The organism is Litoreibacter roseus (assembly GCF_009811795.1).
In the GTDB taxonomy this organism is placed as follows: Bacteria; Pseudomonadota; Alphaproteobacteria; order Rhodobacterales; family Rhodobacteraceae; genus Litoreibacter; species Litoreibacter roseus.
Genome location: NZ_BLJE01000002.1, coordinates 56,235 through 169,050 on the forward strand (window position 1 = coordinate 56,235; position 112,816 = coordinate 169,050).

116 protein-coding genes and 1 tRNA gene (2 of these 117 only partly in view) are annotated in these 112,816 nt (G+C 55.9%); 60 read left to right on the plus strand and 57 right to left on the minus strand.

Translation table 11 applies throughout. The features are described from left to right. On the minus strand, positions 1-674 hold the 5' portion of the coding sequence (fliF, locus tag KIN_RS07255) for a flagellar basal-body MS-ring/collar protein FliF (RefSeq protein ID WP_159805549.1). It extends 946 nt beyond the left edge of the window; the window shows 674 of its 1,620 coding nt (coding positions 1-674); the start codon lies at positions 672-674; its stop codon lies off the left edge, out of view. 126 nt (positions 675-800) lie between these two features. Here fliF and KIN_RS07260 point away from each other — a divergent pair, with 126 nt between their 5' ends. The 9 genes from KIN_RS07260 (at position 801) to KIN_RS07305 (ending at position 10,325) form a co-directional block, all read left to right on the plus strand. Next, the gene (locus KIN_RS07260; RefSeq protein WP_159805551.1) at positions 801-1,280 is read left to right on the plus strand and encodes a flagellar basal body-associated FliL family protein; all 480 of its coding nucleotides are present in this window, start codon (positions 801-803) and stop codon (positions 1,278-1,280) included. An 11-nt stretch (positions 1,281-1,291) separates the two neighbouring features. Continuing rightward, positions 1,292-1,714: a hypothetical protein gene (locus KIN_RS07265; RefSeq protein ID WP_159805553.1), complete on the plus strand. Its 423-nt coding sequence runs from the start codon at positions 1,292-1,294 to the stop codon at positions 1,712-1,714. Beyond that, positions 1,714-2,289 carry a MotE family protein gene (locus KIN_RS07270; protein WP_159805555.1) on the plus strand — a complete coding sequence of 192 codons (576 nt, stop codon included), beginning with the start codon at positions 1,714-1,716 and terminating at the stop codon, positions 2,287-2,289. Before KIN_RS07265 ends, KIN_RS07270 begins: the two co-directional genes overlap by 1 nt. Before the next feature lie 32 nt (positions 2,290-2,321). Then, positions 2,322-3,191, plus strand: a complete 870-nt coding sequence (gene motA / locus KIN_RS07275; protein ID WP_159805557.1) for a flagellar motor stator protein MotA — start codon at positions 2,322-2,324, stop codon at positions 3,189-3,191. Next, on the plus strand, positions 3,188-5,311 hold the full coding sequence (locus KIN_RS07280; RefSeq protein ID WP_159805559.1) for a type 1 periplasmic-binding domain-containing protein: 2,124 nt from the start codon (positions 3,188-3,190) through the stop codon (positions 5,309-5,311). Before motA ends, KIN_RS07280 begins: the two co-directional genes overlap by 4 nt. Positions 5,312-6,044: 733 nt before the next feature. Further along, positions 6,045-8,129, plus strand: coding sequence for a flagellar biosynthesis protein FlhA (gene flhA / locus KIN_RS07290; RefSeq protein WP_159805563.1), 2,085 nt, complete (start codon positions 6,045-6,047; stop codon positions 8,127-8,129). Next, positions 8,126-8,902, plus strand: a complete 777-nt coding sequence (locus KIN_RS07295; RefSeq protein WP_243144854.1) for a flagellar biosynthetic protein FliR — start codon at positions 8,126-8,128, stop codon at positions 8,900-8,902. Before flhA ends, KIN_RS07295 begins: the two co-directional genes overlap by 4 nt. Beyond that, positions 8,902-9,984, plus strand: a complete 1,083-nt coding sequence (locus tag KIN_RS07300) for an EscU/YscU/HrcU family type III secretion system export apparatus switch protein (RefSeq protein WP_159805565.1) — start codon at positions 8,902-8,904, stop codon at positions 9,982-9,984. The genes KIN_RS07295 and KIN_RS07300 overlap by 1 nt, the downstream gene beginning before the upstream one ends. Next, complete coding sequence (locus KIN_RS07305) at positions 9,984-10,325, plus strand: hypothetical protein (protein ID WP_159805567.1); 342 nt, start codon at positions 9,984-9,986, stop codon at positions 10,323-10,325. Before KIN_RS07300 ends, KIN_RS07305 begins: the two co-directional genes overlap by 1 nt. A 7-nt stretch (positions 10,326-10,332) precedes the next feature. Here KIN_RS07305 and KIN_RS07310 read toward each other — a convergent pair whose 3' ends face one another. From KIN_RS07310 to KIN_RS07350, 9 genes are read right to left on the minus strand one after another with little or no spacing between them, the layout of a single operon-like run. Beyond that, positions 10,333-10,806, minus strand: a complete 474-nt coding sequence (locus tag KIN_RS07310; protein WP_159805569.1) for a flagellar basal body-associated FliL family protein — start codon at positions 10,804-10,806, stop codon at positions 10,333-10,335. Positions 10,807-10,814: 8 nt separating this feature from the next. Then, a complete protein-coding gene (gene flgH / locus KIN_RS07315; RefSeq protein WP_159805571.1) occupies positions 10,815-11,552 on the minus strand; it encodes a flagellar basal body L-ring protein FlgH in 738 nt (245 codons plus the stop codon). Between the two features lie 10 nt (positions 11,553-11,562). Then, complete coding sequence (flgA, locus tag KIN_RS07320; RefSeq protein WP_159807875.1) at positions 11,563-11,991, minus strand: flagellar basal body P-ring formation chaperone FlgA; 429 nt, start codon at positions 11,989-11,991, stop codon at positions 11,563-11,565. Positions 11,992-11,996: 5 nt separating this feature from the next. Further along, complete coding sequence (gene flgG / locus KIN_RS07325; protein ID WP_159805573.1) at positions 11,997-12,782, minus strand: flagellar basal-body rod protein FlgG; 786 nt, start codon at positions 12,780-12,782, stop codon at positions 11,997-11,999. Positions 12,783-12,797: 15 nt separating this feature from the next. Beyond that, positions 12,798-13,514, minus strand: a complete 717-nt coding sequence (locus KIN_RS07330) for a flagellar hook-basal body complex protein (protein ID WP_159805575.1) — start codon at positions 13,512-13,514, stop codon at positions 12,798-12,800. Positions 13,515-13,517: 3 nt separating this feature from the next. After that, positions 13,518-13,787, minus strand: a complete 270-nt coding sequence (locus tag KIN_RS07335; protein WP_159805577.1) for a flagellar biosynthetic protein FliQ — start codon at positions 13,785-13,787, stop codon at positions 13,518-13,520. After that, positions 13,787-14,071, minus strand: a complete 285-nt coding sequence (gene fliE / locus KIN_RS07340; RefSeq protein WP_159805579.1) for a flagellar hook-basal body complex protein FliE — start codon at positions 14,069-14,071, stop codon at positions 13,787-13,789. The genes KIN_RS07335 and fliE overlap by 1 nt, the downstream gene beginning before the upstream one ends. Positions 14,072-14,086: 15 nt before the next feature. Beyond that, positions 14,087-14,479: a flagellar basal body rod protein FlgC gene (flgC, locus tag KIN_RS07345; protein WP_159805581.1), complete on the minus strand. Its 393-nt coding sequence runs from the start codon at positions 14,477-14,479 to the stop codon at positions 14,087-14,089. A gap of 8 nt (positions 14,480-14,487) precedes the next feature. Beyond that, entirely contained in the window at positions 14,488-14,877 is a 390-nt protein-coding gene (locus tag KIN_RS07350; protein WP_159805583.1) for a FlgB family protein, read from the minus strand. 112 nt (positions 14,878-14,989) lie between these two features. Here KIN_RS07350 and KIN_RS07355 point away from each other — a divergent pair, with 112 nt between their 5' ends. Then, positions 14,990-16,303 carry a FliI/YscN family ATPase gene (locus KIN_RS07355; protein ID WP_159807876.1) on the plus strand — a complete coding sequence of 438 codons (1,314 nt, stop codon included), beginning with the start codon at positions 14,990-14,992 and terminating at the stop codon, positions 16,301-16,303. 121 nt (positions 16,304-16,424) lie between these two features. On the opposite strand, the gene KIN_RS07360 is transcribed toward KIN_RS07355, so the two are convergent. The 6 genes from KIN_RS07360 to KIN_RS07385 all read right to left on the minus strand — a co-directional run bounded on the left by KIN_RS07360 (position 16,425) and on the right by KIN_RS07385 (position 20,466). Then, entirely contained in the window at positions 16,425-17,234 is an 810-nt protein-coding gene (locus KIN_RS07360; protein WP_159805585.1) for a DUF1217 domain-containing protein, read from the minus strand. Next, entirely contained in the window at positions 17,231-17,635 is a 405-nt protein-coding gene (gene flbT / locus KIN_RS07365; RefSeq protein WP_159805587.1) for a flagellar biosynthesis repressor FlbT, read from the minus strand. The genes KIN_RS07360 and flbT overlap by 4 nt, the downstream gene beginning before the upstream one ends. Next, positions 17,635-18,024: a flagellar biosynthesis regulator FlaF gene (flaF, locus tag KIN_RS07370; RefSeq protein WP_243144856.1), complete on the minus strand. Its 390-nt coding sequence runs from the start codon at positions 18,022-18,024 to the stop codon at positions 17,635-17,637. The genes flbT and flaF overlap by 1 nt, the downstream gene beginning before the upstream one ends. 68 nt (positions 18,025-18,092) lie before the next feature. Continuing rightward, the gene (locus KIN_RS07375; protein WP_159805589.1) at positions 18,093-19,634 is read right to left on the minus strand and encodes a flagellin N-terminal helical domain-containing protein; all 1,542 of its coding nucleotides are present in this window, start codon (positions 19,632-19,634) and stop codon (positions 18,093-18,095) included. 204 nt (positions 19,635-19,838) lie between these two features. Further along, positions 19,839-20,195, minus strand: coding sequence for a hypothetical protein (locus tag KIN_RS07380; protein WP_159805591.1), 357 nt, complete (start codon positions 20,193-20,195; stop codon positions 19,839-19,841). Continuing rightward, a complete protein-coding gene (locus KIN_RS07385) occupies positions 20,185-20,466 on the minus strand; it encodes a rod-binding protein (protein WP_159805593.1) in 282 nt (93 codons plus the stop codon). Before KIN_RS07385 ends, KIN_RS07380 begins: the two co-directional genes overlap by 11 nt. A gap of 110 nt (positions 20,467-20,576) precedes the next feature. On the opposite strand from KIN_RS07385, the gene KIN_RS07390 reads away from it, so the two are divergent. Then, entirely contained in the window at positions 20,577-22,016 is a 1,440-nt protein-coding gene (locus KIN_RS07390) for a flagellar hook-length control protein FliK (protein ID WP_159805595.1), read from the plus strand. 11 nt (positions 22,017-22,027) lie between these two features. Next, positions 22,028-22,684 (plus strand): flagellar hook capping FlgD N-terminal domain-containing protein, encoded by a 657-nt coding sequence (locus tag KIN_RS07395; protein ID WP_159805597.1) that lies wholly within the window; start codon positions 22,028-22,030, stop codon positions 22,682-22,684. Here KIN_RS07395 and ubiB read toward each other — a convergent pair. Further along, positions 22,681-24,216 (minus strand): 2-polyprenylphenol 6-hydroxylase, encoded by a 1,536-nt coding sequence (gene ubiB, locus KIN_RS07400; RefSeq protein WP_159805599.1) that lies wholly within the window; start codon positions 24,214-24,216, stop codon positions 22,681-22,683. The genes KIN_RS07395 and ubiB overlap by 4 nt on opposite strands. A gap of 1 nt (position 24,217) precedes the next feature. Then, on the minus strand, positions 24,218-24,970 hold the full coding sequence (ubiE, locus tag KIN_RS07405) for a bifunctional demethylmenaquinone methyltransferase/2-methoxy-6-polyprenyl-1,4-benzoquinol methylase UbiE (protein WP_159805601.1): 753 nt from the start codon (positions 24,968-24,970) through the stop codon (positions 24,218-24,220). 116 nt (positions 24,971-25,086) lie between these two features. Here ubiE and mutM point away from each other — a divergent pair, with 116 nt between their 5' ends. The 11 genes from mutM (at position 25,087) to gyrB (ending at position 35,789) form a co-directional block, all read left to right on the plus strand. Further along, positions 25,087-25,938 carry a bifunctional DNA-formamidopyrimidine glycosylase/DNA-(apurinic or apyrimidinic site) lyase gene (mutM, locus tag KIN_RS07410; RefSeq protein WP_159805603.1) on the plus strand — a complete coding sequence of 284 codons (852 nt, stop codon included), beginning with the start codon at positions 25,087-25,089 and terminating at the stop codon, positions 25,936-25,938. Positions 25,939-25,998: 60 nt separating this feature from the next. Next, entirely contained in the window at positions 25,999-26,775 is a 777-nt protein-coding gene (locus KIN_RS07415) for an enoyl-CoA hydratase (RefSeq protein ID WP_159805605.1), read from the plus strand. Between the two features lie 85 nt (positions 26,776-26,860). Further along, complete coding sequence (gene rpsT, locus KIN_RS07420; RefSeq protein WP_159805607.1) at positions 26,861-27,127, plus strand: 30S ribosomal protein S20; 267 nt, start codon at positions 26,861-26,863, stop codon at positions 27,125-27,127. Between the two features lie 201 nt (positions 27,128-27,328). Next, positions 27,329-27,778, plus strand: coding sequence for a rhodanese-like domain-containing protein (locus KIN_RS07425; protein WP_159805609.1), 450 nt, complete (start codon positions 27,329-27,331; stop codon positions 27,776-27,778). An 18-nt stretch (positions 27,779-27,796) separates the two neighbouring features. After that, complete coding sequence (gene dnaA / locus KIN_RS07430) at positions 27,797-29,167, plus strand: chromosomal replication initiator protein DnaA (protein WP_159805611.1); 1,371 nt, start codon at positions 27,797-27,799, stop codon at positions 29,165-29,167. A gap of 106 nt (positions 29,168-29,273) precedes the next feature. After that, the gene (gene dnaN, locus KIN_RS07435; protein ID WP_159805613.1) at positions 29,274-30,392 is read left to right on the plus strand and encodes a DNA polymerase III subunit beta; all 1,119 of its coding nucleotides are present in this window, start codon (positions 29,274-29,276) and stop codon (positions 30,390-30,392) included. 7 nt (positions 30,393-30,399) lie between these two features. Then, positions 30,400-31,509, plus strand: a complete 1,110-nt coding sequence (gene recF, locus KIN_RS07440; RefSeq protein WP_159805615.1) for a DNA replication/repair protein RecF — start codon at positions 30,400-30,402, stop codon at positions 31,507-31,509. Then, positions 31,506-32,126, plus strand: coding sequence for a LysE family translocator (locus tag KIN_RS07445; protein ID WP_159805617.1), 621 nt, complete (start codon positions 31,506-31,508; stop codon positions 32,124-32,126). Before recF ends, KIN_RS07445 begins: the two co-directional genes overlap by 4 nt. A 113-nt stretch (positions 32,127-32,239) precedes the next feature. Continuing rightward, complete coding sequence (locus KIN_RS22405; RefSeq protein ID WP_174239105.1) at positions 32,240-32,698, plus strand: helix-turn-helix domain-containing protein; 459 nt, start codon at positions 32,240-32,242, stop codon at positions 32,696-32,698. Then, a complete protein-coding gene (locus KIN_RS07455; RefSeq protein WP_159805619.1) occupies positions 32,695-33,273 on the plus strand; it encodes a PIN domain-containing protein in 579 nt (192 codons plus the stop codon). Before KIN_RS22405 ends, KIN_RS07455 begins: the two co-directional genes overlap by 4 nt. Positions 33,274-33,374: 101 nt before the next feature. Beyond that, a complete protein-coding gene (gene gyrB, locus KIN_RS07460; protein WP_159807882.1) occupies positions 33,375-35,789 on the plus strand; it encodes a DNA topoisomerase (ATP-hydrolyzing) subunit B in 2,415 nt (804 codons plus the stop codon). 92 nt (positions 35,790-35,881) lie between these two features. Here gyrB and KIN_RS22235 read toward each other — a convergent pair whose 3' ends face one another. The 3 genes from KIN_RS22235 to KIN_RS07470 form a co-directional block, all read right to left on the minus strand. Next, positions 35,882-36,082 carry a hypothetical protein gene (locus tag KIN_RS22235; RefSeq protein WP_174239104.1) on the minus strand — a complete coding sequence of 67 codons (201 nt, stop codon included), beginning with the start codon at positions 36,080-36,082 and terminating at the stop codon, positions 35,882-35,884. Beyond that, positions 36,006-36,215 (minus strand): YceI family protein, encoded by a 210-nt coding sequence (locus KIN_RS22675; protein ID WP_159805621.1) that lies wholly within the window; start codon positions 36,213-36,215, stop codon positions 36,006-36,008. Before KIN_RS22675 ends, KIN_RS22235 begins: the two co-directional genes overlap by 77 nt. Before the next feature lie 363 nt (positions 36,216-36,578). Continuing rightward, positions 36,579-36,655, minus strand: a tRNA-Arg gene (locus tag KIN_RS07470). Positions 36,656-36,732: 77 nt separating this feature from the next. Here KIN_RS07470 and KIN_RS07475 point away from each other — a divergent pair. Then, positions 36,733-37,836 carry a LacI family DNA-binding transcriptional regulator gene (locus KIN_RS07475; RefSeq protein WP_279285224.1) on the plus strand — a complete coding sequence of 368 codons (1,104 nt, stop codon included), beginning with the start codon at positions 36,733-36,735 and terminating at the stop codon, positions 37,834-37,836. A gap of 87 nt (positions 37,837-37,923) precedes the next feature. Beyond that, positions 37,924-38,664 (plus strand): response regulator, encoded by a 741-nt coding sequence (locus KIN_RS07480; protein WP_159805623.1) that lies wholly within the window; start codon positions 37,924-37,926, stop codon positions 38,662-38,664. Here KIN_RS07480 and KIN_RS07485 read toward each other — a convergent pair whose 3' ends face one another. After that, positions 38,665-38,850, minus strand: coding sequence for a PLDc N-terminal domain-containing protein (locus KIN_RS07485; RefSeq protein ID WP_159805625.1), 186 nt, complete (start codon positions 38,848-38,850; stop codon positions 38,665-38,667). Between the two features lie 154 nt (positions 38,851-39,004). On the opposite strand from KIN_RS07485, the gene KIN_RS07490 reads away from it, so the two are divergent. From KIN_RS07490 to KIN_RS07500, 3 genes are read left to right on the plus strand one after another with little or no spacing between them, the layout of a single operon-like run. Then, the gene (locus tag KIN_RS07490) at positions 39,005-39,868 is read left to right on the plus strand and encodes an ABC transporter permease (RefSeq protein ID WP_159805627.1); all 864 of its coding nucleotides are present in this window, start codon (positions 39,005-39,007) and stop codon (positions 39,866-39,868) included. Continuing rightward, entirely contained in the window at positions 39,865-40,671 is an 807-nt protein-coding gene (locus tag KIN_RS07495; protein WP_159805629.1) for an ABC transporter permease, read from the plus strand. The genes KIN_RS07490 and KIN_RS07495 overlap by 4 nt, the downstream gene beginning before the upstream one ends. Continuing rightward, on the plus strand, positions 40,668-41,735 hold the full coding sequence (locus KIN_RS07500; protein ID WP_159805631.1) for an ABC transporter ATP-binding protein: 1,068 nt from the start codon (positions 40,668-40,670) through the stop codon (positions 41,733-41,735). Before KIN_RS07495 ends, KIN_RS07500 begins: the two co-directional genes overlap by 4 nt. A 53-nt stretch (positions 41,736-41,788) precedes the next feature. Here the strand turns inward: KIN_RS07500 and KIN_RS07505 are convergent, their stop codons facing one another. The 12 genes from KIN_RS07505 to KIN_RS07560 all read right to left on the minus strand — a co-directional run bounded on the left by KIN_RS07505 (position 41,789) and on the right by KIN_RS07560 (position 61,107). Further along, a complete protein-coding gene (locus KIN_RS07505; RefSeq protein WP_159805633.1) occupies positions 41,789-42,718 on the minus strand; it encodes a type IV pili methyl-accepting chemotaxis transducer N-terminal domain-containing protein in 930 nt (309 codons plus the stop codon). Between the two features lie 117 nt (positions 42,719-42,835). Beyond that, positions 42,836-44,431 carry a phosphate ABC transporter substrate-binding/OmpA family protein gene (locus tag KIN_RS07510; protein ID WP_159805635.1) on the minus strand — a complete coding sequence of 532 codons (1,596 nt, stop codon included), beginning with the start codon at positions 44,429-44,431 and terminating at the stop codon, positions 42,836-42,838. A 295-nt stretch (positions 44,432-44,726) separates the two neighbouring features. Next, the gene (locus tag KIN_RS07515; protein ID WP_159805636.1) at positions 44,727-45,467 is read right to left on the minus strand and encodes a hypothetical protein; all 741 of its coding nucleotides are present in this window, start codon (positions 45,465-45,467) and stop codon (positions 44,727-44,729) included. Positions 45,468-45,486: 19 nt separating this feature from the next. Then, entirely contained in the window at positions 45,487-45,702 is a 216-nt protein-coding gene (locus KIN_RS07520) for a hypothetical protein (RefSeq protein ID WP_159805638.1), read from the minus strand. 181 nt (positions 45,703-45,883) lie between these two features. Then, positions 45,884-46,876, minus strand: coding sequence for a dynamin family protein (locus tag KIN_RS07525; protein ID WP_159805640.1), 993 nt, complete (start codon positions 46,874-46,876; stop codon positions 45,884-45,886). A gap of 19 nt (positions 46,877-46,895) precedes the next feature. Then, positions 46,896-48,959 carry a dynamin family protein gene (locus tag KIN_RS07530; protein ID WP_159805642.1) on the minus strand — a complete coding sequence of 688 codons (2,064 nt, stop codon included), beginning with the start codon at positions 48,957-48,959 and terminating at the stop codon, positions 46,896-46,898. Positions 48,960-49,135: 176 nt separating this feature from the next. Then, positions 49,136-50,752: a hypothetical protein gene (locus KIN_RS07535; RefSeq protein WP_159805644.1), complete on the minus strand. Its 1,617-nt coding sequence runs from the start codon at positions 50,750-50,752 to the stop codon at positions 49,136-49,138. Then, the gene (locus KIN_RS07540) at positions 50,749-51,735 is read right to left on the minus strand and encodes a PP2C family protein-serine/threonine phosphatase (RefSeq protein ID WP_159805646.1); all 987 of its coding nucleotides are present in this window, start codon (positions 51,733-51,735) and stop codon (positions 50,749-50,751) included. The genes KIN_RS07535 and KIN_RS07540 overlap by 4 nt, the downstream gene beginning before the upstream one ends. After that, the gene (locus tag KIN_RS07545; RefSeq protein WP_159805648.1) at positions 51,719-52,660 is read right to left on the minus strand and encodes an FHA domain-containing protein; all 942 of its coding nucleotides are present in this window, start codon (positions 52,658-52,660) and stop codon (positions 51,719-51,721) included. The genes KIN_RS07540 and KIN_RS07545 overlap by 17 nt, the downstream gene beginning before the upstream one ends. A 76-nt stretch (positions 52,661-52,736) precedes the next feature. Then, a complete protein-coding gene (locus KIN_RS07550; RefSeq protein WP_159805650.1) occupies positions 52,737-55,043 on the minus strand; it encodes a serine/threonine-protein kinase in 2,307 nt (768 codons plus the stop codon). Between the two features lie 305 nt (positions 55,044-55,348). Continuing rightward, positions 55,349-59,317, minus strand: coding sequence for a translocation/assembly module TamB domain-containing protein (locus KIN_RS07555; RefSeq protein ID WP_159805652.1), 3,969 nt, complete (start codon positions 59,315-59,317; stop codon positions 55,349-55,351). Continuing rightward, a complete protein-coding gene (locus tag KIN_RS07560) occupies positions 59,317-61,107 on the minus strand; it encodes an autotransporter assembly complex protein TamA (protein WP_243144858.1) in 1,791 nt (596 codons plus the stop codon). Before KIN_RS07560 ends, KIN_RS07555 begins: the two co-directional genes overlap by 1 nt. 230 nt (positions 61,108-61,337) lie before the next feature. Between KIN_RS07560 and KIN_RS07565 the strand changes: the two genes are divergently transcribed. The 5 genes from KIN_RS07565 (at position 61,338) to KIN_RS07585 (ending at position 67,408) form a co-directional block, all read left to right on the plus strand. Next, on the plus strand, positions 61,338-62,750 hold the full coding sequence (locus KIN_RS07565; protein ID WP_159805654.1) for a cytochrome ubiquinol oxidase subunit I: 1,413 nt from the start codon (positions 61,338-61,340) through the stop codon (positions 62,748-62,750). 12 nt (positions 62,751-62,762) lie between these two features. Beyond that, positions 62,763-63,767 carry a cytochrome d ubiquinol oxidase subunit II gene (gene cydB / locus KIN_RS07570; RefSeq protein WP_159805656.1) on the plus strand — a complete coding sequence of 335 codons (1,005 nt, stop codon included), beginning with the start codon at positions 62,763-62,765 and terminating at the stop codon, positions 63,765-63,767. Beyond that, positions 63,767-63,859 carry a DUF2474 family protein gene (locus KIN_RS07575; protein WP_159805658.1) on the plus strand — a complete coding sequence of 31 codons (93 nt, stop codon included), beginning with the start codon at positions 63,767-63,769 and terminating at the stop codon, positions 63,857-63,859. Before cydB ends, KIN_RS07575 begins: the two co-directional genes overlap by 1 nt. Before the next feature lie 85 nt (positions 63,860-63,944). Next, entirely contained in the window at positions 63,945-65,120 is a 1,176-nt protein-coding gene (locus tag KIN_RS07580; RefSeq protein WP_159805660.1) for an acetyl-CoA C-acyltransferase family protein, read from the plus strand. A gap of 107 nt (positions 65,121-65,227) precedes the next feature. Next, a complete protein-coding gene (locus KIN_RS07585; RefSeq protein WP_159805662.1) occupies positions 65,228-67,408 on the plus strand; it encodes an ATP-binding protein in 2,181 nt (726 codons plus the stop codon). Here KIN_RS07585 and KIN_RS07590 read toward each other — a convergent pair. Further along, complete coding sequence (locus KIN_RS07590; RefSeq protein ID WP_159805664.1) at positions 67,344-68,339, minus strand: asparaginase; 996 nt, start codon at positions 68,337-68,339, stop codon at positions 67,344-67,346. The genes KIN_RS07585 and KIN_RS07590 overlap by 65 nt on opposite strands. A 164-nt stretch (positions 68,340-68,503) precedes the next feature. On the opposite strand from KIN_RS07590, the gene KIN_RS07595 reads away from it, so the two are divergent. Both KIN_RS07595 and rlmN read left to right on the plus strand, forming a co-directional pair. Then, a complete protein-coding gene (locus KIN_RS07595; protein WP_159805666.1) occupies positions 68,504-69,031 on the plus strand; it encodes an invasion associated locus B family protein in 528 nt (175 codons plus the stop codon). A 96-nt stretch (positions 69,032-69,127) separates the two neighbouring features. Next, positions 69,128-70,315, plus strand: a complete 1,188-nt coding sequence (rlmN, locus tag KIN_RS07600; RefSeq protein WP_159805668.1) for a dual-specificity RNA methyltransferase RlmN — start codon at positions 69,128-69,130, stop codon at positions 70,313-70,315. 62 nt (positions 70,316-70,377) lie between these two features. On the opposite strand, the gene KIN_RS22240 is transcribed toward rlmN, so the two are convergent. After that, entirely contained in the window at positions 70,378-70,554 is a 177-nt protein-coding gene (locus tag KIN_RS22240) for a hypothetical protein (RefSeq protein ID WP_174239106.1), read from the minus strand. Positions 70,555-70,699: 145 nt separating this feature from the next. Further along, positions 70,700-71,290, minus strand: a complete 591-nt coding sequence (locus KIN_RS07605; RefSeq protein WP_159805670.1) for a L,D-transpeptidase — start codon at positions 71,288-71,290, stop codon at positions 70,700-70,702. A gap of 154 nt (positions 71,291-71,444) precedes the next feature. On the opposite strand from KIN_RS07605, the gene dalA reads away from it, so the two are divergent. Beyond that, a complete protein-coding gene (dalA, locus tag KIN_RS07610; RefSeq protein ID WP_159805672.1) occupies positions 71,445-71,942 on the plus strand; it encodes a divisome-associated lipoprotein DalA in 498 nt (165 codons plus the stop codon). A 10-nt stretch (positions 71,943-71,952) separates the two neighbouring features. Here dalA and KIN_RS07615 read toward each other — a convergent pair whose 3' ends face one another. From KIN_RS07615 to KIN_RS07640, 6 genes are all read right to left on the minus strand, one after another. Further along, entirely contained in the window at positions 71,953-72,453 is a 501-nt protein-coding gene (locus KIN_RS07615) for a L,D-transpeptidase family protein (protein ID WP_159805674.1), read from the minus strand. 93 nt (positions 72,454-72,546) lie between these two features. Beyond that, a complete protein-coding gene (locus KIN_RS07620) occupies positions 72,547-73,419 on the minus strand; it encodes an SDR family oxidoreductase (protein WP_159805676.1) in 873 nt (290 codons plus the stop codon). Then, entirely contained in the window at positions 73,416-74,453 is a 1,038-nt protein-coding gene (gene queG, locus KIN_RS07625) for a tRNA epoxyqueuosine(34) reductase QueG (protein WP_159805678.1), read from the minus strand. Before queG ends, KIN_RS07620 begins: the two co-directional genes overlap by 4 nt. After that, positions 74,450-75,115, minus strand: a complete 666-nt coding sequence (gene fzlA / locus KIN_RS07630; RefSeq protein ID WP_159805680.1) for an FtsZ-binding protein FzlA — start codon at positions 75,113-75,115, stop codon at positions 74,450-74,452. Before fzlA ends, queG begins: the two co-directional genes overlap by 4 nt. Before the next feature lie 56 nt (positions 75,116-75,171). Beyond that, the gene (mtgA, locus tag KIN_RS07635; protein ID WP_243144859.1) at positions 75,172-75,894 is read right to left on the minus strand and encodes a monofunctional biosynthetic peptidoglycan transglycosylase; all 723 of its coding nucleotides are present in this window, start codon (positions 75,892-75,894) and stop codon (positions 75,172-75,174) included. A 61-nt stretch (positions 75,895-75,955) separates the two neighbouring features. Beyond that, on the minus strand, positions 75,956-76,225 hold the full coding sequence (locus KIN_RS07640; protein ID WP_159805682.1) for an I78 family peptidase inhibitor: 270 nt from the start codon (positions 76,223-76,225) through the stop codon (positions 75,956-75,958). Between the two features lie 113 nt (positions 76,226-76,338). Between KIN_RS07640 and KIN_RS07645 the strand changes: the two genes are divergently transcribed. Further along, positions 76,339-77,451 (plus strand): S-(hydroxymethyl)glutathione dehydrogenase/class III alcohol dehydrogenase, encoded by a 1,113-nt coding sequence (locus KIN_RS07645; protein ID WP_159805684.1) that lies wholly within the window; start codon positions 76,339-76,341, stop codon positions 77,449-77,451. Further along, positions 77,451-78,161 (plus strand): NYN domain-containing protein, encoded by a 711-nt coding sequence (locus tag KIN_RS07650; RefSeq protein WP_159805686.1) that lies wholly within the window; start codon positions 77,451-77,453, stop codon positions 78,159-78,161. The genes KIN_RS07645 and KIN_RS07650 overlap by 1 nt, the downstream gene beginning before the upstream one ends. Here the strand turns inward: KIN_RS07650 and KIN_RS07655 are convergent. Next, positions 78,158-78,790, minus strand: a complete 633-nt coding sequence (locus tag KIN_RS07655) for a TetR/AcrR family transcriptional regulator (protein WP_159807889.1) — start codon at positions 78,788-78,790, stop codon at positions 78,158-78,160. The genes KIN_RS07650 and KIN_RS07655 overlap by 4 nt on opposite strands. Before the next feature lie 147 nt (positions 78,791-78,937). On the opposite strand from KIN_RS07655, the gene fghA reads away from it, so the two are divergent. The 3 genes from fghA to KIN_RS07670 are packed head-to-tail and all read left to right on the plus strand — an operon-like array spanning position 78,938 to position 81,299. Next, on the plus strand, positions 78,938-79,777 hold the full coding sequence (gene fghA, locus KIN_RS07660) for an S-formylglutathione hydrolase (RefSeq protein ID WP_159805688.1): 840 nt from the start codon (positions 78,938-78,940) through the stop codon (positions 79,775-79,777). Then, positions 79,774-80,397 (plus strand): HAD family hydrolase, encoded by a 624-nt coding sequence (locus KIN_RS07665; RefSeq protein ID WP_159805690.1) that lies wholly within the window; start codon positions 79,774-79,776, stop codon positions 80,395-80,397. Before fghA ends, KIN_RS07665 begins: the two co-directional genes overlap by 4 nt. Then, on the plus strand, positions 80,394-81,299 hold the full coding sequence (locus KIN_RS07670; protein WP_159805692.1) for an ornithine cyclodeaminase family protein: 906 nt from the start codon (positions 80,394-80,396) through the stop codon (positions 81,297-81,299). Before KIN_RS07665 ends, KIN_RS07670 begins: the two co-directional genes overlap by 4 nt. Here the strand turns inward: KIN_RS07670 and KIN_RS07675 are convergent, their stop codons facing one another. Further along, entirely contained in the window at positions 81,300-82,547 is a 1,248-nt protein-coding gene (locus KIN_RS07675; RefSeq protein WP_159805694.1) for an MFS transporter, read from the minus strand. 82 nt (positions 82,548-82,629) lie between these two features. Here KIN_RS07675 and zapE point away from each other — a divergent pair, with 82 nt between their 5' ends. After that, positions 82,630-83,706, plus strand: a complete 1,077-nt coding sequence (zapE, locus tag KIN_RS07680) for a cell division protein ZapE (protein ID WP_159805696.1) — start codon at positions 82,630-82,632, stop codon at positions 83,704-83,706. 5 nt (positions 83,707-83,711) lie between these two features. On the opposite strand, the gene KIN_RS07685 is transcribed toward zapE, so the two are convergent. From KIN_RS07685 to KIN_RS07695, 3 genes are read right to left on the minus strand one after another with little or no spacing between them, the layout of a single operon-like run. Beyond that, on the minus strand, positions 83,712-84,986 hold the full coding sequence (locus tag KIN_RS07685) for a bifunctional folylpolyglutamate synthase/dihydrofolate synthase (protein WP_243144861.1): 1,275 nt from the start codon (positions 84,984-84,986) through the stop codon (positions 83,712-83,714). Then, on the minus strand, positions 84,983-85,903 hold the full coding sequence (gene accD, locus KIN_RS07690) for an acetyl-CoA carboxylase, carboxyltransferase subunit beta (protein ID WP_159805698.1): 921 nt from the start codon (positions 85,901-85,903) through the stop codon (positions 84,983-84,985). Before accD ends, KIN_RS07685 begins: the two co-directional genes overlap by 4 nt. Before the next feature lie 53 nt (positions 85,904-85,956). Further along, positions 85,957-86,838, minus strand: a complete 882-nt coding sequence (locus KIN_RS07695; protein WP_159805700.1) for a CPBP family intramembrane glutamic endopeptidase — start codon at positions 86,836-86,838, stop codon at positions 85,957-85,959. A gap of 121 nt (positions 86,839-86,959) precedes the next feature. Here KIN_RS07695 and ilvD point away from each other — a divergent pair, with 121 nt between their 5' ends. The 6 genes from ilvD (at position 86,960) to KIN_RS07725 (ending at position 93,710) form a co-directional block, all read left to right on the plus strand. Further along, complete coding sequence (gene ilvD / locus KIN_RS07700) at positions 86,960-88,693, plus strand: dihydroxy-acid dehydratase (RefSeq protein ID WP_159805702.1); 1,734 nt, start codon at positions 86,960-86,962, stop codon at positions 88,691-88,693. A gap of 5 nt (positions 88,694-88,698) precedes the next feature. Beyond that, on the plus strand, positions 88,699-89,319 hold the full coding sequence (locus tag KIN_RS07705) for a hypothetical protein (protein WP_159805704.1): 621 nt from the start codon (positions 88,699-88,701) through the stop codon (positions 89,317-89,319). 45 nt (positions 89,320-89,364) lie between these two features. Then, positions 89,365-90,138 carry a DUF6478 family protein gene (locus KIN_RS07710; RefSeq protein ID WP_159805705.1) on the plus strand — a complete coding sequence of 258 codons (774 nt, stop codon included), beginning with the start codon at positions 89,365-89,367 and terminating at the stop codon, positions 90,136-90,138. A gap of 8 nt (positions 90,139-90,146) precedes the next feature. Further along, positions 90,147-90,506 carry a hypothetical protein gene (locus tag KIN_RS07715; RefSeq protein ID WP_243144862.1) on the plus strand — a complete coding sequence of 120 codons (360 nt, stop codon included), beginning with the start codon at positions 90,147-90,149 and terminating at the stop codon, positions 90,504-90,506. 76 nt (positions 90,507-90,582) lie between these two features. Then, on the plus strand, positions 90,583-92,607 hold the full coding sequence (locus tag KIN_RS07720) for an NADPH-dependent 2,4-dienoyl-CoA reductase (protein WP_159805709.1): 2,025 nt from the start codon (positions 90,583-90,585) through the stop codon (positions 92,605-92,607). A 197-nt stretch (positions 92,608-92,804) separates the two neighbouring features. Beyond that, entirely contained in the window at positions 92,805-93,710 is a 906-nt protein-coding gene (locus KIN_RS07725) for a LysR family transcriptional regulator (protein WP_159805711.1), read from the plus strand. Positions 93,711-93,758: 48 nt separating this feature from the next. Here KIN_RS07725 and KIN_RS07730 read toward each other — a convergent pair whose 3' ends face one another. Genes KIN_RS07730 through KIN_RS07745 form a run of 4 tightly spaced genes read right to left on the minus strand, consistent with a single transcriptional unit; the run spans position 93,759 to position 96,672 of the window. After that, complete coding sequence (locus KIN_RS07730; protein ID WP_159805713.1) at positions 93,759-94,697, minus strand: OmpA family protein; 939 nt, start codon at positions 94,695-94,697, stop codon at positions 93,759-93,761. After that, the gene (locus tag KIN_RS07735) at positions 94,694-95,263 is read right to left on the minus strand and encodes a peroxidase-related enzyme (protein WP_159805715.1); all 570 of its coding nucleotides are present in this window, start codon (positions 95,261-95,263) and stop codon (positions 94,694-94,696) included. Before KIN_RS07735 ends, KIN_RS07730 begins: the two co-directional genes overlap by 4 nt. A 12-nt stretch (positions 95,264-95,275) precedes the next feature. Further along, positions 95,276-95,944, minus strand: coding sequence for a GNAT family N-acetyltransferase (locus KIN_RS07740; RefSeq protein WP_159805717.1), 669 nt, complete (start codon positions 95,942-95,944; stop codon positions 95,276-95,278). After that, positions 95,941-96,672 (minus strand): competence/damage-inducible protein A, encoded by a 732-nt coding sequence (locus tag KIN_RS07745; protein WP_159805719.1) that lies wholly within the window; start codon positions 96,670-96,672, stop codon positions 95,941-95,943. Before KIN_RS07745 ends, KIN_RS07740 begins: the two co-directional genes overlap by 4 nt. Positions 96,673-96,718: 46 nt before the next feature. Here KIN_RS07745 and sfsA point away from each other — a divergent pair, with 46 nt between their 5' ends. The 3 genes from sfsA to radC are packed head-to-tail and all read left to right on the plus strand — an operon-like array spanning position 96,719 to position 99,109. Then, on the plus strand, positions 96,719-97,441 hold the full coding sequence (sfsA, locus tag KIN_RS07750) for a DNA/RNA nuclease SfsA (RefSeq protein ID WP_159805721.1): 723 nt from the start codon (positions 96,719-96,721) through the stop codon (positions 97,439-97,441). Between the two features lie 57 nt (positions 97,442-97,498). After that, positions 97,499-98,311, plus strand: coding sequence for a type I methionyl aminopeptidase (gene map, locus KIN_RS07755; RefSeq protein ID WP_159805723.1), 813 nt, complete (start codon positions 97,499-97,501; stop codon positions 98,309-98,311). A 39-nt stretch (positions 98,312-98,350) separates the two neighbouring features. Continuing rightward, entirely contained in the window at positions 98,351-99,109 is a 759-nt protein-coding gene (gene radC, locus KIN_RS07760; protein ID WP_159805725.1) for a RadC family protein, read from the plus strand. A 3-nt stretch (positions 99,110-99,112) separates the two neighbouring features. On the opposite strand, the gene KIN_RS07765 is transcribed toward radC, so the two are convergent. Beyond that, positions 99,113-100,582 (minus strand): phosphate ABC transporter substrate-binding/OmpA family protein, encoded by a 1,470-nt coding sequence (locus KIN_RS07765; protein ID WP_159805727.1) that lies wholly within the window; start codon positions 100,580-100,582, stop codon positions 99,113-99,115. 46 nt (positions 100,583-100,628) lie between these two features. Next, positions 100,629-103,340, minus strand: coding sequence for a preprotein translocase subunit SecA (gene secA / locus KIN_RS07770; protein ID WP_159805729.1), 2,712 nt, complete (start codon positions 103,338-103,340; stop codon positions 100,629-100,631). A gap of 179 nt (positions 103,341-103,519) precedes the next feature. Here secA and KIN_RS07775 point away from each other — a divergent pair, with 179 nt between their 5' ends. The 3 genes from KIN_RS07775 to mutT are packed head-to-tail and all read left to right on the plus strand — an operon-like array spanning position 103,520 to position 106,029. Beyond that, on the plus strand, positions 103,520-104,359 hold the full coding sequence (locus tag KIN_RS07775) for a peptidylprolyl isomerase (protein ID WP_159805731.1): 840 nt from the start codon (positions 103,520-103,522) through the stop codon (positions 104,357-104,359). A 21-nt stretch (positions 104,360-104,380) separates the two neighbouring features. Next, positions 104,381-105,634 (plus strand): bifunctional glutamate N-acetyltransferase/amino-acid acetyltransferase ArgJ, encoded by a 1,254-nt coding sequence (gene argJ, locus KIN_RS07780; protein ID WP_159805733.1) that lies wholly within the window; start codon positions 104,381-104,383, stop codon positions 105,632-105,634. Continuing rightward, positions 105,631-106,029, plus strand: a complete 399-nt coding sequence (gene mutT, locus KIN_RS07785; protein WP_159805735.1) for an 8-oxo-dGTP diphosphatase MutT — start codon at positions 105,631-105,633, stop codon at positions 106,027-106,029. The genes argJ and mutT overlap by 4 nt, the downstream gene beginning before the upstream one ends. A 244-nt stretch (positions 106,030-106,273) precedes the next feature. On the opposite strand, the gene hemH is transcribed toward mutT, so the two are convergent. Both hemH and KIN_RS07795 read right to left on the minus strand, forming a co-directional pair. Then, complete coding sequence (hemH, locus tag KIN_RS07790) at positions 106,274-107,323, minus strand: ferrochelatase (protein ID WP_159807893.1); 1,050 nt, start codon at positions 107,321-107,323, stop codon at positions 106,274-106,276. Between the two features lie 2 nt (positions 107,324-107,325). Beyond that, complete coding sequence (locus KIN_RS07795; protein WP_159805737.1) at positions 107,326-108,183, minus strand: SAM-dependent methyltransferase; 858 nt, start codon at positions 108,181-108,183, stop codon at positions 107,326-107,328. Positions 108,184-108,228: 45 nt separating this feature from the next. Here KIN_RS07795 and KIN_RS07800 point away from each other — a divergent pair, with 45 nt between their 5' ends. Genes KIN_RS07800 through KIN_RS07815 form a run of 4 tightly spaced genes read left to right on the plus strand, consistent with a single transcriptional unit; the run spans position 108,229 to position 110,531 of the window. After that, positions 108,229-108,948 (plus strand): double zinc ribbon domain-containing protein, encoded by a 720-nt coding sequence (locus KIN_RS07800; protein ID WP_243144863.1) that lies wholly within the window; start codon positions 108,229-108,231, stop codon positions 108,946-108,948. Between the two features lie 36 nt (positions 108,949-108,984). Then, on the plus strand, positions 108,985-109,242 hold the full coding sequence (gene grxC / locus KIN_RS07805; RefSeq protein ID WP_159805739.1) for a glutaredoxin 3: 258 nt from the start codon (positions 108,985-108,987) through the stop codon (positions 109,240-109,242). A 3-nt stretch (positions 109,243-109,245) separates the two neighbouring features. After that, on the plus strand, positions 109,246-110,079 hold the full coding sequence (locus KIN_RS07810) for a carbon-nitrogen hydrolase family protein (RefSeq protein WP_159805741.1): 834 nt from the start codon (positions 109,246-109,248) through the stop codon (positions 110,077-110,079). Then, positions 110,076-110,531, plus strand: a complete 456-nt coding sequence (locus KIN_RS07815) for a MarR family winged helix-turn-helix transcriptional regulator (protein ID WP_159805743.1) — start codon at positions 110,076-110,078, stop codon at positions 110,529-110,531. The genes KIN_RS07810 and KIN_RS07815 overlap by 4 nt, the downstream gene beginning before the upstream one ends. Here KIN_RS07815 and ubiG read toward each other — a convergent pair. Then, on the minus strand, positions 110,528-111,265 hold the full coding sequence (gene ubiG / locus KIN_RS07820) for a bifunctional 2-polyprenyl-6-hydroxyphenol methylase/3-demethylubiquinol 3-O-methyltransferase UbiG (protein ID WP_159805745.1): 738 nt from the start codon (positions 111,263-111,265) through the stop codon (positions 110,528-110,530). The genes KIN_RS07815 and ubiG overlap by 4 nt on opposite strands. Before the next feature lie 70 nt (positions 111,266-111,335). Here ubiG and pip point away from each other — a divergent pair, with 70 nt between their 5' ends. Beyond that, entirely contained in the window at positions 111,336-112,325 is a 990-nt protein-coding gene (gene pip, locus KIN_RS07825; RefSeq protein ID WP_159805747.1) for a prolyl aminopeptidase, read from the plus strand. A gap of 91 nt (positions 112,326-112,416) precedes the next feature. Next, positions 112,417-112,816 carry the 5' end (the start) of an ABC transporter permease gene (locus KIN_RS07830; RefSeq protein ID WP_159805749.1) on the plus strand. It continues 599 nt past the right edge of the window, so 400 of the gene's 999 nt are visible here — the first part of the coding sequence; its start codon is at positions 112,417-112,419; its stop codon lies beyond the right edge, outside the window.

The following is a 112,816-nucleotide window of genomic DNA, read 5'->3' on the forward strand; positions in this document are numbered from 1 at the left end:
GCGCGGCCAGCCGCCAGTGTACTCGGCGTCTCCGTATCCCCATCGGTAATCACGACGCCACGATCTGCGTTGATAACCGAGACATTCTCTGGATCCAAACCTGATACAGCAGAAGCAATAAGGAAGCGGATGCCATTCGCGGTTGACGTTGAAATGTCTCGCCCAGTGCCGCGAACAGAAACAGACGCGGTCGAGCCACTACTACGGCGGAACGGGCTTTGATCAGCTTGGGCTATATGCACGCGGGCTGCAGTGATCTGTGGGTTCGCAAGAATTGTCCGGGCCAATTCGCCCTCTTTTGCGCGCAGATAGGCCGCATCGAACATTTGCGACGTTGTTCCGAAACCGGAAAGGTTATCCAGAAGCTCGTAACCTTCGACGCTATTTGCTGGCAGCCCTTCGCTGGCGAGCGTCAATCGAAGTTGATCGCGCATACTTCCATCTACAAAAATCGCATCGCCGCGGACATCATAGGCAACCGCCTGCGAATCGAGTGCGGCGACGACCTCGCCTGCAGCAGATGGCGACAGACCGCTATAAAGCAGCCGCATGTTCGGCTGAGCGGCCATTTTGATTAAGGAAAAAACGCCCAAAATAACGATTATTGCTGAAAGACCTGCGATAATCTGACGGCTCAGATCCAGACCATTCCACACATGAGCAACTTTTTGCACGCCAAACCTCTTGCTGAACGCAGTGTCGTTCTGACTCCGCTTTCTGCAATCTGGGGGATCAGCCTTAACAATCGGTTAGTGCCTTGGCGGGTATAGCACAAAAAGTGAACTTTGTGAGAGATTCGAATGTCCGACGAAGAAACAGACCAGAGCCCAGAGGTTCCGAAGGGCGGCAAAAAAGGCTTTCTTATAGGGCTAATCCTGGCCTTTGGACTGGGATCCGGTGCATTTTATGCAACCTATTCTGGGATGATCCTAGGCCCAAAAACGGACGTGGCTGATCATGCGCCAGTAAAGAACGAAAGCCCTGTCGTTTCATTTGTGCCCATTGATCCGATGATCATCTCTCTTGGTACCGGAAACCGCCAACAGCTTCGTTTCAATGCACAGCTTGAAGTTGATCCGGCATATACCGCCGACGTGTCTCATCTGATGCCCCGCATTCTGGACATTCTGAATGGCTACCTACGCGCGGTGGATATTACCGAACTGGAAGACCCCGCCGCCTTGATCCGCCTTCGGGCTCAGATGCTGCGTCGGGTCCAGCTCGTGACCGGCGAAGGATATGTCCGCGATCTTCTAATCACCGAATTCGTCTTCAGCTGAGGAACACATAAATGGATTTTTTCGCAGATATCTTCTTGGGGGCGGGCGCGCTGGCAGCGGCGTTTTACTGCCTCATTCTGTCGCGAAAGCTGTCCAAGCTGAAGGCACTGGATCAGGATCTTGGCGGCGCTATCGCAGTGATGTCACAGCAGGTCGATCAGATGACAAAGGTTCTTGGCGAGGCCCAAAACACAGCCTCTTCGTCGTCTTCAAACCTAGAAACGATGACTCAACGCGCCGAAAGCGTGGCAGGAAAGCTCGAGGTTTTGATTTCAGCACTCCATGATTTGTCGGACGAGGAAGACGCCGGTCAGATCGCCGAAGAGGTGGTTGACGCGGATGAGAACGACGAGGACGTCGAAGATACGACGCCGGAATCTGAAGACGTCACAGTATTTCTTCGTAATCCGCTGCGCGGCGCAGGCGGGCGGTGATGGCCATGACGACACACGCCGCCCCCCGAACTGTACTTCTGACAATCATTGGATTGCTCTTGGCATCCGGCTTCATAAGGCTTGGCACAATCGGCGCAGCAATTGCGCGAGATCAGCCGCAACCCGTCGCCTCAGCGGATACTGGATCCTCGACCTGCAACGATGACGGCCACTTGGCAGAGATGTTCGATCTGGTCGAAAACCGCACGAAGCAACTCGACGAAATCGAAAAGCAACTCCAGGAAAAAGAGCAAAAGCTTGCGGCGGCCAAGCAGCTCATCGATCAGAATCTGGCGCGCCTTGAGCAGGCAGAACAGAAGCTGAGCGCGACTGTCGCGCAAGTCGAAGGCGCATCATCGGGAGATATCGATCAGTTGACGCGTGTCTATGAGACGATGAAGCCGAAGACAGCTGCGCCTCTATTTGAACAAATGACACCAGATTTTGCTGCTGGTTTTCTCGGGCAAATGCGACCTGATGCGGCCGCCGGGATCATGGCTGGGCTCTCATCCGAGCACGCCTATGCGATCAGCGTCGTCTTGGCTGGCCGCAACGCAAATGCACCCAAGAACTAGCGTCAAAGCACTTTAACCGGAGAGTAAACCTCATGATCGGCATTGTAGGTATGGTTATCGTTTTCGTCATGGTATTTGGCGGATATCTGGCGGCAGGCGGAAAGATGGGGATTATCCTGAAATCTCTTCCGTTCGAGCTCACCATGATTGGTGGTGCAGCCACCGGTGCCTTCATAATAAGCAACGATATTGGCGGCGTGAAACATACGCTAAAAGACATCGGAAAGGTATTTAAGGGACCGAAATGGCAATCGAGCGACTATCAGGATTTGCTCTGCCTTCTCTTCGAGCTCATTCGGATCGCCCGCCGCAATCCGGTCGATCTTGAAGTCCATATCGAAGCACCGGCGGACTCTCCAGTATTCGGTCGGTACCCCAAGATACAGGCGGATCAGGAAACGGTCGATTTAATTTGCGATACCCTCAGGTCCGCATCCATGAACTATGACGATCCGCATCAGGTCGAAGATGTCTTGGAAAAAAGAATGGAAGCGAACGTTCATCACGCGCTGCATTCCAGTCATGCGCTTCAGACGATCGCGGACGGTCTTCCCGCGCTTGGTATCGTCGCCGCCGTGCTCGGCGTGATTAAGACGATGGGATCTATCGATCAACCCCCTGAGATTCTTGGGAAATTGATCGGTGGCGCCTTGGTTGGTACATTTCTTGGTGTGTTTCTTGCCTATGGGTTTGTTGGGCCATTTGCGGTCAAAGTGAAATCCGTGGTGGAAGACGAAGCCCATTTTCACGGGCTGATCCGCGAGGTGCTGGTCGCAAATCTTCATGAGCATTCGATCAATATCTGCATCGAGGTCGGTCGCCAAAACACACCCGGTCATCTGAGGCCATCATTCTCGGAACTCGAAAACGCGCTCAAGGAAGCAAAGCAGGCCGCCGCATGAAACGGTTTGCAGCAGTAGCTCTGTCGACAATCGCCTCCATCGGCGCAGTACAGGCAGCGCCAGTTACCATCAAGTCGGGCGAGCATGCTAATTTCAGCCGCATCGTCCTCTATCTGCGCGCTACGGATCCGTGGACCGTAAACACAAATGGGCGTGAGGTTCGGATCGATCCTGGACGGGGTGTTGATGGCTTTGATATTTCGAATGTCTTCACCTTCATTCCAAAGACGCGCATCACGGGTGCAAAGGTCGATGACGGTGATCTTGTCTTGGATCTGGCCTGTGATTGCGATGTGGAAAGCGAAATGCTGACAACAGGGCATCTCATACTGGACGTACGGGACGGAAAGCCGAAGCAGGCGAAGACACCAGAAACGCCAATCACACGCCAAGCGGCAGCCGATGCCCGGTCCGTTTTGGATAAACCGCGCATTCAGCAGGAGTCACCGGCGATCCAGCCAACCCAAATTTCTCCAACGAAGGCAGAAACCCTGGAAAACTTTCGAAAGGGTCTGCTTGAGAATCTAAGTGTCGCGGCATCTCGGCAACTTCTAGACGTTAAGGAGCCTTTGGAAAGTCTAATCCCTGATACACCCGAGATCTCATCGCCAACTTTGCCGCCAAAGACGGAGCCAGTTACCGCTCCGACCATAAAGAAAAAACGTCTGCGGGTCACAAACGCGATTGAGAGAGCCGTTGAACGTATCTCTGAACTGACCCAATCACGTGAAATTGCGTGCTACGACACCGATGATTACGACATCGCAGCGTGGACTGAGGGGAATGGATTAAGTGTGGAGCTCGCAAGCTTCAGGCGCACCGTGATGGGGGAATTTGACCGTGTTGATGAAACCGCAGTGGTTCAGCTGGCGCGGACGTACCTTTATTATGGAATGACACTGGAGGCGATGGGTACGGCACGCGCATTTGGGCTGTCCTCCCCAAAAATCGACGCCATAAGGGCACTTTCCAGCATACAACAAAGCGATGAATTAGCTGCTACACATCCCCTCATGCAAATGCAGGATTGCGCCGGCCCCGTCGGGCTGTGGAGCCTTCTGGTGTCTGACAACTCCACCCTAACCGTCGATCAGACACAGAATGCTGTAGGGGAGTTCGTTCGTCTTCCTACACATCTTCGCGTGTTGATCGGGCCAGCGCTGATCAGTGCCCTCAAGGAAGCAAACGAAATTCTCACCGCAGAGATCATTCAGAACACCGTCGACCGCGCGCGGTCTTTAAAAGACCCGCTGGAAAGCAACGATCCGAAAGTGAACGCCCTCGCAATGGTTGCCGCAAATGATCCTTCTTCGCCTGATGCTTTGATCGATTACCTGGACGATGCATTGGCCGCCGGGACACCCGTCGAAATTCGTTTTATTGACCTAGCTGCATCTTTTGTTCACGAATTGCACGGCACGCCGACTGCCGATACATTGCGGAACCTGCAAATCAGGGCCTTGTCGCAGAATAGTGATTTTTCTGCAGCCTACGCGATCTTCTCAAAAGACACGGCGGCCTTCCAAAACGACTTGATTGCAGCAAGTCTGGCACAGGACGTCGTGGCATCTGCAGAGAGCGAAGATCTTGTACGCACGGCATTGCAGTTCGACCAAGCGAGCATTTTGCCCCGCCTCGATGACGAGATAAAGATCCGCTGGGCCGAGCGGCTTTTGACCCGCGGCTTGCCGGATACGGCAACGCTTGTATTGGCTACAACATCAGATAGCGATGCATCTAAACTGTTACGTGCAAAGGCCTTGAAAATTCAGAAACAGCGGGAGGACGCTCTGCGCGCAGTGGAGGGTCTGGCAATCGCCGAAGCGCGGCGGCTTCGTGCCAATGTCCAAATTCAGTTGGGTCGTACACAAGAGGCTTGGCTGGAAAACGCACCAGACGTCGATACCGCCGAAGAACGCGCCGAATTGGCATGGCGGACGGCACAATGGGGACAGGTACTTGGTGAAGACATCAGAGCAGATATTGCAGGGCGCATTATCAGCACCGCTAGAACAGACACCGATGGTGAAGCCCCTTTAAAACAGGCGCGAAACATGATCGATACCAGTCGCGAAGACCGCGCAGCTTTGCAAGAACTCTTGGCGCCGGATGGTAGCTAAGCCTGCCCGCGCTCATACTTTTTCAACATCTTCACCTTAGCACTTCTCATGAAGCAAGAATTGCTGGTGAAGATATGAAATGGCCCCTAGTGCCGGTTAAATTATGGTTCGCATACATTTGCGTTTTGATTGGGGGACTCACTCCTTTCCATACGGCGAATGCCACCACACCAACATGCGACGCCGCGGCTGAAGTAGCATCGACACAGCACGGCGTCCCGCTGAACCTCATGCGCGCAATCACACGGGTCGAGACAGCGCGCCAAGATCGGCCGGATCCTTGGGCGGTAAACGTAGCCGACCAAGGATTTCGCTTTGAGAGCGGCCACAGCGCCAGGACATTCGTCGAAGCACTGGTTAGGGGTGGCAAAGATTCGGTCGATATCGGCTGCTTTCAGATAAATTATCGGTGGCATGGGCAGCACTTTGCGTCTGTCGGCCAGATGTTTTTGCCAAATGCAAACGCTGATTATGCTGCGAGGTTTCTAAAGGAGCTGCATGCAGAAACAGGCAACTGGTTGCTCGCGGCAGGCAGGTACCATTCTCAAACTGAACGCCACGCAAAACTCTACCGTGCCAAGGTTGCAAAGGTCCTGAAAAGACTAGGCGGCGAAAGATCAAACACGACCCCACAATCGTTGGCCACGCAAATCGGAACAACTAGCTCTCTGTTCCAGTCATCAAATCGCCGGAAGCACCAGGCCGGAGCAGCCAGTCTGTGGGGGCAAGATCGATGAAGAACCTCTCGATCAGAAATATCTTTCAGCCCACGGTTCTGCTTGCCCTCGCTTTGATGTCGATCATAGTCATGATGATCCTGCCCATGCCTGCGTGGATACTGGATATCGGGCTGGCCGCATCCTTTGGATTGGCCATCCTCATCTTTACGATCACTTTGTTTCTTGACAGGCCGCTCGACTTTTCGGCGTTTCCGACCATCCTTCTGGCGTCGCTCATGTTACGCCTGTCCCTGAACGTCTCTTCAACAAAATTGATCATCGGAGAAGGACATACTGGCACCTCCGCAGCCGGTGACGTGATCGAAGGCTTCGCGATGTTCATCATGGGCGGCAGTGTCTTTTTGGGCCTCGTCGTGTTTTCGGTTCTGCTTATCGTCAATTTCATCGTCATCAACAAAGGCGCGGCGAGAATGGCCGAGGTCGGCGCGCGCTTCGCTCTTGACGCGATGCCCGGAAAACAATTGGCAATCGACAGTGATATGTCAGCGGGAGCAATCGACCACGCAGAAGCCAAGGCTCGGCGCGAACGCGAACAAGCCGAGACCACATTTTTTGGATCATTGGACGGTGCGTCGAAATTCGTGAAGGGCGACGCAGTCGCGGGCCTTCTGATCACCCTTCTGAATCTTGTGATGGGTCTGGTGATAGGGGTTGCGCTGCATGGTATGCCGATCGGGCGCGCGTTCGAGACCTATGCGATCCTGACGGTGGGTGACGGACTTGTTACGCAAATCCCGGCCGTCATCATCTCAATCGCATCTGCACTTTTGCTTGCCCGCGGCGGTGCGACCGGCACAACGGACAACGCCCTTTCCGCGCAACTGGGACGTTATCCGGCCGCTTTGGCGACCGTCGGCGTTTTGATGTTCTTCTTCGCGCTCGTCCCTGGTCTCCCGTTCCTGCCATTTGTCGTCGGAGCGATCGCATTGCTGGCCTGCGCTTGGCATGTGTCGCGGAAAGCACCTGCGGAACCTGAGATCGAGGAAGAAGCGGAGCAACTGCCTGCGATACCCCAAAAATCGATGGGCGACATTTTGGATCTGGATGAGATTCATGTGCAATTCGCGCCGGACCTTGTTCCAATGGCTTTGGATCCCGCGACGGGTCTAGAAGCCCGCATCACAAATATGCGAAACCACGTCGCGACCAGCTTTGGGCTTGTCTTACCCGAAGTCCGACTGACTGACGACGCAACCTTGGGGCATGGGATGTATCGCATTCGCATTCACGGCGTGGATCAGGTCGAAGCCCAGTTGAAGCCGGACGCCATCTTGGCGCTTTTGCCGGCGGGAACAGATATCCAGATCGAAGGGGATCGCGTCGAAGAACCTGTGTACGGCGCGCCTGCAAAATGGATCAATCCATCCGCTCAGGAAAACGCGGCGATGGAAGGGTGCACAGTCGTCACCCCGGCGGAAATTCTAGCAACGCATTTGCTTGAGATCATCAAAAACAACATGTCGCGCCTGCTAACAATGCGGGCTCTCCGGCGGCTACTCGATGAATTTGTGAATCTGTCCGACAAGAAACGCGGCGATGCCAACAAGCGCCTTCTGGATGAGATGATCCCGGAAAAGGTCTCGATGGATACGCTGCTGCAAGTGCTGCGTCTGCTCCTGGATGAACAAGTCTCCATCAGAAACATCGCGCTGATTATTGAGGCCACGGCGGAGGGTCGCAATACCTACGGAACAGCAGAAGGCATCTGCGAGCATGTGCGGCAGCGTTTGGGGTTCCAATTGGTCGCTGAGTATCGTCGGGCGGACGGTTCCCTGCCTCTGATACAGCTGTCCCCGGACTGGGAAGAGCTTTTTGTGAAGTACCAGCTCGACGGGGACATGCAAGGCGCCGACGTGGCCTTACCCCCGGAAGATTTTAACCGCCTGACACGGAGCATTTCTGAAAAAATCTCTAAGGCTGGCGAGAACGGCGTCTTCCCGGCCATTATCACCTCTACCCGGCGCAGACGTTTTTTGCATGCAGTTCTGTCATCTAAAGGTATCGCAGCCCCGGTCTTGTCCTTCGAAGAGATCGCGCGCGATGCAAAACCGGCGGTTGTAGGCCTTGTCGCTGCATGATGGGCCTGCTTAGCCAATTATCGGGGCAGGCGAACGAGACCATCTGGATCTTTGCACTGATCGTGATGCGCATCGGCGCGATCATGGCCCTTTTGCCAGCATTTGGTGAGCAGGCCGTTCCTGCCCGTATCAAGCTGGGTGCAACAATGGCGTTCAGTATTATCGTGGCGCCCGTCGTCTGGTCCAAATATCAGGCTGTGTTTGATCCGGAGCTATGGCTAAGTCTTCTGTGGCCCGAAGTGATCGCCGGACTTGCCCTTGGCCTTCTGTTTCGGTTTTTCGTGATTACCCTGCAAATCGCAGGATCTGTCGCTGGACAATCGACGTCCCTGTCGCAAATTTTTGGCGCTGGTATGGGGGCCGAGCCTCAACCGGCCTTTAGCACATTATTGGTCATTTCAGGGCTCTGCCTCGCTGTAATGGCTGATCTGCATCTTCGCGTCGTCGAAGCGATTATCTTGTCTTACGATGTCTTTCCGGTCGGGCGGGCGATCCCAAGCACGGATCTATCGGAATGGGGCGTTGGCAAAGCGGCCTACGCCTTCTCGCTCGGCTTCACACTTGCCGGACCCTTTATCCTGATCTCAGTAATCTACAATTTGACTCTGGGTGTGCTTAACCGCGCGATGCCGCAGCTCATGGTGTCTTTCGTCGGCGCGCCCGCGATCAGCTTCGGCAGCCTTGTAATGCTGCTGATTTCGTCGCCGTTTCTTTTGACTGTCTGGCTTAGGGCCTTTGTCGAAGGCTCGGATCTGATGGGAACAGCCTTCTGATGACAAGTGATGACGACACAGAGAAGACCCACGACCCGACGCCCAAAAAGCTTGAAGATGCGCGAAAGCGTGGCGAGGTTCCGAAATCCATTGACCTGAATGCGGCTGCATCCTTGTTCGGTTTCGTTGCCGCTTTGATGCTGCTCGGACTAGAAGGGGTTATGACGTTCTCAGGCGCCTTGGCGGAATTGCTTGCCAACGCAGACGATGTTGCCGAACAAACCTTACAAAGCGGCGGGCCGTGGCTGATGGGTGGCCTGGTCTGGACGATGGCCGGGGTGACGCTTCCGCTCTTTGGGCTTCCGGCACTCTTGGTTATCATCGCCCTTTTCGGACAGCGCGCTATAATTTTCGCGCCGGACAAGCTGGCACCGAAACTGAACAGGATTTCACCGATTGAAGGCGCGAAGAACAAGTTCGGCGCAAAAGGCATATTTGAATTTGGCAAATCGGCAACGAAGCTGGTTTTGGCCTGCGCTCTTTTGGTATTTTTTCTCTTGGGCAAGCTCGACCAGCTCGTGACTTCGACAGCAAAGACAGCCGGGCAAATCGTTCTGGCCATGGGATCAATACTTGTCGAGTTCTTGATGATCGTCTTCGTCATGACGCTGGCGATCGGCGGCATCGACTATCTTTGGCAGCACGCACAGCATATCCGCAAAAACCGCATGTCAATGAAGGATATGAAAGACGAGGCAAAGGAATCTGACGGCGATCCGCAGTTCAAACAACAACGGCGCCAGCGAGCCTACGACATTGCCATGAACAAGATGCTGTCAGATGTCCCGACAGCCGACGTCATCATCGTGAACCCGACACATTATGCTGTCGCACTTAAGTGGGACAAGATGTCGGGCAACGCGCCTATTTGCGTCGCGAAAGGTGTTGATGAAATTGCTGCGCGGATCAGGGAGGTTGCAAACGATGCCGAGGTTCCGATTTTCAGTGACCCACCGACCGCCCGGGCCCTTCATGCAACGCTTGATCTGGGGCGCGCGATTGAACCGGATCACTATCAAGCAGTGGCTGCAGCCATCAGATTTGCCGAGGGTATTCGCGCCAAAGCACGGAGAAATCGCTGATGAAGTATGCGCGTGCTGACAAGCTTAAGACCGTTCTGGAAGCCGTGATGCTGAAAGATCAAAGCGCACTCGCAAAAGCCAACGCAAAGGTAGAGCGCATAAAAGAAGAACTGGCGACCCTTGAACTAGAAATCGCGCGAGTCGTGATTGATCCGTCAGACCCGTTTTCCCAGGGGCAAGCTGCAAAACATCGAAAATGGGTGGATGGTAAGAAGGCGAAGCTGATGATCACTCTTGCGGCAGCGATGGCAGACCGCGGGATGGTCGAGGCCGAGCTAAAGACATCATTCGGCCGCCATCATGCATTTAGTCGCGTCGTCGCACAGAAGATGACGAAGTAGACAGCCTTTATGCGTCCTGTCGTACAAAATCTGTAATCAGGATATCCGTAATCATCTCGTCTGCCACAGTGTGAGCGGCCTCAAGAAGAGATCTGCGAAGTGTATCCAGAGAAGGGCTGGATGCGAACGCGCCATTGAAACCACCACTATAAGAGTGATCGAACAGCACCCTCAGAAATGCATCACGCAGCTTCGGTTCTTTCTTGTAAAGCGCCTCGGTCGAATTCGCGTTCGTTTGCAGACTAAGGGAGAGAACGACAAGAGAGCTGACTCTCTCTCCTCTGACGATCGGGACGATGAATTGGTTGTTCATTTTGACAAAAGCGATATCAGCTTTTGCGGCCTCTTCGGCCGCCGCTTTTGCCATTTCTTCTTTCTTCGCCACTTCATCCGGGGACGGCGGCGGGCGAAGCACCATGCCGCCACCAACACCTGCACCGAGACCAAGGAAAATGAATATTGGAATGAGAAGCTTTTTCACGGGTTCACCTAAAATGGGAGCAGTATATCAGCGACCTGCTGACCAATGCGCGGCTGCTGAACGTCGGAGATTTGCCCACGTCCGCCATAGGAAATCCGCGCCGCTGCGATTTTGTCGTACGTAATTTCGTTCTGCCGGGAAATATCGGCTGGCCGCACATAGCCGGCGACCAATAGTTCCCTGAGTTCATAGTTTACACGTACCTCCTGCGATCCTTGGATCGTCAGAACGCCATTTTGCAAGACATCGGTGACTGTCGCTGCAATCCGCATGGAAAATTTCTCCTTCCGGCGAACCGATCCGTCACCCGATGACGAGCTGGAAGAATCCGCCGATACCGCATCGCCAAGTGTTGCGCCTTCCGGCAGGCGCTCATTTACCCGCTGAGGAATGCCGAAGAACGACGGAATGCCCAAGCTTTCCGAACCGCTACGGGACCGCGAAGTACTGTTGGAAATCTCGGCCCGTTCGTCGATCTCGATGACGACAGTTAGGATATCACCAACCTGCTGCGCCCTTTGATTGCCAAGAAGCGAATAACGCCCAGCCCGCCAAAGCGATGCTTCGGCTGTCGGCTCAGGGACGTCCGCGGCGTTCGGCACAGGTGTCCGCATCATGGCAAATCGTTCATCTCCGTTCGCAGTGGGCTTGAAGTCGGGCGCCTTTCCGACGTCCGCAAGGCGCGCGCAACCACCAGTCGAAAGCGAAAGCGCGAGAAGGCCGCTCCAGAAAACTCGTTTATCCATGATCTTTCCTTCAGTTTCCGACGCGCACGGCGCCGCTCTGATCAACACGCCCAAAAACGGTATTTCTGGAGGCGAGGTTCATCACCTTGAGGCGATCCCCGACGCCGCCGCGGTCAAGGGCCCGACCTTCCGTAGCGATGCTTAAACCGCCTTTGAGATAGATGATTGTAATGACTTGATTCCGCTCGACGATCGCCGGTGGACCGATATCCGAGGGACGGATTGGCCGACCGACATAAAGGTTCGTGCGTGCTTCGCTTCCGGCCACAACACCAATGTCTTCCACCATACCCAATATGGTTTCCGGGATCAGCTTTAGATCGGCTGCCGTAATAACTGTGTTCGCGCGGATCGTTCGCGTGGGCACGACAGTGTCGGCCAACGTAGCGGCGCCCCAGAAGGATGCGACGACCGCAGTCAGCAAGAGGATCACACGCATTATGATCATCGGATCTGAGTCGTCGCGCCAAGCATCTGATCAGCGGCGGTGATGACCTTCGCATTCAGTTCATATCCGCGCTGAGCCTCAATCAGCTCTGTAATCTCGCGTACGGCATCAACCGAGGAATCCTCAAGATATCCATGACGGAAGACGCCGAGACCGTTTGTGCCCGGTTCTGCAACAAGTGCAGCGCCTGACGCGCCGGTTTCTACAAACAGGTTGCTGCCGATCGCCTCCAGGCCTTTTTCATTCGAAAACCCGGCAAGCGTCAATTGACCTAAGAGTTCTGGCTCAACCCGATCTGCGAAGTAGCCATAAACTTCTCCGTCGGCGTTGATTGAGATGGATCGTACGTCTTCCGCAATCGTAATATCTGGAACGATGGGATAGCCATCTGACGTAACGACTTGTCCGTCTCCCGTTCGTTTCAGACCGCCGTCGCGGGTGTAGGCTGAAATGCCAGACGGCAAGGTGACCTCTAGGTATCCGCGCCCTTCAATAGCGACGTCAAGATCGCCGCCGGTTTGGGACAACGCGCCTTGCGCTACATTGACAGTGACCGCAGTTGGCCGAACGCCAAGCCCAAGTTGCACGCCTGCGGGCACGACGGTGCCATCAGATGCGTTGATTGATCCTGCGCGGGTTTTCTGCTGATAATGAAGATCGGCAAATTCAGCCCGGCGGGTGTTGTAACCGGTCGTCGACATGTTCGCGAGGTTGTTGGAAATGACCTCCACCCGCGTTTGCTGGGCTGACATCCCGGTCGCTGCGATTTGAAGCGCTCTCATTACTCGATCTCCTTGTTATTTGGTAATTAGGCTGGCGACGGAACGCAGGCGTTCATCTTCGCGCTCGAGGAACGCCTGGCCCATTTCGTAAGCCCGCTGAACCTGTATCATTCTCGCAATTTCCCCGACTGGATCGACGTTCGAACCTTCTAGAAAGCCTTGCAATATTCTGGTGTCTTCAACGGGGATCAATTCCCCTTCGGTTCGAAATCTCACGCCGTCTTCCCGGATCAGATCGGTCGGGTCTTCAGGACGCACCAAACCGATTTGCGCAATCGCAGCGCCATCAGCGCTGAGTGTTCCGTCGGACGAAATCGCGATGTCGCCTGCGTCTGCCGGAACGAAGAGTGGCGCGCCGCCTTGATCCAGAAGCCGGTATCCGTCGGGGGTCGCTAAATCGCCTTCCGGCGTGGGGATAAAGGCGCCGGCACGGGTGAGACGCACTCCGGCAGGGGTTTGTATCTGGAAAAACCCCTCGCCTTCGATCGCAAGATCAAACTTGCCACCTGTTTGCGACAGCTTACCTTGCGTCATCTCCGTACGATGTCCTTCCGCAGACGCCATAGAAATCGACGCTTGATCCCGCCCCGCGCTTTTCACGTGCTCGGCGAATATGACACCTTCGCTGCGATATCCCGTTGTGGCAGCATTCGCGACGTTGTTGGCCACGACCTGCATTTCCTTCATCAGACCAGATTGTCGTGTAAGTGCGACGTATACGCTATTGGCCATGCTTTATCCTCCGACCACCAAGGGAATGATGCCTTCAACCCAGAAATTGGTGAGCGTCCGGCTCATGAATGTCATGGACACCCAGAAAACTCCCAACATCGCCGCGACTTTGGGAACGAAGGTAAGTGTCATCTCCTGAATGGAGGTAAGCGCTTGAAACAGCCCAATCGTGAGGCCCACGATCAACGCAATCGCAAGGACCGGGGCCGATATGATCACCGACACCCAAAGCCCCTGACGGAGCACATCGAAGAACTGAGCCTCTGTAAGCATCAGACTGGCATCCGCAGAATTTCCTGGTAAGCCTGCACAACTTTGTCCCGGACACTAACGGCCGTTTCGATTGCAAGCTCGCTTTGCGCAAGGGCTTCAACCAAAGCATGCGGATCAGCGCCGCCGACCATCGCAGCTTTGGCCGTGTCCTCACCTTCTTGTAGAACCTTCGCAAAATCGTCGGCGGCGCGACCAATCTGGGCTTCACCGGTCATCGCATCCGGTTGGGTCGCGGGCTTTGAGGAATCATATGCGCGCAGGGCGAGAGTTGATGTGGTGTCCATTCTGGAACTCCTATTTTAACGGCGAAGAAGGTCGAGAAGGGAAGAAGACATCTTGCGTGCCTGCTCGAACATCTTGAGATTGGCTTCGTAGCTGCGTTGCGCTTCACGCGCGTCAGCGATCTCAATAATGAGGTCGACATTTGACCCTAGATAGTGGCCTGTTTCGTCAGCCATCGGATGGGACGGATCGTAAAGTTTGGGCAAGTCGGTGCGATCAAGGTGGACGTCGCCCGGCTTCACTTGACCATTTTCGTCAGTCGGACTTATCACCTGTTCAAAGGAGACAGTCTTCCGGCGATAGCCTGGCGTATCGGTATTCGCCATGTTTTCGGATACGACACGAAGACGCTCCGACTGGGCTCTCAAGCCGCTGGCGGAAAGTGCGAGGGATTGGCTCAAATCTGACATGGAAACCTCTAGCGACCGCGACCGACGCTGGTCTTCAGGATGGAAAGTGAAGTCTGATAAATAGTGATCGCACGAGAGTGCTGGCGCTCTGCCTCGATGGACTTGAGCATCTCGCTTTCGATGGAAACCGAATTTCCACTTGGCGAGGTTTGAGAGGTGGTATCGGTGAACGCCTGTGATGCAGCGACGTTCGTGTCATGACCGATATGGCCGACCCGCGTTGCGCGCATTTGATGGGGGCCGCCGGAGCCAACGATCTCTTTAAATGGTTTGACGTCTTGCGCCTGATATCCAGGAGTATCGGAGTTCGCCAAGTTGCGCGCAACAACTGCCTGACGCCCGGCAGCATGCCGGGCCATTGCCGACGCAGTTTTGAATATCTCTAGCGATTTCAGCATCGGGGCTTCTCCCTCGATTGGTTTCAACCAAGCCTTAAGGTTGATTCCTTTAAAAACCGTAATTGAACTAAAAAGGATTGTTCCGATGCCGATAACCAACTTCGCACCCTTAATGACGCGCTTACAGGCTGAAAAACGTGCGATAAGATTTGGAAAAGTTCTGGAGAGTGACTCAAACTCTATGAAAATCAGTGGATTAGGCCCCTTCGCACGATTGGGCGATATGGTTTGCCTCAAACAGTCCGATACAAAAGAGATGATGGGAGAGGTTATCGAGCTTGCACCAGATGGTATCCGGGTTCTCGCTGAAGACGGGACATCAGGCTTTGCAATAGGTGATGAGGTCTCACTTGTTGGCGGCGCTCAAATCGCTCCTGACCACTCATGGCTCGGTCGAGTTATCGATCCATTTGCAAGGCCACTTGATCATCGCCCGTTGCTGCCGGGTGGGAAATCGACTTCTGTTCGGGGAAAACCACCAGCAGCTGCAGACCGCGCACGACTGGGGCGCCGGTTAGAAACGGGTATTGCTGCATTCAACACGTTTTTTCCAATCGTCAAGGGTCAACGATTAGGCCTCTTCGCCGGATCAGGGGTAGGCAAATCAACTCTATTGTCGAACCTAGCCAAAGGCGTTGAAGCCGATGTTGTGGTGCTGGCCCTCATCGGGGAGCGTGGCCGGGAACTACGGGAATTTATTGAGGACACCCTCGGCTCTGAAGGACTGTCACGTGCAGTAGTCGTTGCCGCAACATCGGATCAGTCAGCGATGATGCGGCGGCGGGTTGCCTGGACCGCGATGGCGGTTGCAGAACACTTTCGCGACGAAGGGCATCATGTACTATTTCTTGCGGACTCTGTCACCCGTTTTGCGGAAGCCCATCGAGAGATCGCCGCATCTGCAGGAGAGGCTGCATCGCTCCGTGGCTTCCCGCCATCAACAACCCAAGCAATAACAGAGCTTTGCGAACGAGCGGGACCAGGTTGTGTCGGAGCAGGATACATTACGGGCGTCTTTTCCGTTCTTGTCGCCGGCTCTGATATGGAGGAACCAGTCGCTGACATTATCCGCGGTGTATTGGACGGTCATATTGTTCTAGATCGTCGCATAGCCGAGCGTGGACGGTTTCCGGCCATCGATGTTCTGAGATCTGTTTCAAGAAGCTTACCCGGCGCTGCGAGCGATGATGAGAACCGGCTTCTTTTGTCTGCGCGTAAGCTTATGGGTGACTTCGCAGAGGCGGAGGTCATGATACAAGCTGGCCTCTACGCGGCCGGATCTGATCCAGCAATAGATGATGCAATCGTGGCCAGACCTAAGCTGGAAACTTTTCTGATCCAAAATCAAGGAGAACTTATATCCACCTGCTTTGAACGCTTAAACTTGTGCATTCCGGATAGCGAAGACCTAGCTAGTCTAAGTTAGACATCCTTAGATCATGTGTAGAGCAGCTAGCATGATCAATTCTCACACAATAGCAAAATAAGGCCTCCATTGGAGCTCCATTTTTCAAAGACTAATCGCTAATAACGCTCGCCGCGAAGGCCTAAACGAGATTTAAGCGTGGGATATTTTGTAGAAGTGTCAACGCAGCCGATCCACCTTGAGCTGCTTGAAAAGCTTGAACCTGCGCATTCAGTAAGAATTTATTTGTTAGATCATCTAAAGCCTCTTCGTTGGAAAAATTACTGACATCGTCACTTCCAAGAATTGACTGAGCCCGATCTTTAAGCGTTTCAAGTTGCTGATCAATCGGTAGTGTTCCAAAAGACGAGGGCAATGAGAAAGTTGTTTCGAATACAGCACGTAGCGGTGGATTCCCCATGATTGAGAACCATTTCGTATCATTTGATACAGAGCGCTCTGCGATAGTACCAAGCTCGCGCTCTAGCCCCAAGGCCAAACGCATATTTTCATCCTGTTCTCCGACTGCCTCTTCGAAGCTCCGAGTTTCATACGCATTCACAATTGTATCAGCAAATCCCGGCTCGCTTGTGAGGGGTGCACGCTCTTCTCCGAAGCCAAATGCTTTCGCAAATTCAAGATATCGTTTGTCTGCAAGTTTATTTGCGAGAGAGCCATCATCTGTAGCACCCTCCGAGAGGACGGTTTGAATAAAGAACTTGTTATCGATGTCTTCGCTAAGGCCAAAAGCACCAAGCGCCACTTTCAATAAGATTCTGTCGGCGACAAGCGCCTCGGCGGTTTGAACTTCACCAATCCGGCTTCTGAAATCTTCGGTCTCCCGAGCGATCAACCCACTGTTCGAGTAAGTCTCCTGCTGTACTTCGGCAGTTCTTTGCAGGAAAATCCATCCGTTAAGACCACCTAAAGGAACTACTGGCTGAAAGGTCATTGAGGTGCCGCCGCGATTAAGCGTTCCTCCCGCGGGAGGAGCGCACGCAAGGACTTCAGAGCAGGATAGTAATTCGCCTCAAGAGCTTGTGCTGTTGCCGCTGCCAATAATGACCGGCTATCGGCGTCCTTGAAAACTTGGCTCAACTGCTCCAAGCCTCGCAAAACTTGATTATTTGCATCCTCCGGCATAACGTCACCTGAGAGGATCAGCTGCATGATATAGCAAACCCGACGAACTGGTGTGTTGATCTCTTCTGGATGCAGGGCATCACGAAGCCGAAGAATATTCGCATTCGGCGTGACGATGTTCAGCTTGGCACGGCGATCACCATTTTCGATAACGGCACCATTCACCAAGACACGCTCTTTCGGATTTAGCTTTAAAACAAGACCACCCATCAGCTTGAAACCTTTGCAGAAAGACCGCGCATGATCGCCATATTGAGATCTATAAGTACTTCGGGAGTTTCCTTGTCCCGTAGAATAGCTCGGGACTTTTGTTCAGTGAACTCAGCAAGATAGAAAATCTGGGCGCGCAACGGTGCAGAGAGCTGATTGGAATGATCCGCAACGCTTGTTGCAAGAAGTACCCAGAGCTTTCGATTATTGTGAATAGCCGAAACAAATGCTGGGAAGTTCTTGTCCTTGTTTGCCCAAGCGCTGCGTAAATCGCGGGTTACGCGGACAAATGCATCATACTCGACTGCCCGATCTGTACGAAGCGGGACCGAGTTCTGACCATAGCCTGTCTGAGCGAAATTACTTTGAGTTTGTGGCGACATATTCATGGGGAAACCTCCGGAGGATCAAATTGGGGGAAATCGGGGCGCCACTATGGGCGCCCCATCTTGGAGGCTTAACGGAACAATGACAGGATCGACTGCGGAGCCTGGTTCGCAATCGAAAGTGCTTGCACACCAAGCTGCTGTTGTACCTGCAGAGCTTGGAGACGCGCAGAAGCTTCCTCCATATCCGCATCAACAAGTGCGCCGATACCGGACTTCAGGGAGTCAGTCAGTTGGCTGATGAAGTTCGCTTGAGTCTCGATACGACCTTCCGCCGAACCAAAGGAAGCAGAGGCATCAATGGCATTGTTGATCAGCGTCTCGATGTTGTCCAGTGCAGCATTTGCACCGGCTGTCGATGTGACATCAATCTTATCCAAACCGAACAGACCGCCTGACGCTTCACCGCCTTTATTTCCGTTCACATCAAACGCCAGAGACGCCCCAAGGGTACCGTCGTTATCGACTTTCAGGCTGGCTTGACCAGTCTCATCATCGATTACAACCTCACTTGTGATACCTTTAAAACCAGCAGAGTCGATTGCGGTCTTCAAGCCACGTGCAACATCCTCAAAGGTTTCACCCTTACCAGCGATATATTGAACGGAAGATGCGCCGATTGTTACAACGTAGCCGTCGCCTTCTTCGACAGCAGCAGCAGTGCTGAAGTCAATCTGCTCGGCACGTTGGTCAATCGTACTAGCGGTAGCCGTGTTATCACCGCTTGGTGCTGCGCCATTTACGGCCGTGATGTTAACTGTACCACCGCCAGCAGTCACAGGCGCTGTAACCTCAAGCCCTTCAAACGCGCGGGTCGAACTGATTTCAAGCACACCAGCGGTGTTAGAAGCCGTAACACCTTCAAGCCCTAGTGCATTAATTTGACCAGCAAAAGACGCCGCGAAATCTGTCGCATCCAACGCGCCAGTTGTACCAGTATAGGACAACTCCACACCAGCAACTGTAATAGTCTCACTGACACCGTCTGCGCCATTTGTAAAGGTTAGTTCAGCAGTGTTCGCAGCCGATACGACTGTTGTTGCCGCCGTCGAGCCGCCAATCTCGCCGTTGGCATTCAACGATGCTCCGCTACCGATCTTACCAGCGTCAGTGCTGAGGTCCTGGCGGGCAACCGTGATATCGCTAGCGCGTACATCGCCATCGCCAATACGATCCAAAGACGACAGAACATTGATATCTTCTGTTCCGCTAAGCAGGTTCAACCCATTGAATTGGGCGGCACCAACAACAGATTTAATCTGGTCGGTCAGTGCATTGATGTCTGTTTGGATCTTTTCACGGCTGACGTTCTCTTCCTGCGCAGCAGTGATCTTACCTTTGATTTCAGTCAGAAGGTCAGCAACTGTTTCCGAGCCATTTCGGGCAACAGCGACAGTTGACTCACCCAATGCCAAGCTATCGGAGATCGCTTCAAACCCCTTTACGTCGGACTCCATAACTTTAGAGATCGCCCAGACCGCCGAATTATCTTTAGCAGATGCAACAGATTTACCTGTGGAGATTTCCGATTGGGTTTTCTGCAGGTCGTTGTTGATACTCTTGAGGGTGTTGAGCGCAACCATTGCGCTGTTATTTGTCAGAATACTAGACATTCAAGTTTCCTTTGTTTTCTGATGCATTTTGCACCGTTTGACATCCACTTTCGTGGTACTAGGCGTCGTTCTGACACTTGCGCGATCGCTTTACGATCTTGCGCCACCCCGTTTTTGAGATGCCCCTGCACTAGGCATAGAGTTTCTTAACGGGGGCCTAACCGCCGATATGGACGTCCAAAGGACTTGAGTAAAATTTGACCGTTAAGCACGTTTCTCCATTGAAGATATCGGCGCCTTATGGCTGGCCATTTTACCGTTCGCCTCGTAAGCCTTGAGCTCCTCGCTAACACTCTTGATCTCGGATAAGCGATTAATAACTGACCTGAGACCCTGAAGTGCAGAAGAGTAGAGGCGCTCGTTTTCTGTTGCAAATGCGAGTAGGCGATCTCGTGCGGATTTATCAAGCTTTGACTTCTGACTTTCGAGCTCATCTGCAAGAGACTGCTTTTCCGCCTCAAAGTCCTGTAGAGCTCTCAGATCACCAGAAAGCAGTACAGTCTTTTCGCGCTCCATTAAGGTAATTAACCTACGCTCAAGGTCTTTGACATTATGTTTCACTGCTACGCTCCTTTAATGCGTTAAAAAGTGTTTCGGCCAATCCGATGCCACCCGTTTCGACTAACATTTGCGCGTGTTGCTCTCTCAGGAAAGACGAGAACTGCTCTTCGCCAATGCCGCCCCCAAAACTGTCACGCGCTTCACCAAGGCCCGCAGATTTTAGCATCTCAGATAAGAAAGAGGCCTCCAGATCTTTGGCAATCTCTCGGAGTTGTTCTGTTTTGTCAGGGCTGAGCGGTGCCGGCGTGGCTGGTGAAATCGGATCAACCATTGGGTTTCCTTCGAATTCTAATGAATTTCTCTGAAGATACCCTCCGGAAGGTAAAGAAGCGGTAACCAGTAAAGGTCATAAGCAACTCGAACGCGACAGAAAGTCATGCAATGATTCAAATGCTTTTATCTCAACTCGCAAACACTGGCGACAGTATGAATTCGGTGGCACAAGCAGTCGCCGACGTAGATCAAGAAGTTCCAGCTTTCAGTCTAGATATCGTCGCGGACTTATTCGAACAGGTCGAAGAACTCCCTAACAGCAGTCCTTCAACAGTTGCCGCTACGAAAGTTGAAATTACTGCAAACCCAAACCAACTTGAAGTAAATATCCAAGGTCGTTCATCGAACATCTCTCGAGATGAGCGGTCATTACTTTCCAATCCTCTACTAGAGGAGCAGTTAGATAACTCCATTTTCGGATCCGAAGAAAACGAAATTCCATTGGATACGGATGCTCCGCCAAAGAATTCGGTGGGCATTGCACACAATCATCAAGTAGAAATTGCAGACAAGACGATAACCGAGGCCAATCCGGTTTCTGAAAAACCTGATTTCAGAGAAATCCAAACCACCGACCCGGTTGAGAGGACGGCGTACGAAAACCCGATGGCGCACGTGGGTAGCGGAGCTTCACCAGTTCTGCACACTGAAGCAACATCTTATGGTCAAAACCAGAGCGATACGCCAAAACCACACCGGACTTCAGAACCCAGCTACGATAAAGCTGAGGAAAAAGAACAAGCTGTACCAGCAGCTGCTATGCGTACTGCACCGGGGAATGATGCAGACAGTATAGCGCATGCACGCAAAGCGAATTCTTCATCGCAAGTATCGACCGATGATCTGAGCGGATCGAAGACCGCAGCAAAAGTCCAAGCCCAAGACGCTCCGGCGTCGGAGGATTTTCTTAAAAGCCCAGAAAGGGCCAACTCCGGCGAACCTCGGAAAGCGGACCCACCTCGCGTAAAATCTACTCCTGATTCTGTGCCAGTAGAGACGGCGCCAAAGGTGGTTGATTCTAAAATTGATCTAGGCCCAAAGCTTGAGATTTTTGAACAAAACAATTCACCCTTACAACAAGCGACGACCCGGGTAGCAACTGAGGTCGGAGGCGCGCGGACTATAGTCACGGCAACGAACACGGAAGTAGCGGTCAAGACCGAGCAGGTATCGCTTCAAATTACCCAAGCCATAAAGACCGCAGACGCGCGCGAAATCGAGGTTCGGCTCGACCCCGAAGAACTTGGTAAGGTACGCTTAGTCTTGAGCCAGCGTGAAAACGGAATGTCTGTCCAGATCATTGCTGAACGGCCAGAGACTTTGGACATAATGCGTCGCAATGCAAGTGAACTTTCCGCTGACCTGCATCAAGCCGGTTTCGAAAATACCGAATTCAGCTTTGAACACCGCGAGAATCAAAACTCGTCAGAAGACACAACTGGATCTTCAAGCGGTCAGGATAGTGCCACCGACGACTCCAATACTGTACCCGAACGATCTGAAATAACGACGTATCAGATTACCAACGGCTTAGACCTGAAGCTCTGAGGAACGAAGAAATGGAAATTACGCAAACACCTGCAACCACGCCTGCCGCTCAAACGAAGGCCGAAACAGACACAGACGTTGTTACATCGGATTTTGAAACGTTTCTGACGCTGCTTACAGCGCAGTTGGAAAATCAGGATCCGCTGAACCCGGTCGAGTCTCAGGATTTTGCCACCCAGCTGGCGACCTTTTCCGGCGTTGAGCAGCAGGTGAAGACTAATGATCTGCTCGAGTCTCTGAACACGCAGGTTATGAGTTCAGGTCTTGGTGAAATGGCGGGCTGGGTTGGAATGAGCGCTCGTGTCAGTGCTGATGGATATTTTGACGGAACTCCAATCGAGATTGTTCCCGATCCGCCAACCTTCGCTGATAGTGCCCAACTTGTTGTCAAGAATGCCGCGGGTGAGGTCGTTCAGCGCAGCCCAATCGATTTGAGCGGGGAGACGTTGGAATGGGCAGGCGTGCAAGACAACGGCCAACCATTTGCAAGTGGTCGATACGCGTTCTCGGTTGAGGCATACTCTAATGGGGAAGTGATCGAAGAAGAAACGCCGGATATCTACGCGCGTGTAACAGAGGTCAGAAACGAAAACGGCCAGCAAATTGTCGTGCTTAGCGGGGACATTAAGCTTCCCGCTGGCGAAGTGACCGGCCTTCGCGAAACTTAAAGTACGCTCACCAGAAGAGCGATCACACCGGAAACGCCAAGTCCAGCCGCGAAATAAGCAATCGGAGCGAGCGAAGAGGTGCGCGACTTGGCCGCCTTCTGGTTTTGACGCGACTTTGCGGATAGCGTATCTTCGACGAGTTTTGGCAGCTGAGGACCGAACCGCCCCAAGACTTGCGCCGTCGCAACCAGATCCCTCACAAGCGCACGCGGACCTACATTCTGCTTAATGTAATCCTCAACCACCGGCCGCGCGACTTTCCAGATATTGATCTGCGGATACATCGTCCGGGCGACGCCCTCTACCACCACCATTGTCCGCTGCAAAAGGATCAACTCGGTGCGTGTTTCCATGCCAAACCGCTCTGTCACCTCGAAGAGGTAACTGAGCAGGCGGCCCATCGAAATCTGCGTCGCATCCATACCAAATATCGGCTCTCCGACAGCTCTGAGAGCTTGGGCAAATTCGTCAATGTCCCGATCCGCCGGAACGTAGCCAGCTTCAAAATGCACCTCTGCCACGCGACGGTAATCCTTGCGGATGAACCCAAACAGAATTTCTGCATACACACGGCGCGTATATTCATCGATCCGACCCATGATCCCGAAATCATAGGCAATGATGTCGCCCGCTGCGCTAACCTTCAGATTGCCTTGGTGCATATCCGCGTGAAAATACCCATCATTAAGCGCTTGCCGCAAAAATAGCTGTAGCACGCGCTCCCCGATAGCCTTTCGATCGTGTCCAGCGGCATCAATCGCCTCGACGTCGCCAAACGGAATACCCTCGGCCCATTCCATCGTCATTACGCGCTGCTCCGAGAAGAAGAAATGCGCGCGAGGCACAACAAAGCCCGCATCATCGGTTGTTTTCGCAGCGTATTCCCCGGCAGCTGCGGCCTCTAACCTCAGATCCAGCTCACCTTTGACCACACCGTCGAAGTGCTTGATCACGTCCGTTGGACGCAAGCGGCGTGAAGATGGGGAAAAAAGCTCGACCAGCAATGCGGCAAAGTAAAATGCGTCGACATCCGTGCGAAACGCCCGCTCGATACCCGGCCGCAGAACCTTCACGGCGACCTCTTCCCCTGTCTTTATGAGACGCGCGCGATGGACCTGCGCGATGGAGGCCGCGGCAACTGGCTCCGAGAATTCGGAGAAGATCGAGTCAGCGGGCGCGCCAAGCTCGTCCTCGACAGTTTGCTTGGCTATTTCCTTTGAAAACGGCGGCAGCTTGTCCTGAAGTACGCGCAGTTGGATCGCCAATTCGTCACCGACGACATCAGGGCGGGTCGACAGGACTTGGCCAAACTTGATGTAGGCGGGTCCCAGTGCAGTTAGGGCACGGGTCGCAGGTGGCATTTCGGGGTCGCCCCGAAGCCCAAGCCAGGCGAATGGCTTTGCCAATATCTTCGCCACAACGCGTAGCGCAGGCGGCGTGCTGAATGCATCAAGGACGAGGTCCATGGCACCCGTGCGTTCAAACGTGGCGCCGGTTCGTATGAGGCGCCAGATATTGTGAGGTCCGCGCATTTCAGATTTTCCAGCCGGAATGCAAAGCGGCAACGCCGAAGGTCATGTTGCGGTAGCTCACATTTTCAAACCCGGCAGCGCGGATAAGTGCGGCAAACGCCTCTTGATCCGGAAACTTACGGATTGATTCCACAAGATACTGATAGCTATCCCGGTCGCCTGCGATCAGCTGACCCAAACGCGGGATCACGTTGAAGGAGTACAAATCATAGGCCTGCTGCATCAGGGGGTTCGGCAATTGCGAAAACTCCAGAACCATAAGACGCCCGCCCGGCTTAAGAACACGGTAGGCCTCGGACAACGCGTCCTCGATCCGAGTGACATTCCGAATGCCGAAGCTGATCGTGTAAACATCGAACGCGCTGTCTTCAAAGGGCAGCGCCATTGCATCGCCTACGATCCAGTCAAGCTGATCCGCTCTTTGTGATGCCTCGGCTCGTTTGCGCCCCTCCACCAGCATCGACTCGGTCATATCAAGCACGACTGCTTCAGCCTCCTTGGCGCGCTTTAAGAAACGGAATGCAATGTCACCAGTGCCGCCCGCGACATCAAGCAGCCGTTGCCCAGCACGGGGCGCAAGCCAGTCCATCATGGCGTCCTTCCACAAACGGTGGACTCCGCCAGACATTGCGTCGTTCATAATATCGTACTTAGACGCAACATTGGAAAATACGCCGTGCACCAGCCCGGCCTTTTCGTCTTCACGCACGTCGCGATACCCGAAATGAGTGGTGTTGTTGTCGGAATCGCTCATTTTCGGCGCCCTCGCTGTGACCATCACCCGCTCGATATAGAGCTTTGCGGTGGGACACAAAATGTGATTGCGTCGCACTGTCATTGACACACCACTTGTCCGGAGAGGCCGAGACCATGCCCGAATTGCCAGAAGTGGAAACCGTCATGCGCGGATTGGCACCCGTGATGGAAGGCCAGCAAATCACCAAGGCAGAGGTTCGCCGTGCTGATCTGCGCTGGCCCTTTCCAGAAAATATGGCGGCTCGGCTTCAGGGACAGACCGTCCTGCGCTTGCGAAGGCGATCCAAGTATATCCTGGCCGATCTATCATCGGGGGAAACCCTGATCATCCATCTAGGGATGTCCGGCCGGATGTTGATCGAGGGAAGAGGTACGGCCAATTTCCATTCGGACCATACGCCGGCGGGAAAGCATGATCATGTCATTTTGCAAACGTCGGCGCCTGCTTGTATCACTTTCAACGATGCCAGACGGTTTGGCGCAATGGATTTGGCGCCGACGGAAGGCCTAAACGGCCACTGGCTGATTGAGAAATTGGGGCCTGAGCCGCTCGGCAACCGCTTCGACAGCGCCTATCTTGCCGACGCGCTTAAGGCCCGCAACACTCCGATAAAGGCCGCCCTTCTGGATCAGCGCGTCGTGGCTGGGCTTGGAAACATCTATGTCTGCGAAGTCTTGCATCGAACAGGAATTTCGCCGCGCAGAAAGGCCAAGAACATATCACGGCACAAGATCGAAACCCTTCTACCTGCGATACGTGATGTATTGTCCGAGGCCATCGAGGCGGGCGGATCCTCCCTGCGCGACTACAGGCAGGCCGACGGTGAGCTTGGCTACTTCCAGCATAAATTCGCGGTCTATGATCGCGCAGACAAACCCTGCCCCAAACCTGAATGTGGCGGTACGATCAAGCGTATCGTTCAGTCTGGACGGTCCAGTTTTTACTGCGCAACTTGTCAAAGATAAGTTGATACCGCCCATCAGGGTGCTAAGCCTTGCTACTTGAAACCACTGACAGGTGACCTCATGGCGTTCAAAACCATCATCGTTGAGCAAGAAGAACATGTAACGCTCATTCAGCTCAATCGGCCAGACGCGCTCAACGCACTGAATGCCGAGATGCTGGAAGAAATCTCCACCGCGCTGTCAGAGGCCGAACAGAATGAAAAGGTCCGCTGCGTTGTCTTGACCGGATCTGAAAAGGCATTTGCAGCCGGAGCAGATATCACTGAGATGGCGAAGAAGTCTTTCGTCGATGTGTTCAGCACAAATCTTTTCGCCGAATTCTCCGACAACATGCTCAAGTTCCGAAAGCCGATCATCGCCGCTGTCTCGGGATACGCTTTGGGCGGTGGATGTGAGCTGGCCATGATGTGCGATTTCATCATTGCTTCCGACACTGCAAAATTCGGACAGCCAGAAATCAATCTCGGCGTGATGGCCGGTCTTGGTGGATCCCAACGTCTGACCCGGTTTGTCGGTAAGTCGAAATCCATGGACATGCATCTGACGGGCCGGTTCATGAACGCAGAAGAAGCGGATCGGTCCGGCCTCGTGAGCCGGATTGTACCCGCCAAAAAACTGAAGTCTGATGCGATGGCCACAGCCGCAAAAATCGCTGAGAAGTCGGCGATCGCGACGATGGCTGTGAAAGAGTCGGTAAACCGCAGCTACGAAACAACGTTAAACGAAGGTTTGCTGTTTGAGCGACGTCTATTTCACTCTCTTTTTGCGACCCACGATCAGACCGAGGGCATGGATGCATTTATCGAGAAGCGCGAACCTCAATTTCGCGACAAGTAAGATCGAATATCCCGTTGACTTGCTGGCGACTCGGTCCTAGAAGCGCGGTCTGAGTTTCAAACACCGTAAATCGGGGTCCTTACGCATGGCAAATTCGCCTCAAGCCAAAAAACGCGCGCGCCAAAACGAGCGCCGCTTCGCTGTGAACAAAGCGCGTCGGTCGCGCATCCGGACGTTCTTGCGCAAAGTCGAAGAAGCCATCGCATCCGGTGATCAGGCTGCCGCGAAAGATGCGCTGAAAACTGCGCAACCAGAATTGATGCGCGGCGTCACAAAAGGTGTGATGCACAAGAACACCGCATCTCGGAAAATGTCGCGTCTGTCGTCGCGGGTCAAAGCACTTAGCGCTTAACCGCCACCGAAAACAGACCGTTTCTAGCGCGCCCCGATGGGCGCGTTTTTTTTATGTTCAACCACTTACAAGACCTGCTTCACAGGGCTGTGAGATTCGATGACCGACTAAGTTTGAGTCAAGCGTGAAGATCGGTTGATAGAGACCCACCCCAATAGCTAGGTTCTGTGAGCGATTCACTTTGTCTACGGGGGACACGGGATGGGCACGGATAGCGATCCGCGCGTTTCAGAAGCTATGCCTACTGAAGCGTGGGACCGCTTAAAGGCAGATGAAACTGCTGTGCTTGTTGATGTCAGGACAGCTTCTGAATGGAGCTTTGTGGGATGTCCTGATTTATCTGAGCTTGGGTGTTCGATGCACTGCATCGAATGGGCCAAGTTTCCTGATATGATCCCAAATCCGCGGTTCGTGGAAGAGGTGATGGAGGCTCTGGATGGTCAAACACCATCTCAGATTTTCTTCATCTGCCGTTCCGGTGCCAGGTCCAAAAGCGCAGCTGTCGCGGTGGAAAATGCCTTAGGGGAAAAGGGCGTTCAAAGCCGGTGCGTAAATGTGGCCGAGGGTTTTGAAGGCGATTTGAACGCGAAGAAGCATCGGGGGGGCCTCAACGGATGGAAGGCCCGGGGATTGCCGTGGAAGCAATCCTGAACATTGAACGGGTGGAAGATGACGGAAGAAACTTGGGGACGCGCGCGTGCTGCATTGCGAAGCTCTATTGGAAAGAACAATTTTACGACTTGGATAGAGCCCCTGGAATTTGTGTCTTACGACGATGGTGTCGCGGAGTTTCATGTAAAAACCCTTTTTCAGGGTGACTGGGTCAAGCGCAATTTCGGCGACCAGATCAAACAAGAAATTTGCAACCAAGGGGCCGAAGTCACACGGCTCAACTTCTCGTTGGCAAAGGACGCGATGCCGAGACCACAGGTGTCGAAACCTGCGAAGAAGGTGGAAACTGCGGAAATCAAAAGGTTCTCTCCCGACACGAAGGATGAGCTTCCCGGTGCACCGCTGGATCGTCGCTTCACGTTTGATCGGTTTGTCGTAGGCAAACCAAATGAACTGGCTCATGCTGCTGCACGCCGTGTCGCGGAAGGCGGCCCAGTCTCGTTCAATCCGCTTTTTCTCTATGGGGGCGTGGGGCTTGGTAAAACGCATTTGATGCATGCAATTGCATGGGAGCTCAGTGAGCGGTCCCCGGAATTGCGTGTGCTTTACCTGAGCGCTGAACAATTCATGTATCGCTTCATTCAGGCGCTGCGTGACCGACAGATGATCGACTTCAAACAGTTGTTTCGCTCGGTCGATGTTCTGATGGTGGATGACGTCCAGTTTATTTCGGGCAAGGACAGCACGCAGGATGAGTTCTTCCATACGTTCAACGCGCTGGTTGATCAGGGAAAGCAAATCATCATTTCTGCAGATCGGGCACCCGGCGAGATTGATGGTTTGGAGGAGCGGATCAAATCGCGTTTGCAGTGGGGTCTGGTCGTCGACCTACATCCGACAGACTACGAATTGCGCCTCGGCATCCTTCACCAGAAGGTGGAGCAATACCGCGAGCATTATCCTAACCTTGAGATTTCCAATCAGGTTCTGGAGTTCCTCGCCCATCGCATCTCCAGCAATGTCCGCGTCTTGGAAGGCGCGCTGAACAGGCTTGCCGCCTTGGCTGCGTTGATCGGGCGCGAAATCACGCTTGAGATGGTCCATGACAGTCTGGCCGATATCCTTCGTGCGTCGGATAAGAAGGTCACCGTCGATGAAATTATGCGGAAGACCTGTGATTACTACAATGTCCGGATGTCAGATCTGATTTCACCAAAGCGCAGCCGGAACATCGCCCGTCCACGCCAGATGGCAATGTACCTGGCCAAGCACCTCACACAGCGCTCTTACCCCGAAATTGGCAAGCGGTTCGGGAACCGCGACCATACGACAGTCATTCATGCTGTTCGGAAAATCGAAGAACTGAAAGCGCAAGACAGCCAGGTTGCTGAGGACGCCGAGCTTTTGCGGCGGATGCTGGAAGCTTGAGGTCTTGACGCCCCCGTCCGAACAACGGACATTCACCAATATATGATTGCATTGCCGGGCGGAGAGGGTAACTTCTCCGCCCCGGGTGTCTCAGAGGGATTGGATCATGAAAATCAGTGTCGAACGCGGCGTTCTGCTCAAGGCCGTCGGTCAGGCCCAATCGGTTGTCGAGCGGCGAAACACGATACCAATTCTCGCGAACGTGCTGATCGAAGCAGAAGGCGATACCGTCAGCTTTCGCGCGACTGATCTGGACATTGAAGTCGTAGACAAGGCGGCAGCTCAGGTCGAGCGCCCTGGTGCGACGACCGTTTCAGCAACAACGCTTCATGAGATTGTTCGGAAACTTCCTGATGGCGCCCTTGTAACGCTCGCCGATGACGGTACCGCAGGTCGCCTGACGGTCGAGGCAGGCCGATCAAACTTTTCGCTGGCCACGCTACCGAAAGAAGACTTTCCAGTCATGGCGTCGTCAGAGTACGAGTCGAACTTCACAGCCGCCGCGCCAGTTTTACGTCGGCTGTTCGACAAATCGAAGTTCGCCATCTCGACCGAGGAAACCCGCTACTATCTGAACGGTGTTTATATGCATGTTGCGGAAAGCGAAGGTGCCACGGTTCTGCGTTGCGTTGCAACAGACGGCCATAGACTGGCCCGGATTGATGCGGATCTTCCACAGAATGCCGAAAACCTGCCAGGGGTAATCGTGCCCCGAAAAGCCGTCGCCGAATTGCGCAAACTGCTCGACGACGATGAGATGCAAATCGCAGTGTCCGTTTCAGAAACAAAAGTGCGCTTTGCCACGCCAGAAATCACGCTGACCTCCAAGGTCATCGACGGCACATTTCCAGATTACACTCGGGTCATTCCACAGGGAAACAGCCGCAAGCTGGAGGTTGACGCCTCCGAGTTTGCAAAGGCCGTTGATCGGGTCGCTACAGTTTCGTCTGAACGCTCACGAGCCGTCAAACTTGCGCTTGATGAAGATCGGCTTGTGCTTTCAGTCAATGCGCCGGACAGCGGCGCGGCTGAGGAAGAGCTCGCGGTCGCCTATAGCGACGAGCGGCTCGAAATTGGCTTCAACGCGAAATACCTCCTTGAGATTGCAGGCCAAGTTGATCGTGAGAACGCGGTTTTCATGTTCAACTCGGCACAGGATCCGACGCTGATGCGCGAAGGCAATGATCAGTCAGCTGTCTACGTTGTGATGCCGATGCGTGTCTGACACCGCCATGTCGCAGCTATGGTTGTCAAACCTGACGCTGTCGCATTTCAGATCCCACCGACGCGCAGAGCTTGAACTGGATGGCCGGCCACTTGCGATTTTCGGACCAAACGGGGCAGGCAAAACCAATATACTTGAAGCCGTTTCGTTATTGTCTCCGGGCCGAGGTCTGCGACGCGCGAAGGCTGATGAAATCGCGCGGAAACCCGAGGCGATTGGATGGAAGATCAGCGGCATACTGCAGACATCCGGCCAGACCTATGAAGTTGAAACCAAGGCTGAGGCGGGCGGCAACAGAACCGTCACCATAGATGGCAAATCTAGTCCGCAATCCGCTTTGGGGCGGGTCAGCCGCATGGTCTGGCTCATACCGGCAATGGACCGTCTGTGGTTGGAAGGGGCGGAAGGGCGCAGACGGTTTCTGGATCGCCTGACACTCAGCTTTGAACCGCGCCACGCCGATGTCTCGATGACGTATGAGCGCGCCATGCGTGAACGCAACAGACTGTTAAAAGATATGGTGCGTGACGCTCACTGGTATTTGGCCCTTGAAAAACAGATGGCCGAAGCCGGTGCAGAGATCATTGCAAATCGAACTTACACGTTAAAGCGCCTGCAGGCGGCGCAGGACGATGCAAGCTCGGCGTTTCCCGCGGCAGATTTATCGATTGATGGCCCAGATGATACCACGCTTATCAACGACCAAGACAGCCTGCGCCAAGCACTCGAAGCGTCACGGCATATGGATTTGCGGGCAGGTCGGACACTGGTCGGACCTCATCGCGTAGATTTGTCAGCCATATATCGAGCGAAAGATATCGAGGCAAAGCAGTGTTCGACCGGGGAGCAGAAAGCGCTTCTACTTTCATTGATCCTCGCAAACGCCCGCGCGCTGGCTGAAGACTTTGACGCGCCGCCAATCATGCTGCTGGATGAGGTCGCCGCCCATCTCGACGCGGATCGCAGGCGCGCACTTTATGAAGAAATCTGTGGTTTGAAGGCGCAAGCTTGGATGACTGGGACAGGGCCTGAGCTTTTTGAGGATCTCGGCGACCGTGCGCATCACATCGAGGTTACAAGCGAAGATGGCATATCTACTGTAGGTCGCGGCGCATGACGGTAACGGCATTCGACCTCCTGCTCTACGCAGGCGCTTTGTTTATTTTATTCCTCACACCTGGGCCGGTTTGGGTCGCCCTTCTCGCCCGTGCACTGTCGGGCGGCTTCAATGCGGCCTGGCCATTGGCGCTTGGCGTCGTGGTGGGTGACGTTATCTGGCCGCTCGTCGCTATTCTTGGCATCACGTGGCTGGTGAGCGAGTTTGCGTGGTTCATGGATATGCTCCGGTGGGTTGCCGTCGTGATGTTTCTGGCAATGGGCCTTGCGTTGATCCGTAAAGCTGACGGGCAACTCCGCTCGGACACTCGCCTGACGAGACCGGGGATGTGGGCGGGCTTTATCGCAGGGGTCGTGGTGATCCTTGGGAACCCCAAGGCCATTCTTTTCTATATGGGCGTCCTGCCGGGTTTCTTCGATCTGACAAAAGTCACCGCCTGGGACATTGCTGCAATCTGTTTTCTCAGTCTTTTGGTTCCACTTCTTGGCAATCTGATACTGGCGGCCTTTGTGGACCGTGCTCGAAGGTTCTTGAAATCGCCGGGTGCTGTCAGACGGCTAAACCTGATCTCGGGTACCCTGCTTATCACAGTTGGTGCACTGATTGCAGTAACTTGACGTTCATTACGTTTATTTCACTTGTTTCACTTATGACACTTAGGGTAGAAGTTATCCACACCACATCAGATGGCGGCGGCATATAGTAAAAGTATCAAGTCTGGGGACTTCAAATGGCGAATACAGCGGATGTCATAGATCTGACAAAGCGTTTTCCGACAGATGACGAGATTGCAAGTGCGGCAGAGGCGGCATCGGCGATTGCAAGCGCGTGCGCCCGAAACGGCGGGGCGTTGCGGTTTCTCGATGCAAATGACGACATGGTTGTTCTCACACCTGCACTTTGCAGTTTGATTACGGACGTACTGGGGCACGTCTCACGGGGAAATATGGTAACCATCGGTGCGACTGAGACGATGCTGACGACGCAGCAGGCGGCTGACATTCTTAATGTCTCCCGCCCTTTTCTCAGCAAACTCCTGAAAGAGGGCAGGATTCCACATGTGCCTGTCGGATCGCATCGCCGCGTCAGATTTGCCGACCTTCTCAGCTATAAAAAACAGCGTGATGCAAAACGGGACGATGCCTTGGACGATTTGTTCAAGCTCGGTCAGGAGTTCGATGCCACTTGAGCCATATAGCAGATCGCTTTGTCGCCATACTTGATGCAAATGTCCTGTTTCCGAACCGGAAGCGGGATGTCCTGCTGTCATTCTATCAAGCGGGCTTTTTCCGGGGGCGCTGGACCGCGAGAATTTTGGGCGAATGGACGGAAAACCTTCTGCGCCTAAGACCCGAGCTTGAAGCAAGCATTAGACGGCAAGAGCGGCAAATGGCAGCCGCTTTTCCTGAGGCCTTGGTCACTGGGTACGAGCCACTAATCCCCTCGCTCGATTTACCTGATGAAAAAGACCGCCACGTTCTGGCGTCCGCAATTCGCTGCGGGGCACAGATCATTGTGACGGACAATCTCAAGGACTTTCCTGGAGATATTTTGTCTGATTTTGACATTGAAGCGATCAGTGCCGATGAGTTCCTGACCCAAACCTTCCGTCTTTACCCATATGACGCACTTCCGGTGGCCGCAAAAATCCGAAGGAAGTACGACAATCCACCTTATTCCGCGTCGGAATTCATCATGGATCTGACAGCAAAAGGTTTGCCGATGTTCGCCGCGGAGTTGCGCGAATTGAAGCATTTAATCTGACACCGTCATCGCGGGAGCCAAACACAAAATCTTGTGTCATTCACGTGACAAACCATGTGGAAAAGCGTATATTTCGTATGACAGAACAAGAAGGCATTTACATGTCCGAAGACGACAAGCTTCCAGAAGAATATGGCGCGGATTCTATCAAGGTTCTCAAAGGCTTAGAGGCTGTGAGAAAGCGCCCCGGCATGTATATCGGCGATACTGACGATGGATCAGGCTTGCACCACATGGTCTACGAGGTTGTGGACAACGGAATTGACGAGGCGCTCGCGGGTCATGCGGACGCTGTGAACGTCAAGATCCATGCGGACAGCAGTGTTTCGGTCAGTGACAACGGTCGCGGCATTCCGGTCGGAATTCACGAAGAAGAAGGGGTGTCCGCAGCTGAGGTGATTATGACCCAGCTTCACGCAGGCGGTAAGTTCGACAGCAATTCATATAAGGTCTCGGGCGGCCTGCATGGTGTGGGTGTTTCCGTTGTGAACGCCCTCTCCGACTGGTTGGAGTTGCGTGTCTGGCGCGACGGAAAAGAACATGTAGCGCGATTTGAAGGTGGCTTCACGGTCGAGCATCTGAAGGTTCTTGGCGATACGGACAGGACTGGTACTGAGGTTCGCTTCCTCGCATCGACTGATACGTTTTCCAATCTAGAGTATTCTTTCGAAACCCTCGAAAAGCGGCTACGTGAACTGGCGTTTCTGAATTCCGGCGTGCGGATCATTCTCGAGGATGAACGCCCTGCCGAACCCCTGCGGACGGAACTCTTCTATGAGGGTGGCGTGAAAGAGTTCGTGAAGTACATCGACCGACACAAATCACCGATGATGCCAGAACCGATCTACGTTCACGGAGAACGCGATGACATCGGTGTAGAGGTCGCGATGTGGTGGAATGACAGCTACCACGAGACCGTTCTGCCTTTTACAAACAACATTCCGCAACGGGATGGCGGCACGCATATGGCAGGCTTCCGAGGTGCGCTGACGAGAACAATCAACAACTACGCCCAATCCTCAGGGATTGCGAAGCGCGAAAAGGTTCAGTTCACCGGCGACGATGCACGTGAGGGGTTAACCTGCGTTCTCAGCGTCAAGGTGCCTGATCCGAAGTTCAGCTCTCAGACAAAAGATAAGCTTGTTTCATCAGAGGTTCGGCCAGCGGTTGAAGGTCTGATGAATGAGAAGCTGTCAGAATGGTTCGAAGAGAACCCCGCTGTCGCGCGAGTTGTCGTCACGAAGATCATCGAAGCCGCTCAAGCCAGGGAGGCTGCGCGCAAGGCTCGTGAACTGACCCGGCGCAAGACGGCGCTGGATGTGAACTTTCTCGCGGGTAAGTTGAAAGATTGTTCCGAAAAGGATCCATCGAAGACAGAGGTGTTTCTGGTCGAAGGGGACAGTGCCGGAGGTTCCGCGCAAACGGGTCGAGATCGCAGGACGCAGGCTGTGCTGCCCCTTCGCGGTAAAATTCTGAATGTCGAGCGCGCGCGTTTCGATCGTATGCTCGGGTCGCAGGAAATCGGCAATCTGGTTATGGCACTCGGGACCGGGATCGGGCGCGATGAGTTCGATGTCTCCAAGCTGCGCTACCACAAGATCGTCATCATGACGGATGCTGATGTGGACGGCGCGCATATCAGAACGCTTTTGCTAACGTTCTTCTATCGTCAGATGCCTGAACTGATTGAACAAGGTCACCTCTATATCGCGCAGCCACCGCTATACAAAGTCTCTCGCGGGAAATCTGAGGTCTATCTGAAGGATCAGGCATCGCTTGAGGACTATCTGATTCAACAAGGGGTCGAAGGTGCCACACTGAAGCTGGAAACAGGTGAAGAGATCATCGGCCAAGACCTTCAACGAGTCGTTGACGACGCCAGAAAGGTGCGCCGCATCCTTCAAGCGTTCCCAACACATTATCCGCAGCATATCTTGGAACAATCGGCAATTGCAGGTGCTTTCGAAACGGGCCGTGTGGATGCAGACCTACAGGGCGTTGCGGATCGGGTCGCAGAACGACTTGACCTGATTGCCTTGGAGTACGAACGCGGCTGGCAAGGGCGGCCCACACAGGACAAGGGCATTCGGCTATGGCGCGTCCTTCGCGGCGTTGATGAAGTCCGCATCCTTGATGGCGGCGTCCTACGCTCCGGCGAAGCGCTGAGGTTAGGTCAGATGACCGAAGGGCTACAGGAAGTCTACTCCAAGCCCGCGAAGCTCGTACGCAAGGACCGGGAACAGCCTGTATTCGGGCCGATTGACCTGCTGCAATCCATACTGGAAGAAGGCGAAAAGGGCTTGTCGCTCCAGCGGTACAAAGGCCTGGGCGAGATGAATCCGGATCAACTTTGGGAGACCACTCTCGATCCCGATGCACGCACACTTCTGCAGGTTAAGGTCGAGGATATGGCCGAGGCCGACGATATCTTCACGAAGCTTATGGGTGACGTGGTTGAGCCGCGCCGCGAGTTCATTCAATCCAATGCGCTAAGTGTCGAAAACCTCGACTTCTAGCCTTGTACTACCGTACGATATGAGATCCGTGCGCCAAATAACCTCAACGGCCGCAGGTACACGGGATGTTCGTTGCCGGAACATCCGTACGGTCAACGAGGTCGAAGTGAATATCGGCCTTCACGGACAGGACTATCGATGAACGCGATAAAACCCATGCCATGGTCAAGCCGCATGATCTCTGCGCTGGCCTCACCCCTCCCTACCCGCACCTCTTCATGGTTTGGAACGAAGTCCGGGTAGGTTCGGTCCCGCACCATCTTGAAGTCCAGTGTCAGTATTTCCCAGATCATCGTTCCGCTCCGGATGATTGCGGTCGAGCGAACTGGCGTTGATCGTAATTGTGATATTAGAGTTTTCGGGGTTTTCCTCATCGATCAGAAAAGTACCATCATAATCTAGAAGCTGACCAACGGTGCGAGACAATCCAATGTGATCAATCTCCCTACCAACGTAGGCGTGATGTGCATGGGCAGATTAGGGTCTGAACAGCGGCCAGCCTTTGCTGCGGCAACCGGATCGACGCCTTGACCTACGACTAATTCAGCGAAGAACCCGTGCCGCCCTGCTGGGTGCGCCGGAAGGTACGGGATGCCCGCACTCTTGCAGATCGTCTCGCCACCCGCCAGTTCATCAGATCGTCCCAAAAGTCGCGCGGACGTGCGAATTTTGTATAGGTTTTATACGAGATTTCGGCCGTTTTCCGAAAGTTCGACGGAATTTCAAACGGGCGTTTCCGCACGCTTCCACACAAAGCCCTGTGAATAATCCATATTGTTGAGGTGTTTTTGGCGACCCCGGCAGGATTCGAACCTGCAACCTGCCCCTTAGGAGGGGGCTGCTCTATCCAGTTGAGCCACGGGGCCACTCGACCCTCGTTTTCCGTCGAAATGTTTGGCAACGCAACAGAAATTCCGTTTTAGAGAGGCGTTGGGCTTCGCTCATGCTTGGACAGCCTAGCCGTTTCGAGGTAAGACATTCATCGGGGGCCTTCAGGAAGGTAACAGCGTTGGCGCAAAGATCCGGGCCGGACTACAGGCATAAACTAACACTGCGCGACGTCTCAGAAGCATCTGGGGTCAGTGAAATGACCGTGAGCCGTGTTCTTCGCAACAGCGGTGACGTGTCAGAAAAGACGCGTGCGAAAGTGCTGGAGGTCGCGCGTACCCTTGGCTACGTGCCGAATAAGATTGCGGGTGCGCTGGCCTCAAACCGGGTCAATCTTGTTGGCGTGATCATTCCGTCTTTATCCAACATGGTCTTCCCTGAAGTGCTGATGGGTATCTCACGGGTGCTAGATGAAACACCCTTGCAACCGGTCGTTGGTGTGACTGGGTATGAGCCTGAAAAGGAAGAGCAGGTCATTTTCGAAATGCTATCCTGGCGGCCCTCCGGTTTAATCGTTGCAGGGCTTGAACACACGGATGCGGCGAAGGCGATGATGCGGAACGCGGGCGTCCCAATCGTGGAAATCATGGATGTTGACGGCGAACCCGTTGATGCATGTGTCGGAATCTCGCATGAGCGAGCCGGCCGGGAAACCGCGCGCGAGATACTGGCCCGCGGTTACCGCAAGATTGGGTTTTTGGGGACAAAGATGCCGCTGGACCACCGCGCGCGAAAACGTTTCGAGGGATTTTCAAGTGTTCTGAAGGACGAAGGCTTGAGCATCGTTGCGGAAGAATACTACTCTGGCGGCTCTGCTTTGGCGAAGGGCCGTGAGATGACTCAAGCTATTCTCGCAAAGGCGCCGGATTTGGATTTCCTGTACTTCTCGAATGATATGATCGGCGCGGGCGGTCTGCTCTACTGTCTCGAAATTGGCATAGATGTCCCCGGGCAACTTGGGCTTGCTGGATTCAATGGTGTTGACCTGATTGACGGCCTTCCCCGGAGGCTTGCGACACTCGATAGCTGCCGGGCGGAAATTGGCGCGCGGGCGGCTGAACTGATTGCCGCGGCCGAGACGACGCCGAAAGACGCATCACCGCAGCGCATCGAGATTTCGCCTATCTTCGCGCCGGGGGATACAGTTCGACCCAAATAGCACCGAACGCCCGATTTTGCGGTTGTTTACGCCTCTCACTTAGCTTTGCGCTCCCAAGCCAGCATCGCTTAAGTGAGGTACAGTCCTGTGCTAGACAAAGTTCCAAATTACGACATTCCGGCGTCCGCGGCGCTGCGCTATCTGCGACGACATGCCCGCGCATTGACCCGCAATCAGGTGGTTGGTGACCGGTTGGCGGAAAAGGCGAGCGCGCTGCTGCGTCTGCAGGATGACACCGATCGCCTGCCATTTAAGCTAGCATTGTTCCGAACGTTTCACAGGCTTTACGCGGAGCATTTCGAAGAGACCAGCCATGACATTGCCCAAATCGTCTTTCTGCTACGGACGATTGAAAAGTTTTCCATAGCGGAGATTGGCAAGACACTGGGGCAAAACCCCATTGATGTTTTGGCTCTTTTCAATGCCGCCCGCGCCGAAATGCTGCGCCTGCGATCGCTCCACATTCTGCTGATCGAAGACGAAGCGATGATCGCGATGGATCTAAGCTGCTTTCTCGAAGAGCAGGGCCACAAGGTGACCGGTGTGGCGATGACCCATGCAGGGGCGGTTGGTCTGGCCTACGAAACCAGACCTGATCTGATCATATCGGACATCGCCCTTGCAGATCGCTCATCTGGTTTGACGGCGGTGGATGACATCGTCAAAGCACAAGGCCACATCCCGGCAATTTTTCTAACTGGCCGGCCCGATCTTTTGCTGACGGGTGAAGGCGCTGAACCTGCGTTCGTTTTGGAAAAGCCCTATGGCGAGGATGAGATCCTGTCCGCCATGAGCCAAGCGATGAGTGCATCAGTCGTGATGTGTTGATTAAGTCTTTGCGCCTGCGCGCGGGCCTGCGAAAAACCAGATCAGGAAGCCGATCAAAGGCAGAATGAGAACGAGCGCGATCCAGAATACTTTCTGGCCGGTTGATGCATTTGACCCAAAGATCGAAACAAGCGCCCAGATATCGAGCACGAAAACGATAAAGCCACCGATTGTTGTAGGGCCCATAGCCGTTATTCCATCCATTTTGCCATTCAAGTGGGCAGAGGGTAGCGGCCAAATCTGGAACTATCCACCAATTGTTTGGCTTTACCGTAGCTGCCTTGCCTGAGCGTTCGAATGACGTCATTGTCAGGATGTGATGGACTGAGAAGGGCGGGCTATGGCCGCATTTGATGCGACTGCAAGACGAGGCCTTCTGCTGGTCAGCCCCACATTCGTCTATGTCCTGCTCTTGCTCGCAGCCCCACTGGCGACGGTTTTTGCATTCAGCTTCTGGACGCAGGATTTCCTCAGCATCGACTACACGGTGACACTGAAGAACTATCAGGAAGCCTTCAGCGACCCCATCTACCGGACGCTCTTGGGTCGATCCCTTCTCATCGCAGGCGCAGTGACGACTGTTACAGTCATATTGGCCTTTCCCATCGCTTACTTCGTGTCTTTTCACGTCGCACCTGAGAGGAAGGCGCTTTGGATTTTTCTGATCACCATACCGTTTTGGACCAGCTATCTTCTGCGCGTCTTTCTGTGGAAGGTCATCCTTGGGTTTAATGGCGTCCTCAATTCCTCACTGATTGGGGTCGGTCTGATCGATGAGCCCATTACTCTAATCCTCTACAACGCCAATGCAGTCGTCATCACTCTGGCGCACGCATTCGCACCCTTTACGATATTGCCGATCTATGTGGCCCTCGAAAGAGTGGATCGGTCACTCTTGGAAGCCGCGCAGGACCTTGGGGAAACACGGGTTTCGACCTTCTTTCGTGTGACGCTGCCGCTTGCCATGCCGGGTGTGATCGCAGCCGTTTTGATCGTGTTTATTCCAACCATTGGCGACTACGTCACGCCTCGCCTCGTGGGTGGTCCTGATGGGCTAATGATTGCGAATATGATCCAGACACAGTTTCTAAAACTCAACAATGCACCGATGGGAGCGACGCTTGCTGTTCTTTCCATGTGCGCGGTGACCCTTGTTTCGCTGGTGTTCCTTATGCTGAACCGCCGATATTTAAAAACATCATGAAGGGTGGCTGGCTACGCATATACGCGATCGTTTATTTGATCTTCTTATATCTGCCCGTCGCTCTCTTGCCGATTTTTGCATTCAACGATGGCACCATTATCGCCTTTCCGCTGCAAGGATTCACGGCGAAATGGTTTCTGGAACTCGCAGCGATCCAAGCGCTCCATTCCGCACTATGGAACTCACTCTTCATCGCACTTGTCACAGCGACGCTGAGTACGTTGCTGGCGATTGGGGCGGCGCGGGCGTCCACGCGCTATAAATTTCCCGGAAAGGCGCCAATCATGGGCGCGATCATGCTGCCCCTCGTCCTGCCGGAAATCATCGTGGCCGTGGCTTTACTGGTCGTACTGCTTCAGCTTGGTATCGGCCTCACCTCATGGACGGTCATCGCCGGACACACACTGATCTGCACACCTTTTGCCATTGCCATCCTTAGTTCATCCTTCCAAGGCTTGGACGCCTCCGTCGAGGAAGCCGCCATTGATCTGGGAGAAACCCGTTGGGGCGCATTCAGAACCATTACGTTACCGCTTGTGGCGCCGGGCATCATTTCGGCGTTTCTCATTGCCTTCACGATATCTCTGGATGAGTTCATCATCGCTTTTTTTCTGACAGGTGCAGAGCCGACGCTGCCGGTTTACCTTTGGAGTCAGCTGCGCTTTCCGACCCGCATCCCAGCGGTCATGGCGCTGGGAACGTTATTGCTGCTGGCCTCCCTTATCATTCTGAGCATAGCCGAATACGCCCGCCGCCGTGGCATCGCGCGGACCGGTGGGAAAGACAGCGGGGGATTTCTGTGATTGGGCTGACCAATGTAGAGAAGTACTACGGCGACTACCACGCACTGCGCGGCATCACGGCCAACATACCGGAGGGAGAATTCTTCTCCCTCCTTGGTCCATCCGGGTGCGGGAAGACGACCTTACTGCGCGCGATTGCCGGATTTGAACATCTCTCGGGCGGGTCGCTGACCATTGATGGGCAGGACATGTCGCGTATCGCCCCACATAGACGCCCCACCAATATGGTCTTTCAAAGCTACGCGATATTTCCTCATCTGAGTGTCGCCGAAAATGTTGGCTTTGGACTGCGCAAGCGGAAGGATATCAACCGGGATGCGCGACAACGCATGGTTGACGAGGCGTTGGATATGGTGGGCCTTTCCGGTTATGGCAGCAGGCGGGCCCATGCCCTGTCTGGCGGTCAACGACAGCGTGTGGCCTTGGCCCGCGCCCTCATATTGAAGCCTAAGGTTCTTTTGCTGGACGAACCCCTCTCGGCGCTCGACAAGAAAATGCGCGAGCAGATGCAGGCGGAGTTGCGGCGGCTGCAGCGGCAGATTGGCATCACGTTCGTTCTGGTCACCCACGATCAGGAGGAGGCCTTGATCATGTCGGATCGGATTGCCGTCATGTTCGATGGTCAGATCGCCCAAATGGATGCGCCACAAACATTGTATCGCCGCCCCAGCACACGGCGTGTCGCGGAATTTATTGGCGTTATGAACTTCTTGCCTGCCGCGCGTGTCGGCGATGAGATGTTCGATGTGGCGGGTCTGGGAAAAGCTTTCATCGACCGGAGTCAAGTCATGAACGGCGCGGGCACCGACTGCGTGGCAGGTCTGCGCCCTGAAACACTGAGTATTCTATTCGACGGCTCAGACGTTCCGGATCACAGCTTTGAAGGCACGATCACAGATCGCGCATATTACGGCGATATGACCTATTACGATGTCGTCATCACACCGGGAACCGCGCCCGTAACCATATCTATGAAGAATCGGGCTGGCCGACCTATTTTGGAGCCAAATACGAAGGCTACCGTTGCATGGGATCCGAGGTCGCTGATCATATTCGGGGCCTAAACGCATGAGGCCGCTGCGAACAGCGGCCCCGTACAAGTATATATTGATGTGGTCTAGATAGCAGACTTCGCGGCTGCCGTGTAAAGCATCACCACATCGTTCATGTCTTTCAGCGTGACGTTCAGACCATCGAAAATCGCATTCATCTGATCGACAGAAAGCTGACCTCCTGCAACTACCGTTTCCAGCTTTGCTTTTGCCGTGGTCCAGTCTTCATAAACTACATCGAGACCAGCTTGTATCTCATCTGTCGGCGGTGGATTGATGCCTGCATTCGGGAAACCGTCTTTCAACGCGATCAACGATGTCTCGAACATGTTCATTGTCCCGGTCAGCGCATCCGCACTTCCCATCGCGTTAATTTTCGTAGAGATCCCGCAGCTTTCTTTCGACATCTTCTGGGTCAGCATGCGCTGACGCCCGGAAATATCGATCAGCATTGCATCGGACTGCAACATCTCGGCAGGGTTTGAGTATTGCCCGACGATCTCACTGACCAACAGTTTTGCTTCATCTAAGAGCGGCATATTATTTTCGGCGATATGCAGGATGTTCGCCTGATGATCATCACCCTCAAGAATGGCCTCTGACGCAGTTTTGATTGGGCCCCAGACCGCCTGCAGCTTCTCGATCTGGACAAGGGTCTTCCGACGCTCCTCCGGGCCGATGATGCCAATGCTCTCGTCACCGTATTGAAGCGCTTTCACGATCTTCTCGAATTCCGCCGTACTCGTGGTCAACGCAGAGCGGCTGCCGTCGCCACCTACCCCATTGACGTAATAGCAAGCGGATGCCGAGATCCGTTGCGACAGCATACGAAGTTTCCCAGCGAAATTTATGCGCTCGCCTGCGCCAACGTCTTCGATTACGAGTCCGGCGGGCTCAACCTGACTTTGCATCGCGGCCTGCGCGATTGCACCGTGAAGCCCAAGCGCCACGATAGCGGCGGGAAAGGCCAAGCTGCATTTAGGTATCTTCTTCATTCCAAACCTCCATCCCTGATCAGCCATAGAACAGCTGATCGATGCGGTAGGGCGGCTCTTTACGGGAGAGCGCGCCCTACAGAGTTGTTGATGTTTCTTTGCGTAGACTGTGCAGGCTTAGCCCTGAACGTCCTTGCTGACCCAGACCTCGACCCGGCGGTTCACACCCCGACCGATTTCGGACGTGTTGCAGCCAGCCGGAGCCACTTCGCCAAACCCATCGACATTGATTTTGACATGGTCAATCTTGCCGTTTGCGAAAGCCGCGAGGTCAGCTGCAACCTGTTGCGCACGCACTTTAGACAGATCGCGGTTCGCATCGAAGGCACCCACATCGTCAGTAAAGCCAACCAACGTTATCTCAGTTCCTTCAGGCTTGCCCTCAAGGTAGGAGATCAGCCGCTGCATATCCAACAACCCGCGTTCATCCAGCTTGGACGATCCAGTCCGGAACCGGAAGGTGGTCGACAGGCGATCATGCTCAAGCATTTGCGCCAGCATCTCACGGATCACACCAGCTTCGTAATTGTCGGCCTGCGCCTTAATCAGGTTCTTGGCACGACCGCTGTCCATCGATTGACTCTGACGCTTGATGCCCAAGTTGATGAAACCGGATTTCGTTACAACGCCGTCAGCGTTTTCCGACAGAGCGAACTCAAGGAATTTTTGCGCCTGCTCATCGAGCTGATCACCCCTGTTGTAGAGATACAGCCGGCGCTGAAGCGCGTATTCTTCCGTCTTTGAGGCAAACGGATCAGGCTGGCTTTCAAGACCGCATTCATTCACCAGGTTGAGTGGTTTCGCACCTCGCTGGAATGCATAACCAACAAACCCGATGGCAGATGGATCATCATTGACGATGGCTGCAACGTCATTGTTTGTCTCCGCAACAGTGTGATTGTCAACGTATTGTGGGCCATCTTCAGTAAAGACGCGGTTCTTAAATACAGAAAGAGTACCGGAGTTCGATTGCCGACTGATCGCCTTGATCGGCAGGTCAGGTCCGCCCAGTTCAGACCAGTTTGTCATCTGTCCGGAATAGATCTGCTGAAGCTGTTCGATGCTGATCGTATCCACCGGATTGTTCGGGTGAACGACCATGACAAGGCTGTCCACCGCGACGATGTGCTCTTGGTCAATGCTGACCATATTGCCTGCGCCTGCGTCGCGCAGTTCGCGGGCTTCAGCTGGGCGGATCCGGCGGGATGCCATCCCGATAGAGGCCGTGCCCCCCATGAGCGTTTTGAATGCATCACCGGACGATGTGGACGTGACGAGGAAGCTACCAAGCTCGTCGCCAAACCCACCGTCGCCAACAAAATTAGCGAGCATAACGCCCTCTTGCGCCGTGTTGGAGATGCTGGCTTCTGCATCAAGATATGACGCATACCCGCTCATCAGAAGCGGCATCAGACCCAAGCCCACCGTATCAGAGCCTGCGATTCTTACGTCTGCAGTTTCAGTTTCAAACTTAGGGCAGTCGGCGCCTTCGCACCTCACCCGGCTGGCACTGATCCGAAGGTCGCCCAAGGCGGTTCGAATAATGTAGTTGTCATCTTTGAAGTCAATGAACTCGCCTACCAAGTTCACCGTACCATCCGCAGATTTCAGGGCAACTTCGCCCGCGTTGGCAGAAAGTGTAATGAGCGCAGCACCCAAGAGTGCAGACACACTCAATGTCGGTTTAGATGAAAAATTTAGAACGTTTCTCACTGTCGTCCTCCTCAATACGAAACAGTTTGAGGCGATGCAGTTTTGGGACCTTCACATCCAACACTATTTACCACACCGCATTATCTTTGCCGGCTCAATAAGGTCACATTCAGAGCCAGCATCTCTACGCTGCTCCGATTTTGTGCAAAATTTGCGGCAAAGCTACGGCAAATATCGGATTGGTCATCAACCAGAAACAGTTCTGGATTTTACTTCAAAATAGCTGATGAAATGTTACTTCAAATCAAAGAGTTGAAGTACACTGATATTCTGGAATGTTTCTCAGAATGGCAAACTAATTTTGCAGCGCGTACCAGTGCGATGCAATCGAAGTCGCGTGGTCAGCTCCAACAAATGCAATCAGTAACTCATTTTCAATTTTTGAGACCAGCACCTTAGAATCAGCAACGGGAGAAGCGTCCAAAATCAAACACGCTGGTTCCGTTGAACCTTGCAGAATCTGCGTTAATTCCTCGATGATGTCATCGCTAGATGCGCCAAATACCTCTTCCAATTTGGCAAGCGGATCGGTTTCTCCGTATTTGTGGCTGAGGTCGCCATCACAGAACACAAGCCAAGCCAACAAAGTGGGCTGCGCGCTTGCGACGAAATGATCCATAGGGCTGAGTTTTTTAGCGCGAATGGGGTCCGACAGATCAATCGACATATGCTCCGCAAGGCGCGAAACGGCAACCCCAGGCTCCGTCGGATCCGCCGCATGGGCCGTCCGATGTGCCACCACAAAAAGGGTGTCGGCACCTTCGACAAGGTATCCGATTTCGCTCACGAGGGTCTCAAAGCCATCCTTGCCAGATGCACCCTCAATTATACGGCGGCTTGAGACCGTCACTTCGAGCGCTGTTCCGGTGTTGGTGCTGAAGGACAAGATGCGGGTCAGGATCGTCTGATCAATCTCCTGAAGCAGCCCTGTGCGGAGATCGTCTTCTGATCCCGTCATTACCACACGGGGCATGTTCGCTGGTGCGGCGTCAGCCAGAAGATCCAGAGCGTTCCAAAAACGAGCATGTTTTGTCATAACGATCTCCCCCAAGCGATTATGGTTGTGCTGCTATTTGTGAAAGCGCTTCGCGTGCGGATGACATCAGGGCGCCAAAATCAACATCTGTTGAACAGACGCAGCACAACCCGTCGGCCAACTCGTCGCCGTCTCTGAGATAGACCGTCACGTTTTCAGTCCCGAATACCATCGCCTCGACGGTCGGCTCAGCGCTCGCGAGGCTTGCGATTTTGCCGTCCAAAGCTGTTGTCATGGTCGTACACAACTTGTCCAAATCTTCTTGCCGAACATCAGTGGATGAACTCGTGCATAAGACCATCTTCGTGGACAAATCTGCGAACGCGATCGTGTGGCACGTCGGAAAAGCAGTTTCGATCTGATCAAGTATTTCTACGATTTTCATGTGTCAGCCTCAATAGCACAGACGATGTGTATCAGGCTGATGCTTTCTTGTCGCCAGCAAGTGCGGACCGCAGGCTCGACAGCTCAACGGGCTTATGCTCCGCCACTTGCCGCTTTGCCTCTGCAGGCGCACCAGCCGCATCACGTGCCGGTCGAGCCGTAGCGCCGTTGGTCTGCGTGCGTACACGGCGTGGCAAGACCACGGTCGCAGGTGCTTCGTCTGCCGCTGCTGAGACTTTGTCGATGGGCATAGGCGCTTCACCGGGTTCTGCGGCAGCCGTCGCAATCAGAGTATCTACGACGGGATCCGGTCGGCTGGCAACTTCCGGCAGTGCACCATCATTATCGACCACCTCTCTGGTAAGCCGCTGTGTCAGATCGATCAACGCGTCTGCAAACGCATCTCCACCGCTGGCAACCCATTTTTCTCGATCTTCACCAGCCGCCATCGCTTCGGTCAGAGAGATTGGGTAAAGCCCACAGAATTGATCACGCGTTTCAGAAGCAACGCGCCGGATGATGCGAAGCCGGTCCTTTTCAGAGTGAATTTTGTCGATCCGTGTGATCAGCAGAATGCTCTTCTGCTTCAGACTTTCCGGCATGGTTTCCCAAACAGCAGCCTCACTTTGACGCCAGGCCTGCGTCGCGTGGGTGCACCACAGAACCGCATCCGCATGATGCACAACGCGCTGCCACACTTCAGACGACATGTTCGGATCGGAAATTCCCGGCATGTCGATCAGATCGCAGACAGTCAGAATGTCAGAATCATCGAAAATCCGGACCATTGTCGTCTCTTCGAGTGGCACATCCTCAAGCCGTTCCAAGTCCACAGCATGAATTTCGCCGGAAAGGTCGACACGATGCGCAGGTTCATCCCCGTAGGAAATCCAGACAGGTGGAAGCTGTGTCGCGGTTACCTTTTCGGGCAAAGGACGGGAGCCCAACAACAGATTGGACAATGTACTTTTCCCGGCGCTAAATTCACCCATGAGGGCAATGCGTGGTTTGCGTTCAATCGTCATTTCAAACTCCTTTGACCAACTATGCTGCGAAGGCAGCAAGTTCGTCCATTGTCACGTCAAGGCAGAGCGCTTGTTCTTCCTGCGCTTTCACGCCGAACAGCTCATCAAGGTCTTCGTCGCTGATATTGCTCTTTTCTAGCACATCCATAAGGATTGCGCGCTGCTCAACAAAGAACTCTGACAGCGTAGCCACGCAATCCGTCCGGATTTTCGCGGCATGTGGACCTTTCAAATCCTCAACAATCGGATTCGTTTCAGCCTCTATCAATTTATAAAAGTCTTCGGCGAAGGCTTTGTAACCACGGCGGCGGCGCCACCAGCCTTTCCACCAGCCTGTTTGCAAATCCAGCGCGATGGTCTGGCCAAGGCTCACCGGTGGCGCGATATGCGGAACAAGCGCGGGTTTAACGGTGAAGCCGTCAACCGAGACGTTGAACATCGTCGCGTAGATTTCAGTGAGTGCCTCAGCCGCGCCTTGGTAGGCGGTCTCACCCGCAATGCTCGCCTTCTTTGAGATCACCTGATAGCTTGACCGCAGCAAGAGCCGCAGGCCCATCGGGCTATATTGCCAGATTTCATCCGCGCCCTTCTTTTCCAGATGATCAATCAACGACGCGGTTGCGCGCTCAAGGAAGCGACCATGGGATTGGTCAACGCGCGTGTTGAATTCCCCAATTGCCTTGGACAAATCCTGAGACAGTTGCTGCGTGAACTTTTGTTCGATCTCGTCGATTGCAGTGACGACCTGATCTTTTTGAAGCCCGGCATCGCCATTTCTATCGCTTCGCATCAGCGTAACTTGGTTCGTTGCCCGAAGACCTGTCGCGATGTTCATCGCCTTACGCGCTGCTTTCTGGATCGCGTCTTGACCTGCACCCTCATCAACCCGTTCGGCCAGCGCACGATAGAACGCCGGTATTCCCGAAGCCTCCCAAGCAAGCTCTTCCGGGGTTAGCCTGTCGTGATTAACGTCCTCAAGCGTCGCCGACCAATTGTCGAGCGACTTGGCGCTCTCGCCGTGCATTGCCTCTAACGTGCCAAGCATGGCCATATTCGCCCAATATGCACTGCCGAAGATTATTTCGGAGTCGGCGGGACCGTTGTTCTTTTTCAACGTCTGAATGATGCTATCGCGAATTTCGGGAACTTGCGTCGCGGGATCCGGCAACTCATCGATGCGGTTCACGAAAACGATGATCTCGCGTGACTTCACATTGGAGATCAGCCGGATTAAAGCCATATCCATTGAGGTCAACGCTTGGTGTGCCGAAAGTACGACAACGCAGATGCGACTGTCACGGATCGCGTTGATAGTGATCTGTTCGCGCATCATGAAGGTGTCATTCACACCGGGCGTGTCGCGAATACACAATGGCAATGGCATGTCGGGGCGTTCGATATAGAGATCTGCGGACTTGGTGATGTCGGCGAACTGACCCTGGTTGTCCGTTTCTTCCCCTTCGATCGGATCGTCGCCCAAGCATACGTAGCGCTGGATTAGATCGTCATCGATATAGCCGTATTTGTGTTCCTGTCCCAACAGCAATTCAAACTTCCGCCCAAGACGTGCGCGGGTTTTGTCGCGCATCTGAGCGATCTGGGCGCGCACCTTTTCCAGTTCATCATCAGCGCCCGCGCGCGCGGCCAGCTCGCCAATGCGACCGCCGTCTTCGACAAGACGGTCCCACTCGGTCTCGTCGAAGAATTTGAACTTCGCACGCGATGCCGGATCGGGATCGGGCGTGTTGATATGGAGGGATGTCACGACCGACGTCCAAGGGTTCACATCGGCGGGCAGCAAATCGGGCGAACCGATCATTGCATTCACGAGGGAGGTTTTGCCAGCCTTGATCTGGCCGATGACCGTAACGCTTGGCTGGACAGCTTCCATCTGCAGTTGAAGTTTGGAGAGCTTCTTCTGCGTCTCCTCATCTGCCAGAACCGACAGGTTCTCGAGCGCATCTTCGAAATCGGACAGCTTTGCGGCAAACGCAGCCATGCCCTCAAGACCGCGCTTGAAGACATTTCTCAGGGCGGGGTCTACGGCGGTGTAATCTTCTTCGATAACGTCATCCATATTCATCTGACTTATCTGTCCCATAGTACCGATCACATCCCATTACAGCGGGATGAGCAAATTTATGCCATCTCGCCCTGCAAAAGCCATTGTTAATCCGCTTTTAATAGCGAGATCGTGACCCGAATATGGCGGCAATTCGGCATTGTTAGGCGAACAGATACAGTAAGCCCCACAAAGGCTTATGCAGCGTTAAGAAGGTCCAAATCACGGCGAAGTTGCAGCAAAAGCGTAACAGCGTCGAGCGCAGCAACGCCTGCGTCTTCCATCTGCAACAGGACAAGAATGTCCAATGCATCCGTCACATCTTCCTGAAGTGCGGTCGCTGAGGGGTCTTCAGACTGTTCGAGATTCGCGCTCAGCGTCTCAAGCGCGGCCTGACAACGCTCAATGATGAGTTCACTGTCCGGATCAGCCGATCTATCAGAATCACCTTGGATAGCGGTCGCCGCACTCGCCAAAATTTCTCGCGCACTCTCAACCCCGAACGTCTCCAAACCAGAATCATCCTCGACGGACTGTGGTTCAGGCGCTTCCGCGGCGACGTCCTCCGGCGACTCAGCGTCTACCGGCGGCGCCCCCACGAAGTCTACGGTTGTCTCTTCTTCGAGTTCCTCGACACGTTCTGACGCGACCTCCTCCACCGGGAGTTCAACGGCCTCTTCATCAGTCTCGCTCTCGACCGGCTCGTCGGCAGTCATCTCATCTACGACATCCACGGGCGGCAGCAAATCAAGAGGTGCACTGTCTTCAGGCACTTCCTCTATCTCTGGAGAAGGCTCTTCCGCAGGCGGGATATCAGCAAGCTCAGCATCGACCTCTTCGAATGTCAGCCCTTCTTCGGGTTCGATTTCAGGTTCAGCAAAATCCACCGGCTCGTCCGTCGCGAAAATCGGATCAGCCAGCTTTGCAACAACGGGCTCAGGCGCCACGGACGCCGCATTAGGGGCATCAACCTCCGGCTCATCCTCGAAATCGTCTGGAACATGTCGGGCCAAGAAAAGTTCAACCTGGTCGAGACTGGCGCGCTGGCCCGCATCGACCTGCTTCTTCACACCTGAGATCAGCGCAGGCGCACCGCTGGCCTTGAACATATCACGGTTCAGTTGACCATCCGGTGCGTTTGCGGCCAAAGCTTCCAAAGTCGCAAGCGGCAATATCTTCAGAAACCAATCTGCGGCGACACCTTCGAGTGCTTGAAGGTGGCTTTTCAAAACGCCCTTTTCGGACGCGATATCTGCTTTTGTGACAACCAGGAAACCATGGTCTCTGAGCGCGTCTGGTACGCTATGCCAGATCTTTCTCTCGTTTGGGGCGAAAGCTTGCGTGCACCAGATCGCGATGTCCGTTCTGCGGCATGCCCACGCCACGGCCTTCATATGGTCGCGCTCATCTCCACCAGCGGCGACTTCGAGCAGGCTGATTTTGCGCAGTGCAGGCAAATCCGCTTCAACCGCGACCAAAACGGGGGCCATGTTTGCCGCTTCCTGCAGCGCGATACCGTCCAAGGTCGCCGTAGAGCCGTCGCCAAGCGTGCAAATGGTCTTTGCCTCGGCGCCATAGCGCAGTTCCAGCGTGGGCAGGCGCAAGCCAGCGGGTATAATCTGCTGACCAACAAGCAAGTTTACCAAACTGGATTTCCCGGCCCCTGCCGTCCCAAACACGGTCACCCGCACGGGCTGACTTAGGCGCGTCAGCAGACGCGCGCCATTTTCGATAGCCTTGGACGGCAAGTTTGCTGAAGCGAGTGCTCGCTCCAGCCGTTTCGTTGCCGCCTCAGGCGACAGGGGTTCGGTCATTTAGCTTGGCCTGCCACTTTCGGTTCGCGAATAAACGTCGTCGGTGTGGTCACGATAGGCTCTCGAACGAGGTCGTCGTCAAGGGCTTCGTCTGCCGCGACAGGCATATTGTCGACATTTCGCACATTTCCGCGGGCGCTGAGGGCTTGCGCCCCGTTCGCAAGCGGTGTTGTCTTGGCTCTTGCGGTGGTAGACACGTCGTTGACGCGGATTACACAAATTGAGATATTGTCCTGATCCGGGTCGCCAAGGCGCTCTATGGCAGCCAAAAGAATATCAGCAATCTCAGCGCTGCGTTTCTTCCGGTTCCGATGGAGAAGGCGTTCGATTTGTTTCTCAGACAAGTATTGTAGCCCATCGGAAGCGACCACAACCATATCACCGGCCTTCAGGGTCGTCGGTTTCGCCGGGCAATCCACCTTCGGGATCCGATCACCGATCAGAACAGATGTCAGGCAGTTCCGATCCGGGTGGTTCGCGCCGACCTCCGGTTCCATCAAACCGCTTTTGACCATGAAATCGATCTGCGGCGCCATGGAGTGATCTTCGTTCAACTGTTTCAGCTTACCGCCGCGCAGCATATAAAGCGGAGAGTCACCGATAGAGATCCAGTGCAAGCGATTTTCGACAAGAACGGGTGCGACAAGCGTCGCCCCCATGCCACGGGTGTCAGGATGGTCTTCCACGTGGTCCCGCACACATGCGTTCGCGGCATCAGCTGCGTGACGCAAAATCTCCTCGGCATGCGCTTCGAAGTTATCGATGTTGGCGCATTGGAACTTCAGCTCGCTGAATACTTCCGTAAGAATGATCTTGCTGGCAACATCGCCTGCTGCGTGTCCACCCATACCATCCGCAAGGACGGCAAAGCCGGAATTTGTTCCCATCGGGAAGTCCGCCGTCACGGCGTCCTCCTGATAATCTCGCGTGCCTTGGCTTATGCCAAGTGCGACGTCGAAGCGTGGTTCATGCGATCGCCACATCGTCGTCGCCCTCCGTTTTGTCGGTTTCCCAGTTGAAGTCAGGGCCACACAGCGCGACCAGCCGAAGTGTTGTTTCGCCGATTACGATCTCATCGCCATTCGACAGCTCTTCAGTGCTGAGAAGGGGTTTACCGTTCAAACGCACCAAGTTTGACTTTCCACCGTGTCCCAGGTGGAACTTGTGGTCCATAGGATCGTAGGCAATCGCCGCGTGGTTTGTGCGGGAGATACTCGTGTCGCCAAAATCAAGTTGGACTGCCTGATCTTCACCCCGTCCGATCTGTGACATGCCTGCAAGCAGCGCATAGCTTTCACCGCGACCGGGCCCATCTGCGACGATGATCCAGCCAACCGGAAACTTTGCACGGCCATTTGCGACCTGACGCGCCTTCTCGTCGAAGAGATCGACGACGGGGCTTTCTGTGGGGTCAAAGCCCAGCAATCGTGTCTTGGTCCGCGCAGCACGCCGTCCGGGTCGACCGGAAGGCTTTGCGATTGGCACGGGTGCGGAAGCGTCTGCAGCAGGCTCCGGTGTCGGCTCAGGGACAACGCCGGCAAAAGGATCAGCTTCTTGCGGTGCTGCAGGTTCAGCTGTGTCGATATCCCAGACGTTCATGGCAGGTTTTGCCGCTTCCGGCTCGTCCGGCTTCTGTATCGTCACATCGCTTCTTGCAATGACACCGCCCAGATCAAGTGACGCGGGAGCGTCCAGATCTTCAGGCGATGTGCTCAATTCAGCAGCCAGGTCCGCCAATGGAAGATCGTCCATCTGAGGTTCTGCAAAAAGACTTTCGCCTGCCGCTTTCAGGGGGTCGAGACCGACGTCCTCATTCAGCGTGTCTTCGAGGACAAGCCGTTCGTCTTCTTCCGACGCGCCGCCTTTATCGGCGGATTTTTTAGCGATCATTTCGCGAATAAACTTCATTGTCCTGCCTCTTTCTGATCCGATCTCTCAACGCGGATGGTGATGTTCCCCCAGGAAACTGATGCACACCGATCCATCATTGCTCTTCCGTGCTGTAGTTAAATGATGCGACCCACATGAAGTTGTCCCGTGACACAGCAAAATTGAAGAACTCAATTTCGTTTGCAACTTCGCGCGTCATGATCTCCGCCATGGTGATATCTAGTCCGACCCGTTCGCTTGTTGGGATATAAGCTACAATAATATCCCCAACTTGTAGATCGTTTTCATTATTTTCAGGCACTGATGTGACAACAGTTTGCCATTCTTCGCCTGCGAACTTGCTCTGAAATTCGATTCCGTTGAGCAGGGCAACTTCCTGGACAACTGGTAACGCGATGTCATTGCGCGTAATCTCTGTTGCCCCGCTATCCTTCAAGCCAAACTGAATCTGAACCAACGGAACGTCGCTTGATGCCGCAGCAGCCTGTAAAAGAGGGCCAAGATCAGACGAGTCGCTGATTTCGGTGCCATTCACCTCGACCACAGCCTGACCTTCACGCATCCAGTCCGCAGCGGTTGGGTCGAGATCCTTGATCACAACATCAGAGCCCTGAGTGGTGGTAAACGGCAGATCGACCGAAAGACCGGTGACCACGAGGCGCGACTGTGCCGAGACCGGTTCGAGCACGTCAGGAATAACTGCGCCATCGCGCGGTACAAAAACGATTGCGGAACTGGCGCGCGAACTGCTGTCAACGGCGGGTTCTGCGGGTCCGTCCGGAATGACCGCGATGTCTGCTTCTGCGAACGAATTAGTCAATTCGTTAGACCGTTGAACAGGAATTGCGGATGTCGCACCCTCGGCCGCGTCTGATTGCCCTGCGGTCTCATCATCTGTCGATAACAGGCCTGATCCGACGACCCCGAGGGCTGCGACAATCGCAATCGCCGCCGCAGCCCCAAGGAACAACATCCCACGCGATTTTGCAGCGTGCGGAGCAACCGGAACCTCGGCGACCTCCTCAGCAGCGCTGTCATCTTCTGTGTGCTCGATAGTGTCTTGCGCGATGATGTCCGTCTGATCGTCAGAGTCCGACGCAGTAGCAATATCGCCTTCTGCATCATCTTCCTCGATGTCTTCTTCAACAACTGGATCGTCACTCTTGTCCGTATCAATAATCTTATAGCTGGACGCGGGGAACTCGTTCACATCGTCAAGGTCGTCTGAGACCTCTGCACTTTCTTCTTTATCGGCCAAATCTTCAGCCGCAGTGATTTCTGTCTCTGCCTTGTCATCTTCAGGTTCTTCAACCACAACCTCTTCTGCCGGGACGGGAATTTCCTTCAGAGCAGGTTTCTCCTCGACCACGGCGCTCGTGGAAACAAGCTTAGCGACGGTCGCGCTGATGACAGCATCGTCTTGCGTCGAGGCCGCACCCTGTTTGGGCAGAACTGGATCAAACTCTTCGCCCTTCAGCATTGCAAGCCACTCTGCGGCTGATTGAAGGCGGTCCTTTGGGAACACGGCAAGGGAACGGTCCACAGCCGCCAAAAACTTAGGATCAAGACCTTTGCCTGCCTTCTCGGAAAGCGGGACATAGGGATCTGGCTCACTTGCCGCGATCGCTGCTAGGCGTGCTTGACTGTTTGGTGGCGTTTCACCTGCGGTCAGGTGATAGAACGTCGCACCCAAAGCATAGAGGTCACTGTAAGGCCCCTGCTTGCTGCCTTGGATATAGAATTCCTGCGGGGAGTAGCCGTCTTTGACGACACGCATTGCGGACAAAACACGGCTCTTCTTCGTTGCTTCTTCACGAGCAGCGCCAAAGTCGATCAGAACCGGATTGCGTGTTTTCGCATCCAAGAGAATGTTATCGGGCGAGATATCCCGATGCAGCATGTCCTTGCCATGGATGAACCCGATGGCGTCAAGCAGCTTCTCAAGGATCGGCTGGACCTGCTCGGGCGGGATCATCTGCCCCCCCTCCTCAAGCGTCTCAAGCAAGTCGTAGCCTTCGACAAAATCAAGCGCCATGTAGGCGGTGTCGTTGTCTTCGAAAACGTGATGCACGCCCACGATGTTCGGGTGATTCAGTTTCGACAAGTTGAAAGCTTCTTTGACGAAGAGCTTTACGATCGACTTGTATTCAGCCTGATGCGCGCGCGACCGCGCCGCAACGATATTGTGACTGCGGCGGCAGAAAGATCCCGGGAAGCATTCCTTGATCACAACCTTCCGGTCGAGACTGTCCCGCGCGAGATATGTAATGCCGAATCCACCACTGTTGAGAAAGCTCTCAATGGTGTACTGGCCATGCATAAGCACAGTGCCCGGCTTCAACTCATCGGAGAAGCTCGACGACGCGTCACTCTCTGTTTTCTTCTCAGCTGCGGTACTCATCTTTCACCCACTAAGTCGCTCTGTCGGGGACTATTCCCAAAATGGCGACAAAGCCCCTCTGTCCTGCTAACTATCCCAAACAATTTGTTCAAATCATGAAGCCAATTGGCCCATTTGTAGTCACAAAGCCGCCTGAAACCTTTAAAAGCCCATTAAATACAAAGGCTTCTCAAGGATCGCCGGAAAATGTGGCAGCGGCTGGGCGGTCGCGTGAATGTAAACGAAGTGTAAATCACCCCGAGTCGCGCGACCCTGAACAAGAGATTCTCTTTCGCTATGCCCGTCTTCGGACGTATGAACAGGTCTTAGTAATCCCGCTTGAAAAAAACACCGAGAGAGGTGTTGCCATCGGCGCCCAGCGTGCCTTTCGCTGTGATGGAAGATGTCAGATCGATGTTCAACGATACGGAGCTGTCCGTTGAAGCCCCGACCGTCACGTCAGTGTAGACGTTGTCCGAAAGGTATTTGCCCGCCCTAACCGCTGTTCCGCCGTCCGAGTTGGTCGTTACGTCGAGATCATCCAGGTCAAATCCGCGCCTGAGCTGCGACACGATGCTGTTTCCTCCGCGCCCCGCGAGTGTAGCGACTGCGTTTGCGAGCTGCAGAGCCTGAAACGCGGATAGCTGACTGACGTCGCGTCCAAAGAACAGCTGGGCCAGAACCTCGTCTTGGGGTGCGGCTGGTGTTGACTCAAATCGCACTTCTGGGGAAGAGGCCGACCCTTCGATGACAACGCTCGCCGTTCCTGTCGCAGTGTCCGTCACCGCAACGAAACGCAGGAACGGATTGAAATCCCCCTGCAATTGGATGGTACCCTCATCCAGCGTGAACCTCTGTTCGAGAATATCCAGTCGCCCGCGTATCAACTCAAACCGACCGGCGGAGACGATGTTGTTTGTTGTGCCAGACAAACGCAGGCCGCCGCCCAGTTCCGCGTCGATCCCACGACCCCGAACAAAGATCTGAGACGGCGCCCGGATAGCAAGATCCAAGGCATAGCCGGGACGGTCCGCGCCAGTCTGTTCTTCAGGAACCTGTTCCAGCCCTGCCCGGGCGAGCGTTTGCGCGATACGGGGGGACGGGTTTACATGCACGACCTCTGGAACGATCCCGAAGCCGCCAACACCGGACGACGGCACAGTGATCGTCGTTCGACCAAGCTCCAGATCGCCGGCGATCCGGGCACCGCCCTGTAGATTGCCCGCAAGGGTGACCTGCCCATCGACTTCGGTTTCATATAGCGACGGATCCACGAGCCCCAACCGGATCAGTTGGACACGAAGGTCTGCGGGATTTGGCGCGGCAAGCCCTATGGTTCCAGACACCGTAACCCGGCCACTGGTCGTTGACTGAGCGGTAAGATCAAGTGCCGCACGGCTTCCCTGAAGGTTGATCGTTCCGCCAATGTCTTCGAACGCCAGTCGAAGGTTCGGATCGGCAAACCGGCCACCGGATATTGTGATATCACCCGACACAGCGTTCAAAGACGCAGGGCCATCTATTTGCAGCGCGAACCGGGTGTTTCCTGAAATCCGCCGGGGCGTGATAAACGGATTGGCAAGACCTAGTGGTGCGGTGCCTTGCGCGCTCACATTCAATTGGCCTTCGTTGGAAACCGTTCCGGCGATCTGCGCTCTAGCACCCGCGGGTCCGTCCAGAACAGTTGCCACCTGCCACCTATCACCACTTTCTCGCGCTGTGCCATCTAGGACAACAGATCCGTTCACGTCAGTGACCAAAGGACTGATATCTGGGACGCGCACGGTATAGGACAACGACCGCACCGGCCCTGTAACGACGCCACGCAAGCGAGCCGTGGATTGATAAGGACCCGTCAAATCCGCATTCACGATCCAGTCGTCGTCAGGCTGTTCTGCCGTCCCCGTTATGGTCGCAGCCCCGCGGTATTGGGGGGCAAGCGGATTCACATCCGGTAACCGCACGTCATATTGGATCGAGGGCGAGGCCCCAGTGGCACGCCCGGCGACTGACGCGGTCAATCCATAGGGCCCTGCGACATCTGTCTGGATCTGCCATCCCTCGACTGTTTGCTCGGCGGTGCCGTCCAACTCAACGGCACCGGTAAACTGCGGAACCAGTGGGCGGATGTCGGGCAATCTTACTTCATATTTCACATTCGGGTTTGGTCCGGTCGCCATGGCATCCACACGCGCCGACAGATCATAGGGGCCCGCCAAATCCGCAACGACCTGCCAGCCGTCGACCCTTTGCGTGGCAATGCCGTCTACGGACAACGCGCCGCTGTACTGTGGCACCAGCGGCTGGACGTCGGGCAGGTTCAACTGAAATGCCACCTCGGGGGTCTCGCCCGCAAGACGACCTGCGATCTGTGCTGTTGTGTCAAACGGGCCTTCTGCCATCGTCAGAACGGACCATCCCTCCGGCGTTTGCGTTGCAGTACCATCTAGGAGCAAAGGGCCGGTAGTATCTGGGATAACCAAGCCTGAATCGTTCAACCGGATGTCGTATTCCGCGAAGGCATCATCGGTAGCAAACCGGCCTGAGGCCTCAACTGAGATCTGATCGTTTGAGACGTTTGCTCGCTCCAGAACCGTCCCATCCAGAGTGCGACGGGCGGCAATATCCAGTCGTGTCGTCCCGGCCAAAACGGTGTCTGCCTGTGATTGATCCAGACGAAGATCAGTTGCATTACCGGCGATAACCACATCAAAAGCGCCCCCCAAAGCAGTGGAGCCCGCGATATCAAGCGTCGCTTGTCCGCCCAGTGACCGGCCCGCAAGACCTGAGAAGCGTTCAATGGACTGCGCCGCAATGCTTAGATCAAACGCAGTCCGCAATCCTTCCCCCAATGCGTTCACATCTACATCACCGGTCAGTGCGTAATCCTCCCCGCCTAAGTTAAGATCAGTGAGACGCAGAGGCTGGTCTTCTACATATTCAACAGCAAACGACCCCTCGATCTCCGGCCCGACGGCTTGTTGAAGCGCCTCATCGCCGAAGGCGATCCCGTCCGCAGCAATGTTCATATCGGCGGTGACCTGGCCGACCGCATTCACATTGCCTTGCAGAATGCCGCGGCCATCCAGTGCAATGCGGGCCACTTCCATCTCACCACGGATCAGGTCAAGAACACTCGCGCGCGCAGACCATGTGTCGCCAGCATCTCGGTCATACTGAACTGAAAGATCAACGCTGCCGACCCGCGTCGGCGCCCCGCCTATGGGCAAAAGAACCGTAGTATCGTCTTCTGGCGCGATCCGACCCGTCAAATTAATCAACGTCGGCCAATTGTCCCGGTTTAAAGCCACCTCGCCCGAAAGCTGCAATGCATCCGTTTCCAGAGCAATCTCGGACAGATCTAACGCACCCTCTGCTGTTCGCCTCCCAGCGACAACAAGGGAGACATCTTCGCCAAAGAACGTCCGATACTCTGGCGCGAAAAGCGCCGTGACATCGCCGCCCAAGTTGGCGGTGAACCGGCGGGCGGCCTCTGACCCCGGCTGTGCACCGTCTCCGGCAAGCGTCACTGTTCCAGACAGGCGATCCTGCCCGTCCGTCGCAACGGAAATCGTGGCCTCAAAGTCATCAAGCGGACCTTCGCCGGCAATCTGCAGCGCCACATCCGGTTGACCCGGCAATGCGAGAAGCCGCGAAACGATGCCGCCAGGCCCTTCCGACAGATCGATCATGATACCAGTCGCTTGCGTGTCCGCGGCGTAGCTGGCGTCGATGATAAAGCGCCCGGTCCGGCCATCCACTCGTTCTGCCGTCATCTGAAGGGCACCCGATCCACCGCTGAGCCGAGCGCTGGCCTCAAGCGTGAGCTCAACCGCCTCGCCAATTACCGGGGCGCCGAGCACGATCCGATTGGCGGACAGGCTGTCCACTTGAATGGAAACCGGCAGATCGGGAAGGGAAAACTCGCTTGCTTCAGCTGCAGGTGGCTCGCCGGGTGCCGGCTGCGGAAGCCGCGACAGAAGAATTGTCTCTGCAGACAGTTCCTGAACCTCCAACCGGCCGCGCAGCAAAGCGGACCGGTTCCAGTTCAGCCTCAGTGTTTCAAGTACCAGCCAAATGCCCTGTTCGTCCGCGATGCTGATCCGGTCAATAGACGCTTCTGAACTGAGCGCACCGCGAAATCCGGTGATACGCACATCGCGACCTTCACCACCCAAAGAGTTTTCTAGAAGCTCAGTCAAAAATCCCCGATCTTCATCCGAGGCTTCCTGCTGCGCGAACACAGGTGTTGCGAAGCATAACAGGCAGAGAAAGATTCTGAGGAGCCCGGTCATCAGAACGCCTGCCCTATGCCGATGTAGATCTCGAAACCGGTGTTGTCATCCGGCCCACTGACCGGCACGCCGACATCAAGCCGTACTGGCCCAATCCCGGTGTCATATCTCAGACCGATCCCCGCGCCGCTGTGCCATTCACCCGAGCTTCCATCGGGAAAGTTTTCCGGACCCACATAGCCCGCATCGTAGAAACCGACCACGCTGAGATTGTCCCCGGTTCTGGCCCGGATCTCACCAGAAAGACCTAGAAATGATCTGCCGCCGATTAACTCGTCGTCTGGCAATTCAATCCCGAGCGATTGGTAGTCCTGCCCCCGCACAGTACCACCACCGCCAGAGTAGAACAGGAAATCAGATGGGGCGTTTTCGACCGTCGGTCCGGACAAGGCGCCAAGCTGCGCGCGCACTGCAAAGGTCAAGCGGTCATCAGGTCCGGTGCTTGTGTAAGCCCGACCGTCAAGATAGGCGCGTAGACCATCATCCGTGCCATCAATGCTAAGAAAAGGTGTCAGATTTGCCTGCGCGTAGTAACCTTCGGTCGCGCTGAGCCTGTTGTCGCGATAGTCGAAGGTGGCGCTCATGGGAACGGTGAAGATGGTATAGCTCTGATTGCCAAACGCATCTTCGGTCTCAGCGGTCGTGATACCAACACCAAGCGTATATTCCCGCCGCGCGCTCGCGTAGCGCCTAATGCCCATTTCGACCGAGGCTTGGCGTGAATTAAAGTTCACCTCATCCAGACGCTCCAGCTCGGTCAGGGCGTAAAAATCTGTGTCTTCGTTGAAAGTCGCCGGGCGGTCAAAGCGCGTGAGGAACCGGAAGTCTTCGCCGCCGGTGTCGCCGCCGATACCTTCGATCTCAAATTCAAACCGAAGTCGCTCGGCGCCGCCCAGAAGATTGCGATGCATCCACGCGCTCGAAACGGAAATCCCTTCCTGTGTCGAAATCTCGGCGCCAAACTCAAGCCGCCGGGGCTTTTCCTCGATTATCTGCGCATTTATGTCGAGGGTGTTGCCCGGCCCTATCTCGTCCGCTTCGCTTAGCGCAACCACCCGGAATGTTCCCGTACGACGCAGGCGCGTGGTGACCCTGTCCAATTCTTCAGGAGAAAAGGTCTCGCCCGTCGGCAACCCGGCGATATCGCGGATACGCGACGTGCGCACATCCTCGTTGCCGCTGATCACCAGGTCGCCAAAGTCCAGCTTTGGTCCTGTGTCTAGCGTGATCCGCGCGTCAAGCCGGCGATCGGGGTGACGCGCGGTGATCTCTTGTCCTGCGACCTCGGCCTTTGCGCGCCCCAACTCACGCCACCGTTCGATGGCCACGTCAACCGTATCCCGCAGCACGGGCGTTCGCGCGACTTCGTTGGTTGCAAAACCGTCGGGCAGTTCCGTCCCCCGAGCAACAGGCGCAATGGACGCGGCCCCAAACCGATAGCGTGGGCCAGCCGTGACCCGGACCACCACAGTGCGAATGGCCGTGGGTGGGGAAATAGGCGGAATGGACGCGGCCTCGCGCCCGTCAATTTGGATCGTGATCCCAGGACCAAAGTAGCCTTCGCTGTAGAGCGCGCCGATCAACCGTTCATAGTCTGCTTGTGATGCTGCTAAAATATCTTGAGGCGTCGCTTCATCATCCAACTGATCCAGAAGCAGTGACTGCTTCAGTGCCGCATTCAGATCTTCATTTTCCGAAGTAGATTGAATGACAAGGTCGAAAGCCTGCACAGGTATAGATGACAACAAAAGAAAAGCAGTGCAGAAGCTGAGGGCTACGGAGTGTCGCAAGAGGACTATGTTTCCCACAATCAGAAGAGCACGGACCGACAATATACATCAAATCAGAAACCGCCAATCAAGTTCCCTGTGATCGGCGCTTCGCTGCGAAAAAGGTGCGACAATCGGCTTTGCTTTCGGTCAATTTGCATCATGTATCCCCAAATGCTGACGCTTATATTTACTGCAAAGGCGACCCGGTCCGCCGCGCCGCCGCGTCCTAGCAAAACACGAGGTTAGACATGTTGGACGGTTTTTCGGCCGAGACACTTGCACGCGTTCAATTTGCGTTCACCGTATCGTTTCACATCATTTTTCCTGCCTTCTCCATTGGGTTGGCAAGTTATCTGGCTGTGTTGAACGCCCTATGGCTGAAAACGCGAGACGAGACCTATCTGAAACTTTTCACGTACTGGAAAAAGATCTTTGCCGTGGCATTCGGCATGGGCGTCGTGTCGGGCATTGTCATGTCCTACCAGTTTGGCACGAACTGGAGTGTTTTCTCAGATAAAACCGGACCGATCCTCGGGCCGCTTATGGCCTACGAAGTTTTATCCGCCTTCTTCCTGGAGGCAGGTTTTCTCGGCATCATGCTGTTTGGGCGGGAGCGAGTGGGTGACAAGCTGCATATGTTTGCAACCGCCATGGTCGCTTTCGGCACGTTGATGTCCGCCACATGGATTCTTTCCGTAAACTCCTGGATGCAGACGCCTGCAGGCTACGCCGTTAACGACGTGGGTCAATTTATTCCTGAGAACTGGTGGGAGATCGTCTTCAATCCCTCCTTCCCGTATCGGCTGGTCCACATGACTTTGGCTGCCTATCTGACGACCGCCTTTGTGGTCGGTGCGGTCGGCGCACTTCATTTGCTGCGGGATCGCTCGGATAAGGAAGCGCGGCGCATGTTTTCGATGGCCATGTGGATGGCAGTTGTCGTCGCACCAATCCAAATTGTCGCAGGCGATTTGCACGGTCTGAACACGCTGGAATATCAGCCCGCCAAGGTCATGGCGATGGAAGGTCACTATGACAGCTATCCCGACGGTGCGCCGTTGATTTTGTTTGGCATTCCGAATGCGGAAGAAAAGCGGATTGACTACGCGATCGAGATCCCGAAACTGTCCAGTCTGATCCTGAAGCACGATCTAAACGCACCGCTCGACGGTCTGGACACCATTCCAGACGAAGATGAGCCACCGGTAGGGATCGTGTTCTGGAGCTTTCGGATCATGATCGCCATTGGCATGGGTATGCTTGTGATCGGCGCGTGGAGCTTGTGGCGGCGGGTCCGAGGCAAGCTTTACGAAGACAAGTGGCTGCAGCGCGCGGTTCTTTTGATGGGGCCAAGTGGCTTCGTCGCTGTGCTGGCAGGTTGGATCACGACAGAGGTCGGGCGCCAGCCGTTCACAGTATACGGTGTAATGCGCACCAGTGAATCTCTCGCACCGGTGGCGGCGCCTGCGGTGGCGGCGTCTCTGACTGCATTCATCATCGTCTACTTCTTCGTATTCGGGGCGGGGACATTCTACATCCTGCGGATGATGAACATGCGAGCCGACACCAAGAAACTTGGTTTGCGGGATGGGCCCATTCGAACTGCGGGCATCACACCTGCGCAGCAATGCAACGATCTGCAAACGCAGCCCGGCCAATAGGAGACGTCAAATATGATTTTGGATCTTCCGTTTATCTGGGCCGGTATCATCGCATTTGCCGTTTTGGTTTACGTCATCCTGGACGGCTTTGATCTGGGCGTGGGAATTCTGTTTCCATTCGTGAAGAAAGATATCGACCGGGACGTGATGATGAACTCGGTTGCACCTGTTTGGGACGGCAATGAAACATGGCTGGTTCTGGGGGGGGGCGGATTGTTCGCCGTCTTCCCGCTGGCCTACGCGGTGGTGATGCCGGCGCTTTACATGCCGATCATCCTGATGCTTCTGGCGCTGGTCTTCCGTGGCGTAGCGTTTGAGTATCGGTGGCGCACCAAGCGCTGGAAGGGTGTGTGGGACATCGCGTTTTTCGGCGGTTCCGTGATGGCAGCGTTCATGCAAGGCATTGCTCTGGGTGCCTTGGTGCAGGGTATCGAAATGTCCGACCGCGCTTATGGAGGCGGCTGGTGGGATTGGCTCACCTATTTTTCACTGATTACCGGGCTCGCCGTTGTATTTGGATATGCGCTTTTGGGCTCCACGTGGTTGGTGATGAAGACCAGCGACGATCTGAACAGTCGGATGCGCCGCTACTCTGTCAGATTGGCGGTTATCACGCTTGGCTTCATTGGCCTTGCCAGCCTGCTGACTCCGTTTCAGGACCCGGTTTACTTTGAACGCTGGTTTGCCTTCCCGGGTGTCTTTGTCAGCGTCGCGATGCCAGCGCTTGTTCTTGTGGCGGCTTTCCTTTTGTTCCGCGGACTGTGGGACGACAAGGATGTCCAACCGTTCTTCGCGGCGCTCGCGCTGTTTCTGCTGTGCTTCATCGGGATCGGCATCAGTTTTTATCCCAACATCGTACCGCCATCGCTTTCGATCTGGGAGGCCGCAGCACCGGATTCGAGCCTTCAATTTGCTCTTGTCGGAACCGTGATCCTTGTCCCCATGATCTTGGGCTACACGGCCTACGCGTACTGGGTATTCCGCGGGAAGGTCGATCCAAGCGAAGGGTACCACTGATGAAAAAGCTCGCTTGGTTCGTGGGCATCTGGATCGCAAGCGTCGGCGTGCTTGCAGTCGTGGCTTACGGAATCCGCCTTGCCATCACCTGACAAGACGTTGCGTTCGCCTTGCTGATTTGACATTTTGATCGACCCCGCGCTTCGCTATCGTTGCTGAATATCTGGGAGGAACATCATGACAGACATCGTTATTCTATCAGGCGCGCGCACAGCGATCGGGACCTTCGGCGGATCCTTGGCGAGCACGGCGCCCATTGATCTAGCAACGGTCGTGACAAAAGCCGCGCTGGAGCGTGCGGGTGTCGAGGGCGGCCAAATCGGTCATGTAGCCTTTGGTCATGTCATCAACACCGAACCCCGCGATATGTATTTGTCCCGCGTCGGAGCAATGCAGGCAGGTATCCCGGACACCACGCCAGCGATGAACGTCAACCGACTTTGCGGCTCCGGCGTGCAGGCGATCGTTTCGGTCGTGCAATCTCTCATGCTTGGCGATGCGGAGTATGGGGTTGCGGGTGGCGCGGAAAACATGAGCCGCTCGCCCTACATTTTACCGCAAGCACGCTGGGGTCAGAAGATGGGTGATGCTGGCGCTCAGGATATGATGCTGGGCGCATTAAATTGCCCATTCGGCACCGGCCATATGGGCGTCACCGCCGAGAACGTATCAGAAGAGTGGGAAATCTCTCGCGCGGCTCAGGACGCCTTCGCCATGGAAAGCCAAACCCGCGCAGCAAACGCGATTGAGCAAGGTTATTTCAAAGATCAGATCGTCCCAGTAGAGGTGCGCGTAAAACGCGATATTGTTGCCTTTGACACCGACGAGCATCCCAAAGCCACCTCCCTCGAAGCGCTGTCCGGTCTGCGCGCGGTCTTCAAGAAAGACGGCAAGGTCACGGCGGGCAATGCTTCAGGGATCAATGACGGTGCAGGCGCGCTGGTTTTTGCCAATAGCGATGCGGCCAAGCGCGACGGCTTGCCCCCCCGAGCGCGCGTATTGGGATACGCCCATGCAGGCGTCCGGCCCGAGGTTATGGGTGTTGGACCAATTCCGGCGGTTGAAAACCTCCTGAAGAAAACCGGTCTGGCGATTGATGACTTCGATGTCATCGAGTCCAACGAGGCCTTCGCGGCGCAAGCTCTTGCCGTCAGCAAAACACTCAAAATGGATCCGGCACGCGTCAATCCAAATGGAGGTGCGATCGCGTTGGGCCATCCCGTTGGGGCGACCGGCGCGATCATTACGGTCAAAGCCCTGTACGAGCTAGAGCGTACAGGCGGTAGCAAAGCATTGATCACGATGTGCATCGGTGGCGGACAAGGTATCGCACTGGCAATCGAACGAGTTTAGCGCGCCGTCTGCTTCGTAATCTTCGAAAGTAACTTCCGTTAAGGGCGTTTTCACGCGGCGTTGTCACACTGTAGGTCAAATTCCGATTCTACGGCTGTGATGTAGCGATGAAAGATTTTACGCATGAAGACGAACTTCAGCAGGAGCGCCGCGCGCGCCTTGCCGTCGAACGTCGGCTGGAATTGAAGCAAGCGGAGCTGATCGATGCAAACCGCAAGCTGTCCAACCACGCGCTGTCGCTGTCCACGCAGATCATCGACCAGCGGCGCGTCGTGAGCCAATTGGAAGGTCAAAACACAAAGGTCGTGCACGACCTCGAGATGGCAAATAGCAAGGTGATGATGGTGGAACGTCTCCTGTGGGACGCGCTCGAAACCATTCAGGATGGATTTGCCCTTTTTGATGCTGACTTCCGACTGATCATCGCGAACCAGCCGTATCTGCGCGCGCTTGACGCGGGCTCTATCGGACCCGGGAACACCTACGCCAAAATTCTCGACCTGTGTATCGAGGAAGGCATCGTTGATCTGCAGGGCATGCCCGAAGACGAGTGGTTCGATTTCATGCTGGGGCGTTGGCAAGGTCAGGCCATAAGCCCCATTACCCTGCGCCTTTGGGACGGTTCCTACATAAAAATGGCGGATCGGCGCACAAGTGACGGCGGGATCGTTTCGCTGGCGCTCAACATAACGGATGCCATTCTCAGGGAAGAGGAATTGCGCGACGCCAGAGATACCGCTCAGGCTGCGGACCGTGCAAAATCTGCGTTCCTCGCAAAAATGAGCCACGAGTTGCGCACGCCAATGAATGGTGTGGTTGGAATGGCCGATTTGCTGTTGGAGGGGGATCTAGATGAGGAAGAGGTTCTCTATGCCTCTACCATTCGCAACTCGGGCGACGCGCTTCTGGGCATCATCAACGACGTGCTCGACTTCTCTAAAATGGAAGCGGACAAGCTGGAACTGAAGCCGGAAGCCTTCAACCTAGAACGCATCGTTCAGGATGTTGCGCTGATTGTCGAACCAGTTGTTCACGAGAAAAGCTTCACCTTCACCGTGGATTTCGACCAGTTCTTGCCCATAGAGTACATCGGCGATCCCGGACGACTACGTCAGATTCTTACGAACCTTGTGGGAAATGCGATCAAATTTACGGAAAAAGGTTTTGTTCTGATCCGCGTTACAGGGATGCCCATGGAAGACGAGGGCATGTTCAAGCTGACCTTTACGGTGGAGGATTCCGGCATCGGAATCGACAACGAGAAGATCGATCACATCTTCGGCGAGTTCAATCAGATAGAAGACGAGGCCAACAGGAAATACGAAGGGACAGGTCTGGGCCTCGCCATCACGCGAGGATTGATCGAACAGATGGATGGTGAGATCTGGGTCGAGAGTGAAAAGGGCGAAGGCACTTGTTTTGGGTTCTCCCTCCCGATCCAATTGGCCGATACACCTGAAATCGCAACACCCCCCCTGCCCGATGGGCTAAAATCAGCACTGGTCCTATCGGACGATGACACGGATCGAGCCGTTTTGAGCCGCCGTCTGGAACAAGCTGGACTAAACACGCGGCAAGGCGCGCTTTGCGATGGCGACCCTGACAATGAAAGCCCACCGGACGTGACATTCATTGTCGCGAACGAGGACATCGAGCAAACACGATCAATCTGCTTGCGGATAGCGTCCACGTCCCCGGTCATTCTGGTCGGCAATGCCAAGCATCAGAGCTTGCGTCTGGACAGGATCCCCTTCCTCCGCAAACCGATCCTGAAAACCAACCTCTTCGACAAACTGGCGGAACTGCCGCAATTCAAGACCATTGACTCAACCGAAGACGAGCCACAGTTGCCGTTGTGCCGCGTGCTCGCAGCGGAGGATAACAAGACGAACCAGCTTGTCTTCAAAAAGATGATCAAACGGCTGAACGTAGACCTCCGCCTCGTGGAAAACGGAAAAGAGGCCGTCGAGGCATTCAAGAAGGATACTCCGGACCTCGTATTCATGGACATCTCGATGCCAGAAATGGACGGGATGGAGGCCACACAACTGATCCGTGAATATGAAGCCGCGAAGGACATTTCACCCGTTCCAATCGTCGCGATGACGGCGCATGCTTTGTCCGGGGATGAAGAGCGGATAAAAAATTGTGGTCTTACGCATTACATGACGAAGCCGCTTAAAAAGCATCTGATCGAAGAGCACATAAATGGCGTCGCCGCGACTATTTCGCCGTCAGAGCCGGATCAACCTGCATTCGGCCCGTCACCAGACCCCGCCAATTCGTGATTGGACCAACAGTCCGCTTCTGGACCAGTGGATCATCTGGATCCAGCACGCCGTAGCGCACTAAAAGGGCGGCTATGGATGCCTCAGACGCGCGGGTTGCGCCATCGACAATTTTAAGCGCAATCCCAAGTTGCTTACCCGGTAAGATCGCGATGAACACGCCTTCGGCCCCGGTCTTGATGGCCGCCTGCCCATTCGCCGCGCCCATAAGTTCCGTGCACGCCCTGCCCTTTCCCGCGACCAAATCGGGATGTGCGATCATCGCCTCAACAAGCCGCTTTGCCGCCACGCCACGTGCATCGGATGTTTTTGACACCATTTGGGCTGCGGCGCGGGCAAGACCGGTCAACGTCGTTGCGAAATTCGGGGCGGAGCAGCCATCAATCCCATATGTGGGGGAAACCAACCCGGTCATGTTTTCGAACGCATCCCGGACGGCCAGTTGAACCGGATGATCGATCTCAAGATATTCCGGCCTCGCATTCAGATGCCTGCCTAGCGTCAAAAATCCGGCGTGTTTTCCGGAGCAATTGTTATGCAATTGGCAAGGTTTATCCTGCGCACGGATCAACTGCTCCGCCATGTCTTTATCCGACGGCGCCTGCACACCACAGCGCAAATCACCTTCAGAAAGTTCGAGATTACCAAGCCATGCCCCCACCCTATCGGCATGCATTGCAGCCCCTTCGTGGGAGGCGCAAGCAAGGGCCAGATGCTCAGACGTCAAACCGAACCGATCCGCCGCACCACTTTCGATCAGCGGTAACGCCTGCACCATCTTGCAGGACGACCTGGGATAGATCACAACCTCGGCATCGCCCCACGCTTCGACCACCTCGCCCGCGGTGTTGCAGACCACAGCATGACCAAGATGTAGCGATTCAAGCAGGTCACCACGCCAGATTTCCAGCATTCGAGCGGGTTGTGTCATTCCAATCTCCTAGATGCGAAAATCCGCTAACGGGCCTTTCCCAACGCATGGCTTTTGCGATAGAATTTTGCAATCGAGATTTTAGCGTGCGGCATTCGCAACCGATCCCGTAAAGGGACTTAGGATGACGCACCGAGGCAAGGACAGCTGGAGCTGCAATAAAAATGAAGACATCTTTGAAAATCGTTGGCCTTTTGTGTGGGGCGGTTCTGGCGGTCGGATCCGCAGTCGCTCAGGAATCGACAAACCGGGTGGCCAAAAAAACGGATTGGAACGTGTTTGTTGAGGAAAGCCCGACAAAGCAGTGTTGGGTTGTCAGCGCACCGACCGAAACCGTGAACACCAGAGAAGGCCGTGTGGTCGCCGTGAACCGTGGCGATATTCAGGTTTTTGTCAGCTACTGGCCAAGCGAAAACAAAATGGGCGAAGTTTCGTTCACCGGCGGCTATCCGTTTGGCGATGGCACAACCGTTTCCCTTCAAATCGGGTCTGGCAGCTTTGAGATGTTCACGACTGGGGAAATGGCATGGGCGCTTCCAGCGGATGACAGCAGGATCATCTCCGCCATGAAGCGGGGATCTGAGGCTGTCCTGACAGGTATATCGGCCAAAGGCACGACGACGAAAGATACCTTCTCGCTTCTCGGGTTCACCGCCGCAATTGAAGAGGCCGAAAATCAATGCGGAACCTGACGGGCCGCTGAGCGTCGGCAGCCTCTGCGCCGTTCCGTCATGTTTTCCTTCGCTGGCGTTTTGGTGTAAGGCCAAGTTTCGCTGAAAGAGGTTTTCATGACGACGGCTCCTATCACACAGGATGTTCTAACGATCCCGCGCAAAAATCCGACGGACGGCCCGCGCAATCTTGTCGGGCTGACACGGGACCAGCTGCGCGAGACGTTGATCGAGGCAGGAACGCCGGACAAGCAGGCCAAGATGCGGGTCGGCCAGATCTGGCAGTGGATCTATCAGAAGGGCGTGCGCGACTTTGATCAGATGACAAATCTGGCGAAGGACTACCGCGCGCTTCTGTCTGAAAGATTTACAATCTCCTTGCCTGAAGTTGTCAGCAAACAGGTCAGCGATGATGGCACGCGCAAATATCTGGTGCGCATTGCCGGCGGGCATGAGGTCGAGGTCGTCTATATCCCCGAAGAGGGACGCGGCACTTTGTGTATCTCATCGCAAGTCGGGTGCACGCTTACCTGTTCCTTCTGTCATACCGGCACGCAAAAGCTGGTTCGAAATCTGACTTCCGGTGAAATCATCGGGCAGGTCATGCTGGCACGCGATGATCTTGGTGAGTGGCCAGAACCGGGCAGGAATCCCAAGGACGAAACGCGGTTGCTGTCGAACATCGTACTTATGGGAATGGGCGAGCCGCTTTATAATTTTGAGAACGTCCGCGACGCGATGAAAATCGCGATGGATCCTGAAGGTATCAGCCTCAGCCGACGCCGTATCACGCTGTCGACATCCGGCGTTGTGCCGGAGATCGCGCGCACAGCGGAGGAGATCGGATGTCTTCTTGCTGTCTCGTTCCATGCGACCACCGATGATGTTCGGAACCGGCTGGTTCCGATCAACAAACGCTGGAATATTGAAGAGCTTCTCGGCGCGCTGCGCGCCTATCCGAAGCTGTCCAACAGCGAGCGTATCACCTTCGAATATGTGATGCTGAAGGACGTCAATGACAGCGATGAAGATGCTCGGCGTCTGGTCAAACTGATCAAGGGCATTCCGGCCAAAATCAACCTGATCCCCTTTAACGAATGGCCCGGCGCGCCTTATCAACGGTCGGACTGGAAACGGATCAAAGCTTTCGCGGATATTATCTATAAAGCGGGCTATGCATCGCCGATCCGGACGCCACGGGGCGAAGACATTATGGCCGCATGCGGTCAGCTTAAGTCTGCAACCGAGCGGGCGCGCAAGAGCCGCAAAGAAATTGCATCTGAAGCGGGATTGTCTGAGGCTTAGGCAGAAAAAAAGGCGGCGCCGAAGCATCCGCCTTTTTCAAATCACTGAAGTTTAAGTCAAACTTAGGACGCTGCGAGAGCAACCAAAGCGACAAAAAGAAGTGGGATCAGGATGCCGCCAGCGGACGTCGTCGCCTCTTCTTCTACAACAACAGGCTCAACAACTGGATCGTCGAAACCGCCTGCAAATGCAGTGGATGCAGCCAGTGTGAATGCTGTGGCAAGTGCGATCTTTTTCATTTCTCAATTCCTTCCAAGATGTGCTCCTAACCCAAATCGTTTTTCGCATGGGATTAGAAACAGGATACAGTACCCCGTCACGAGTCTATTTGCATCATACCGAAGTGTAGGCAAGACCAAGATAAACTAAGGCAGTAATAAGGCGTTAAATCAGCAACACCTGTGTGCCGATTTTCGACTTCTCAAAGACCTCGGCGATGTGTTCGTTATAGAGGCCAATACAGCCGTTGGACGACTTACGCCCGATCTTGCGCGTGTCGTGAGTTCCGTGGATCCGGTAATAGGTCCAAGTCAGATACAACGCGTGTGACCCAAGCGGATTATCCGGTCCGGGGCCTACGAATTCCGGCCATTCCGGATTTCGTTTTCGCATCGCTGGTGTTGGCGCCCAGGAAGGGCCTTCAACCTTACGAATAACGGATGTCCGACCACGACGTGTCAGGTCCTCCGACAGCGGAACGCTGGACGGATACAGTTTGTAATTGCCTTCCTGCGTCCACATGTGAAGCGCACGGCTGTCGATATCCACGAGGATGGCGCCATTCTTCAAATTGCTGAAATATGGCTGCCAGTCCAAAGACCGGAAACTGGAGATGTTCCGCTTCACAATGTCGTTCGGATCCCGGGAACCGACGGCAGTTTGTGCAAATCCGGGCGTCGCGACAGCACCTGCTGCGGCAGCTGTACCAGCGATAAATCCCCTGCGGGACAGTTTGGAAAATGTATCTTTGGTCATGACGTCCTCATGGTGTTTCAAGCGTGTTTTATGGCCGGAATGTCGCTATCGCAAATCAAACTATGGTGTGTGTGGCACTTTTGAAACTGTCGGTTTGAACGAAAGTTTCAATCGGTCTAAGCAATTCACAAAATTTGAAAGGACGGACGCTGTAATGGCCAGATTCGGAATTCTAATTGCCGCGCTGACAGTCGTGTTGAGCGCATGCGCTCCAACTTCATCCACGGACGGCGGCAACGGCGCGGTCTACCGCATTCGCAACAGTGACGAAGCCAAGGTACAATTTAGGGCGCTGGACTCGGTCAACGCTCTGCGTAAGGCCTCAGGCGCACAGCGTCTGACCCTTGACCCAAACCTTACGGCGGCAGCGGCGACTCATTCGCGTGATATGTCGGTACAAAACCGACCGTGGCACTTTGGATCAGACGGATCCTCTCCGTTGGACCGGGTCGAGCGCGCTGGCTATCAGGGCCAGCTGGTTGGCGAAAACATTTCGGAAACCTACGAGAACGAAGTCGAAACGATCTCTGCCTGGATGCAAAAGCCGGACACGCGGAATGTTGTTCTGGCCAAAGATGCTCGGAAGATGGGGTTTTCGTGGTTTCAGGAGCCCAATGGAAAGATCTGGTGGACTATGGTGACCGGCAGCTAACCCACTAATTTTACGGGTAAATGTCGACGACCGTTCCATCTTTTACCATGGCATAGATCTGCCGCATCTCGTCGTTGGTGACTGCGATACATCCGGCTGTCCAATCGGGCCCTCGCTTGCCAAAGCGATTGGCCTGTCCATGGATAAAGATGTCGCCACCTGGCTCTTTGCCAGCCGCGCGTGCGAAAGCGATATCTTCTGCATTGGGATAGGAAATTCCCAAAGACAGGTAGAAGGAGCTTTCCGGATTGCGGCGATCAATTTCATAGCGCCCTTCAGGGGTACGCCCATCGCCTTCGAATTGTTTGTGACCACGAGGACCAAACCCAAGGTCAATCCGGTGCCCCTTGATGATCTCGTCACCGCTATAAAGCAGCATCACGCGGGCCTCTTTGTAGACAGCAACACGAGTCACTTCGGGACCATCATAGGTGATGAACTTTGGGTCGCCGCATCCGACTAGAAAGAAAATACTGCACAAAAAAAGCAGCCGCGTGAGAAAACCCGTCATTTCAAAATACTGTCCGTAGCCCGTTTTATACGGTGACTAGCGAAAATCAGCCGATCTGGGAATCGTGTTTATGTGCCACAGGGCAAGAAAAACTCAGGGTGAGGCGTCTTGGCCCATGCGCAGCAGCAGATCTGAGAGACCTGATTTGTAATCAGGATAGGCGAGGGTGATCCCAAGCTCTTCCTTTATGCGATCATTTCGAACGCGCTTGGATTCGGCATAGAAGCTGCGGGCCATAGGGCTCATCTCAGCGTTTTCGAAGGCTTCGGCGGGTGGGACAGGCATCCCCAGGAGCTCGGCCGCATACGCGATGACATCCTGAGGCGGTGCCGCCAGATCGTCACAAACGTTGTAGATCGCGCCTGGATTTGGATGCCTGATTGAGCCGCTCAGGACGCGCGCAATATCCTCCACATGGATACGGCTGAACACCTGATTTTCTTTGATGATCCGCCGCGCCGTGCCACTTCGGACTTTTGAGAACGGTCCACGACCCGGACCGTAAATGCCCGCAAGCCTGAATATGTGTAGTGTAAAGCCGAAGCGTTCAGCCAAATCGGTCCATTGCTGTTCGGCCAGAACGCGATGCTTGCCCCGGGTCGTTGTTGGCTCGAGCGGCGTGGTCTCATCAACCCAACCCCCGTTATGATCCCCGTAAACGCCAGTGGTGGACAGATAGCCGATCCACTCAAACTCCATCCTTACAAGCTGATCGCCGAGCATCCCGATCATCGGGTCCCCATCCGCATCAGGCCCCGCAGAGATCAAAAGATGCGAAGCTGACCGCAGATCTTCCATGATATCGTCGTCGGGCAACAGATGTGGAACGACGCCGTCCGCCTTGAATTGCTGTGCCTTTTCCGCCTGGCGGGTCGTCCCAAACACGGTCCAGCCATCCGGGATTAGCTTAGCGGAAAGCGCTTGGGCGGAGTAGCCGTGCCCAAAGCTGAAAAGGGTTCGGCTCATGAGCGGCGCTCCAATTCTCCGACCGCCCAACGCGCTGCGTCAGATACCGCGATATCAGGATCATCCGTCAGGTTCTGTGCGGTAGACTTCAGGTTCTCCTGGCCTGAGTTCCCGACGGCGTAAAGCACGTTCCTTACAAACCGGTCCCGCCCAATGCGTTTGATCGGCGATCCGCTGAATTTCTCCCGGAAGCCGGCATCGTCCAGCGCCGCCAGATCTGCCAATTTCGGTGTCTTCAGGTCGTCGCGGGCGGCATAGCGGATGTCTTTCGTCTGAGATGCAAACTTGTTCCAAGGACAGATGGCCAGACAATCATCGCACCCGTAGATCCGGTTTCCCAACTTGGCGCGAAGGGGTTCATCTACCGGGCCCTTATGCTCGATGGTCAGATAAGAAATGCACAACCGTGCATCCAATTGAAACGGGGCTGGGAACGCATCGGTCGGGCAAATATCGAGGCACGCGCGGCAGGATCCGCAGCGTTCGGCCGCAGGCGTGTCGGGCTCAAGCGCTGTGGTCGTGAAAATAGCCCCGAGGAAAAACCAGTTCCCAAGGTCGCGAGACAAAAGGTTGGTGTGCTTCCCCTGCCATCCCAACCCGGCGGCCGCGGCCAGCGGTTTTTCCATCACCGGCGCCGTATCGACAAAGACCTTGATCTGCTGGTCCGGCACCTGTTCCAGAAGCCAGCGACCGACCCGCTTGAGCCGCTTCTTAACGATGTCATGGTAATCTTTGTTTTGGGCATAGACTGAGATGTTGCCCTCGTCCCGGTGCTGTAGCCGTTCCAATGGATGATGGTTCGGCGTGTAGGGCTCGGCCAGCATGATAACGGATTTCGCGTCAGACCACAGGGCCTCTGGATCTCCACGCCATGCCATGCGGTCGGCCATCCACGCCATCTGACCATGGCGCCCCTTTGCTACGAATGTCGCCAACCGCCCGGCTGCATCGGGAATGGCACCGGGCTTGCAAATTCCAACTTGGGCGAACCCCTCCGCGCGGGCCTGTGTGATAAGCCGCGCCTTGAGGGTCAAAAATCAAGATCCGCGTAGTGGGATGGCTGCGGGAAGCCCGGCACCTGATCTGCAAGAATAGACCGAAACGCGGGACGGGATTTTATCTTGGCGTACCAGTCTTTGACATTTGCGTTGCGGTTCCAATCCACGTCCCGGATGTAGTCAAGGCAGGACAAGTGCGCGGCAGCGGTGAAGTCGGCCAATGTCATGACATCGCCAGCCAGCCAGCGCCGCTGATCCAGAAGCCACCCCATGTAATCAATGTGATACTTAATCTTCTGCGCGCCCAGTTTGACATTCCGACTTTCCGGATAGCCCTGACCCATGATCTTCTTGTTCACCCGCTCGTAGAGCAGTTTCGACGTCACCTCTTGATGGAACTTGTCGTCGAACCAAAACACAAGTCTGCGCACCTCGGCACGGTCTTCCGGCTTGCGCGGCAGCAGGGCAGGGTCCGGGATAACTTCTTCCAGATACTCGCAGATGGCCTGACTTTCATTCAACGTCTGGCTGTCGATCTTCAGGATCGGCACCTTACCTGCGGGATTGCGGCGCATAAATTCGGCGGATTGTTCCCAGTACCGTTCCTCGACCAGCTCAACCTCGATCTTCTTCTCGGCAAGAACCAATCGGACCTTGCGGCAAAAGGGGGAAAGGGGTGCGTGGTAAAGTCGGTTCATGAAGATATCCTACGCTGAGGCGGTACGCTCCGTCTTCGCAAGCCCGTGCGCCTTTTTCAACTGTTGAAACACCGGTTACGCCCGTCTCTGCGGATGGTAGCGGCCCCGGACGCGATGCTGCGCGCCCGGCGTTCCACAAAAGTCGAGGGCGTTTTGGCCGACCGGGACTTGGGCGCGGGAAGGATCGCCGCCAGCCGCGCGGCCTGAAGCGGGGTCAGATCAGCGGCATCAACGCCGAAGTACCAGCGTGCCGCCTCGTGAACGCCGAAGACACCTTCGTCAAACTCGGCCACGTTCATGTAAAGCTCAAGAATACGCTTCTTCGGCCACACCATTTCCGCCATTGGCGTGATTGCCGCCTCCAACGCTTTGCGAGACCAAGCCCGACCGTGCCACAAGATCACGTTCTTTACCGTTTGCTGGGAAATCGTCGAAGCCCCCCGACCGGTACCATCCTCCAGCGCGTCGCGAATGGCGGCCATATCGAACCCCCAGTGATTGCAGAAATTCGCATCCTCCGCGGCCACGATGGCATGGGGCATATGTGACGAGATGCTATCGAAGTCCCGCCACGTCCGGCGCACATCCCCCAAACGCAGACCCTCCGATATGATGAAAGGCGTCGTGGGCGGCGGCATGAATCGGTAAAGACACAAGACAAATGCCAGCAGCGCCACGCTCGCAAGCAGCCCCCTGAAGGTCCAGCGCAGGACAAAGCGCGGCAAGGCACCGATCCACCAGATCGGGGATTTTGCTTTTTGCTTTTTTCTTTTTTTCACTGCGCGTGCCACGGCGCTCTCTTAAACCAAGCGCTGTGGCTGCGCCAAGCACCCAATTGGCCTATCGACAGGTTACGCTGCTGATCCGCCCCGCCTCGTCGATGTCGATGGTCAGACGGTCCGGGCTGAACTCTAGGGTTATGATATCGCCGGGCCGCAAAACCCGACTCGGCGCCGGCAAATCAATCTCAGCCAGGGCTGCCTCCGGTCGGCCCAGAAGATACTGCAAATCCGCCGCGCCGCAGGTGGGCACGCCGTTATAATCATCGGGGTCAGAGAATTGCGGACTACAGGCGGTTAGGAGAAGACAGAACAGGATTGTATGACGCATGGCGACTTTCCTTGGCAAAACTTGAACGGGCAACGTGAGCGTGACAGTTCCGATTGAATTGGCTGACGAATTACCACAGGGTCGAGGACAACAACACCAGAAGGATACCGACCATGCGCACCAGAGCAGCCGTTGCAACCGCCGCAGGAAAACCGCTTGAGGTGATGGAGGTCAATCTTGAAGGCCCACGCGAAGGCGAGGTTCTGGTAGAGATCAAAGCGACCGGCATTTGCCACACGGACGAATTCACCCTGTCCGGCGCAGATCCGGAAGGTCTGTTTCCCACCATTCTGGGCCATGAGGGGGCTGGCGTGGTGGTCGACACAGGGCCGGGTGTGACATCGGTGAAGAAGGGTGACCACGTCATCCCGCTGTACACCCCCGAGTGTCGGGAATGCGAATACTGCCTGAACCCGAAGACCAACCTATGCCAGTCCATCCGCTCGACCCAAGGGCAGGGTCTGATGCCCGACGGCACCTCTCGCTTTTCGACGCTCGATGGAGATCCGATCCTACATTACATGGGCTGTTCGACCTTCGCCAACCACACGGTCCTGCCCGAAATAGCGCTGGCAAAAGTGCGCGAAGACGCGCCGTTTGAGAAGATCTGCTACATCGGCTGCGGTGTCACAACAGGCGTGGGCGCGGTGATCAACACCGCCAAGGTGGAACCCGGATCAAACTGTGTTGTCTTCGGTCTGGGCGGGATCGGGCTGAACGTGCTACAGGGACTTCGCTTGGCGGGCGCTGACATGATCGTTGGGGTCGATCTCAACCCCGCGCGCAAGGAAATGGGCGAACGTTTCGGCATGACCCATTTCGTAAATCCCAAAGAGGTCGAGGGCGATCTGGTTCCCTATCTCGTGGATCTGACCAAAGGCGGCGCGGACTACTCGTTCGAGTGCATCGGCAATGTCACCACCATGCGTCAAGCGCTAGAATGCGCCCATAAAGGCTGGGGCGAAAGCGTCATAATCGGCGTGGCCCCGGCGGGCGCCGAGATTTCAACGCGCCCCTTCCAGCTGGTCACGGGCCGCAGTTGGCGCGGCTCTGCCTTTGGCGGCGCACGTGGGCGGACCGACGTCCCCAAGATCGTAGACTGGTATATGGACGGGAAGATCGAGATTGACCCCATGATCACACACACAATGGGGCTTGATGACATCAACAAAGGCTTCGATCTGATGCATGAGGGCAAATCCATCCGCTCGGTTGTGCTGTACTGATGGCCCCGCGCACCCGTCCACTCTATGCAGTTCTGATTGATGCCGACAACATCCCCGCAGACCACGCCCGCGCGGTCCTTAAAGAGGTAACGAGCTTTGGCGAACCCGCACTGCGCCGCGTCTATGGCGACTGGTCGAGCGGCCGGTTGAAGAAATGGGCAGATCAAATTTTGGACCTTGGCCTTCTGGCCCATCAGGAAACGGCGAACACCAAGGGCAAGAACGCATCCGATATAGGTCTGGTGATCGACGCCATGGATATTCTCCACACACGCCGGTTTGACGGGTTCGTTCTGGTGTCGTCGGACAGCGATTTCACACGACTGGCCAGCCGGATCCGGGAAGAGGGTGTTGATGTCATCGGGATCGGGGAAAGAAAAGCACCCGAGTCCCTGCGTAACGTCTGCAACCGGTTCGTCTTCATCGAAAACCTGATCGACGAAGCTCCTGCAAATCAGAAAGATGCGAAAGCCCCGCCAAAAGAGGCGCCCGAGAAAGCATTGCCCTTGATCCTAAAGGCAATGGACAAGGCCGATGACGGGGATGACTGGATCTCGCTCGGAAAGCTGGGTCAGACGATCAACGCGGATAACCCGGATTTCGATACCCGTAGCTACGGCGAAAAGAAGCTCAGCGATCTTGTCATGAAGCTGAAGCGACTGGAAAGCCGCAAAGAAGGCAGTCAGTGGATGGTGCGGCGCGCGGACTAGGAAGTTGCTGCAGGCGCGCCATAGCGTGCAAGAAACATATCCACAGCCCCGTCTATGACCCGATCCAATTCCTCTTGGTCGGGCTCTTCTAGGACATTGAACACCATCTTGATGAAGACATCCGCTTTCATCAGTTCCTGAAACTGACTGGCCGCGAGCTGCACGTCGGGAATTTCCAACTCGCCGCGGGCGCAGGCGTGGTCGAAATACATGATCAGCCGATCCTCCAGAAGCTTGGGACCCGAAACGTAGAACTCCCGACCCAATTCGGGGAACCGATCTGACTCGGCCACGCAGATCCGGAAAATTCTATGCGCGAATTCTGAGGTCAGGAAGCTCATCATGCTCTGCGCAACGCCCGTCAGCATCTGTCGAACGGGCACGTCCTCCGTCTCGACCTGTAGGGCGCGATCTGCCTGAAGGGCGCATTCCTGCTTGGTCACTTCTATGAAGAGCACACGTTTGTCGGGGAAGTAACTGTAGAGCGTGGCCTTCGAGACACCCGCCTCTCTCGCGATCAAATCGACACTGGCGCCTTCGAAGCCCTCGGCCAGAAAAACCGAACGGGCGCCGCTCACCACTTGGTCATATTTGCGACCGCGCTTGATTTGGGGGGCACTACAATCCAAATCCACTCCCTCCCGCCATATAGAACATCAACTTAAACCCAACGGTTTAGTTTCATCAACAAAAGACTGAAATGCCTTCCGCGGGGGCACTTGTCCTTCGATGCGGCCTCCTTTAGCGGTTTCTCAAAGGGTTTATGGAGCGTTCAGATGCAAACCGTCTCGGAAAATAACTGTTTTGGAGGCGTTCAAGGTGTCTACAACCATACCTCGACCGCATGCGCCTGCGATATGACTTTCGGCCTGTTTATGCCGGTTGAAGCCAAAGATGGTCCGGTCCCGGTTCTCTGGTTTCTATCCGGCCTGACCTGCACACATGAGAACGCCATGACAAAAGCCGGTGCGCAGCTTTGGGCCGCGGAACATGGCATCGCTTTGGTTTTCCCAGACACATCGCCCCGCGGCGATGACGTGGCAAATGACGAGGCCTATGATCTGGGCCAAAGTGCCGGGTTCTATATCGACGCCACGCAATCCCCCTGGGCCACCCATTTTCAGATGCAAAGCTATGTGCTCCACGAACTTTCCGAGCTGCTCTTCGAGAATTTTCCGCTAGACGAACAACGTCAATCGATCTGCGGGCATTCGATGGGTGGCCATGGCGCGCTCACCCTCGCAATGAAAACACCTGGACGCTTTGCAAGCATGTCAGCCTTTTCACCGATCTGTAATCCGGTGCAAAGCGACTGGGGCCGCAAGCAATTCACGGCCTATCTTGGGGCTGACGAAAGCGAATGGGTCAAGCACGACGCGACACATTTGATGGCAGGAAGCGGTTTTAACGGTCCGGTCCTGGTCGATACGGGCACCCAAGATCAGTTTTACGATCTCCTCAAACCCGAAGGCCTTGCCACCGCGATGGTCGCCCGCAAACAGAACGGCACCTTTCGGCTGCAACCGGGCTACGATCACTCCTATTTCTTCATCTCCACGTTCATGGAAGATCACGTCGCATTTCACGCAGACGCGCTGTATGGGGTGACCGCATGAGCATCGAGGCCGTTATTTTCGACATTGGAAACGTGCTGATCGAATGGCAGCCGGAACGGCACTATGACAGCGTGATCGGTCAGGACAGACGCCGTGCCATGTTTGCAGAAGTTGATCTGCACGAGATGAACAATCGGGTCGACCTGGGCCATCCCTTTAAGGAGACCATCTATCAGACGGCAGAAGCCTATCCTGCGTGGCGCGACGAAATCAGGCTGTGGCATGATGAGTGGATTAAAATGGCGTCCCCCGCGATTGATCATTCGGTACACCTGCTCAGAACGTTGCGCGCCAAGGCCATCCCGGTCTTTGCACTGACCAATTTTGGTGTGGAAAGCTTTGCCTATGCCGAGACACAGTATCCGTTTCTGGCGGAGTTCGACCGCCGCTATGTCTCGGGTCATATGGAAGTCGTGAAGCCGGATGTCACGATCTACGAAAGGGTGGAACAGGATTGCGGCGTTGCCCCCGCCAATCTTCTGTTTGCAGACGACCGATCCGACAACATTGCCGTTGCGAATGAACGCGGCTGGCAAACCCATCTGTTTGAACATCCGAAAGGTTGGGCGGACAGACTGGTGCGCGAAGGGCTGCTGAGCGAAGCGGAGGCCCGTCCATGACCGTTCCCGTCATCGGATTTGATGAAGGTGAAGCGCTGCTGACATGGGAGGGTCTGACCAAAGCCCTGGCCATAGGTCACGACCGACCAAAGGCCGAGATAGATGATATTCTTCTGAGGCGGGGTGGCGATACGCTGCTGACCCGTGCAGCTTGGATCGATGGCTTGGGGCAGGCCGTCAAAACCGCGACGATCTTTCCGGACAACACTGATGTGCCAACGATCAATGGCGCAGTCAGTCTATTTTCCGACAGCACGGGTCAGTTGGAGGCGATGATCGATTTCCATTTGGTCACCAAGTGGAAAACGGCGGGTGACAGTCTTTTGGCCGCGATCCGTCTTGCGCGGGCCGATAGCCGAAATATCCTGATCGTCGGCGCGGGAACGGTCGCAACCTCGATGATCTCGGCCTACAACACCGCGTTTCCCGGCGCGGTCTTTACGATCTGGGGCAGAAACGCCGAGAGGGGTGCGGCGTTTGCCGATGCACTTGGCGCACAATTTGACCCAGATCTGGAACATGCCGTTGGCGCAGCAGACATCATCTGTACCGCCACGATGAGTACAGATCCCCTGATCGATGGTCATTGGCTACGACCGGGACAACACCTTGATCTGATCGGCGCCTACCGTCCCGATATGCGAGAGGTCGATGATACCGCCTTAGCACGCGCCACCGTTTACGTGGACAGCTTCGCCACAACGCTGGACCATATCGGTGAACTCAAAATACCGCTTGAGGGCGGGGCCATCAGCAGGGCGGACATACGCGCAGATTTCTATGACCTCGCACAGTTCCGCCGCACATCGGACGATGAGATCACAATCTGCAAAAACGGGGGCGGGGCGCATCTGGACCTGATGACGTCGCGCTACATTCTCGAGGCGTGGAACAACCGATAATCAGGCCGCAGTGGCGGCGGCGCTCCACGGTTTTTCCCGGACGGGCAGGTGAACGATGGCGCTGAATGCGCCCACACCAACGCCGACCCACCAGACCAACGTGTAGTTGCCGACAATGTCGTAAAGGTGCCCACCCAGCCAGACGCCAAGAAACGAGCCCAGCTGGTGAGAGAAGAAAACGATCCCGTAAAGCGTGCCCATATAACGCAAGCCGTAGATATGCGCGACCAAACCGCTGGTCAGCGGGACCGTCGCCAACCACAGCGATCCCATAGCGAGGCTGAACAGGATCACGGTGGTGGGTGTCATCGGCAGCAGAATGAAAAAGGCCGCGACGATGGTTCGGCCAGTATAAATGGCGGCAAGCAGATACTTCTTCGTGTAGCGCTTGCCCAGATACCCGGCCAAGATCGTGCCACCGATATTGGCCAATCCAATCAACGCGATGGAAAAAGCCCCAAGCGCCGACGTCGTGGTGATCCCGAGATTTGACAACACGCCGCCAGCGGCGATGGGGCCACAGGCCTCCGTTACAAATGCAGGGAAGTGCGCCGTGATGAATGCCAGTTGGTAGCCGCAGGAAAAGAAGCCAAGGAATATCATCGTATAGGACGGGTCCTTGAACGCGCGAACTAGAACCGTACCAAGGCTTTCTTCCAGCTCAGCCTTTGTTGCGGTCACGGGCGCCCGCATCATCGGTAGCGCCATCAAAGAGGCCAACATGACCCCTGCAAAGATGATGAAAACGGTTGGCCAGTCGAAGTAACTCAGCAAGAACTCCGCCGCAGGTGCACCAAACACCTGACCAGCAGACCCTGCAGCTGTCGCAATCCCAAGCGCCATCGACCGGTTTTCATCCGATGCGGCACGCCCGACCATCGCAAGAATGACGCCGAAGCCCGTACCTGCGATACCGAACCCAACGAGAATTTCCAGAAACTGATGTGCGCCCGGCGTCACCGCAAAGGATGACAGAATCAAACCCGCCGCATACATCAAAGCGCCCAGAACGATGGCTTTACGGTCACCCAGTTTCTCAGCGATCGCCCCAAAGAACGGTTGTCCGATCCCCCATGCAAGGTTCTGGATCGCAATCGCCAGACTGAACTCCGCGCGTGGCCAGCCGAACTGTTCACTGATCGGGATCTGAAAAACCCCGAAACTCGCCCGAATGGCAAAGCCCAGCATCATGATGATACAGCCGCCGATGAGTACGGGCGTAAAGAGCGAGGTTCGTGATTGGGTCATTCGGGAACCGTCTGGGAAAAAACGGACCCGGTCAATTCAGGAATATTGTGATTTCACATCAGCTTTTCTAATGCTTCGAGCGATGACATTGAGCGAGATATACGAGCAGATGGTCGCGGACGGCCAACTGACGGCGGACGTCGCCCAGCGTGAGGCATTGCCTCTGCTCGAAGATGTGCGTGCGCAACTGGCGGAGGCACCGAAGAAAAGCGGCTTTCTGGGACGATTTGGTGCGAAGCCTGAACCGGTGAAAGGCCTCTATCTTTGGGGCGGGGTCGGGCGTGGAAAATCAATGCTGATGGATCTGTTTTTCGACCATGCGGACATAACCGCCAAACGCCGCGTTCATTTCCACGCCTTCATGCAGGAGGTTCACAACGCGCTTCACGAGGCGCGCAAGACCGGCACCGATGATGCCATTCAACCAGTGGCAAAAGACATCGCAAGCGATCTCAGACTTCTGTGTTTCGACGAAATGCAGATTACCGACATCACCGATGCAATGATCGTGGGCAGACTTTTCGAACAATTGTTCAAGGCCGGTGTTGCGGTTGTCACGACGTCCAACCGGGTCCCAGAGGACCTTTATAAGGACGGGTTGAACCGGGATCTGTTCCTCCCGTTCATCTCGCTTTTGGAAGACCATCTGGTGGTCCACGAACTCGCAAGCCATGTGGATTATCGCCAGGACCGGCTGGCTGGAGAACAGGTGTATTTCACTCCGGCAAATGCTGAGGCGCGGGGTAAGATCGACGCACTTTGGGACAGTCTGACCGGCGGGACATCGCAACCGCTGCATCTGAACGTAAAAGGCCGGGTGGTCGAAATTCCAGCCTTCCACAATGGGGCCGCGCGCGCGACGTTCTTTGATCTGTGCGGCAAACCCCTTGGTCCCGCCGACTACCTCGCGCTTGCCGCGGCAGTTAAGGTATTGGTTCTTGAGAACATTCCCGCGCTGTCTCGGTCCAACTTCAATCCCGCCAAACGGTTCGTCACCCTGATCGACGCGCTGTATGAGGCGCGGGTGCGCCTGATCTGTTCGGCCGCCGATGTGCCCGAGCGTTTGTATCTCGAGGGCGAAGGCGCGTTCGAGTTTGAGCGCACAGCGTCCCGGCTCAGGGAAATGCAGGCGGATGGATGGGGCGAGGCGCTCGACTGATCCGGTTATCCGTTCTGCCGCAACACATGACCTGCCAGATAGAGCGATCCGCAGATCAGAATACGCGCGCCTGGATCCACTTTCGTGATCGTTTCAACTGCGGACAAAATATCGGGGGAAGCCTCTGACGCGACGCCGGACTGCCGCGCGGCCTCGGCCGTTTCCGATGCGTCAAGCGTTGCAGTCTCACCTGGGATCGAAACCGCAAATAGCTCCGTCACATGGTCCGCCAAAGGGGCCATGTACCCCCGGACATCCTTTGTCTTCAACATTCCGCAAATCAGGTAGGTCGGTTTGGGCGGTAGACCCTGCAGCACCTGCGCCAACGCAACCCCGGCAGCGGCGTTATGTCCCCCGTCCAGCCAAAGCTCTGCGTTACCGGCCGCATCGACCAGCGGGCCGCGCGTCAGCCGTTGCATCCGGGCTTTCCACTTGGCCTTCGTCACCGCAGCTTCGCACGCGTCTTCGCCCAGACCCAATTGGCGCAACACGGCCAGTGCGGCCCCAGCGTTCTGAACCTGATGCGCGCCGAGCAATTTCGGCATCGGCAAGTCCAGCAGGCCCGTTTCGTCCTGAAAGACGAGGCGACCATGCTCAGTTCCCACATGCCAGTGCTGGCCATAGACCTGTAACGGTGCAGACACCTTTGCCGCTCTGGCCTCGATCACGTCCAATGCATCTTCGTTCTGCGGGCCAACGATGCAAGGGCGCTGGCGCTTCAGAATACCTGCCTTTTCGCCTGCGATCTCGGGAAGCGTTTCACCAAGGAATTGCTGGTGGTCGATGGAAACGGGGGTGATAACCGTAACCTCGGGCACATCGACCACGTTTGTTGCATCAAGCCTGCCGCCAAGCCCGACCTCAAGCAGACAGTAATCGGCAGGAACGCGTGAGAATGCCAACAGTGCGGCAACCGTCGTGATCTCGAAATAGGTGATTGGGTTGCCTGCGTTGGCATCGTAGCAGTCCTCTAGAACGGTGGTCAGATCAGATTCTGAAATCAGCTGTCCCGCGCAATAGATACGTTCGTGAAACCGGGCCAGATGGGGCGATGTATAGGCGTGAACTATGTGTCCGGATCCTTCCAGACCCGCCCGGATCATCGCTAGTGTGGAGCCCTTTCCATTTGTCCCGGCGATATGAATGACCGGTGGCAATTTACGCTCAGGATGGTCCAATGCAGCCAACAGCCGCCAGACCCGATCCAATGTCAGGTCTATGATTTTGGGATGCAGCGCCATCATCCGTTCGAGAATGGCGTCGCTGGCGGGCTCGGTCACGAGGTCTCGGCGGGTTCAGGCTGTTCCGGTTCAACCTCCGGTGCGGGCAAGTCGCCCTTGATCGCCGGCGGCATGTTCATCATCATCCGGATGACGGTGACCAGTTCTTCCTTCATATCCTTGCGGTGGGTCACCCGGTCCAGCATGCCATGGTCCAAAAGGTATTCGGCGCGCTGGAAGCCCTCGGGCAGTTTTTCCCGGATCGTCTGTTCGATCACACGGGGGCCGGCAAAACAGATCAGGGCGTTTGGCTCGGCGATGTGCAAATCCCCCAGCATGGCGTAGGATGCCGTGACACCGCCGGTGGTCGGGTGGGTCAGTACCACAATGTAGGGCAGGCCCGCCTCTTTCAGCATTTCTACGGCGACAGTCGTGCGCGGCATCTGCATCAGGCTCAAAATGCCTTCCTGCATCCGCGCGCCACCTGCTGCGGAAAACAACACAAGCGGTCGCCTCATCTGAACAGCACGCTCTGCTGCGGCGATTATCGCGTTGCCCACATACATGCCCATAGATCCGGCCATGAAGCTAAAATCCTGACACGCTGCCACGACGGGCGTCCGCATCATCTCACCTTCGGCCACAAGCATCGCTTCTTTTTCACCCGTCGTGCGGCGGGCTTCCCTCATGCGATCGGGATAGCGTTTCTGATCACGAAAATGCAGCGGGTCGGCAATCGGTTCGGGCACCTGAACTTCGCTGAAGACACCGCCGTCAAACAGGGCGCCGAAGCGTTCCCGCGGGCTCATCGCCATATGGTGATCGCAGTTCGAGCACACGTTAAAATTGTCGCTCAGTTCCCGGTGAAACAGCATGGTCCCACATTCGGGACATTTGGTCCAAAGGTTCTCAGGCACCTCGCGGCGCGAAAAGATCGAATTGATCCGCGGCCGGACATAGTTGGAAATCCAGTTCATGTGTGCCTCTTACCCGTTTGCTCTCAGATAATCCCCGGCCAGAAGATTTGCAATCAACGCAATATCCGCCGGGCCGCCAGCCAGATGATAATAAGAAGTCCAATGTCAATGAAGACCAGCGGATGCACGATATGGGCATCGGCCATCGTGAAGTCGGCCTCTCTTAGCGCAAGACCCGACAACTCGCCCGGGATCGCAACGATGAAAAGCGCGATGAAATTATTCGCCAGATGCAGCCCCATCGCGGCGCCAAGGTTACCTGTGATCCTCGTAAGATCCGCCGCGATCAGGCCGAAAACTGTTGTCGCCAAGACGATCAGAAGCGCAGTGCTTTGTCCCAGTTCCGGATTGAAATGCGCCGACCCAAACAGCAAGGACGGAATGAGCAGCCAGATAATGGAGGACCGGAAGCGGGCCGCCAGTTGCTGCTGCAGATATCCCCGAAAAACAAGCTCTTCTGCTGTGATCTGCACAAACAGGAGCGGGATCGCCCACGCCATCGAAATCAACCAAGGCGTGAAATCGCGGGCCGGCGTCGTGCTCGTTGGTATAATGAACCCCACGATGAAACCGCCAAGCAGCAGAACGAACAGGGTCAGGCCGATCATCAGGAAAAAGGGGCGCGACATCCCACGTCCCAAAAGCGAGAAGGGCGAGCGCCAATGCCACGCGACCGCCGCAAATGCGCCGAACGCCATGGCAAAGAACGTCAGCAACAGCGTGGCCATGGCGAATGGGCTGTCAGGCTCGACCAGTTGAAAGAAGATCATCATCGGATCTTCCAATCCGACAGCGGCACCGACGCCGTAGACGATCACGAAAGCGAAGACGATGTACACAACCAGCGCACTGATCACCCCCAAAATGATGCGCCAGATTTGCGGGTAACGCTGCGCGGGCGCAATGAAGCTCTCGAAGGCGGGGGTGCGGATCATGGGGCTGCTCTTTGGTTTATGGTTGGTTTTCAGGCTAAAGACGGGCGCGGGAAGGTGCAATCTCGCTTGTGCCGCACCCGGCACGGCAGTATGCCAATGGGCAGTTTTCAGGGAGGCCCGCATGCTCAAGAAACCCACCGACAAAACAAATCTGCCCAGCCGCCATGTGACCGAGGGTCCGTCCCGCGCGCCCCATCGGTCCTACTTCTACGCAATGGGCCTGGGCGATGAGGATATCCATCAGCCTTTTGTCGGTGTTGCGACATGCTGGAATGAGGCCGCACCGTGTAACATCGCGCTGAACCGTCAGGCACAGGCTGTGAAGCTGGGCGTCAAGCAGGGCAACGGGACACCACGTGAATTTACCACGATCACCGTGACCGACGGGATCGCCATGGGGCACGAAGGCATGCGGTCATCCCTCGCGTCGCGCGAGGCCATCGCCGACACGGTTGAATTGACCATGCGCGGCCACTGTTATGACGCCATTGTGGGTCTTGCGGGCTGTGACAAGTCCTTGCCGGGCATGATGATGGCAATGGTGCGCCTGAACACGCCTTCGGTTTTCATCTATGGGGGGTCAATCCTGCCCGGCCGGTTGAATGGCAAGGATGTCACGGTTCAAGATGTGTTCGAAGCGGTCGGCGAACACCAAGCCGGAAATCTCAGCGACGAAGCGCTGCGCACTCTGGAACGCGTGGCCTGCCCATCTGCCGGTGCCTGTGGCGGTCAGTTCACGGCCAACACCATGGCCTGCGTGTCCGAGGCAATCGGTCTGGCGCTGCCCAATTCGTCCGGTGCACCCGCCCCCTATGAGAGCCGTGATCATTACGCCATCGCGTCGGGCGAAGCGGTGATGCGCCTGCTTGAAAAAAATATCCGTGCCCGCGACGTGGTGACCCGGAAGTCGCTTGAGAACGCGGCGCGTGTTGTGGCCTGTACCGGCGGATCAACCAACGCTGGCTTGCACCTGCCCGCCATCGCCCATGAAGCTGGCATCGACTTCGGCCTTGAAGACGTCTGCGATATTTTCCGCGACACGCCCTATTTCGTCGATCTCAAGCCCGGCGGCCAGTTTGTCGCCAAGGATCTCTACGAGGTAGGTGGTGTGCCTGTAGTGATGAAAGAGCTGCGCAAGGCGGGTCTGATCCACGAAGATTGCATGACCGCAACGGGCCACACCATCGGCGAAGAAATCGACAAGGTCACATTGGAGGCCGACGGAAAGGTAATCTACCCCGTCGATGCGCCGATCAGCAAAACCGGTGGCGTTGTCGGCCTCAAAGGCAATCTGGCACCGGACGGTGCTATTGTGAAAGTCGCCGGTATGGCTACACAACATCAGGTTTTCACTGGTCCCGCGCGTGTGTTCGAGTGCGAGGAAGACGCGTTCGAGGCTGTGCAAAACCGCGCCTACGAAGAAGGCGAAGTGATCGTGATCCGTAACGAAGGACCCGCAGGTGGTCCCGGCATGCGCGAAATGCTGGCGACGACTGCGGCGCTGTCCGGTCAAGGCATGGGCAAAAAGGTCGCTCTGATCACAGACGGCCGCTTTTCCGGCGCGACGCGCGGGTTTTGCGTCGGTCACGTCGGCCCGGAAGCGGCCCATGGCGGCCCAATCGCACTGGTTAAAAACGGCGATGTCATCACGCTGGATGCGGTGAAAGGCGAAATCTCCATCGATCTGTCCGACGAAGAACTTGCGACCCGAAAAGAAGCTTGGTCTGGCCCGCGCGAGACGATCTATGCCTCTGGCGCGCTCTGGAAATACGCCCAACTTGTCGGCGCAACCAAGCACGGCGCAGTGACCCATCCGGGCGCCACAAAAGAGCGCCACATCTATATGGACCTCTGAGACCGATGAAAACTGCCCCCCTAATCCTGTCAGTGCTTGGACTTTCGGCCTGCTCCGTCTTACCGGGGGGCGAGGCGAAAAACCAAATCACTGTGACGGATGACAGAGTGCAGCTGGTGGGTGGTGAGGGGTTCTGCATCGACCCACGCACGACACAGGCCGGACGCGGGCAGGCGTTTGTCGTCTTCGGGAACTGCGCCGCTATCTCCGGCAGTCAGGACGCCCCGCAACCTGACGTGGCCGCTATTGTGACGGCCACCGTCGCCAGCGCTGACGCAAGGCCGATGCTGATTGAAAGCGCCGCCGACGACATCGCGGCCTATTTCGAAACCGAAGATGGTCAGCGCGCGCTCAGCCGGGTCAATGATCCGGCGACGGTCGATGTTCTGGACAGTTTTGTCAGCGACGGGGTGGTCTTTGTCCGCGCCCAAGATCAAAGCCCCCTTGGCATCCAAGGTGCAACTGACATGTTCTGGCGCGGTTATCTTGACGTGAACAATTCCATTGTAGCCTTCTCCCTCATCGGGTTCGATCAGACCCCTTTGGAGCGGGAAGAAGGTTTTGAAGCACTTGAAGATTTCATCACGCGGACCCGCGGCCTCGCCGCAGCAACCCCGGCAAGATAAATGACATCTTTGCCGATCAGGGTTCAGACGCTAGCCTGACATCTTATGATGGATCGCCTTCAGGATATGTTGTTTCGCCGCCTACACCGTCGCAACCTGCGTCTTTGGGAACAGGCCGCCGACGTGGCAGAAACAGTGGATCTGCCAAGACTACGCCAGATGCGTACGGATGTTCGGCAAGTGCGCCGCAGGCTCGACCGGATCAACCATATCGCAAGTGCTCGCCTCGCCATTCCGCACATATCGGGGGAACGCATTCCGAAACCCGCCCAAGCCGATTGGGCGCACAGACCCGAGGTTTGGCGTGGCCCCATTGCCCCGTCAGGAATAGCAAGTGCACAGAACAAGGCCAGCGTCGGATCGCAAATCAAACTGCACCACGATTGTACCGCCTCAGAGATCGTTCTGCGGCAAGTGCAAAACACCCGCGCCGAGGATCTGGCGCCGTTTGGTCTTCATATGGATGTGTTCGGCTTCACCGGCACGTTTCTGAGTTTTGCCATTGATCTGCCAAAGGATGTCACAACAGATCTGACACGAGATCACATAATGCGCATTGAAATCAGTCTGGAGGGGGATGTGGACCGTCCTGTCTTCGCGCGGCTGAATATCAAGAATGGCCCCAATATCGAGAAGCTGTCGCAACAAATCCCTCAAGGATCAGGACAGCATGCAGTCGATTACGATCTCGGTCCCACCCGGCTCCATGAAAAACGGATTGAGCATGTGTGGCTCGATCTGATATTTGACCAACCCGCCATGAGCGCTGTTACGATCCGTGATCTGACCGCCAGCCGCAGACCGCGGGCCACATTTTGACCGAGGCTATGCATCTGACACGCACCCGCATTCATGCAGGCGTATACGAGGGTGTTTTGCAGGGGACCGGTCCCGACGCACCCGAAATCACCGCCATGTATGGGGGTGGCGATCTGGCTGACGTCACGCTCAGCTCAAATGACGACAATACATGGTCCGTTCGCATAAACTTGCCTGCCGACCTGATGAGCGAAGGGGTCCAAACAATCGTCATCAGCGATAAAGACACCGACCAGACGCTTGACAGTTTTACCATCGCGATGGGCGAACCCGTCGCCGGAGATTTGACAGCAGAGATTGCGCTGTTGCGGGCAGAGCTCGATATCGTGAAGCGCGCATTTCAACGCCATTGTCGCGAGACCACCTGACGGCGTTACGCTGGGTTTTGCGTGACGTGGTCGACCGCTTGCGTAGAGTAAAACGGACCACAAGGAGGCATCTTTTATGACCCAATACCCCCATCTTCTGGCCCCACTTGATCTGGGCTTCACGACGCTGAAGAATCGCGTGCTGATGGGGTCGATGCACACCGGTCTTGAGGAAACGAAAGACTGGAACCGGGTCGCGGAATTTTACGCCGAACGCGCGCGGGGCGATGTTGCCCTGATGGTCACAGGTGGCATGTCCCCGAACGCTGAGGGCGGTGTGTTCCCCGGAGCTGCCGGATTGTTTTCGGATGAGGACATCACCAACCACAAAATCGTGACAGATCGCGTTCACGATGCGGGCGGCAAGATCGCGATGCAAATCCTGCACGCGGGCCGCTATGCCTACTCACCCAACTGCGTCGCCCCATCGCCGATCAAATCCCCGATCTCGCCCTTTCCACCAAAAGAGTTGGATGAAGACGGCATCGAAAAGCAGATCGCCGATATCGCAACAGCCGCTGAACGCGCCAAAAAGGCGGGCTATGACGGGGTCGAAGTGATGGGATCCGAGGGCTACTTCCTCAACCAGTTCCTTGTGACCCACACCAACAAGCGCACGGATCAATGGGGCGGCTCCTACGAAAACCGGATGCGGCTGCCAATTGAAGTGGTGCGCCGCGTGCGGGAAGCCGTCGGTCAGGACTTCATCGTAATCTACCGCCTCAGCATGATCGATCTAATCCCGGAGGGATCCACATGGGACGAGGTCGTGATGCTCGCCAAACGCATCGAAGAGGCGGGTGCCACCATCATCAACACGGGCATCGGTTGGCACGAGGCACGGATCCCGACCATCGCAACCTCGGTCCCTCGCCGGGCCTTCACATGGGTTACCAAAAAACTGATGGGTGAGGTTTCGATCCCGGTGATCACCTCAAACCGCATCAACATGCCTGACGTAGCCGAGACCGTTTTGGCGGACGGCTGCGCCGATATGGTCTCTATGGCTCGTCCGTTTCTGGCGGACCCTGATTTCGTGGCAAAGGCGAAAGCAGGGCAGGCGGATCAGATCGCCCCCTGTATCGCGTGCAACCAGGCCTGCTTGGATCACACTTTCGGAGGCAAGATCAGCTCCTGCCTCGTGAACCCAAGGGCCTGCCACGAAACAGAACTGCCCGTCACAAAGGCCGATAACCCGAAAACCATCGCGGTTGTCGGCGCGGGTCCGGCAGGCCTTTCTGCAGCGCTGACCGCAGCGTCGCGCGGCCATTCCGTCACGCTATTCGACAAGGCCGCCGAGATCGGAGGCCAGTTGAATATGGCCAAGCAAGTCCCCGGGAAAGAGGAATTCTTCGGCCTTGTGGATTGGTATCGCACGATGGTCGCCGCATCGGACATTACGGTGAAACTCGACACGGTGGTCACGAAAGATGATCTGACCGGATTCGATGAGGTGATCCTTGGAACCGGTGTACTGCCACGTGATCCCGAGATTCCCGGGCAAGATGGCGAAAACGTCCTTTCCTATATCGACGTTCTCCGGGGAAAAGTCCCGGTTGGTCAGCGCGTCGCGATCATCGGCGCAGGCGGGATTGGATTCGACGTTGCGGAATTTCTCGTCACCGACGACAGCCCAACAGAAGATCTGGACGCTTGGCTCGAAGAATGGGGCGTAGCAGACCCCGAAGCCGAACGCGGTGGTCTCAGATCGGAAGGTCCGCAACCAGACGCGCCCGCACGGCAGGTCTATCTGCTTCAACGCAAGGCCGAAAAGCTTGGAAAACGGCTTGGCAAGACGACCGGATGGATCCATCGCGCGGGCCTCAACATGCGAGGCGTCAAGATGATCGGTGGTGTGAACTACGAGCGGATTGATGCAAACGGGCTGCATGTCAGCAAGGGCGAAGGGCGAGAAAACCCTCAATGTATTGAAGTGGATACGATCGTTCTGTGTGCAGGACAAGTGTCCGAGCGCAGCCTTGCCGATGCGCTGGAGAGCTCAGGCGTAGCCTGCCATGTGATCGGCGGCGCAGATGTCGCGGCGGAACTCGACGCCAAGCGCGCTATCGATCAGGGAACACGGTTGGCGATGTCCCTCTGATTGATCGAAAGAAAGTGATCGAATCTCTTTCCGTCGTTCATCTGGTGTTAATATAAGCTGGCGAAATCATGCCGAATGTTTCGCGCGCGAGAACGGTATTGGGGATAATCCTCGAATCGTCCCGCCAATTTCGCATTCCTGCCCCATTTGTCGAGAATACCCGAACCCAACAATAAAGAGTTGAACTGGGGTTCCGAATGGATCGTCTAACCGAGATGGAAGCGTTTGCCACTGTTGTGGATCAAGGCGGTTTCACTGATGCTGCCCGCAAGATGGGGATCTCGAAGTCCGCTGTGTCCAAACATGTGTCCTCGCTTGAAACACGTCTTGGCGCACGACTGCTGAACAGAACAACCCGTCGGGTCAGCCCGACAGAGATCGGGTTGGCCTACTATGATCGCGCGCGCCGCGTGCTGAACGATGCAGGCGAGGCGGATGCCTTGGTCTCCTCCATGCAATCCGCGCCGTCCGGTCTGCTGCGCATTTCTGTCGCGACGGATTTCGGCGTCAATCACATGTCGCCGATCCTGGGGAATTTCCTCGTCGATTATCCGGACATCACCGTGAACATGGTGTTGAACAACCGTTACGTCGAATTGATCAGTGAGGGGTTCGACCTCGCGATCCGCATTGGCGAGATGGAAGACAGCAGTTTGCGCGCCCGCAAGCTGACGGAAACCACGAAACGTCTCATTGCCTCGCCGAAATACTTCGAACAATTCGGGCGCCCGGGCAAAATTGACGATCTTAACGAACACAAGCTGCTGCATTACTCGAACCAGTCCGCAGGCAATGTCTGGAAGCTGACCGCCCCGTCCGGTGAAAAGCGTCAGATCCGCACCCAAGGCTGGTTGACCGTGAATGACGGGCAATCGCTGCTAAACGCATGCGTGTCCGGTCTTGGCATCGCCTACCTGCCCAGCTTTCTCTATGCGGAAGCGCTGGAACAGGGTCTGGTCGAAGACGCGATGCCGGAACTGCCGCTCGAAAAACAAGGCATATTCGCCGTTTACCCCCCGGGCCGTTACACTCAGCCGAAGGTACGGACGTTCATCGATTTCCTCGTAGAAGCATTCAAGGAAAAGGGACCTGAATGCTGGTAGACCGCGAGACCTGAGTTTTCCCCCCGGTGCGACCAAGGCGGTCGCACCTTACTGGGTCGAGGTTAATATAGCCTCGACCCTTCTATTTTTTGCGCGGCCCTCATCCGTCAGATTGGTCGCGCGGGGTGCCAAATATCCGACGCCATTCGCGCGGATCTGATTTTCGGATACGCCGTGGTCGCTGATCAAACGATCCACCACAGATTGCGCGCGGCGCCGGGACAATTCGATGTTGGGCTGCAGCAGTCCAACCGCGTCGGTATGGCCCACAAAAGCAATCGTGCGCTCAGCCGCGTCGTTCAAATAACCCGCGATGGTATCCAGCGATGCGAACGGCCCGGTACCAAGGTTCGACGAGCCGGTTTCAAATTCCAGATCCTCAAGGACGACGGCACCGCTCTGTTCAAGCACATCAATCAGCGTCTCTGTATTCAGCGAAGGCCTCTCGACCGTCGATGCGGGCGGACTGGCCTCTGACACAACCGGCGGCGTATCGGCAGCACCGACGCGGATCATTTGCACAAAGGCAAACTCGTTGCTGCGGCTTACAAACAGACTGACATATTCCGGGATCGCCTCCCCAAGACGCTGCGCGGACAAAAACCGGAAATCGCCAAGATCGATATGCATCAGCGGCTCTGGTAGAACGGCGGTCGAAAACCGAAAATCAAAGCCACCGCAGGTCTGCGTCTCGCACTCGAACAGCAATTCAAACCCGGTGCTTTCCAACTGCTGCCTGAGATCGTCCATCACATCGAGGGTCGCGGTACCCGGCGCATTCAAACGCCACGTCGCTTCGGTCATCTGACCTTCGGCCACGACCGTCGGGATCGAGCCGTCCGAGTATGGACCGACGGGCAGAGGGTAGTTCGTGAAATCTTCCGTGTTGGAATGCAGTTGGGTCGTGGACGCCGGGAACGTCAACGTCATCTGTGCAAAGGCCGACCCACAGGAGAACAGAAGAAAAAGGAGGGCTGCGCGCGTCATCGATGAGCGGCGTGATAGTCGTCATTGGGCTGCATATTGATGGCGGATGCCATACGGTTGGTCATATTGAAAAAACTCGCGACCGCCGCGATGTCCCAGATGTCGCGATCCGAAAATCCGACATCCCGCAGAGTCTGGCGGTCACTCTCCTCGATCTTATAGCTGGTCTCTGTCATCAAAACCGCGAAATCCAGCATGGCCCGCTGGCGTTCATCCAGGTCGGCTATGCGGTAGTTCAGGACCAAAGCTTCGCCCAATTTCGGATCGCCAGAAAGCTGACGAACGGCCGACCCATGGGCCACAAGGCAGTAAAAACACCTGTTCACCGAGGATACCGCGACCGCGATCATCTCACGCTCCAGCTTGGAGAGTGCGCTGTCACCCAGCATCAGGTCATTATACATCCCCGTAAACGCATTCAGTTTTTCAACATCAAAGGCGTAGGCCGTAAGCACGTTTGGCACCATCCCCAGCTTCTCGACACAGATATCGAAATACTTCTGCGTGGCCTCCGGCATCGGATCGGCGGGCGGAAGATCAAGTGCGGTGACATTGAGGTTGTGCATGGGATCAGCCTTTCACGGTCTTTGACGATAGTGATAGCGGCCCACGACCCCCATTCCCATAGATTTATAAAGGCGCGTTGCCGGTTCATTTGCCGACGTCACCGCCAGCGAAACCTGCGTTGCGCCATGCTCCGCCGCCCAATTGTGCGCCGCCTGCATCATATACCGCGCCAGCCCTTGCCTGCGATGGGCCGCTAGCACCTCGATTGCGTGCAACATGACGCAGTTTTTGTGGATTGCAGCAAACAGCGCCCCCGCCGCACGATCATTGATCCGGCCCAGAATTGCAGTTTTCGGTCCTTCGACACGCTCCATCACACCGACCCGCGCCGGGCCAATTCCGCCCACCTCCCAGATATCCAGAAGAATGCGGAGGGGCGGCCAGACCGAGAAAGCAGTGACCGGTGGGATAGGGTTGGACGCCACCGAGCCCTCAAAAATCAGCGTTGGATCCACGGTCTCAAACCCAGTTTCCGCCAGAACAGAGTCTAATTTATCTTGCCCCTCTCGTACCATGACCAGATCATGAGGCAAGGCGGGTGGGACACCAGCGCTGTCCCATGTTGCCGCAGACACCCGCTTTCCACCGCCACCACCATCACGAACCAGCCAGCCGTCGACCGCTTTCACGGATACTGATGGCCACGTCGCCTCAAGGACAGCGAATGGGTCGGTGGTCATGACGTCACAGCGTCGAGCCGGGCGACAAGATCAGAGCCGACCGCCTCCAGCTCCGCAGCATCAGTGCCGCGAATAACGATATTGGACCCGAACCGTCCATCCTTCTGAAACGGGTAAGAGCCTATGCTGAGATGTGGGTGTTCCTGCGCGACAAGGCCAAGTGGACCAGCGATGTCCCCTTCGCCCCGATCAATCCGCAGCGTCTTGGACAAAAGTGGAGCCCCCCCGGTCAGCGTTGGCAAGACCGAGGCCACCATTGCTTGAAAAACCGACGGCACGCCCGCCATCACATAGACATTATTCAATCGAAAGCCGGGGGCCACGGACACAGGGTTGTCAATCAGAACGGCATCGTCGGGAATACGTGCCATCCGCAGCCGGGCCTCGTTCAACTCCGACCCTGTTCTTGCGTAATGTGCGCTCAAAAGGTCCCGCGCGTCCGCGCGGATATCGACGTTCTTCCCAAAGGCCGCCCCAATGGCATCGGCCGTGATATCGTCATGGGTCGGCCCGATCCCGCCCGATGTGAACACATGATCGTAGGTGTCGCTCATCTCTCTGACCGCCGCCACGATCCGCTCATGCACATCCGATACGACGCGTACCTCCTCCAGCGATATCCCCGCCTCGGTCAATTGGCCCGCAAGATAGTGCATGTTCGCGTCACGCGTCCGTCCGGATAGGATCTCATCGCCGATCACGACCATGGCTGCGGTGGGGTTGGACATCGGACGGCTCCTTGCGTGGCATCTGTCTTGGGTATAGGCCGCCGCTATGCGCTTTCAAACCCCGCTTCTCCCCGCCACGCTGCTGCGGCGGTACAACCGATTTCTGGCCGATATCCGGCTGGAGGACGGGCAAGAAGTAACGGCCCATTGCCCCAATCCGGGTGCGATGATGGGCTTGAAAGACGAAGGTCTGCGCATCTGGGTCGAGCCCAATGACGACCCGCGCAAAAAGTTGAACTACGGCTGGCGTGTGGTCGAACTGCCCGATGGCCATTATGCCGGTATAGATACCAGCGTGCCGAATCGCGTTGTGGGCGAAGCGCTGGCCGCGGGTCAGATCACAGAGCTTGTGGCCTATGAAAATGCGCGGCCCGAGGTGAAATACGGCCAGAACAGCCGCATCGACTATCTTCTGACGGGCGAAGGCAAGCCAGACGCCTATGTCGAGGTCAAGAACGTGCATCTCAGACGCGACGGGGATTGGGCCGAATTTCCCGACAGCGTCACCACCCGTGGGGCAAAACATCTGCGAGAACTCAGCGATATGGTCGCCCAAGGCCACAGGTCGTACATGCTGTATCTGGTTCAGCGCACAGACTGCGCCCGGTTCCGGTTGGCACCTGATCTGGACCCGGCCTACGCAGTGGCCTTCGATGCCGCACGGGCCGCAGGGGTTGAAATGCTGTGCTACGATACCGAAGTATCGCCCGAAGGCGTGACTCTCCGCCGCGCTCTGCCTGTAGAGGCTGGCCCTCAGTCACTTTCCTGATACTTTTGGAATACAATTGGATACGATAAAGTCCGTCCTGACGTGAGAGGTTTGGTGTTGGACGAAGCGACAAAAAGCAGACTGACCAAAGAAGGCATCCGCATCTATGATGTAGCGGACTTCGAAGGCATGCGTGTTGCAGGACAGCTTGCGGCGCGGATACTCGATGAAATTGCCGATATGATCCAGCCGGGGGTCACGACAGCCGCGATTAATCAGGTGATCACCGACAAGGTGGACGAGGCTGGCGCGAAGTCCGCGACGATCGGCTACAAGGGCTACCAGCACGCGTCGTGCATCAGCGTCAATCACGTGGTCTGTCACGGCATCCCAGGGCCGAAAGTTCTGAAGGACGGCGATATTCTCAATGTCGATGTGACGGTAATCGTCGACGGATGGTTTGGCGACACAAGCCGCATGTATGTGGCCGGAAAACTGGGCCGCAAGGCAGAACGATTGATCCAGGTAACCCATGATGCGCTGATGAAAGGCATCGAGGTCGTGAAACCCGGAAACACCTTTGGAGACATCGGTTACGCGATACAGAAATATGTGGAGGCCAACCGCATGTCCGTCGTTCGCGATTTCTGCGGGCACGGTCTGGGTCGGGTGTTTCACGCCCCGCCAAACGTCCTGCACTATGGCCGACCCGGAACCGGCGCAGTTCTGGAAGAGGGCATGATTTTCACGATTGAACCGATGGTCAATCTTGGCAGGCCCGAGACCAAGGTTCTGGCCGATGACTGGACAGCCGTGACCCGCGACAAGTCGCTGTCAGCACAATTTGAGCATTCTGTCGGGGTAACTTCGGACGGGGTTGAGATCTTTACACCATCACCGGCGGGCAGATTTCATCCGACCTACGACTGACTTAACTGCAATTTAAGTAGAATCGTTTGGATTGAGGGTATGGAAAATGCCCTTAACGAGTTCACGGAAAAGCCGGTGTCTGACTTCGCCCTGCGCGATGATCTACCCCGTTGGATGTCCGATCTGATTGCCCAGAACAAAGCCACCCCGGATCGTTTCGGGGAACGGTTTGAACGCATCGCCACGGACACCATGTCAGATTTCGATCTGCTGTGCCTGATCTTGACGCGCGCAATGCCTGATCACGATGTGAAACCCTTGGCCGATGCGCTGCTCCGGACATTTGCCGATTTCAACAGTGTGATCACCGCGCCCATCACCCGTTTAACGGAAATTCCGGGTCTGGGGACTGCCGCCACGCGCGAGCTGAAGATCGTAGAAGCCGCTGCCCACCGGATGGCGCAAGCCCGCGTGATCCGCAAAGACGTCCTATCCTCGTGGGACGCGCTTCTCAGCTACTGCCAGACCCGCATGGCTCATTTAGAGACTGAGCAGTTTCGCGTGCTCTATCTCGACCGTAAGAACATCCTGATCGCTGACGAGGCCCAGCAGATGGGAACCGTTGATCATGTGCCTGTCTACCCCCGCGAGGTCATCAAACGCGGCCTTGAACTGAACGCCTCCGCGCTGATCCTTGTGCACAACCACCCCTCCGGCGATCCGAACCCGTCGGACGCGGATATAGAGATGACCCAATCGATCCAAACCGGCGCAGAATTCCTCGGGCTCCAACTGCATGATCATCTGGTGATCGGCAAATCAACGCATTATTCGTTTAGATCCCACGGGTTGATATAGACTCTAATCCACCCAAATCTCGACCCGTCGGTTAAGCGCACGGCCCCACGGCGTGTCATCGCAGGCCACGGGAAGGATCTCTCCGAATCCGGCAGCGCTGAGCTTGACCGAAGACGCATCCAGCCGCCGTGTTACCGAGTCCAACACAGACGCTGCGCGGTCTTCCGACAGGTCTCGGTTGTCTTCCGCTGGTCCGACACCGTCGCTGAACCCGATCAGCTTGATTTGCCTGCCGTCAAACCGGCCACGCTCGAGAAGCTGTGCGAAACGAGACAGATTTTCCTCGGATTGTGCATCTAGCCGCGCGGTCCCGTCGCGAAAACGGAACGTCATGGAAATCCGATCAAACCCGCGCACATCCTCAACGAACCTCTGCAGTTCGCGCCAAGTCTGACGATCCCGCGCGTTCGAGATGCCGCGGGCCAGCCGCAGACCTTGCCCCGCCAGATCAAACCGCTGTAAAGCCAGATCGACAAAGCCGGATCGCCGGACGATCCGGTTTGCACGATCCCCCTGCAGATAGCTCAAAAATGCCCGCGCGTGTTGCGGCAATTTCCGCGCTGGAGTGTAGAGCATGATTGGCATGGTCAGGGGATAGTCTTCCGTCCGCAAAGATGCCTGGGTGGCACGATGGGTGATGCCGCAGGTTCCGGTGATTGGCAGCACCGCCCCCAAATCGACCGACGAAAAGGGTGCAACACCGATCCCGGATGTCTCCGATCCAAGGTCGGATTGGCCCAGCGCCGCCACCTGATCCAAGGCCGATACGCCATCGCGCCAAACGGCAAGCCATTCCGCGTAGCCTCTGGCATACGCGCCAGATGGACTGCCCCGAAGGTAGGCAAAGCTCAGCTTTTCCGCAGAAACAGAGTCTATTTTCCCTACAGGATCCGTTGGTACCAATCCATCCAAGGCGATCACGCGGATATGGCGTGGATCGGTCAGGTCGCCCATTTCAGCCTCCGCGGCCAATTCCTGCTCTGTCTGCGTCGGCTCTCGCAATGCCATGACGATATCCGCTTCCGCAGCGATGAGATCAGCGAACCCCTCACGGGTCGTCGTTTGCCTGAGATCAAAGTGAGACACAGCCGCATCGTCACGGCTGAGAACGAACCGCTCCGTGCGGGGATCAAGACGTATCAGATCTACGGATAGTCCACGCGACGCCGCAAAGGCCCGGATCAAGGCAGGCATCAGCACATCACCGACCCGCGACGCACCCGATATCACGGTCAAGGGGATCGCATCCGGAGCGGGACATCCTATTCCGGTGCACTCTACGCCCTCGCGGTTGACGGTCAGCGGCCCGTAGACCGTATCAATGCGAATAACCTCACGATCAAAACTCAGGATCGTGCCGTCCAGCCGAAATGCGCCGTCCTTGGAGGTTAAAAGAACGTCTTCAGCCCACACCCAACCCGCCGAAGCGATGGTCAATACTAAAGCCAGAAGATGCGCCCGGGTGCCCGACATGGGAACCATTGTTCCGAAAACGCGCGTCAGTTCAACCGCTCGTGGATCAGACTTTGCCGTGGCAGTGCTTGAACTTCTTACCGGACCCGCAGGGACATTCCGAATTGCGACCGGGATTGCCCCATGTGGTGGGATCGTTTTCGTCGAACCCTTCGGCCACGGCGGCGGCACTTGGTGCCTCGGCATGTTCGGCCTGCGCCACGTCCGGATCGATGACCCGCTGCGTCGCACGCTGTTGTTCAATCAGTTGCGCCATTAGCTGTTTCTGTTCTTCTTCACTGATCGGGCGAATTTGCGCCAGCTTCTGTGACACGTCTTCACGTAGACCGTCGAGCATGCCTTCGAACAGCTGGAAGCTTTCGGTTTTGTACTCGTTCAGCGGATCGCGCTGGGCGTATCCCCTGAAGCCAACGACCGACCGCAAATGCTCCAGCGTCAGAAGATGGTCGCGCCATTTGCCGTCGATCGTCTGCAGAAGAATCTGTTTTTCCACAGTACGCATGTTGTCGGGCCCGAATGCCACCGCCTTCTGCGCCATGAACTCGTCGGAGGCTTTGGTCAGACGCTCAATGATTTCTTCGTCATCAACACCTTCTTCGTCGGCCCATTCGATAACAGGCACGTCTATGCCCAGCTTTTCCATAACGGCCACGTAAAGCCCTTGGGTGTCCCACTGATCGGCGTAGGTTTTGGGCGGCATGTATTGATCAACCAGATCATCGATCACCTGATGGCGCATGTCCTGAGTGATCTCGTTGACCTCATCGGCCTCCATGATCTCCATCCGTTGGCCAAAGATCGCCTTTCGCTGATCGTTCATCACGTCGTCAAACTTCAGCAGCTGCTTCCGGATATCGAAGTTGCGACCCTCGACCTTCGCCTGAGCTTTTTCGAGCGATTTGTTGACCCACGGGTGGGCAATCGCCTCACCCTCTTTCATCCCAAGCGTGCTCAGCATCTTGTCGAGCTTGTCCGAGCCAAAGATCCGCATCAAATCATCTTCGAGCGACAGGAAGAAGGACGAATGGCCCGGGTCACCTTGGCGGCCCGACCGGCCGCGCAACTGGTTGTCGATCCGGCGGCTTTCGTGGCGCTCGGTGGCCAGCACGTATAGCCCACCCGCAGCTTTCACCTTTTCCTTCTCGTCCGCGACCTCGGCTTCGATCCGCGTGCGGACCTCTTCAGGGTCAGCATCCGGCGTTTCGGTTAGTTGCTGCTGCACACGCATCTCAACATTGCCGCCCAGTTGAATATCGGTCCCGCGACCCGCCATGTTGGTGGCAATCGTCACCGCGCCCAATTTACCGGCGTCCGCAATGATCTGCGCTTCCTGTTCGTGCTGTCGGGCGTTCAAGACATTGTGCGGAATGTCGGCCGCTTTCAGCATCTCCGACAGCATTTCTGACTTTTCGATGGAGGTGGTCCCGACCAAGACAGGCTGACCCTTTTTGTGGCACTCCCCTGCGGTCTCGACGATCGCCTCGAACTTCTCGCGCGCCGTACGGTAAATCGCATCGTCATCATCGATCCGTGCAATCGGTTTGTTGGTCGGCACCTCGACCACGCCAAGCCCGTAGATCTCGGAGAATTCCTCAGCTTCCGTCAGGGCCGTACCCGTCATGCCGGCCAGCTTGGAATAGAGACGGAAATAGTTCTGGAACGTCACAGAGGCCAGCGTGACGTTTTCGGGCTGAATATCACAGCCTTCCTTCGCCTCGATCGCCTGATGCAAGCCGTCGGACAGACGACGCCCGGCCATCATACGGCCCGTAAATTCATCGACCAGCACAACCTCGTTGTTGCGCACCATATAGTCCTTATCTTTCAGGAAGACCTTATGGGCCTTCAGGGCCTGCGTGATGTGGTGCACCAGCGTCGTGCTTTCAGGATCGTACAACGTCTGATCCTCGGGCATCAGACCCAGTTGATGCAGCCGTTCTTCGACAAAATCGTTGCCGTCATCGGTAAAGGTCACACCGCGGGTCTTTTCGTCCAGCGTATAATGATCCTCTGAAATCTCGGGGATCAACTTGTCGATCTGCACGTACAGCTCGGACCGGTCCTGCGACGGGCCCGAAATGATTAGAGGTGTCCGCGCCTCGTCAATCAGGATCGAGTCAACCTCATCGACAATCGCAAAGAAATGTCCACGCTGCCCCATTTCCTTTAGCGACGCGCGCATGTTGTCGCGCAGATAGTCAAACCCAAGCTCGTTGTTGGTCGCATAGGTGATATCCGCACCGTAGGCATCCTTCTTCTCGGAATCCGGCTGCTGCGGATAGACAACGCCCGTTGTCAGACCCAGCGCGGAGTAGACCTTGCCCATCCATTCCGCATCCCGCTTGGCGAGGTAGTCATTGACCGTGACGATATGCACGCCCTTGCCCGCCAACGCATTCAGATACGCCGGGAAGGTCGCCACAAGGGTCTTGCCCTCACCGGTCTTCATCTCTGCGATGTTGCCCTGATGCAGGAAGATGCCGCCCATCAACTGGGTGTCGAACGCGCGCAGACCCAGCGCCCGTTTGGCCGCCTCGCGCACGTTTGCAAACGCTTCGGGCAGCAGATCGTCCAGGTCCTCACCGTTCTGCGCGCGCATCGCCAGCGCTTCGGTACGGTCTTTGATTTCTGTGTCAGAGAGCTTTTCAAACTCTGGTTCCAACTCATTGATCTGAGCGACCAATGGGAGCACCGATTTTACCTTGCGGTCGTTCGGTGTACCGAAAACCTTACGTTTGATGGTTCCAAGACCCAGCATGTTTTCTCCGACCGATCGTACTCTGACAGCAATGTGTGAAGGTTCGCCTTGCTCCCCCTGTCACCGCGTCATATTTCGGTGACCAAGACGAGTGGCGTCCCAGACCTTGGCGATGTAAGGGGCGGCTCGAATAGTGTCAACGCTGCGCGCCTGTGCAGCCCCTTAGGAGACAGGTTATTATGGGCAAATTTTCAACACTTCTGCGTGCAACTGGTCTGGCCGTCACGGTGGCGATGCCAGTCAAGGCGCAAGAATCCGATACCGTCATGGCAACCGTCAACGGCACAGACATTACACTGGGCCACATGATCGCGCTTAAAAAGCGCCTGCCGGACCAGTACCAACAGCTTGAGGACAGTGTGCTGTTCGAAGGTATTCTGGAGCAATTGATCCAGCAGACCGCGCTGGCACAAGAAATCGAGAAAGACACGACCAGATCCATTGAACTGGCCCGCGAAAATGAAATGCGCGCCTTTATGGCCGGTGAAATGCTGGCAAAGGTCGGCACCGCCGATATCTCCGAGGAAGAGATCCAAGCGGCCTATGACAAACAGTTCGAAAATTTCGAGCCGGAGCCCGAGTTCAACGCCTCTCACATTCTGGTTGAGACAGAAGAAGAGGCTGCGGCCCTGAAGGAAGAGATCGAGGGCGGCGCTGATTTCGCGGAAGTCGCAAAAGAAAAATCGAGCGGACCCAGCGGACCTGAAGGCGGCAGCCTGGGGTGGTTCGGTAAAGGCCAGATGGTCCCTGAATTCGAGGCGGCCGTCATCGCTTTGGAGGAAGGTCAGATCTCGGACCCGGTTCAGACCCAGTTCGGTTGGCATCTGGTCAAGCTAAACGAAAGCAGACCGACAAATGCGCCGGAACTGGAAGCCGTCCGAGACGAGATTGAGCGCACGTTGCGGTCCGAAGCGGTTGAACAGGCGATCACGGATATCACTGAAAGCGCCGAGGTGACCCGCGCCGAGGTTGAGATTGATCCGGCCACGATCCAGAACGAAGATCTGATCGAAAACTAACTCTGCGCGGAAGGTCACCCCTTGGCAAAGATAGAACACGTGTCGCCGCTGGCTCCGGCTGGCGGCTTTCCTGATATGCCCGCGATTGAGGGTATCCGGTTCTCTGCTGTTGCGGCAGGGTTGAAGTACCAAGGTCGCACGGACGTCATGCTGGCCGATATCTGTGCCGGGGCGACGGTGGCAGGCGTGTTCACGAAATCTGCCACCCGCGCCGCGCCAGTTCTGGATTGTCAGGACAAGCTGGGACGGGTTGACGATCCGAAGGCGGGCTTTGCGTTTCTCGTCAACGCCGGGAATGCCAACGCCTTCACCGGCAAACACGGGACCGAAGCAGTCAACCGGATCACCAGCGCCGTGGGCGACCTGTTGGGCATCCCCCAAACCCATGTTTATTCCGCCTCAACCGGGGTCATCGGGGAACCACTGCCAACTGATTTGTTCACAGCATCCCTTGATGCGTTGAAAAGCGGTCTATCAGAAGATCGCATTGCAGACGCGGCAGAGGCGATCCGGACCACGGACACTTTCGCCAAGGGCTCTTCCGCCCAGATCACCGTCGGCGGCGCGACCGTATCAATCGCGGGCATCGCCAAGGGTTCGGGCATGATAGAGCCTGATATGGCCACGATGCTGGTCTATATCTTCACTGATGCAAAAATCAGCCAGCAAGTTCTTCAGGCCAGTCTGTCGCGCTTGAACGAGACGACATTCAACTGCATCACAGTCGACAGCGACACCTCTACCTCGGATACCCTGTTAATGGCCGCGACCGGCAAGGCGGAGATGGCCAAGATAACGGACTTAGATAGCGAGGCCGCCGCGCAGTTTTGCGAGGGCCTGCGCACCGTCATGACCGATCTTGCACACCAGGTCGTCCGCGACGGGGAGGGCGCATCGAAATTCGTAACCGTCCAGGTAACCGGTGCCGCCTCAGATCAGGACGCCCACAAGGTCGCCAAATCCGTCGCAAACTCGCCGCTGGTGAAAACCGCTATTGCGGGGGAAGACCCGAATTGGGGGCGGGTCGTCATGGCCGTCGGAAAATCTGGGGCCGAGGCCGACCGCGACCGTCTGTCCATCCGGTTCGGTGACCTTCTGGTCGCCGAGCAGGGCTGGGTATCCCCCGAATACAGCGAGGCCGCCGCGGCCGACTACATGAAAAACACGAACATCACGATCCGCGTCGACTTGGGCCTCAGTGGCGGTTCTGCAACAATCTGGACCTGCGACCTCACCCATGGCTACATCTCGATCAACGCGGATTACCGGTCGTGAAAACCGTCCTTGTCGCAGCTGTGGCCCTTGTTGATCCGGACGGGCGCATTCTTCTGGCCCAGCGGCCCGAGGGAAAATCCATGGCAGGACTGTGGGAATTTCCCGGCGGAAAGATTGAACCGGGCGAGACACCCGAACACGCCCTGATTCGCGAATTACAGGAAGAATTGGGCATCGACACGTGGGAAAGCTGCCTGTCCCCTCTGACTTTCGCCAGTCACAGCTACGATGAGTTTCATCTGCTGATGCCGCTTTTTGTGTGTCGAAAGTGGGAGGGCACCCCCCAACCCCGCGAAGGGCAGGTCCTGAAATGGGCATATGCCCGCGATTTACGCGATTACCCCATGCCGCCCGCGGATGTGCCGCTGATCCCGATTCTGAGGGATCTGCTTTAATTCGGGCATCTCGCTCAAATAGCAGGCAAGAGCGAAAAACCGCTAGCTGTTGTGTGAAACATTTGTAAACTGCTCCGTATCTAGTTGGGAGGCAGATGCAATGTTACGGACTGTGATGTTGGGAAGTTGTGTTCTGATTCAAGGTATTTTTGTTAAATCACTCGAAAATGGGCGCATCCGCGTTCGCGTCGATCAGAAGTTTTTCGACGGAGTTCCAGTAAGCTGAAGGGCGGCTTGACAGCATTTAGTCAAGCCAACCTTTCAGATTATCATCAATAATAAGCGATAATGCGCTTATGTGCGCGTCGTCATCGTTCAGGCAGGGGATGTAGGTGAACTGCTCCCCTCCCGCTTCCTCGAAGCTCTCTTTGATCTCTTCGTTGATCTCTTCTAGCGTTTCGATGCAATCGGCGGAAAACGCGGGCGCGCAGACAGCGATCTTCTTTTTACCCTCTTCGGCCAGACGCGCGACCTCTTCGACCGTGTAGGGCTTCAGCCATTCTTCAGGCCCAAACCGCGACTGGAACGTCGTGGTGATCTCGGTGTCCGCCCAACCCAGACGCTCCTTCAAAAGCCGCGTCGTCTTCTGACACTGACAATGGTAGGGATCCCCTTCCATCAGGTAGCGCTTCGGCACGCCATGGTAGGAACACACCAGAATGTCCGGACGATCCTCGATCTTGGCATAAGCCGTCTCGATCGACTGAGCCAAAGCATCAATATAACCGGCGTTTTCGAAATACGCAGGAACGGTTCGCACCGATGGCTGCCACTTTTCTTCCATCAACGCCCGGAACAACTGGTCATTGGCCGTTGCGGACGTGGCCCCGGCATAATGCGGATAGAGCGGGAAAAACACGATCCGGTCACAGCCCCGTTCGACCATCTGGCGCACCTTGGACTTGGTCGACGGATTGCCGTAGCGCATGCAAAAATCGACCTCGATCCGCTCGCCGTATTTTTCCTTCATCCGCGCAGTGATCTTCGCCGTCTGATCCTTGGTGATTGTCAGCAAAGGGCTTTCGCCCTGATCCTCGTTCCAGATGCTCTTATACGCCGCACCGCTGGAAAACGGACGCTTGGTCAGGATGATCAACTGGAGAAGCGGCTGCCAGATCCACGGGCTGTAATCAACGACCCGTTTGTCGGACAGAAACTCCCCCAGATAGCGCCGCATGGGCCAATAGGTGTAGTCATCCGGCGTACCAAGATTGGCGAGAAGCACACCAACCTTGCCGAATTTGACTTTCGGGTGATCGGCGGGCGCGTGGGCGGGCTGGGTCATCGACATCATGTTCATCTTCTCTGGTCCTCAGTCCCTCTAACCGGTTTTGCGTCCGCGCCCAACTCGGTCGTGTTCAATACATCCGCCAGTCGGGTCAAGGCCGATCCGGGGCGAAGTGGTTTCTGCTGGCTGGCATCGGGCGCCCATCCGGTCAGAAAGATCATCTCAAATGTCGCGCGCACTGTGCCATCGGGCAATGTGAATATGTCCTCATAGATACGCGCGGCCTCTGCAAACAGATCGCGTTTGGAAAAGTTTTTCTGCCGGGCGTCCAGCGGATTGGCCTCGCCCATCGCCCTGAGATCCCGCATCAGATGCAGGACAGAGCGGTAGGACACCGTACGCGGCGTGCTGTCGGCAACCGGCAGAGCAAAGCCCGCCCGCTGCAACAAAGCGCCAAGATCGCGGATCTCGGCCATGGGTGCCACACGGGGCGACAGCCCGTCCGTCACCGCAATCTCGGCGGCACCCAGCGCCTGGCGCAACTCCACAAGGGTTTGCCCGCCCAGCATCGCCACAAGACACAGCCCATCGGCCATCAAGGCGCGGCGACATTGCACAAGCTGGCCCACCGGATCATTGGCACTGTGCAGGCACATGGCATGGATCACCAGATCATGGGCCGCAGCGTCGAGATTCAAAACGTCCGCGTCGGGGACAACGGTGGCGGTCGGGAACGCATCCGCCCAGAAACCGGGAAAACCCGTCACAATCGCGATCTTCGTAAACGCCCTGTTAACGTCGATCAGTCTTTCCTGAACTTCGAAAAGCGCATCCTCGTGCAGAAACAACGCGGGCCCCTGTTTTACGGCTCTGGCACGCCCCCGTTGGACGGCCTGACGATCAAAGAGAGCCTGCTGTTCTGCCATGTTCTGCCCGGGATGCTTCAAGACCACGCAATTTAGGAGTGTTTCGTGAGATTTCAAACTGCGCTCCGGCTGATCTACCCGGCCCATTGCATCACATGCAACGCCTTGGTGGAGGAGGATTTCGCCCTGTGCGGCCCCTGCTGGCGCGACACGTCCTTCATCAGCGGGGCCACCTGCTGCACGTGTGGCGCGTCCCTGCCTGGAAGCGAAGCCGCGCCCGATCTGACCTGCGACGATTGCATGCAGATCGCGCGATCCTGGTCCCGCGGATGGTCGGCGCTCAACTACACAGGCAACGGGCGCAAGCTGGTCCTGTCACTCAAACATGGCGACCGCACGGAACTGGCCCGGCCCGCCGCCGCATGGATGGCCGCCCGTCTGCCACAGCTGGCCGATGACACGCTGATCGTTCCGGTGCCGCTGCACTGGCTGCGCTATCTCAGGCGGCGCTACAATCAGTCGACCCTTCTGGCCCAGCGCCTTGCAGATTTGACGGGGTTCGACTGCCTACCAAACGCGCTCAACCGGAAAACGGCGACCGAGACGCTGGACGGGAAAACCAAGGATGATCGTTTTCAGATCCTAAGTGGCGTGATCACGACCAATCCGAAGCTGCCCGATCCGCTTGCTGGCAAATCCATCCTGCTTGTCGATGACGTGATGACATCTGGTGCGACACTGGCCGCCTGCGCCGAGGCGTGTAAAGAGGCCGGCGCACGCAACGTTGATATCGTGACACTGGCGCGGGTGGGCAAGGACGCCTAGATAAAGCATCAACCCGTCACAAGTTTGGAAGTCCAGATGGCTCAGATCGAAATCTACACATCCCCCCTATGCGGCTTTTGCCATGCGGCCAAACGGCTGCTGATCCAGAAAGACGTATCGTTCACGGAAACCGACGTCTCTCGCCAGCCCGATAAGAAGGCCGAGATGATCCAGCGCGCCAATGGCGGGCGCACCGTGCCGCAGATCTTTATCAACGGCGAACACGTGGGCGGCTGTGATGACCTCTATGAGCTAGACCGCGCGGGCAAGCTGGACCCGATGCTGGCAGCATAGTCCTTGAAAGTCGCTCTGCTTCAGATCTGTTCCTCCGACGACCCGGCTGAAAACCTAGGCATGGTCACGGGGCAAATCGACCAGGCCGCAAAGGCGGGCGCGACCTTCATTCTGACGCCTGAAGTCACCAACTGCGTCTCGACCAGCCGCACCCATCAGATGCAGGTGCTGCGCCCTCAGGCGGACGATCCAACGCTCAAGGCGTTGCAGGCCGAAGCGGCCCGCCACGGCATCTGGCTTCTGATCGGGTCCCTCGCGTTGAAAACAGATGACCCGGACGGGCGCTTTGCAAACCGTAGCTTTCTGATTGATCCGTCCGGCAGGATCACAGCCCACTACGACAAGATCCATATGTTCGACGTGAACATCTCGGAAACCGAGGCTTATCACGAATCGAAAGGCTACCGACCCGGCACCTCCGCCACGCTCGCCCGTACGGACATCGGCACCATCGGTCTAACCATCTGTTACGACCTCAGGTTTCCCCATCTCTACCGTGATCTGGCTCAAGCCGGGGCCCAGATCATAACTGTCCCCTCCGCTTTTTCCCCCGTAACCGGCGCCGCCCATTGGGAACCGCTCCTACGCGCTCGTGCCATCGAAACCGGTTGCTTCATTCTGGCCCCTGCGCAAACCGGAACGCACAGCGCAACGCGCGGCAAGCCCCGGAAAACCTATGGCCACAGCATGGTCATCGCCCCATGGGGCGACGTGCTCTCACAGGCTGAAAACGGCCCCGAAATCCTCTACGCGACGCTTGATTTGAGCCAAGTTGAGGCCGCGCGACAGAAAGTCCCCTCACTTACGCATGATCGCGGTTATACTGCGCCATTATGACAGACACCAAAGCCGCAGGCTCCGACACATTGGCCGTCTCGCTCTTCAGCGAGATCTTCATGGCCGACCAACTGGCACGGAACCGACTGAGCAAGGTTTTACCCAAAGGGATGGAGCTGTCGCATTTCTCGGTTCTGAACCATCTGGCCAGCTTGCAGGACCCGAAAACCCCTGCACAGCTGGCGCAGACCTTCAGTCTGACGAAGGGCGCTATGACCAACACGCTCAGCCGTCTGGAATGGGCGGGCCACATCCATGTGACGCCCGATTGGAACGACGCACGGCGCAAGCAGGTGACGATCAGCCCGGCCGGGCGATCTGCACGGGACGCCGCCGTCGCTGCGATTGCACCGGTAATTTCCGAGATCGTGACCACTATCGGACAGGACAAAGTCCGCGCCAGCCTACCTGTTCTCCGCGAATTGCGCCTGCGTCTGGCGCAAGAGGACTAAGCAGGCTTCAAACTGGTCGTCACGTAGTTCACCGTCAGATCCCGGTCGGACAAAGACCAACTCCACGCAACAGGGTTGAAGACAAACCCCTTGCGATCAACAGGCTCTAACCCCGCCTTGGACAGCAGATCGAACAGCTCATCGGGCGTGATGAACTTGGACCATTCGTGTGTCCCTTTGGGCAACCAGCGCATCACGTATTCCGCGCCCAGAATGGCCACGACGAAGCTTTTGGGATTTCGATTGATGGTGGAGCACGTCATCAACCCACCGGGCTTCAGCAGATCGGCGCACGCCGTCAGATAGGCCAGCGGATCGGCCACGTGCTCGACCACTTCCATATTCAGAACCGCATCGAACTGCTCACCCGCCGCGGCAAGCGCCTCCGCTGTTGTGTGGCGATAGTCAATCTGGAGCCCCGATTGATCCGCATGCACCTGCGCCACAGGAATGTTGCGCTCCGCGGCGTCCGCGCCCACCACGTCCGCCCCCAGCCGCGCCATCGGTTCCGACAGCAAACCACCGCCGCACCCGATATCGAGGATGCGCAAGCCATCAAAAGGTTTGGGCGCATCCAGATCCCGGTCGAACTCCGCCGCGATCTGACGGGTGATGTAATCCAGCCGGCATGGGTTGAGCATATGCAAAGGCTTGAACTTACCGTTGGGATCCCACCATTCTGCGGCCATCGCCTCAAACTTTGCTATCTCGGCGGTATCGACTGTGGTGGTCATCGGGCTTAACCTTTCGGTAGATTTCGTTTTCGGCATGGTGCGCGCGCGTCCTCGAGTTATATAGGACTGCATGGACAGATCGGCAGTACAAAACCGCGCAGCGGCGCATCTCTACCCCTCCATCGACCCGTTCGATCAGCGGATGCTCGATGTAGGCGACGGTCACCGCATCTATGTTGAACAATGCGGCAATCCCGATGGCATCCCCGTGGTCGTGCTGCATGGCGGTCCGGGCGGCGGATGCAGCCCTGCCATGCGCCGGTATTTCGACCCGGCCGAATACCGCGTCGTTTTGTTTGATCAGCGGGGATGTGGACGGTCCAAACCCCACGCCAGCGTCAGCGACAACACCACGTGGCACCTGATCCGAGACATCGAACATATCCGCGAAACCTTCGGCATTGATCGCTGGGCGGTCTTCGGCGGCAGTTGGGGCGCGACGCTTGCGCTGCTCTATGCGCAAAGCCATCCGGACAGGGCGGCCTATCTGATGCTGCGTGGCGTGTTCCTGATGACCCAGACCGAGCTGGACTGGTTTTATGGCGGTGGCGCCGGGCGGTTTTTCCCGGAACGCTGGAAGGCCTTCACCGATCTGATCCCCGAGGACGAGCGCGACGACATGATTGCGGCCTACCACCGCAGGCTTTTTTCCGGCGATCTGCCACTCGAGACCCGCTATGCCCGCGCATGGGCCGGGTGGGAGAATGCGCTGGCGGCACTTCATTCCGACGGTCCCGCAGGCGACAGCCCGGCAGATTACGCGCGCGCCTTCGCCCGGCTCGAGAACCACTACTTCACGAACAAGGGCTTTCTGGAACGCGACGGCCAGATCATAGCCAACCGCGACGCCATCGCCCATATCCCGGCCAGCATCGTGCAGGGCCGCTACGACATTATCTGCCCACCGGTTTCGGCCTATAATCTGGTTCAAGGGTGGTCCAAGGCGCGGCTGCATATGATCAAGGCCGCAGGTCACGCCCTGTCAGAGCCGGGGATCACGGCAGAACTGATCCGCATCACCAACATGCTGCGCCAAAACCCCGCGGATTACGGGCTATAGCATCCAAAACCGACATCGGCGTGTCGGAAACACTTTACTTGCCATACCAACCCCGTACGATCTCCACCAACGACGGGGACCAACTTCACACGTGCTATTGCTCTTAAGGATCATTTTGCAACGCCTTCTCCTTGGCCTTGTCACCCTTGTCGTCGTCTCGATCATCATCTTCACTGCCGTAAACCTTCTGCCCGGTGATTTCGCGCAAGCAATTCTGGGGCAGGGCGCCACGGAAGAGGCGATCGCCGGGATTCGTGAACAGCTGGGCCTCAACCAAAGCCCCGTCACACGCTATTTTCAATGGCTGTCCGGTGTGCTGCAGGGCGATCTGGGTGTCCCGCTCAGCCAAGCCATGATGCAAAGCTTTTCCGGTGCTTCAACCGGCGGCAATGTGATTACCGTGGCGGAACAAATCGGTCCGCGCCTCAGCAACACACTCTTTCTGGCCGGGGTCAGCGCCGCGATCGCTGTGCCGCTTTCGATCACGCTGG

What these genes read in the sequence shown, in the direction of transcription:
- KIN_RS07260 (WP_159805551.1), top strand. Translation starts at nt 801, where the DNA reads ATGTCCGACGAAGAAACAGACCAGAGCCCAGAGGTTCCGAAGGGCGGC.
- KIN_RS07265 (WP_159805553.1), top strand. Translation starts at nt 1,292, where the DNA reads ATGGATTTTTTCGCAGATATCTTCTTGGGGGCGGGCGCGCTGGCAGCG.
- KIN_RS07270 (WP_159805555.1), top strand. Translation starts at nt 1,714, where the DNA reads ATGGCCATGACGACACACGCCGCCCCCCGAACTGTACTTCTGACAATC.
- motA (WP_159805557.1), top strand. Translation starts at nt 2,322, where the DNA reads ATGATCGGCATTGTAGGTATGGTTATCGTTTTCGTCATGGTATTTGGC.
- KIN_RS07280 (WP_159805559.1), top strand. Translation starts at nt 3,188, where the DNA reads ATGAAACGGTTTGCAGCAGTAGCTCTGTCGACAATCGCCTCCATCGGC.
- flhA (WP_159805563.1), top strand. Translation starts at nt 6,045, where the DNA reads ATGAAGAACCTCTCGATCAGAAATATCTTTCAGCCCACGGTTCTGCTT.
- KIN_RS07295 (WP_243144854.1), top strand. Translation starts at nt 8,126, where the DNA reads ATGATGGGCCTGCTTAGCCAATTATCGGGGCAGGCGAACGAGACCATC.
- KIN_RS07300 (WP_159805565.1), top strand. Translation starts at nt 8,902, where the DNA reads ATGACAAGTGATGACGACACAGAGAAGACCCACGACCCGACGCCCAAA.
- KIN_RS07305 (WP_159805567.1), top strand. Translation starts at nt 9,984, where the DNA reads ATGAAGTATGCGCGTGCTGACAAGCTTAAGACCGTTCTGGAAGCCGTG.
- flgH (WP_159805571.1), bottom strand. Translation starts at nt 11,552, where the DNA reads ATGGATAAACGAGTTTTCTGGAGCGGCCTTCTCGCGCTTTCGCTTTCG.
- flgA (WP_159807875.1), bottom strand. Translation starts at nt 11,991, where the DNA reads ATGCGTGTGATCCTCTTGCTGACTGCGGTCGTCGCATCCTTCTGGGGC.
- flgG (WP_159805573.1), bottom strand. Translation starts at nt 12,782, where the DNA reads ATGAGAGCGCTTCAAATCGCAGCGACCGGGATGTCAGCCCAGCAAACG.
- KIN_RS07330 (WP_159805575.1), bottom strand. Translation starts at nt 13,514, where the DNA reads ATGGCCAATAGCGTATACGTCGCACTTACACGACAATCTGGTCTGATG.
- KIN_RS07335 (WP_159805577.1), bottom strand. Translation starts at nt 13,787, where the DNA reads ATGCTTACAGAGGCTCAGTTCTTCGATGTGCTCCGTCAGGGGCTTTGG.
- fliE (WP_159805579.1), bottom strand. Translation starts at nt 14,071, where the DNA reads ATGGACACCACATCAACTCTCGCCCTGCGCGCATATGATTCCTCAAAG.
- flgC (WP_159805581.1), bottom strand. Translation starts at nt 14,479, where the DNA reads ATGTCAGATTTGAGCCAATCCCTCGCACTTTCCGCCAGCGGCTTGAGA.
- KIN_RS07350 (WP_159805583.1), bottom strand. Translation starts at nt 14,877, where the DNA reads ATGCTGAAATCGCTAGAGATATTCAAAACTGCGTCGGCAATGGCCCGG.
- KIN_RS07355 (WP_159807876.1), top strand. Translation starts at nt 14,990, where the DNA reads ATGACGCGCTTACAGGCTGAAAAACGTGCGATAAGATTTGGAAAAGTT.
- KIN_RS07360 (WP_159805585.1), bottom strand. Translation starts at nt 17,234, where the DNA reads ATGACCTTTCAGCCAGTAGTTCCTTTAGGTGGTCTTAACGGATGGATT.
- flbT (WP_159805587.1), bottom strand. Translation starts at nt 17,635, where the DNA reads ATGGGTGGTCTTGTTTTAAAGCTAAATCCGAAAGAGCGTGTCTTGGTG.
- flaF (WP_243144856.1), bottom strand. Translation starts at nt 18,024, where the DNA reads ATGAATATGTCGCCACAAACTCAAAGTAATTTCGCTCAGACAGGCTAT.
- KIN_RS07375 (WP_159805589.1), bottom strand. Translation starts at nt 19,634, where the DNA reads ATGTCTAGTATTCTGACAAATAACAGCGCAATGGTTGCGCTCAACACC.
- KIN_RS07385 (WP_159805593.1), bottom strand. Translation starts at nt 20,466, where the DNA reads ATGGTTGATCCGATTTCACCAGCCACGCCGGCACCGCTCAGCCCTGAC.
- KIN_RS07390 (WP_159805595.1), top strand. Translation starts at nt 20,577, where the DNA reads ATGATTCAAATGCTTTTATCTCAACTCGCAAACACTGGCGACAGTATG.
- KIN_RS07395 (WP_159805597.1), top strand. Translation starts at nt 22,028, where the DNA reads ATGGAAATTACGCAAACACCTGCAACCACGCCTGCCGCTCAAACGAAG.
- ubiB (WP_159805599.1), bottom strand. Translation starts at nt 24,216, where the DNA reads ATGCGCGGACCTCACAATATCTGGCGCCTCATACGAACCGGCGCCACG.
- ubiE (WP_159805601.1), bottom strand. Translation starts at nt 24,970, where the DNA reads ATGAGCGATTCCGACAACAACACCACTCATTTCGGGTATCGCGACGTG.
- mutM (WP_159805603.1), top strand. Translation starts at nt 25,087, where the DNA reads ATGCCCGAATTGCCAGAAGTGGAAACCGTCATGCGCGGATTGGCACCC.
- KIN_RS07415 (WP_159805605.1), top strand. Translation starts at nt 25,999, where the DNA reads ATGGCGTTCAAAACCATCATCGTTGAGCAAGAAGAACATGTAACGCTC.
- rpsT (WP_159805607.1), top strand. Translation starts at nt 26,861, where the DNA reads ATGGCAAATTCGCCTCAAGCCAAAAAACGCGCGCGCCAAAACGAGCGC.
- KIN_RS07425 (WP_159805609.1), top strand. Translation starts at nt 27,329, where the DNA reads ATGGGCACGGATAGCGATCCGCGCGTTTCAGAAGCTATGCCTACTGAA.
- dnaA (WP_159805611.1), top strand. Translation starts at nt 27,797, where the DNA reads ATGACGGAAGAAACTTGGGGACGCGCGCGTGCTGCATTGCGAAGCTCT.
- dnaN (WP_159805613.1), top strand. Translation starts at nt 29,274, where the DNA reads ATGAAAATCAGTGTCGAACGCGGCGTTCTGCTCAAGGCCGTCGGTCAG.
- recF (WP_159805615.1), top strand. Translation starts at nt 30,400, where the DNA reads ATGTCGCAGCTATGGTTGTCAAACCTGACGCTGTCGCATTTCAGATCC.
- KIN_RS07445 (WP_159805617.1), top strand. Translation starts at nt 31,506, where the DNA reads ATGACGGTAACGGCATTCGACCTCCTGCTCTACGCAGGCGCTTTGTTT.
- KIN_RS22405 (WP_174239105.1), top strand. Translation starts at nt 32,240, where the DNA reads ATGGCGAATACAGCGGATGTCATAGATCTGACAAAGCGTTTTCCGACA.
- gyrB (WP_159807882.1), top strand. Translation starts at nt 33,375, where the DNA reads ATGTCCGAAGACGACAAGCTTCCAGAAGAATATGGCGCGGATTCTATC.
- KIN_RS22235 (WP_174239104.1), bottom strand. Translation starts at nt 36,082, where the DNA reads ATGATCTGGGAAATACTGACACTGGACTTCAAGATGGTGCGGGACCGA.
- KIN_RS07475 (WP_279285224.1), top strand. Translation starts at nt 36,733, where the DNA reads ATGCTTGGACAGCCTAGCCGTTTCGAGGTAAGACATTCATCGGGGGCC.
- KIN_RS07485 (WP_159805625.1), bottom strand. Translation starts at nt 38,850, where the DNA reads ATGGGCCCTACAACAATCGGTGGCTTTATCGTTTTCGTGCTCGATATC.
- KIN_RS07490 (WP_159805627.1), top strand. Translation starts at nt 39,005, where the DNA reads ATGGCCGCATTTGATGCGACTGCAAGACGAGGCCTTCTGCTGGTCAGC.
- KIN_RS07495 (WP_159805629.1), top strand. Translation starts at nt 39,865, where the DNA reads ATGAAGGGTGGCTGGCTACGCATATACGCGATCGTTTATTTGATCTTC.
- KIN_RS07505 (WP_159805633.1), bottom strand. Translation starts at nt 42,718, where the DNA reads ATGAAGAAGATACCTAAATGCAGCTTGGCCTTTCCCGCCGCTATCGTG.
- KIN_RS07515 (WP_159805636.1), bottom strand. Translation starts at nt 45,467, where the DNA reads ATGACAAAACATGCTCGTTTTTGGAACGCTCTGGATCTTCTGGCTGAC.
- KIN_RS07520 (WP_159805638.1), bottom strand. Translation starts at nt 45,702, where the DNA reads ATGACAACAGCTTTGGACGGCAAAATCGCAAGCCTCGCGAGCGCTGAG.
- KIN_RS07525 (WP_159805640.1), bottom strand. Translation starts at nt 46,876, where the DNA reads ATGACGATTGAACGCAAACCACGCATTGCCCTCATGGGTGAATTTAGC.
- KIN_RS07530 (WP_159805642.1), bottom strand. Translation starts at nt 48,959, where the DNA reads ATGAATATGGATGACGTTATCGAAGAAGATTACACCGCCGTAGACCCC.
- KIN_RS07535 (WP_159805644.1), bottom strand. Translation starts at nt 50,752, where the DNA reads ATGACCGAACCCCTGTCGCCTGAGGCGGCAACGAAACGGCTGGAGCGA.
- KIN_RS07540 (WP_159805646.1), bottom strand. Translation starts at nt 51,735, where the DNA reads ATGTGGCGATCGCATGAACCACGCTTCGACGTCGCACTTGGCATAAGC.
- KIN_RS07545 (WP_159805648.1), bottom strand. Translation starts at nt 52,660, where the DNA reads ATGAAGTTTATTCGCGAAATGATCGCTAAAAAATCCGCCGATAAAGGC.
- KIN_RS07550 (WP_159805650.1), bottom strand. Translation starts at nt 55,043, where the DNA reads ATGAGTACCGCAGCTGAGAAGAAAACAGAGAGTGACGCGTCGTCGAGC.
- KIN_RS07555 (WP_159805652.1), bottom strand. Translation starts at nt 59,317, where the DNA reads ATGACCGGGCTCCTCAGAATCTTTCTCTGCCTGTTATGCTTCGCAACA.
- KIN_RS07565 (WP_159805654.1), top strand. Translation starts at nt 61,338, where the DNA reads ATGTTGGACGGTTTTTCGGCCGAGACACTTGCACGCGTTCAATTTGCG.
- cydB (WP_159805656.1), top strand. Translation starts at nt 62,763, where the DNA reads ATGATTTTGGATCTTCCGTTTATCTGGGCCGGTATCATCGCATTTGCC.
- KIN_RS07575 (WP_159805658.1), top strand. Translation starts at nt 63,767, where the DNA reads ATGAAAAAGCTCGCTTGGTTCGTGGGCATCTGGATCGCAAGCGTCGGC.
- KIN_RS07580 (WP_159805660.1), top strand. Translation starts at nt 63,945, where the DNA reads ATGACAGACATCGTTATTCTATCAGGCGCGCGCACAGCGATCGGGACC.
- KIN_RS07585 (WP_159805662.1), top strand. Translation starts at nt 65,228, where the DNA reads ATGAAAGATTTTACGCATGAAGACGAACTTCAGCAGGAGCGCCGCGCG.
- KIN_RS07590 (WP_159805664.1), bottom strand. Translation starts at nt 68,339, where the DNA reads ATGACACAACCCGCTCGAATGCTGGAAATCTGGCGTGGTGACCTGCTT.
- KIN_RS07595 (WP_159805666.1), top strand. Translation starts at nt 68,504, where the DNA reads ATGAAGACATCTTTGAAAATCGTTGGCCTTTTGTGTGGGGCGGTTCTG.
- rlmN (WP_159805668.1), top strand. Translation starts at nt 69,128, where the DNA reads ATGACGACGGCTCCTATCACACAGGATGTTCTAACGATCCCGCGCAAA.
- KIN_RS22240 (WP_174239106.1), bottom strand. Translation starts at nt 70,554, where the DNA reads ATGAAAAAGATCGCACTTGCCACAGCATTCACACTGGCTGCATCCACT.
- KIN_RS07605 (WP_159805670.1), bottom strand. Translation starts at nt 71,290, where the DNA reads ATGACCAAAGATACATTTTCCAAACTGTCCCGCAGGGGATTTATCGCT.
- dalA (WP_159805672.1), top strand. Translation starts at nt 71,445, where the DNA reads ATGGCCAGATTCGGAATTCTAATTGCCGCGCTGACAGTCGTGTTGAGC.
- KIN_RS07615 (WP_159805674.1), bottom strand. Translation starts at nt 72,453, where the DNA reads ATGACGGGTTTTCTCACGCGGCTGCTTTTTTTGTGCAGTATTTTCTTT.
- KIN_RS07620 (WP_159805676.1), bottom strand. Translation starts at nt 73,419, where the DNA reads ATGAGCCGAACCCTTTTCAGCTTTGGGCACGGCTACTCCGCCCAAGCG.
- fzlA (WP_159805680.1), bottom strand. Translation starts at nt 75,115, where the DNA reads ATGAACCGACTTTACCACGCACCCCTTTCCCCCTTTTGCCGCAAGGTC.
- KIN_RS07640 (WP_159805682.1), bottom strand. Translation starts at nt 76,225, where the DNA reads ATGCGTCATACAATCCTGTTCTGTCTTCTCCTAACCGCCTGTAGTCCG.
- KIN_RS07645 (WP_159805684.1), top strand. Translation starts at nt 76,339, where the DNA reads ATGCGCACCAGAGCAGCCGTTGCAACCGCCGCAGGAAAACCGCTTGAG.
- KIN_RS07650 (WP_159805686.1), top strand. Translation starts at nt 77,451, where the DNA reads ATGGCCCCGCGCACCCGTCCACTCTATGCAGTTCTGATTGATGCCGAC.
- fghA (WP_159805688.1), top strand. Translation starts at nt 78,938, where the DNA reads ATGCAAACCGTCTCGGAAAATAACTGTTTTGGAGGCGTTCAAGGTGTC.
- KIN_RS07665 (WP_159805690.1), top strand. Translation starts at nt 79,774, where the DNA reads ATGAGCATCGAGGCCGTTATTTTCGACATTGGAAACGTGCTGATCGAA.
- KIN_RS07670 (WP_159805692.1), top strand. Translation starts at nt 80,394, where the DNA reads ATGACCGTTCCCGTCATCGGATTTGATGAAGGTGAAGCGCTGCTGACA.
- KIN_RS07675 (WP_159805694.1), bottom strand. Translation starts at nt 82,547, where the DNA reads ATGACCCAATCACGAACCTCGCTCTTTACGCCCGTACTCATCGGCGGC.
- zapE (WP_159805696.1), top strand. Translation starts at nt 82,630, where the DNA reads ATGACATTGAGCGAGATATACGAGCAGATGGTCGCGGACGGCCAACTG.
- accD (WP_159805698.1), bottom strand. Translation starts at nt 85,903, where the DNA reads ATGAACTGGATTTCCAACTATGTCCGGCCGCGGATCAATTCGATCTTT.
- KIN_RS07695 (WP_159805700.1), bottom strand. Translation starts at nt 86,838, where the DNA reads ATGATCCGCACCCCCGCCTTCGAGAGCTTCATTGCGCCCGCGCAGCGT.
- ilvD (WP_159805702.1), top strand. Translation starts at nt 86,960, where the DNA reads ATGCTCAAGAAACCCACCGACAAAACAAATCTGCCCAGCCGCCATGTG.
- KIN_RS07705 (WP_159805704.1), top strand. Translation starts at nt 88,699, where the DNA reads ATGAAAACTGCCCCCCTAATCCTGTCAGTGCTTGGACTTTCGGCCTGC.
- KIN_RS07710 (WP_159805705.1), top strand. Translation starts at nt 89,365, where the DNA reads ATGATGGATCGCCTTCAGGATATGTTGTTTCGCCGCCTACACCGTCGC.
- KIN_RS07715 (WP_243144862.1), top strand. Translation starts at nt 90,147, where the DNA reads ATGCATCTGACACGCACCCGCATTCATGCAGGCGTATACGAGGGTGTT.
- KIN_RS07720 (WP_159805709.1), top strand. Translation starts at nt 90,583, where the DNA reads ATGACCCAATACCCCCATCTTCTGGCCCCACTTGATCTGGGCTTCACG.
- KIN_RS07725 (WP_159805711.1), top strand. Translation starts at nt 92,805, where the DNA reads ATGGATCGTCTAACCGAGATGGAAGCGTTTGCCACTGTTGTGGATCAA.
- KIN_RS07730 (WP_159805713.1), bottom strand. Translation starts at nt 94,697, where the DNA reads ATGACGCGCGCAGCCCTCCTTTTTCTTCTGTTCTCCTGTGGGTCGGCC.
- KIN_RS07735 (WP_159805715.1), bottom strand. Translation starts at nt 95,263, where the DNA reads ATGCACAACCTCAATGTCACCGCACTTGATCTTCCGCCCGCCGATCCG.
- KIN_RS07740 (WP_159805717.1), bottom strand. Translation starts at nt 95,944, where the DNA reads ATGACCACCGACCCATTCGCTGTCCTTGAGGCGACGTGGCCATCAGTA.
- KIN_RS07745 (WP_159805719.1), bottom strand. Translation starts at nt 96,672, where the DNA reads ATGTCCAACCCCACCGCAGCCATGGTCGTGATCGGCGATGAGATCCTA.
- sfsA (WP_159805721.1), top strand. Translation starts at nt 96,719, where the DNA reads ATGCGCTTTCAAACCCCGCTTCTCCCCGCCACGCTGCTGCGGCGGTAC.
- radC (WP_159805725.1), top strand. Translation starts at nt 98,351, where the DNA reads ATGGAAAATGCCCTTAACGAGTTCACGGAAAAGCCGGTGTCTGACTTC.
- KIN_RS07765 (WP_159805727.1), bottom strand. Translation starts at nt 100,582, where the DNA reads ATGTCGGGCACCCGGGCGCATCTTCTGGCTTTAGTATTGACCATCGCT.
- secA (WP_159805729.1), bottom strand. Translation starts at nt 103,340, where the DNA reads ATGCTGGGTCTTGGAACCATCAAACGTAAGGTTTTCGGTACACCGAAC.
- KIN_RS07775 (WP_159805731.1), top strand. Translation starts at nt 103,520, where the DNA reads ATGGGCAAATTTTCAACACTTCTGCGTGCAACTGGTCTGGCCGTCACG.
- hemH (WP_159807893.1), bottom strand. Translation starts at nt 107,323, where the DNA reads ATGATGTCGATGACCCAGCCCGCCCACGCGCCCGCCGATCACCCGAAA.
- KIN_RS07795 (WP_159805737.1), bottom strand. Translation starts at nt 108,183, where the DNA reads ATGGCAGAACAGCAGGCTCTCTTTGATCGTCAGGCCGTCCAACGGGGG.
- grxC (WP_159805739.1), top strand. Translation starts at nt 108,985, where the DNA reads ATGGCTCAGATCGAAATCTACACATCCCCCCTATGCGGCTTTTGCCAT.
- KIN_RS07815 (WP_159805743.1), top strand. Translation starts at nt 110,076, where the DNA reads ATGACAGACACCAAAGCCGCAGGCTCCGACACATTGGCCGTCTCGCTC.
- ubiG (WP_159805745.1), bottom strand. Translation starts at nt 111,265, where the DNA reads ATGACCACCACAGTCGATACCGCCGAGATAGCAAAGTTTGAGGCGATG.
- pip (WP_159805747.1), top strand. Translation starts at nt 111,336, where the DNA reads ATGGACAGATCGGCAGTACAAAACCGCGCAGCGGCGCATCTCTACCCC.